General features: G+C 63.6%; 102 protein-coding genes, 4 tRNA genes, 1 other RNA gene and 1 riboswitch (1 of these 108 running past the window's edge). Of the genes, 43 read left to right on the top strand and 64 right to left on the bottom strand.

Translation table 11 applies throughout. The features are described from left to right. Positions 1 to 701, top strand: the 3' portion of a protein-coding gene (gene murB, locus AC54AG_RS24375) for a UDP-N-acetylmuramate dehydrogenase (protein ID WP_034759411.1). Its footprint begins 328 nt before the window's first position; only the last 701 of its 1029 coding nucleotides appear in the window; its start codon lies beyond the left edge, outside the window; its stop codon occupies positions 699 to 701. A gap of 111 nt (positions 702 to 812) precedes the next feature. On the opposite strand, the gene ppnP is transcribed toward murB, so the two are convergent. The 15 genes from ppnP to AC54AG_RS24300 all read right to left on the bottom strand — a co-directional run bounded on the left by ppnP (position 813) and on the right by AC54AG_RS24300 (position 18758). Then, entirely contained in the window at positions 813 to 1127 is a 315-nt protein-coding gene (gene ppnP / locus AC54AG_RS24370) for a pyrimidine/purine nucleoside phosphorylase (protein WP_070300815.1), read from the bottom strand. Positions 1128 to 1152: 25 nt separating this feature from the next. Further along, positions 1153 to 2178 (bottom strand): diguanylate cyclase, encoded by a 1026-nt coding sequence (locus AC54AG_RS24365; RefSeq protein WP_072456265.1) that lies wholly within the window; start codon positions 2176 to 2178, stop codon positions 1153 to 1155. 10 nt (positions 2179 to 2188) lie between these two features. Next, complete coding sequence (gene cheB, locus AC54AG_RS24360; RefSeq protein ID WP_034759403.1) at positions 2189 to 3241, bottom strand: chemotaxis-specific protein-glutamate methyltransferase CheB; 1053 nt, start codon at positions 3239 to 3241, stop codon at positions 2189 to 2191. A gap of 10 nt (positions 3242 to 3251) precedes the next feature. Continuing rightward, entirely contained in the window at positions 3252 to 5558 is a 2307-nt protein-coding gene (locus tag AC54AG_RS24355; protein ID WP_496631795.1) for a hybrid sensor histidine kinase/response regulator, read from the bottom strand. Continuing rightward, the gene (locus tag AC54AG_RS24350; RefSeq protein ID WP_072456269.1) at positions 5555 to 6241 is read right to left on the bottom strand and encodes a chemotaxis protein CheW; all 687 of its coding nucleotides are present in this window, start codon (positions 6239 to 6241) and stop codon (positions 5555 to 5557) included. Before AC54AG_RS24350 ends, AC54AG_RS24355 begins: the two co-directional genes overlap by 4 nt. A 9-nt stretch (positions 6242 to 6250) precedes the next feature. Continuing rightward, on the bottom strand, positions 6251 to 7495 hold the full coding sequence (locus tag AC54AG_RS24345) for a CheR family methyltransferase (protein ID WP_496631793.1): 1245 nt from the start codon (positions 7493 to 7495) through the stop codon (positions 6251 to 6253). Further along, entirely contained in the window at positions 7492 to 7950 is a 459-nt protein-coding gene (locus AC54AG_RS24340; protein ID WP_496631791.1) for a chemotaxis protein CheW, read from the bottom strand. The genes AC54AG_RS24345 and AC54AG_RS24340 overlap by 4 nt, the downstream gene beginning before the upstream one ends. Positions 7951 to 7954: 4 nt before the next feature. After that, complete coding sequence (locus AC54AG_RS24335; protein WP_034759388.1) at positions 7955 to 9766, bottom strand: methyl-accepting chemotaxis protein; 1812 nt, start codon at positions 9764 to 9766, stop codon at positions 7955 to 7957. Between the two features lie 186 nt (positions 9767 to 9952). Continuing rightward, entirely contained in the window at positions 9953 to 11188 is a 1236-nt protein-coding gene (locus tag AC54AG_RS24330; RefSeq protein ID WP_035825961.1) for an argininosuccinate synthase, read from the bottom strand. Positions 11189 to 11257: 69 nt separating this feature from the next. Then, entirely contained in the window at positions 11258 to 12178 is a 921-nt protein-coding gene (argF, locus tag AC54AG_RS24325; protein ID WP_034759379.1) for an ornithine carbamoyltransferase, read from the bottom strand. 284 nt (positions 12179 to 12462) lie between these two features. Continuing rightward, complete coding sequence (locus tag AC54AG_RS24320) at positions 12463 to 15312, bottom strand: ATP-binding protein (RefSeq protein ID WP_496631788.1); 2850 nt, start codon at positions 15310 to 15312, stop codon at positions 12463 to 12465. 180 nt (positions 15313 to 15492) lie between these two features. Continuing rightward, the gene (locus tag AC54AG_RS24315; RefSeq protein WP_070300827.1) at positions 15493 to 15945 is read right to left on the bottom strand and encodes a hypothetical protein; all 453 of its coding nucleotides are present in this window, start codon (positions 15943 to 15945) and stop codon (positions 15493 to 15495) included. Between the two features lie 268 nt (positions 15946 to 16213). Beyond that, the gene (gene rsgA, locus AC54AG_RS24310; protein WP_034785059.1) at positions 16214 to 17119 is read right to left on the bottom strand and encodes a ribosome small subunit-dependent GTPase A; all 906 of its coding nucleotides are present in this window, start codon (positions 17117 to 17119) and stop codon (positions 16214 to 16216) included. Then, on the bottom strand, positions 17116 to 17481 hold the full coding sequence (locus AC54AG_RS24305) for a 4a-hydroxytetrahydrobiopterin dehydratase (RefSeq protein ID WP_219330197.1): 366 nt from the start codon (positions 17479 to 17481) through the stop codon (positions 17116 to 17118). The genes rsgA and AC54AG_RS24305 overlap by 4 nt, the downstream gene beginning before the upstream one ends. Beyond that, positions 17478 to 18758, bottom strand: a complete 1281-nt coding sequence (locus AC54AG_RS24300; RefSeq protein WP_219330198.1) for a M48 family metallopeptidase — start codon at positions 18756 to 18758, stop codon at positions 17478 to 17480. The genes AC54AG_RS24305 and AC54AG_RS24300 overlap by 4 nt, the downstream gene beginning before the upstream one ends. Positions 18759 to 18814: 56 nt before the next feature. Here AC54AG_RS24300 and orn point away from each other — a divergent pair, with 56 nt between their 5' ends. Beyond that, positions 18815 to 19411 (top strand): oligoribonuclease, encoded by a 597-nt coding sequence (gene orn, locus AC54AG_RS24295; protein ID WP_170846480.1) that lies wholly within the window; start codon positions 18815 to 18817, stop codon positions 19409 to 19411. 140 nt (positions 19412 to 19551) lie between these two features. Here orn and AC54AG_RS24290 read toward each other — a convergent pair whose 3' ends face one another. Continuing rightward, the gene (locus tag AC54AG_RS24290; protein ID WP_496631784.1) at positions 19552 to 19917 is read right to left on the bottom strand and encodes a hypothetical protein; all 366 of its coding nucleotides are present in this window, start codon (positions 19915 to 19917) and stop codon (positions 19552 to 19554) included. Next, positions 19914 to 20858 (bottom strand): transcriptional regulator GcvA, encoded by a 945-nt coding sequence (gene gcvA / locus AC54AG_RS24285; RefSeq protein WP_092717770.1) that lies wholly within the window; start codon positions 20856 to 20858, stop codon positions 19914 to 19916. The genes AC54AG_RS24290 and gcvA overlap by 4 nt, the downstream gene beginning before the upstream one ends. 237 nt (positions 20859 to 21095) lie before the next feature. Between gcvA and AC54AG_RS24280 the strand changes: the two genes are divergently transcribed. The 5 genes from AC54AG_RS24280 (at position 21096) to AC54AG_RS24260 (ending at position 26023) form a co-directional block, all read left to right on the top strand. After that, positions 21096 to 21995 carry a DMT family transporter gene (locus AC54AG_RS24280; RefSeq protein WP_058051029.1) on the top strand — a complete coding sequence of 300 codons (900 nt, stop codon included), beginning with the start codon at positions 21096 to 21098 and terminating at the stop codon, positions 21993 to 21995. Between the two features lie 176 nt (positions 21996 to 22171). Further along, entirely contained in the window at positions 22172 to 23257 is a 1086-nt protein-coding gene (locus tag AC54AG_RS24275) for a hemin-degrading factor (RefSeq protein WP_496631807.1), read from the top strand. Next, on the top strand, positions 23245 to 24183 hold the full coding sequence (locus AC54AG_RS24270) for a heme/hemin ABC transporter substrate-binding protein (RefSeq protein WP_496631781.1): 939 nt from the start codon (positions 23245 to 23247) through the stop codon (positions 24181 to 24183). The genes AC54AG_RS24275 and AC54AG_RS24270 overlap by 13 nt, the downstream gene beginning before the upstream one ends. Then, positions 24180 to 25226 carry a FecCD family ABC transporter permease gene (locus tag AC54AG_RS24265; RefSeq protein ID WP_496631779.1) on the top strand — a complete coding sequence of 349 codons (1047 nt, stop codon included), beginning with the start codon at positions 24180 to 24182 and terminating at the stop codon, positions 25224 to 25226. Before AC54AG_RS24270 ends, AC54AG_RS24265 begins: the two co-directional genes overlap by 4 nt. Positions 25227 to 25234: 8 nt before the next feature. Continuing rightward, positions 25235 to 26023 carry an ATP-binding cassette domain-containing protein gene (locus tag AC54AG_RS24260; protein ID WP_496631777.1) on the top strand — a complete coding sequence of 263 codons (789 nt, stop codon included), beginning with the start codon at positions 25235 to 25237 and terminating at the stop codon, positions 26021 to 26023. Positions 26024 to 26032: 9 nt separating this feature from the next. On the opposite strand, the gene AC54AG_RS24255 is transcribed toward AC54AG_RS24260, so the two are convergent. The 6 genes from AC54AG_RS24255 to AC54AG_RS24230 all read right to left on the bottom strand — a co-directional run bounded on the left by AC54AG_RS24255 (position 26033) and on the right by AC54AG_RS24230 (position 32434). Next, the gene (locus AC54AG_RS24255; RefSeq protein WP_072456285.1) at positions 26033 to 26467 is read right to left on the bottom strand and encodes a hypothetical protein; all 435 of its coding nucleotides are present in this window, start codon (positions 26465 to 26467) and stop codon (positions 26033 to 26035) included. Continuing rightward, positions 26464 to 27903 carry an efflux transporter outer membrane subunit gene (locus AC54AG_RS24250; RefSeq protein WP_496631775.1) on the bottom strand — a complete coding sequence of 480 codons (1440 nt, stop codon included), beginning with the start codon at positions 27901 to 27903 and terminating at the stop codon, positions 26464 to 26466. The genes AC54AG_RS24255 and AC54AG_RS24250 overlap by 4 nt, the downstream gene beginning before the upstream one ends. Then, positions 27900 to 28970, bottom strand: coding sequence for an HlyD family secretion protein (locus AC54AG_RS24245; protein WP_496631773.1), 1071 nt, complete (start codon positions 28968 to 28970; stop codon positions 27900 to 27902). The genes AC54AG_RS24250 and AC54AG_RS24245 overlap by 4 nt, the downstream gene beginning before the upstream one ends. Before the next feature lie 28 nt (positions 28971 to 28998). Then, positions 28999 to 30537, bottom strand: coding sequence for an MFS transporter (locus AC54AG_RS24240; protein ID WP_496631771.1), 1539 nt, complete (start codon positions 30535 to 30537; stop codon positions 28999 to 29001). A 185-nt stretch (positions 30538 to 30722) separates the two neighbouring features. Next, positions 30723 to 31658 carry a LysR family transcriptional regulator gene (locus AC54AG_RS24235; protein WP_496631769.1) on the bottom strand — a complete coding sequence of 312 codons (936 nt, stop codon included), beginning with the start codon at positions 31656 to 31658 and terminating at the stop codon, positions 30723 to 30725. Positions 31659 to 31735: 77 nt separating this feature from the next. Continuing rightward, positions 31736 to 32434 carry a UPF0149 family protein gene (locus tag AC54AG_RS24230; protein ID WP_034759318.1) on the bottom strand — a complete coding sequence of 233 codons (699 nt, stop codon included), beginning with the start codon at positions 32432 to 32434 and terminating at the stop codon, positions 31736 to 31738. Between the two features lie 103 nt (positions 32435 to 32537). On the opposite strand from AC54AG_RS24230, the gene AC54AG_RS24225 reads away from it, so the two are divergent. Then, entirely contained in the window at positions 32538 to 33551 is a 1014-nt protein-coding gene (locus AC54AG_RS24225) for a serine/threonine protein kinase (RefSeq protein ID WP_034759315.1), read from the top strand. Between the two features lie 125 nt (positions 33552 to 33676). Then, positions 33677 to 36112, top strand: a complete 2436-nt coding sequence (locus AC54AG_RS24220; protein WP_496631766.1) for a coiled-coil domain-containing protein — start codon at positions 33677 to 33679, stop codon at positions 36110 to 36112. Between the two features lie 10 nt (positions 36113 to 36122). Here AC54AG_RS24220 and AC54AG_RS24215 read toward each other — a convergent pair whose 3' ends face one another. The 11 genes from AC54AG_RS24215 to AC54AG_RS24165 form a co-directional block, all read right to left on the bottom strand. Next, positions 36123 to 37076: a hypothetical protein gene (locus tag AC54AG_RS24215; protein ID WP_496631765.1), complete on the bottom strand. Its 954-nt coding sequence runs from the start codon at positions 37074 to 37076 to the stop codon at positions 36123 to 36125. A gap of 224 nt (positions 37077 to 37300) precedes the next feature. Further along, a complete protein-coding gene (locus tag AC54AG_RS24210) occupies positions 37301 to 37675 on the bottom strand; it encodes a DUF8785 domain-containing protein (RefSeq protein ID WP_034759290.1) in 375 nt (124 codons plus the stop codon). A 33-nt stretch (positions 37676 to 37708) separates the two neighbouring features. Next, positions 37709 to 38947, bottom strand: coding sequence for a TerD family protein (locus tag AC54AG_RS24205; protein ID WP_496631764.1), 1239 nt, complete (start codon positions 38945 to 38947; stop codon positions 37709 to 37711). Beyond that, positions 38944 to 39930, bottom strand: a complete 987-nt coding sequence (locus tag AC54AG_RS24200; RefSeq protein ID WP_496631763.1) for an HpcH/HpaI aldolase/citrate lyase family protein — start codon at positions 39928 to 39930, stop codon at positions 38944 to 38946. Before AC54AG_RS24200 ends, AC54AG_RS24205 begins: the two co-directional genes overlap by 4 nt. Continuing rightward, entirely contained in the window at positions 39923 to 41029 is a 1107-nt protein-coding gene (locus AC54AG_RS24195) for a cysteine protease StiP family protein (protein WP_496631762.1), read from the bottom strand. The genes AC54AG_RS24200 and AC54AG_RS24195 overlap by 8 nt, the downstream gene beginning before the upstream one ends. After that, the gene (locus tag AC54AG_RS24190; RefSeq protein ID WP_034759274.1) at positions 41026 to 41778 is read right to left on the bottom strand and encodes an HAD family hydrolase; all 753 of its coding nucleotides are present in this window, start codon (positions 41776 to 41778) and stop codon (positions 41026 to 41028) included. Before AC54AG_RS24190 ends, AC54AG_RS24195 begins: the two co-directional genes overlap by 4 nt. Next, the gene (locus AC54AG_RS24185) at positions 41756 to 42913 is read right to left on the bottom strand and encodes a phosphoribosyltransferase domain-containing protein (RefSeq protein WP_072456304.1); all 1158 of its coding nucleotides are present in this window, start codon (positions 42911 to 42913) and stop codon (positions 41756 to 41758) included. Before AC54AG_RS24185 ends, AC54AG_RS24190 begins: the two co-directional genes overlap by 23 nt. Further along, positions 42910 to 43947 carry an ATP-grasp domain-containing protein gene (locus AC54AG_RS24180; RefSeq protein WP_496631761.1) on the bottom strand — a complete coding sequence of 346 codons (1038 nt, stop codon included), beginning with the start codon at positions 43945 to 43947 and terminating at the stop codon, positions 42910 to 42912. Before AC54AG_RS24180 ends, AC54AG_RS24185 begins: the two co-directional genes overlap by 4 nt. Before the next feature lie 94 nt (positions 43948 to 44041). Further along, positions 44042 to 44758 (bottom strand): TIGR00266 family protein, encoded by a 717-nt coding sequence (locus AC54AG_RS24175; protein ID WP_034759265.1) that lies wholly within the window; start codon positions 44756 to 44758, stop codon positions 44042 to 44044. Positions 44759 to 44959: 201 nt separating this feature from the next. Beyond that, entirely contained in the window at positions 44960 to 45535 is a 576-nt protein-coding gene (locus AC54AG_RS24170; protein WP_034759261.1) for a TerD family protein, read from the bottom strand. Between the two features lie 101 nt (positions 45536 to 45636). Further along, a complete protein-coding gene (locus AC54AG_RS24165; RefSeq protein WP_331778922.1) occupies positions 45637 to 46719 on the bottom strand; it encodes a DUF475 domain-containing protein in 1083 nt (360 codons plus the stop codon). A gap of 247 nt (positions 46720 to 46966) precedes the next feature. Between AC54AG_RS24165 and AC54AG_RS24160 the strand changes: the two genes are divergently transcribed. The 3 genes from AC54AG_RS24160 to AC54AG_RS24150 all read left to right on the top strand — a co-directional run bounded on the left by AC54AG_RS24160 (position 46967) and on the right by AC54AG_RS24150 (position 52032). Further along, on the top strand, positions 46967 to 47392 hold the full coding sequence (locus tag AC54AG_RS24160) for a divergent PAP2 family protein (protein WP_070300871.1): 426 nt from the start codon (positions 46967 to 46969) through the stop codon (positions 47390 to 47392). 239 nt (positions 47393 to 47631) lie between these two features. Then, complete coding sequence (locus AC54AG_RS24155; RefSeq protein WP_034759252.1) at positions 47632 to 48807, top strand: efflux RND transporter periplasmic adaptor subunit; 1176 nt, start codon at positions 47632 to 47634, stop codon at positions 48805 to 48807. 3 nt (positions 48808 to 48810) lie between these two features. Further along, positions 48811 to 52032 carry an efflux RND transporter permease subunit gene (locus AC54AG_RS24150; protein ID WP_496631760.1) on the top strand — a complete coding sequence of 1074 codons (3222 nt, stop codon included), beginning with the start codon at positions 48811 to 48813 and terminating at the stop codon, positions 52030 to 52032. A 78-nt stretch (positions 52033 to 52110) separates the two neighbouring features. Here AC54AG_RS24150 and AC54AG_RS24145 read toward each other — a convergent pair whose 3' ends face one another. The 6 genes from AC54AG_RS24145 to AC54AG_RS24120 form a co-directional block, all read right to left on the bottom strand. After that, positions 52111 to 52488 (bottom strand): hypothetical protein, encoded by a 378-nt coding sequence (locus tag AC54AG_RS24145; protein WP_496631759.1) that lies wholly within the window; start codon positions 52486 to 52488, stop codon positions 52111 to 52113. 237 nt (positions 52489 to 52725) lie between these two features. Beyond that, positions 52726 to 53649 carry an SAM hydrolase/SAM-dependent halogenase family protein gene (locus AC54AG_RS24140; protein ID WP_496631758.1) on the bottom strand — a complete coding sequence of 308 codons (924 nt, stop codon included), beginning with the start codon at positions 53647 to 53649 and terminating at the stop codon, positions 52726 to 52728. Positions 53650 to 53666: 17 nt separating this feature from the next. Then, complete coding sequence (locus tag AC54AG_RS24135) at positions 53667 to 56180, bottom strand: TonB-dependent receptor plug domain-containing protein (protein WP_496631757.1); 2514 nt, start codon at positions 56178 to 56180, stop codon at positions 53667 to 53669. A 112-nt stretch (positions 56181 to 56292) separates the two neighbouring features. Next, the gene (locus AC54AG_RS24130; protein ID WP_072456312.1) at positions 56293 to 57171 is read right to left on the bottom strand and encodes an NAD(P)H-hydrate dehydratase; all 879 of its coding nucleotides are present in this window, start codon (positions 57169 to 57171) and stop codon (positions 56293 to 56295) included. Between the two features lie 18 nt (positions 57172 to 57189). Then, the gene (locus AC54AG_RS24125; protein ID WP_496631756.1) at positions 57190 to 57954 is read right to left on the bottom strand and encodes a histidine phosphatase family protein; all 765 of its coding nucleotides are present in this window, start codon (positions 57952 to 57954) and stop codon (positions 57190 to 57192) included. An 80-nt stretch (positions 57955 to 58034) separates the two neighbouring features. Continuing rightward, entirely contained in the window at positions 58035 to 59435 is a 1401-nt protein-coding gene (locus tag AC54AG_RS24120; RefSeq protein WP_496631755.1) for an L-cystine transporter, read from the bottom strand. Between the two features lie 263 nt (positions 59436 to 59698). On the opposite strand from AC54AG_RS24120, the gene AC54AG_RS24115 reads away from it, so the two are divergent. Together AC54AG_RS24115 and AC54AG_RS24110 are read left to right on the top strand one after the other, a co-directional pair. Beyond that, positions 59699 to 60076, top strand: a complete 378-nt coding sequence (locus AC54AG_RS24115) for a nuclear transport factor 2 family protein (protein WP_496631754.1) — start codon at positions 59699 to 59701, stop codon at positions 60074 to 60076. 9 nt (positions 60077 to 60085) lie between these two features. Continuing rightward, positions 60086 to 60475, top strand: coding sequence for a hypothetical protein (locus AC54AG_RS24110; RefSeq protein ID WP_496631753.1), 390 nt, complete (start codon positions 60086 to 60088; stop codon positions 60473 to 60475). Positions 60476 to 60478: 3 nt separating this feature from the next. Here the strand turns inward: AC54AG_RS24110 and AC54AG_RS24105 are convergent, their stop codons facing one another. Beyond that, positions 60479 to 61084 (bottom strand): IMPACT family protein, encoded by a 606-nt coding sequence (locus tag AC54AG_RS24105; RefSeq protein ID WP_496631752.1) that lies wholly within the window; start codon positions 61082 to 61084, stop codon positions 60479 to 60481. 66 nt (positions 61085 to 61150) lie between these two features. Continuing rightward, complete coding sequence (locus tag AC54AG_RS24100) at positions 61151 to 61411, bottom strand: hypothetical protein (protein ID WP_496631751.1); 261 nt, start codon at positions 61409 to 61411, stop codon at positions 61151 to 61153. 93 nt (positions 61412 to 61504) lie between these two features. Between AC54AG_RS24100 and AC54AG_RS24095 the strand changes: the two genes are divergently transcribed. After that, the gene (locus AC54AG_RS24095; RefSeq protein WP_496631805.1) at positions 61505 to 62272 is read left to right on the top strand and encodes an AraC family transcriptional regulator; all 768 of its coding nucleotides are present in this window, start codon (positions 61505 to 61507) and stop codon (positions 62270 to 62272) included. On the opposite strand, the gene AC54AG_RS24090 is transcribed toward AC54AG_RS24095, so the two are convergent. From AC54AG_RS24090 to AC54AG_RS24075, 4 genes are all read right to left on the bottom strand, one after another. After that, a complete protein-coding gene (locus AC54AG_RS24090; RefSeq protein WP_058050889.1) occupies positions 62257 to 63030 on the bottom strand; it encodes an SDR family oxidoreductase in 774 nt (257 codons plus the stop codon). The genes AC54AG_RS24095 and AC54AG_RS24090 overlap by 16 nt on opposite strands. 148 nt (positions 63031 to 63178) lie before the next feature. Next, entirely contained in the window at positions 63179 to 64084 is a 906-nt protein-coding gene (locus AC54AG_RS24085) for a LysR family transcriptional regulator (protein ID WP_496631750.1), read from the bottom strand. A gap of 256 nt (positions 64085 to 64340) precedes the next feature. Then, positions 64341 to 64416 (bottom strand) — tRNA-Lys (locus AC54AG_RS24080). A 78-nt stretch (positions 64417 to 64494) separates the two neighbouring features. Then, a tRNA-Lys gene (locus AC54AG_RS24075) sits at positions 64495 to 64570 on the bottom strand. A gap of 120 nt (positions 64571 to 64690) precedes the next feature. On the opposite strand from AC54AG_RS24075, the gene AC54AG_RS24070 reads away from it, so the two are divergent. Further along, positions 64691 to 65149 (top strand): MarR family winged helix-turn-helix transcriptional regulator, encoded by a 459-nt coding sequence (locus AC54AG_RS24070; protein WP_034759213.1) that lies wholly within the window; start codon positions 64691 to 64693, stop codon positions 65147 to 65149. Beyond that, the gene (locus AC54AG_RS24065) at positions 65146 to 66633 is read left to right on the top strand and encodes an MDR family MFS transporter (RefSeq protein ID WP_496631749.1); all 1488 of its coding nucleotides are present in this window, start codon (positions 65146 to 65148) and stop codon (positions 66631 to 66633) included. The genes AC54AG_RS24070 and AC54AG_RS24065 overlap by 4 nt, the downstream gene beginning before the upstream one ends. Here AC54AG_RS24065 and AC54AG_RS24060 read toward each other — a convergent pair. Further along, on the bottom strand, positions 66627 to 67715 hold the full coding sequence (locus tag AC54AG_RS24060; protein ID WP_070300894.1) for an NADH:flavin oxidoreductase/NADH oxidase: 1089 nt from the start codon (positions 67713 to 67715) through the stop codon (positions 66627 to 66629). The two genes, AC54AG_RS24065 and AC54AG_RS24060, sit on opposite strands and share 7 nt — an antisense overlap. 106 nt (positions 67716 to 67821) lie before the next feature. On the opposite strand from AC54AG_RS24060, the gene AC54AG_RS24055 reads away from it, so the two are divergent. The 3 genes from AC54AG_RS24055 to AC54AG_RS24045 all read left to right on the top strand — a co-directional run bounded on the left by AC54AG_RS24055 (position 67822) and on the right by AC54AG_RS24045 (position 70862). Then, entirely contained in the window at positions 67822 to 68136 is a 315-nt protein-coding gene (locus AC54AG_RS24055) for an ArsR/SmtB family transcription factor (RefSeq protein WP_034759577.1), read from the top strand. Positions 68137 to 68213: 77 nt separating this feature from the next. Then, on the top strand, positions 68214 to 69602 hold the full coding sequence (locus tag AC54AG_RS24050) for a TolB-like translocation protein (protein WP_496631748.1): 1389 nt from the start codon (positions 68214 to 68216) through the stop codon (positions 69600 to 69602). Positions 69603 to 69731: 129 nt separating this feature from the next. Next, positions 69732 to 70862: an acyltransferase family protein gene (locus AC54AG_RS24045; protein ID WP_496631747.1), complete on the top strand. Its 1131-nt coding sequence runs from the start codon at positions 69732 to 69734 to the stop codon at positions 70860 to 70862. Between the two features lie 40 nt (positions 70863 to 70902). On the opposite strand, the gene AC54AG_RS24040 is transcribed toward AC54AG_RS24045, so the two are convergent. The 11 genes from AC54AG_RS24040 to ybgC all read right to left on the bottom strand — a co-directional run bounded on the left by AC54AG_RS24040 (position 70903) and on the right by ybgC (position 77202). Continuing rightward, positions 70903 to 71178 carry a type II toxin-antitoxin system RelE/ParE family toxin gene (locus AC54AG_RS24040; RefSeq protein ID WP_034759194.1) on the bottom strand — a complete coding sequence of 92 codons (276 nt, stop codon included), beginning with the start codon at positions 71176 to 71178 and terminating at the stop codon, positions 70903 to 70905. Further along, entirely contained in the window at positions 71153 to 71356 is a 204-nt protein-coding gene (relB, locus tag AC54AG_RS24035) for a type II toxin-antitoxin system RelB family antitoxin (protein WP_070300899.1), read from the bottom strand. The genes AC54AG_RS24040 and relB overlap by 26 nt, the downstream gene beginning before the upstream one ends. A gap of 143 nt (positions 71357 to 71499) precedes the next feature. Further along, positions 71500 to 71575: transfer RNA gene (locus tag AC54AG_RS24030), tRNA-Lys, on the bottom strand. An 89-nt stretch (positions 71576 to 71664) separates the two neighbouring features. Next, positions 71665 to 71740 (bottom strand) — tRNA-Lys (locus tag AC54AG_RS24025). Positions 71741 to 71807: 67 nt separating this feature from the next. Continuing rightward, positions 71808 to 72566 carry a tol-pal system protein YbgF gene (gene ybgF / locus AC54AG_RS24020; protein WP_034759191.1) on the bottom strand — a complete coding sequence of 253 codons (759 nt, stop codon included), beginning with the start codon at positions 72564 to 72566 and terminating at the stop codon, positions 71808 to 71810. 134 nt (positions 72567 to 72700) lie between these two features. Further along, complete coding sequence (pal, locus tag AC54AG_RS24015) at positions 72701 to 73222, bottom strand: peptidoglycan-associated lipoprotein Pal (RefSeq protein WP_034759187.1); 522 nt, start codon at positions 73220 to 73222, stop codon at positions 72701 to 72703. Positions 73223 to 73265: 43 nt separating this feature from the next. After that, on the bottom strand, positions 73266 to 74534 hold the full coding sequence (gene tolB / locus AC54AG_RS24010; protein ID WP_034759574.1) for a Tol-Pal system beta propeller repeat protein TolB: 1269 nt from the start codon (positions 74532 to 74534) through the stop codon (positions 73266 to 73268). A gap of 5 nt (positions 74535 to 74539) precedes the next feature. Further along, positions 74540 to 75559: a cell envelope integrity protein TolA gene (gene tolA / locus AC54AG_RS24005; RefSeq protein WP_080698819.1), complete on the bottom strand. Its 1020-nt coding sequence runs from the start codon at positions 75557 to 75559 to the stop codon at positions 74540 to 74542. Between the two features lie 48 nt (positions 75560 to 75607). Beyond that, on the bottom strand, positions 75608 to 76048 hold the full coding sequence (locus AC54AG_RS24000) for an ExbD/TolR family protein (RefSeq protein ID WP_223278896.1): 441 nt from the start codon (positions 76046 to 76048) through the stop codon (positions 75608 to 75610). A 15-nt stretch (positions 76049 to 76063) separates the two neighbouring features. After that, a complete protein-coding gene (tolQ, locus tag AC54AG_RS23995) occupies positions 76064 to 76753 on the bottom strand; it encodes a protein TolQ (protein ID WP_034759183.1) in 690 nt (229 codons plus the stop codon). A gap of 47 nt (positions 76754 to 76800) precedes the next feature. Continuing rightward, positions 76801 to 77202, bottom strand: coding sequence for a tol-pal system-associated acyl-CoA thioesterase (gene ybgC, locus AC54AG_RS23990; RefSeq protein ID WP_070300900.1), 402 nt, complete (start codon positions 77200 to 77202; stop codon positions 76801 to 76803). Between the two features lie 283 nt (positions 77203 to 77485). Continuing rightward, positions 77486 to 77610, top strand: a riboswitch (ZMP/ZTP riboswitch). Between the two features lie 111 nt (positions 77611 to 77721). On the opposite strand from ybgC, the gene glyA reads away from it, so the two are divergent. The 11 genes from glyA to AC54AG_RS23935 all read left to right on the top strand — a co-directional run bounded on the left by glyA (position 77722) and on the right by AC54AG_RS23935 (position 90322). After that, positions 77722 to 78969 carry a serine hydroxymethyltransferase gene (gene glyA / locus AC54AG_RS23985; RefSeq protein WP_034759173.1) on the top strand — a complete coding sequence of 416 codons (1248 nt, stop codon included), beginning with the start codon at positions 77722 to 77724 and terminating at the stop codon, positions 78967 to 78969. A gap of 143 nt (positions 78970 to 79112) precedes the next feature. Then, a complete protein-coding gene (gene nrdR / locus AC54AG_RS23980; RefSeq protein WP_034759169.1) occupies positions 79113 to 79574 on the top strand; it encodes a transcriptional regulator NrdR in 462 nt (153 codons plus the stop codon). Between the two features lie 221 nt (positions 79575 to 79795). Beyond that, complete coding sequence (pilV, locus tag AC54AG_RS23975) at positions 79796 to 80386, top strand: type IV pilus modification protein PilV (protein WP_496631746.1); 591 nt, start codon at positions 79796 to 79798, stop codon at positions 80384 to 80386. After that, the gene (locus tag AC54AG_RS23970; RefSeq protein WP_072456336.1) at positions 80383 to 81351 is read left to right on the top strand and encodes a PilW family protein; all 969 of its coding nucleotides are present in this window, start codon (positions 80383 to 80385) and stop codon (positions 81349 to 81351) included. Before pilV ends, AC54AG_RS23970 begins: the two co-directional genes overlap by 4 nt. An 84-nt stretch (positions 81352 to 81435) precedes the next feature. Next, entirely contained in the window at positions 81436 to 82020 is a 585-nt protein-coding gene (locus AC54AG_RS23965) for a pilus assembly PilX family protein (protein WP_139248460.1), read from the top strand. After that, complete coding sequence (locus AC54AG_RS23960) at positions 82017 to 85850, top strand: pilus assembly protein (RefSeq protein ID WP_496631745.1); 3834 nt, start codon at positions 82017 to 82019, stop codon at positions 85848 to 85850. Before AC54AG_RS23965 ends, AC54AG_RS23960 begins: the two co-directional genes overlap by 4 nt. Before the next feature lie 59 nt (positions 85851 to 85909). Beyond that, a complete protein-coding gene (locus tag AC54AG_RS23955) occupies positions 85910 to 86410 on the top strand; it encodes a type IV pilin protein (protein ID WP_496631744.1) in 501 nt (166 codons plus the stop codon). Positions 86411 to 86476: 66 nt separating this feature from the next. Continuing rightward, positions 86477 to 87007 carry a GspH/FimT family protein gene (locus AC54AG_RS23950; protein ID WP_496631743.1) on the top strand — a complete coding sequence of 177 codons (531 nt, stop codon included), beginning with the start codon at positions 86477 to 86479 and terminating at the stop codon, positions 87005 to 87007. Positions 87008 to 87046: 39 nt separating this feature from the next. After that, a complete protein-coding gene (gene ribD, locus AC54AG_RS23945) occupies positions 87047 to 88147 on the top strand; it encodes a bifunctional diaminohydroxyphosphoribosylaminopyrimidine deaminase/5-amino-6-(5-phosphoribosylamino)uracil reductase RibD (RefSeq protein WP_496631742.1) in 1101 nt (366 codons plus the stop codon). A gap of 27 nt (positions 88148 to 88174) precedes the next feature. After that, positions 88175 to 88810: a riboflavin synthase gene (locus tag AC54AG_RS23940; protein ID WP_034786589.1), complete on the top strand. Its 636-nt coding sequence runs from the start codon at positions 88175 to 88177 to the stop codon at positions 88808 to 88810. A 99-nt stretch (positions 88811 to 88909) separates the two neighbouring features. Beyond that, positions 88910 to 90322, top strand: a complete 1413-nt coding sequence (locus AC54AG_RS23935; protein WP_496631741.1) for a hypothetical protein — start codon at positions 88910 to 88912, stop codon at positions 90320 to 90322. On the opposite strand, the gene AC54AG_RS23930 is transcribed toward AC54AG_RS23935, so the two are convergent. Continuing rightward, on the bottom strand, positions 90319 to 90744 hold the full coding sequence (locus tag AC54AG_RS23930; RefSeq protein WP_034759136.1) for an OsmC family protein: 426 nt from the start codon (positions 90742 to 90744) through the stop codon (positions 90319 to 90321). The two genes, AC54AG_RS23935 and AC54AG_RS23930, sit on opposite strands and share 4 nt — an antisense overlap. 449 nt (positions 90745 to 91193) lie before the next feature. Here AC54AG_RS23930 and ribBA point away from each other — a divergent pair, with 449 nt between their 5' ends. The 3 genes from ribBA (at position 91194) to nusB (ending at position 93533) form a co-directional block, all read left to right on the top strand. After that, complete coding sequence (gene ribBA / locus AC54AG_RS23925; RefSeq protein WP_034759133.1) at positions 91194 to 92315, top strand: bifunctional 3,4-dihydroxy-2-butanone-4-phosphate synthase/GTP cyclohydrolase II; 1122 nt, start codon at positions 91194 to 91196, stop codon at positions 92313 to 92315. Between the two features lie 173 nt (positions 92316 to 92488). After that, complete coding sequence (gene ribH, locus AC54AG_RS23920; RefSeq protein WP_034759563.1) at positions 92489 to 92971, top strand: 6,7-dimethyl-8-ribityllumazine synthase; 483 nt, start codon at positions 92489 to 92491, stop codon at positions 92969 to 92971. Positions 92972 to 93062: 91 nt separating this feature from the next. Then, positions 93063 to 93533, top strand: coding sequence for a transcription antitermination factor NusB (gene nusB / locus AC54AG_RS23915; protein ID WP_034759129.1), 471 nt, complete (start codon positions 93063 to 93065; stop codon positions 93531 to 93533). A gap of 119 nt (positions 93534 to 93652) precedes the next feature. Here nusB and AC54AG_RS23910 read toward each other — a convergent pair whose 3' ends face one another. Then, entirely contained in the window at positions 93653 to 94576 is a 924-nt protein-coding gene (locus tag AC54AG_RS23910; RefSeq protein ID WP_496631740.1) for a transglycosylase SLT domain-containing protein, read from the bottom strand. 478 nt (positions 94577 to 95054) lie between these two features. On the opposite strand from AC54AG_RS23910, the gene ubiD reads away from it, so the two are divergent. The 7 genes from ubiD (at position 95055) to AC54AG_RS23875 (ending at position 102916) form a co-directional block, all read left to right on the top strand. Then, positions 95055 to 96539: a 4-hydroxy-3-polyprenylbenzoate decarboxylase gene (ubiD, locus tag AC54AG_RS23905; RefSeq protein WP_083292446.1), complete on the top strand. Its 1485-nt coding sequence runs from the start codon at positions 95055 to 95057 to the stop codon at positions 96537 to 96539. Between the two features lie 198 nt (positions 96540 to 96737). Beyond that, positions 96738 to 96836, top strand: an RNA gene (gene ffs / locus AC54AG_RS23900) — signal recognition particle sRNA small type. A gap of 239 nt (positions 96837 to 97075) precedes the next feature. After that, a complete protein-coding gene (dnaX, locus tag AC54AG_RS23895; RefSeq protein WP_496631739.1) occupies positions 97076 to 99409 on the top strand; it encodes a DNA polymerase III subunit gamma/tau in 2334 nt (777 codons plus the stop codon). A gap of 42 nt (positions 99410 to 99451) precedes the next feature. Next, complete coding sequence (locus AC54AG_RS23890) at positions 99452 to 99778, top strand: YbaB/EbfC family nucleoid-associated protein (RefSeq protein ID WP_034759121.1); 327 nt, start codon at positions 99452 to 99454, stop codon at positions 99776 to 99778. Between the two features lie 47 nt (positions 99779 to 99825). Next, positions 99826 to 100416, top strand: coding sequence for a recombination mediator RecR (gene recR, locus AC54AG_RS23885; protein ID WP_034786598.1), 591 nt, complete (start codon positions 99826 to 99828; stop codon positions 100414 to 100416). A 7-nt stretch (positions 100417 to 100423) separates the two neighbouring features. Next, on the top strand, positions 100424 to 101644 hold the full coding sequence (locus AC54AG_RS23880) for a CaiB/BaiF CoA transferase family protein (RefSeq protein ID WP_496631738.1): 1221 nt from the start codon (positions 100424 to 100426) through the stop codon (positions 101642 to 101644). Between the two features lie 138 nt (positions 101645 to 101782). Next, positions 101783 to 102916, top strand: a complete 1134-nt coding sequence (locus tag AC54AG_RS23875) for an esterase-like activity of phytase family protein (RefSeq protein ID WP_496631737.1) — start codon at positions 101783 to 101785, stop codon at positions 102914 to 102916. Here the strand turns inward: AC54AG_RS23875 and AC54AG_RS23870 are convergent. The 4 genes from AC54AG_RS23870 to AC54AG_RS23855 form a co-directional block, all read right to left on the bottom strand. Then, positions 102885 to 105044, bottom strand: coding sequence for a putative bifunctional diguanylate cyclase/phosphodiesterase (locus AC54AG_RS23870; RefSeq protein WP_072456361.1), 2160 nt, complete (start codon positions 105042 to 105044; stop codon positions 102885 to 102887). The genes AC54AG_RS23875 and AC54AG_RS23870 overlap by 32 nt on opposite strands. Position 105045: 1 nt before the next feature. Beyond that, entirely contained in the window at positions 105046 to 107901 is a 2856-nt protein-coding gene (locus tag AC54AG_RS23865) for a hybrid sensor histidine kinase/response regulator (protein ID WP_496631736.1), read from the bottom strand. 305 nt (positions 107902 to 108206) lie between these two features. Further along, a complete protein-coding gene (locus tag AC54AG_RS23860; protein WP_010396213.1) occupies positions 108207 to 108407 on the bottom strand; it encodes a YbdD/YjiX family protein in 201 nt (66 codons plus the stop codon). Next, on the bottom strand, positions 108407 to 110467 hold the full coding sequence (locus AC54AG_RS23855) for a carbon starvation CstA family protein (RefSeq protein ID WP_070302432.1): 2061 nt from the start codon (positions 110465 to 110467) through the stop codon (positions 108407 to 108409). Before AC54AG_RS23855 ends, AC54AG_RS23860 begins: the two co-directional genes overlap by 1 nt. A 246-nt stretch (positions 110468 to 110713) precedes the next feature. On the opposite strand from AC54AG_RS23855, the gene AC54AG_RS23850 reads away from it, so the two are divergent. Together AC54AG_RS23850 and AC54AG_RS23845 are read left to right on the top strand one after the other, a co-directional pair. Further along, complete coding sequence (locus AC54AG_RS23850; RefSeq protein WP_034759099.1) at positions 110714 to 112087, top strand: cache domain-containing protein; 1374 nt, start codon at positions 110714 to 110716, stop codon at positions 112085 to 112087. A 6-nt stretch (positions 112088 to 112093) separates the two neighbouring features. After that, positions 112094 to 112723, top strand: a complete 630-nt coding sequence (locus AC54AG_RS23845; RefSeq protein WP_070302435.1) for a response regulator transcription factor — start codon at positions 112094 to 112096, stop codon at positions 112721 to 112723. Positions 112724 to 112806: the final 83 nt, after the last annotated feature.

Here is a 112806-nt window from a genome sequence, read left to right as displayed (position 1 = left end):
TGGGCGGGCTGGAAAACCTGTCACTGATCCCGGGCACGGTGGGCGCGGCGCCTATCCAGAATATCGGCGCGTATGGCGTGGAAATCAAGGATTATCTGCATAGCGTGAGCGTCATGCACAGCGCCAGCGGCATCGTTTTCGACATGGACCGCGATGCTTGCCGCTTCGCCTACCGCGACAGCATCTTCAAGCAGGCGGACGGGCGCGAACTGATCGTGCTGGAAGTGACGTTTGCCTTGCCGGCCGAATGGCAGCCGAACTTGCGCTATGCGGAACTGGCGCAGGCCGTGGCTGAGCGCAATCTTGCCGAGCCGACGCCGCAACAGGTGGCCGACACGGTGATGGCGATCCGCCGGAGAAAATTGCCGGACCCGGCCGTGATCGGCAATGCGGGCAGTTTCTTCAAGAATCCCGTGGTATCGCGCGAACAGTGTGCGGCCTTGCTGGAACGTTTCCCTGCCTTGGTGCACCATGCGCAGCCCGATGGCACGGAAAAGCTGGCGGCCGGCTGGCTGATCGATCAATGCGGCTGGAAGGGAAAAAACCTGGGGCCCGCGGGAGTGTATCCCAAGCAGGCGCTGGTTCTGGTGAATAATGGCGGCGCTCGTGGTGCGGACATTACCCGGCTGGCGGAAGCGATACAGGATGATGTTGAGGCGAAATATGGCGTGCGCCTGTCGCCTGAGCCTGTGTTTGTCTAAATAGTCAATCCGCGCTTGAAAAAATGTTCAGGGCAAGGCGCATTGCCGAAGACAGTACGTATAGTACGGCGAGGCAGTGCAACGCAGCCATGGACGTTTTTTCTGCGTGGATTAGCCGAAGTGGCAGACGTAGTCGACGGTTTCGACGGTCTCGATGTCAAAATAGCTATTGCCCGGGATACTGAATTGCGTGCCCGCGCCATAGCTGTTCCATTCCGTCGCGTCAGCCAGGCGCACCTTGCACAAGCCGCCGACGATTTCCATGATTTCCGGCGCGCCCGTGTTGAAGCGCAACGATGACGGGAAAATCACGCCTACGCTTTTCTTCGTGCCATCGGCCAGGATGACGTTGTGCGAGATGCATTTGCCGTCAAAGTAGATATTCGACTTCTTGACGACGCTGACATTGTCCAGTTGTGTGCTCATGCTTCACTTTCCTTGCTGTTAAAAATCAGTCGCGGACGTCATTGGCGCTCAGCACGCTGTTGCGTCCGCCGCGCTTGGCCGCGTACAGGGCCTGGTCGGCGCGGTTGATCAGTTGCTCGATCGTCGAGTCCGGCGAAGGCACGACGGTGGCCACGCCGATCGAGATGGTGACGATGCCCTTGCTTGCCGCCGGGTTTTCGATCTGCAAGCCTTCCAGATGACGCCGGCATGCTTCGGCGATCTGCAGCGCGCCAGCCGCTTCCGTTTCCGGCAGGATCAGGGCGAATTCTTCGCCGCCATAGCGGGCGGCCAGGTCGGCCGGGCGTTTCAAATGTTCCGTCAGCACGGCGGCGACCTTTTTCAGGCCCAGGTCGCCCGCCAGGTGGCCAAAATGGTCGTTATAGCTTTTGAAATGGTCGATATCGCAGAACAGCAGGCTCAGCGGCGTCTTGTCGCGCTGGCCCCGTTGCCACTCGAATTGCAGGGTTTCATCGAAGCGGCGCCGGTTGGCGATGCCCGTCAAGCCATCGAGGGCTGCTAGTTTCTGTAGTTCAATATTCGCATCGGCCAGGTTCTTTTGGCTTTCGCGTAGGAAACGAAAAGCCTGGTCGCGCTGCAAGCGGCTGATGTGCGCGTTGGAATGGTAGCGTATGCGCGCCAGCAGCTCCAGGCGGTCCGGCAGCTTCACCACATAATCGTTGGCGCCGACGGCAAAGCTGTGGGCCTTCAGTTTCGGGTCGTCCTTGGCCGACATCACGATGACGGGCACATGCGCGAGCGCCTCGTTTTCGCGGTACAGCTGGATCAGGGCGAAGCCGTCGATGCCAGGCATCACGAGGTCTTGCAGGATGACGGTCGGTTGCAAACGCAGTGCCGTGTCCAGCGCCTGCGTGGCATCGGTCACGTAATGAAATTCGATATCCTGCTGGTCGCTGAGCATGCGCCGGACTGCCTCGGCAATGATCAACTGGTCGTCCACCAGCAGCACGCTGACCTTGAATTCGGTCAATGCGGGCTCATGCTGGGTGAAGCTGGAGGAGAATTCTGGCATTGCATTCTTTTCAGATGTTAGGGGAGGGCTCCCACCCATTGTTGAGCTTGGCGCCCAGGCGGCTGCGCAGGCTGGCGCCTATTCTATCCAATGGCAGGATTTGCTGCGCCGCATCGAGTTCCGCAGCCGCGCGCGGCATGCCATACACGGCACTGCTGGCTTGGTCTTGCGCAATCGTCGTCTTGCCGGCGCGGCGCATGGCCAGCAAACCATCGCCGCCGTCGCGCCCCATGCCTGTGAGCAATACGCCGATGGCATCGCCACGCCAGTGCTGCGCCACGCAGTTGAAGAAGACATCGACGGACGGGCGGTAAACATAGTCGCGTGGTGCTGCATCGTAACCCAAACGATAATTTTGATCTAGCAGCAGGTGATCATTGGTCTTGGCGATCAGTACGCTGCCTGCCACCAGTTCGTCGCCCTCGGCGATCACGCGCACTGGCATGCTGAGCTGGTCATCGAGCCACTTGGCGAAGTGCGAAGCGAAGGTTTCATCGATATGCTGCACCACGACGATGGCGCAGCCGGGCGGCGCCGTCCAGCCGGACAGTACCTTGGCCACGGCCGACGGCCCGCCCGTCGAGGCGCCGATGGCCACCAGGGTGCTGACCTGGCCGTCGCCCCGGTCGCCGCCATTGGCCGGTGCCTGGCGCGGCGGCGGCGCTTCGGCGCTGTGGCGTATCAGCTTGCCGATGGTCTTGATCTTGGCCAGCAGCTCGCTGTCGCCGCCCACTTCCCCCTGCAGCACGGGCGTGGCCGTGACGTCGAGCGCGCCCGCGCCCAGCGCGCGAAAGACCTGGTTGACATTGTCTTGCGGGCGTCCCGTGACGACGAGGATGGCGCACGGGCTTTGCTCCATGATCAGGCGCGTCGCTTCCACGCCATCCATCTCCGGCATGTTCAGATCCATCAGGATCAGGTCGGGACGGTTGCCCTCGCACATGCGCACGGCTTCGAGCCCAGTGCGGGCGATCCACAGCACCTGGTGTTCCTGCGTGCTGGCGACCACCCGGCGCAGGGCCTCGGCGGCCATGGCGACATCGTTGGCAATGGCAATTTTCATGAATGACAGCTCATAAGCGGGCATCTCCTATCAGGTCGGCCACCGCGTCGAGCAAGGTCTCGTCGTGGAAGCTGCCTTTGGTCAAATAATAGTCGGCGCCGGCGGACAGGCCGCGCGCGCGGTCTTCCGGACGGTCCTTGTACGACACGATCATCACCGGCAGCTTGTGCAGGTGCAGGTCCTTCTTGATCAGCGAAACGAGTTCGATGCCATCCATGCGCGGCATGTCCACGTCGGTGATCACCAGGTCATATTCTCCGCTGCGCACCACGTTCCAGCCGTCGATGCCGTCGATGGCCACGTCGACGTCGAAGCCGCGCGCCAGCAGCAGCTTGCGCTCCATCTCGCGCACCGTCAGCGAATCGTCGACGACGAGGATGCGCTTGGCCTTGCGGCGTTCGGCGTGGCCCGCCTGCGCCAGCTGGTGCAGGCCGCCCTCGTGCAGCAGCTTGTCGATCGACAGCAGCAAATCGGGCACGTCGAGGATCAGCACCGGCTCGCCGTCGTCGAGCAGGGCGGCGGCGGAAATGTCGCGCATCTTGCCGAAGATCGGATCGATGGCTTGCACGGCCAGGCTTTGCTCGCCGCGGATGGCGTCGACCACCAGCGCATAGCTTTGCTTGCCCCGGCCGATCACCACCACGGGCAAATCCTCGGCCTGGTTGGCCGCTTCGCCCAGTTCGAGCACCTGCGCCGCCGACACCAGGCCCAGATGCTCGCCCTTGAGTTCGAAGAACTGCTTGTTTTCCAGGGTATGGATGGCCGCTTGCGGCACGCGCACCACGCTTTCCACCTTGACGATGGGGATGGCGTAGGCTTCGCCGTGCACATCGACCACCAGCGCACGCACGATCGACTGCGTCAGCGGCAGAGTGATCAGGGCGCGGAAACCGCGGCCCGGCTCCGATTCCAGGCGCACCGTGCCGTTTTGCTGGCGTATCGTCTCGTGCACGATGTCGAGGCCCACGCCGCGTCCGGACAATTGATTCGCCTTTTCCTTCAGGCTGAAGGCGGGCAGGAACAAAAATTCCAGCAGTTCGCCCGGCGACAGCGCGGCGGCCATGGCGGGGCTGGCCATCTTGCGCTCGATGACGGACTGGCGGATTTTTTCCAGGTCGACACCGCGCCCGTCGTCGCTGATCTCGATGCTCAGCATGCCGGCGCGGTGGCGCGCCTCCATGCGTATCGTGCCCAGCGCTTCCTTGCCCGCGTCGATGCGCTCGTACGGGCCTTCCATGCCATGGTCGATGGCATTGCGCAGCATGTGGTTCAGCGGGCTTTCGATCTTCGCCAGGATGTCGCGGTCGACCAGGGTGTCTTCGCCTTCGATCTCGAGCTGCACTTCCTTGCCCAGGCTGCGCGCCAGGTCGCGCACCATGCGCGGGAACGCGTGGATGCCGTCGCGGAAAGGGCGCATGCGCAGGGCCAGCACTTCGTCGACCATGCCTTGCGAGACGGCCAGCAGGCGCCGTTCATAGGTTTCGATGTCGGCGATGTGCTCGAGCATGAACTGCTTCAGGGGCTGCGTCTTTTGCAGCGCCAGCAGGGACTTTTCCACCAGGCCCGGGTCGGCCGAGCGGGCAATGGCTTCGTGCAGGTGCTCGATGGCGGAAAACAGGCTGCTCTGGTTGCGCTTGAAGCGCTGCAGGGCGCCGACGAACGGGTGCATCTGGTGCGCATTGATGCGCGATTCGCTGGCCAGCGACAGCAGTTTGTCGAAGTTTTGCGCCTGGGCCTTGGCTGGCGCACCTGTACTGGTCGCTGTACGCGGCGCAGGCGCGGCCACTTCCGCTTCCTCTCCCGCCAGGCCGCTGGCCACGGGCGCTTGCGGTTCTGCCGCTTCCGGCGGCAAGGGTGCAGACATGGGCGCAGGCGCCGGGGGCAGGGCCGGCAATTCGGGCAGGTCGGCGATGCCGGCGATGGCGTTCAGGGTCTGGTCGATCTGCGCCGCATTCGCGGCCAGCCACGCTTCGGCGCCCGCGTCGTCCAGGCGCGACAGCTGCACGATCAGGTCGACGCCCGACAACAGCACGTCGACCCGCTCCGGCGTGAGCTTCAAGCGCCCATGCTGGGCGGCGACAAAGCTGTCTTCCATGCCGTGCGCCAGCTGCACCACCACTTGCAGGCCGACGATGGCGGCCGCGCCCTTGATCGAGTGGGCCGCGCGCATCATCGCTTCGACGGCGGCCGCGTCGCCCGCATGGCGCTCCATGGCCAGCAAGCCGTCTGTAAGGATCTGGGTCTGGCTGTCCGCTTCCATGCGGAACAGGTCCAGCATGGAAAAGGCACTCAGGTCGCCGTGCTGGTCCTGGCTCATCGTAATAGTCTCGCAAGTTGAAAGCCGATCAGCGCCGTATCGAGGCAGCCGATGCGCATGTCGCCCTCGGTGATCACGCCCGACAGGAAGCGCGACAGCCCCTTGTTGATGGTGGCTGCCGGCGCCTGCACGGCGCCCGACGCGTAGCGCACGATGCCGTGCAGGTCGGCCACGGGCAGCGCGTAGGCCTGGTCTTCCCAGCGCATCAGCAGCAGGCGCGCAAACGTGTGGCGGCCCTTGGCTGGCGGCGCGCCCTGTTCATCGATGCCCAGCAAACTGGCCAGCGACATGCACGGATACAGCTTGCCGCCGATATTGACGATGCCCGCCAGGCCGCCCCCGCCGCGGTGCGGCAGCGCGTGCGGCTTGGCCTGCGGCGCCACGGAGTCGAACACGCGCGTGGGCAACGCCAGCCATTCGCGGCCGATGCGAAACACCAGCGCCGAACTGTCACGCACTTCGCCGCCCGCATCGATCTGGCGGAAGTGGCTGGCCCAGTCGCGCCGGTAGTGTTCGTCCACGGGCCGCTGCAGGTTGCGCTGGGCGGCGCCCGCATACACGTCGCAGTTGCGGCAATGCACGTTGGCTGGCAGCTTGGGGCAGCTCTGGTCGCCGACCACGCCGATATGGTTCCAGCAGTCGTCGATGGTGGCGGGGGACTCGGTGGCGATGAGATTTGTCATGCTTGCCCCTTAGTTGGACGCCTGGCGGCGCTCGTAGATGCGTGCCGCGCGCGCCTTCAGGGTGGCGGCGGCCGTGTGGTTGCCATTGCGTTCGGCCAGCAGGGACAGGTGGCACAGCGCCTCGTAATGGTCGGGCTGCAGGTAGATGCAGCGGCGCCAGTAGTCGTCGGCCAGGTCCATCTTGCCGGCCAGTTCATTGATGATACCCAGCATGAAATACGCTTCCGCCGCCTCGGGCACTTTCGCCAGGTGGGCGTGGCATTTTTCGCCGGCCTCACGCAACTGGCCACGGTCGGCCAGCAGGCGCGCCTCGGCCAGCAAATCGGCCTGCGCGGCTGGCGCGGCCGGCGCCGGCGATGGCACGGAAACGGGGCGCGTGCGCGGCGCCGCCGGTGCGATGGGCTTGGCTGCCACGGCAGCGCGCCTTGGCGCGGGCGGCACGCTGCGCAAGGCCGGCAGTTGCGCCACTTGCACGGGACTGGCCGGCGCCGCCGTTTCCTTCTTCAGGGCGAACGCCTGGCGGAACTGCAGCGTCGTAAAGCCGTTCTGGCAGAACGACGGCACTTCCGCATAGCCGGCCAGCAGCATGCCGTCGTCGGCCAGCAGGGCCGACAGATTCTGGATGGCCGCGCGCGTGGTCGGCTTGTCAAAGTAGATCAGCAGGTTGCGGCAAAAGATGACGTCGTAATGGCGGCTGTAGGTGGCCGTATCGAACTGCAGCAGGTTGCCCTGCCTGAAGGTCACCTGTTCGCGCAAGGAGTCGATGATGCGGTAGGAGTCGTCGGCCACGTGCGTGAAATAGCGCTCGCGGAAGGCCACGTCCTGCGCGCGGAAGGCGTTGCGGCCGTAGATTCCCGCCTGCGCCCGCTCGATGCAGCCGGGGCTCAGGTCATAGGCGTCGATGCTGAACGCCTGTTTCGGCACGCCGCCGTCGCGCAGCGCCATGGCCATCGAATACGGCTCCTCGCCCCCCGCGCACGGGATCGACAGGATGCGCGTGGCGCGCCCCCGCGCCCAGCGTTCCCGCACCAGTTCGACGGTGGCGTAGAACGCTTGCGGATCGCGGAACAGCCACGATTCGGGCACCACCACCAGTTCGATCAATTGCGTCATTTCGGCCGGCGTGAGCGCCTGCAGGTAGGCTTCGCTATCGGCAAAGCCCGTTTGCTCCATGCGCTGGCCGACGGCCCGTTCGGCCACGGATTTGGAGACGGACAGGCCGGTCGCGCGGCGCAGCAGGGTTTGCGCCGTCATGCCGTGCCCGCGTCTTGAAACAGCAGCGCGCGCACGTCCGGCGGCAGCAGGTGTTCCAGTTCCACCAGCTGCACGATGCCGTCGGCATCGCTGGCCACCTGGCCCAGGAAGGGCACTGTCGCCACGCCGCTGTCTTCAAGCTGGAGCGGATCGATGTCGGCGATGCCGCGCACTTGCGAGGCCAGCAAGCCCAGCGCGTGCGTGGTCTCGCCTGCAGGCGCGCGGTAGTCGACGATGACGATGCGCGTGTCGAACTGCGCGGCGGCGGCCGGCAGTCCGGCCAGGCGCGACAGGTCGATCACGGGCACGGGCGTGCCATGCAAGTCCATCAGGCCGGCCACGTAGTCTGGCGTGAGCGGCAACTGTTTCAGCTCCAGCAGCGGCAGGACGCGCACGATGCGGGCCAGGGGCAGGCCATAGCGGTCGCGTCCGATGTGAAAGAGCAGCACTTTCATGGGATCAGATGGTCACGGCGAAAGTCGACACGCTCGACTGCAGGTCGCCCGCCGCATATTGCAGCTGGTGCACGGCTTCGCTGGTGGCCTTCAAGGACTCCACCGTCTGCTGCGTGGCGTCGTTGAGCTGCATCATGGTGTCGGAAATCTGCGAAGCGCCGATCGCCTGCGACTGCATGCCTTGCAGCACGGCGTCGAATTGCGGCGTGAGTTTTTGCACCTGGTCCATCACGGACGACAGCTGCTCGGCCACTTGCCGCACTTCGCCCACGCTGCGGCGAATCTCTTCCGAGAATTTGTCCATGCCCATCACGCTGGCCGAGACGGCCGACTGCATTTCCTTGAGCATTTGCTCGATATCCCACGTGGACACGGACGTCTGGTCGGCCAGGCGGCGGATTTCCGTCGCTACCACGGAAAAGCCGCGGCCCGCCTCGCCTGCTTTTTCCGCCTCGATGGCGGCGTTCAGCGACAGGATGTTGGTCTGGTCGGCCACCTTGGTGATGGTGATCAGCACACTATTGATATTGCTGGCTTTTTCCGACAGGGCCGCCAGCTTGGCATTGATGGAATCGGTGGCCGAGACCATGTGCTGCATGGTCGAATCCATGCGCTTGAGGTTGTTCTGCGCTTCGGCCGTCGCGTTGGTTGTGTAGTCGGCCACCGCGGTGGCGTCTTCCATGGTTTTGAGCAACTGGCTTGTGTTGGCCGAGATTTCCTTGGTGGTGCTGAGGATTTCCACGCTCGTTTGCGCCTGCTCGATGCCCGTGGCTTCCTGCTGGCGCGCCGAGGCGGCGATTTCCGTGGCGGAGGTCGTCACCTGGATGCCGGCCTTTTGCACATTGTTGAGCAGGCTGCGCAGGTTTTCAAACATCTTCGCCAGGCCATTGCCCAGCTGGCCGATGGCGTCGCTGCCCGTGATGCCGACCTTGCCCGTCAGGTCGCCCGAGGCGGCTTTCGAGACCACTTCCAGCAGCGAATCTACCTTGGCCCGCAAGCTATTCGTCGCGGCCAGCTCATTGGCCTGGTTGTCCTGGATGGTTTGCGCCATGCGGTTGAATTCTTCCGACACCTTGCCCAGTTCGTCGCGCGAAAGGATGGTGGCGCGCGCGCGCTGGTCGCCGCTGGCGATGCGCCCGACGGCGTCCGTCAGGCTGTTCAGCGGGCCGAGGATGGCGCGGCCCAGCAGGTAGGAAATGCCCAGCGCCAGCGCCACGCACAGCAAGCCGCCCAGCGCCAGGGTCAGCATCATGGTTTCCTGCAATTTTGTCGTGGTGGCCGTGCGTTCGGCCAGCAAGCGCGATTCTTCGGCCGCGACTTCGTCGAGCAGCTTGTTCGCCTGTCTGACGGCAGGGTAGCCGCCGGCCGGCATGGTGCGCGCCACCGTTTCCGTGGCACCGGGCGCATTGCCCAGCGCGCGGCGTTTTTCGATCAGCGGGGTGATCCACTCCTTGACCCAGGTGGTGGTCAGCGCGTCGATCTTGCGGAAGCGTTCCGACTGCACCTTGTTGTCGGCCGTCATGGCGATGGCTTTTTGCGTGTGCTGGCTCAGCACGTCCATTTCATTCGATTCCGGCGACAGCGACGTTTCACTGCCGGTCAGGATGAAACCGCGTGCTTCCACCTGGATTTGCAGGATGGAATTGTGGATCCTGTCGATCTCGCCCAGCACCTCCATCGTGTGGCGGTCCCATGCATTGGCTTCCGACAGGCGCGAAAAGCTGTTGTAGGCCACACCGAGCAGTATCAGGATGATGGCCACGATGGAGCCGAAGCCCAGGTACAGTTTATTCTTGATACTCAGGTCTTTGAACATGGGAGGGCTCCGGAAGCGGGAAGGTCAGCACAATTGCACTGTAGCATTTTGCCACGCGCACAGCAAAATGGGGGCGATCCGGGCGCGCGCAGTGACGTAAATCGCGGACGAGTGCGTTTCAAATGTAAAAAAGCCGCCCGTGGGCGGCTTTGCTTGGCGGGGGAGACAGTGCCTCCCTGCAACTAGTTACTTCTGGCCGCGTTTTTCGCGGGCGATGGCGGCGATGCGCATGCGCAAGGCGTTCAGCTTGATGAAGCCGCCGGCGTCGGCCTGGTTGTAGGCGCCGCCGTCTTCGTCGAAGGTGGCGATGTTCATGTCGAACAGCGAATCCGTCTTCGAATCGCGCGAGACGACGATGACATTGCCCTTGTACAGCTTGATGCGTACCCAGCCGTTCACGGTTTCCTGCGTGTGGTCGATCAGGGTTTGCAGGGCGACGCGCTCGGGCGCCCACCAGTAGCCGTTGTAGATCATCGACGCGTAGCGCGGCATCAGGTCATCTTTCAGGTGGGCCACTTCGCGGTCCAGGGTGATCGATTCGATGGCGCGGTGGGCTTTGAGCATGATGGTGCCGCCCGGGGTTTCATAGCAGCCGCGCGATTTCATGCCGACGTAGCGGTTTTCCACCAGGTCCAGGCGTCCCACGCCATGCTTGCCGCCAACCTTGTTCAGTTCGGCCAGCACGGTGGCGGGCGACATGCGCACGCCGTTGATGGCGACGATATCGCCTTTTTCGTATTCGATGTCCAGGTATTCCGCTTCGTCCGGGGCGTTTTCCGGGCTGACGGTCCAGCGCCACATGGTCTCTTCCGCTTCGGCGCTCGGGTTTTCCAGGTGGCGGCCTTCAAAGCTGATGTGCAGCAAGTTGGCATCCATCGAGTACGGCGCGCCGCCGTTCTTGTGCTTCATGTCGATTTCGATGCCGGCGTCTTCCGCGTACTTCAGCAGTTTTTCGCGCGACAGCAGATCCCACTCGCGCCATGGGGCGATGATCTTCACGCCTGGTTTGAGCGCGTAGGCGCCCAGTTCGAAACGCACCTGGTCGTTGCCCTTGCCGGTCGCGCCGTGCGAGATGGCGTCGGCGCCCGTGGCGTTGGCGATTTCGATCAGGCGCTTGGCGATCAGCGGACGGGCGATCGAAGTGCCCAGCAGGTATTCGCCTTCATACACGGTGTTGGCGCGGAACATCGGGAAGACGAAATCGCGCACGAATTCTTCGCGCACGTCTTCGATATGGATGTTTTCTGGCTTGATGCCGAACTTGATCGCCTTGGCGCGCGCCGGTTCCAGCTCTTCGCCCTGGCCCAGGTCGGCCGTGAAGGTGACGATTTCGCACTGGTAGTTATCTTGCAGCCATTTCAGGATGACGGAGGTGTCGAGTCCGCCGGAATAGGCCAGGACTACTTTTTTAATGTCGCTCATATTGCTTCCAGTTGTCGTTGTCGATGTATGTATTGCGATGCTGCCAGGTTTTATGCAGTGCCGGGCGAATTATTGGATTTTACCGAGTAACAGGTATTCAATCAGCGCTTTTTGCACGTGCAAGCGGTTTTCCGCCTCGTCCCACACGACCGATTGCGGGCCGTCGATCACTTCGGCCGCCACTTCCTCGCCGCGGTGGGCGGGCAGGCAGTGCATGAACAGCGCGTCGGGTGCGGCGCGGGACATCTTCGCGCCATCGACGATCCAGCCGTCGAAGGCGGCGATACGGGCCGCGTTTTCCGCTTCGTAGCCCATGCTGGTCCACACGTCAGTGTTGACCAGGTGCGCGCCTTCGCAGGCATCCGACGGGTTGGCGAAGAACGTATAGCGCTGCGTCTTGACTTGCGACAGGTCGATGTCGTAGCCCTTCGGCGTCGAGACGTTGACGTGGAAGCCGAACACTTCGGCCGCCTGCAGCCAAGAGTACAGCATGTTGTTGGCGTCGCCGATCCAGGCGACGACCTTGCCGGCGATCGAGCCGCGGTGTTCGATGTAGGTGAAGATGTCGGCAAAGACCTGGCACGGGTGGTGTTCATTGGTCAGGCCATTGATTACCGGCACGCGCGAATTGGCGGCGAAACGCTCGATGATCTCCTGGCCGAAGGTACGCACCATGATGATGTCGCACATGCGCGACATGACCTGGCCCGCGTCTTCCACCGGCTCGCCGCGGCCCAATTGGGAATCGCGCGTGTTCAGGTAGATAGCGGCGCCGCCTAGCTGGTGCATGCCGGCTTCGAACGACAATCGCGTGCGGGTGGAGTTCTTTTCAAAGACCATCACCAGGGTGCGGTCGATCAGTGGATGGTAGATTTCGTAATTCTTGAACTTGCGCTTGATCAGATGGGCGCGTTCGATCACATATTCATACTCTTCCAACGTGAAATCGGAGAACTGGAGGTAGTGCTTGATCGGTTTTTTTGTCGACATAATGACCACTTGAAGATGCGCAGGCCGCCGGCGGCGTGCCTTTCCCGCCGGGTTGCATCAGCGTACAACATCTCGTCTGATGACTGCCTCGCCCGGCGCGCTGCTGTGTTGATCGGTGCCAGCGCGACGCTTGTCGCGCGGGTCGATGCGGTTTGCCATGTTGAAAATAATGCAATGGCAAGTACTTCAGCCGTTCAATTATAAGGGTTTTGCTTTTAGATTGGAAAGACCGTCCGGGCGCGTACTTGTATAGGCAAGCCTGCACCCGGGCAAAGGGCGGCGGATTAATAGATGCTGGCGGGCGCGGCCCCGTCCAGCTGGGGCGCCACCAGCGGTAAATCCAGCGTGAAACGCGTGCCGGCAGGGCTGCTGGCCACTTGGATGGTGCCGCCCAGCAGGGCCGTGACGATGTTGTAGCTGATCGACAAACCCAGGCCGCTGCCGCCCTGGCCCAGCTTGGTGGTAAAGAACGGGTCGAAGATGCGCGACAAATGCTGTTCGGCGATGCCGCCGCCATTGTCGGCGAAGACGACCTGCACGCGCGCGCCGTCGAGCGTGGCGGACAGGCGCATGCAACCGGTGCCGGCGGCGCCATCGTTGGGCGCGGGAGCGAAGGCGTGCAGCAGGGCGTTGTTGATCAGATTGGTGATCACCTGGCCGAACGGGCCCGGATAGCTGTCCATGGCGATGCCGAATGCAATGTCCGTCTCGATGCGGTGGCCCGAGCTGCGGATGCGGTTCATGACGGTGGCGATGATTTCATTGCTTACCTGTTGCAGGTCGAACTGGCGCCGCTGTTCGGTGGTGCGGTCGACGGCTACCTGCTTGAAGCTGTTGACGAGGTCGGCCGCGCTGTGCAGGCCGCGCATCACCAGCGCCGACGCCTTGCTTGCATCGTCGATGTAGGCGGCCAGGTCCGAGCGGCGCAGGCCGGGGCCGTTCATCAGGCGTTCCACGTCTTCCGTCTTTTGCAGCATGGTGCTGGCGATCAACAGGCTGTTGCCGATCGGGGTATTGAGTTCATGCGCCACGCCGGCCATCAGCGAACCGAGGGCGGCCAGCTTTTCCTGCGACGCCAGTTGCGCCTGGGCGTCCTGCAACTGCCGGTAGGCGCTGGCATTGTCGAGCGCGATGGCGCCGTACGCGCACAGGGTGCGGAAGATCAGGCGTTCGCGTTCGCCGTAGGCATGGGCATGGCAAGCCTGCACCGTCATCACGCCCAGCACGCGTTCGCCCACCGTCAAGGGCACGTACAGCACGCTCTGGTTATGCAGGGTGCCGGGCACGGTGTAGGCGTGGCGCTTCGGCGGTACCTGGTCGATATACACTTCGCGCCGGCCCAGCAGGCAGCGCACGGAGTAGGCGCGTGGGTTGCTCAGTGGAATGGCGTTGTCGGACAAGGGGCGGCCCGCTTCCATGCCGTGCGCGCGGCGCAGCGCCGTGCCCGCCGCATCGAGCATGTAGACGGCGAAGGTGTTGACTGGCAGCAAGGCATGCACGTGGCGGTCCAGCACCTGGAACACGGCGCTGGCGTCGAGGTGGGTGGTGATTTCCTGGCCGATGGCCGACAGCCGTTCCAGGGTGTCGCTGGTTTGCTGCAGCACTTCGGCGCGCCGTGCTTCCGAGGCGGCCAGTTCGCGGTGGTGATAGCCTTCCGAGCGCGCATGTTCCGTCTGGTGGTAGACCTGCATGGCGGTGGCGCGGTTGCTTGCCTGCTGGGTGTGGCTTTTTTCGCGCGCCACGCCCGCCGCCAGGGCGATATCGTAGGCGCGCGCATAGTCGCCCGCATGCGCGTACTCGCGCGCCAGCGCATCGAGCAGTTCGCCGGGCGGCACATAGCCGTCGATGGAGGCGGCCACCTGCAGCGCCTGGTGCAGGAAATGCAGGGCGGGATTGCGCTCCTGCATGCCTGCGGGCGGCGGCAGGTCGTGGCGCGCATGCAGCATGGACAGCACGCGCAGCGCCGCCACCTGGTGCATGGCGTCGCCCTGCGCGGTGGCCAGCTGGCAAGCCCGTTCGGCTGCTTGCAGCGCTTCATCCGGACGGTCCAGGTAAGACAGCGCGTGGGCGCTGCCGCGTTGCGCCATGCTGCGGAAATCGGCCTGGCCCAGCGCTTCGGCGCGTTGCGCCAGACGGCTGAAGGCGTCGAGCGCCGTGTCGTAGTCGCCCTTGTCCAGGCTCAGTTCGCCCAGGTGGAACAGGGCGTTGGCATAGGTGCGCGCGCCCGCCATGGGAGTCAGGATGTGCAGCGCTTCGCGCAGCAAGTCTTCCGCCGCGCCCAGGCGCCCCAGCTTGCGCATGGTTTCGGCCGTATGCGTCTGGCAGGCGCCGATGCTGCGCGGCCAGCCCGTGGGGCGCGCCAGGTCCAGCGCGCACTGCATCCATTCGAGCGCCGATTCGTTGTCGTTGAGGCTGGAGAAACAGTCGCCGATATTGATGGCTGCCGTGATGGCGCCGCGCAGCTGGCCGCTTTCCAGGGCCGCTTCGTAGCTTTGCATGTAGTGGCCGGCGGCCGCGCCCAGGTCGCGCGACGTGTGCGCCAGCAAGCCGCGGAAATCGTGCACCCAGGCGGCCAGCGGCGCGGGCAGCTTGCCGCTGGCGCCGTTGGCCTGGAAGTGGCCGCCCCAGCGGGCCTGGGCGGCCGGCGCGTCGCGCAAGACGGCCCAGCGCGCCGTGGCCGCGTCGGCCAGGCTGGCGCGCATCGCATCGCCGGCGCCACGCGCTTGCTGCGCCGCGGCCAGCAGTTCGGCATCGCAGCGGGCATGGTCGCCGCGGTCGACGGCGATCGAGGACAGCAGCCAGTGGGCGTCGGCGCAGCCGGCGCCGTCGCCGTGTGCGCCGCAGGTGGCGCACGCGGCCATGGCCAGGCTTTCCGCGGAGTCGAGCGCGCCTTGCAGCCAGGCCACTTCCGCCTGCACCAGTTGCAGACGCGCGCGCGCCTGTTCCAATGCGGCCGCATCGAAGTCGGCCAGCGGCAGCAGCAGATGCGCTTCCTCGCTCAGCGCAATTGCTCTGTTGCAGTCACGCTGGCGCAAATGCCAGGACAGCAACAGCAGCAGCGGTACGCGCCCGGCGCCGCGCAACGGCAGCAATGCGCTTTCCCACTGCGCTACGTCATGTTCGAGCGCGAACATTTCCATTCAAGCATTCTCCCCGCAAACAGTGGCGCCAGCCTGCGTCCGCACAGGCCATGTGTCATGGCATTGTAAGCTGCATTCAGGGGAATTGTTCAGTACGCCTGTCAGAATTATGTCGCCGGCATGACGCCGCAGGCGGGGCGATTTGCCCCATGCCGCATGCGCTCTGCCGTGCGCCTAGCGTGAAACCAGACGAACGCTGTTGACGCTGACGCCGCTGATGCTGCGCGTGTCGTCAGGCAGGCGCAAGCCCGACAGCAGCTGGGCGTTGTCGATGGTCACCTGTTCGCCCGCATTGCTGAAGGCGAATGTTGCACCTTTCTGGGTGGCAAACTTGCCAGCTCCGATGGGAAGGATTCTCACACTGGGTTTTGGCTGCATTTCGCGGTCGTCGATCAGGCGGCCATAGAAGTGACTGTCTTGCTGGCGCACCTCCAGCCGTTGCCCGTTCGACAGGCGGTATTGCCGTTCGATCTCGGACGCTTCCTGCGCCGTCACATGGTAGTACGCGTTGCTGCTGACTCTGACGCTGCCAGTGGTTTGTGGAGTCGCAACGGTTTGCGCGTGGGCGGTGCCGGCGACAAGCGCGAACAGGGCGGCGGCAAGGGGGAGGAAACGTTTGGTATGCATGACATTCACCTTCGATCAGGATGGCTGGATGGATGGGAGTTAGATCGTGTGGTCGCTGGCAGGTTTCCGGCAGGGACTGGTGACAAGGTAGCAAACGGCCTTTGCCATCGCCAGCGGCAGGCGATGGAAGGCAGGTTTTACCCGATGAAGTGCATAAAACGGCAGATGAACGGTTTTGGGATTAAAGTCGGAAGGCGTGCTCGGCGGCGAAATTAAATTTCGCCTGCCGGGTGTTTTGCGGCGCTATATTTGAATGGGGAAATATTTCTTAATACAGGGTCTGCGCCGATTCGTGCAGCAGCTGGCCGTACAGGGTATGGCGCATCTTGGCAATCTTGCCTTCCGATAAGGCTTGCAGGATGGCGCATTGCGGCTCGATCAGGTGGCGGCAGTTATAGAACTTGCAGCCGCCAAGATACGGCTGGAATTCGCGGAAGGCCCGCTCCAGCATGCCTTCGGACAAATGGTACAGGCCGAATTCCTGGAAGCCGGGCGAATCGATGATGGAACTGTTCGCGCCCAGTTCGTCGAGCTTGTACAAGCGCGTAAAGGTCGTCGTGTGCTTGCCCGTGTCGAGCGCGGCCGAGATTTCGCGCACGGCGATGTCGGCGTCCGGCACCAGCAGGTTGATCAGCGACGATTTGCCCATGCCCGACTGGCCGATCAGGATCGACGACTGGCCCGCCAGCAGCGGCGCCAGGGTGGCCACGGCGTGCTCGGGTTCGGCACGGGCCGACACTTCATCGACGGGGTAACCCATCGAGGAATACGGCAGCAGGCGTTCGCGGGCGCGCTCCAGCGAAGCGGTCACGTCCGTTTTGTTGAGGATGATGCGCGCTTCGATGCCGGCCGCGTCGGCCGCCACCAGCGAGCGCGAGATCAGGTCGTCGGCAAAGCCCGGCTCCGTCGCCACGACGATGAACAGCTGCGTCAAATTGGCGGCCAGCAATTTCGATTTGTACTGGTCCGAGCGGTACAGCAGGGTCTTGCGTTCCTCGATGCGGTCGATGACGGCCTGGTCGTTCGAGGTGCGCGTCAGGTGCACGATGTCGCCCACGGCCACATTGGTTTTCTTGCCGCGCGTCACGCATTGCAGCTTGGCGCCATCCACGTCGGCCAGGTAATGGCGGCCGTGGGCGGCGATGATGACGCCCGTCAACTTGCCTTCGCTCATGCGGACACCTGGCTGCTCTGGTAGATGAGGTCTGCCTTGGCGGCGCAGATAAAGTCGTTTTCGGACAGGCCGCCGGCGCCCTGGTTGACCGAGTGCGTATCGTAGCGCACGGCGCAGGTTTTGTAAGTAATGATGAGCTCCGGATGGTGGTCTTGCGTATGGGTCATATAGGCCAGGGCGTTTACGAACGCCAGGGTCTGGTAGTAATTCTTGAAGCCGAAGTCGCGGCACAGCTTGCCATTTTGCACCGTCCACTGGGGCAGCAGGGCGTGCAGGGTGGCGATGTCCGTGTCGCCCAGCGCCTGCTGGCGCTGCGCGCAGGACAGTTGGGCCAGGTCTTGCGAAGTCGATGGCGTATTCATGTGGCAGCCCCTTTCAGGTGGCGGATGCGCACGCTGGCCGGCGGGTGCGAGTCGTAGAAGGCCGAGTGTAGCGGGTCGGGCGTCAAGGTCGACGCATTGTCTTCATACATTTTGACGAGGGCCGAGACGAGGTCGTCCGCCTGCGTGTGCGTGGCGGCAAAGGCGTCCGCTTCGAATTCGTGCTTGCGCGAGCTGAGCGACGTCAACGGTCCCAGCAGGAAAGTGAAGACGGGCAAGGCCAGCATGAACAGCAGCAGGGCCAGCGCGTCCGTCGGCTGGCCGGTGAGCGCCAGGGCGACAGGATCGACACCGAGGCCCGCGTAAAACCATGGCTGCGTCTTCAGGAAACCCAGCAGCGCGAGGAAACCCAGCGAAATGACGAACATCATGGCGATGCGCTTGACGATGTGCTTGAGCTTGAAGTGGCCCAGTTCATGCGCCAGCACGGCTTCGATTTCCTGCGGCGCCAGGCGCGACAGCAAGGTGTCGAAGAAGACGATGCGCTTGTTGGCGCCAAAGCCCGAGAAATACGCATTGCCGTGGGCGCTGCGCTTCGAGCCATCCATGACGAACAGGCCTTTCGAAGCGAAACCGACGCGCTGCATCAAGCCTTCGATGCGGCTTTTCAGCGCTTCGTCGGCGAGCGGCGTGAATTTGTTGAACAGCGGGGCGATGACGGTCGGGAACAGCACCATCATCAGCAGCTGGAAGCCGCTCCAGACGAACCACGCGTACAGCCACCACAGGTCGCCCGACTTGGCCATCAGCGCCAGCACGACCCAGATCAGCGGCAGGCCGATGGCCGCGCCCAGGCCCACGCCCTTGAGCATGTCCGTGAAGAACAGCTTGCGCGCCATGGTGTTGAAGCCGAAGCGCTGCTCCAGCACGAACTGGCGGTAGTAATCGAAGGGCAGGTCGATCAGGCCGGAAATGGCGGCAAAGGCGGCGATCAGGCCGATCTGGTACAGCATGGGCGAGCCCGGCCCCATCCATTCATTCAGGTGCAGCGCCAGCCATTGCAGGCCGCCCAGCAAGGTAAAACCGATCAGCACGGCGTAGTTGACCAGCAAGGTCAGCAAGCCGAACTTGGTCTTCGCCACCGTGTAGTCGGCGGCCTTCTGATGCGCGGCCAGCGGGATTTTTTCCGCGAATTCGGGCGGCACTGCGGCGCGGTGGGCCAGCACGTGGCGGATCTGCCGCGAAGCGAGCCAGAAGCGCACGGCCAGGGTCAAAACGAGGACGGATACAAACAAAATCGAAAACGCGAGTGAATACATTCTGTGCCTGTGAGAAAATGGCTGATTATTTAGTTTGATTAGGCCAAGAGAGAATTATGTCACAAGCGACTGACTTAACTGCATCCACCCCCGCACCCGCCGTGCCGGCACGTCCAAACGAGATGAACCTGGTCTGGGTCGACATGGAAATGACGGGCCTGGAGCCCGATACCGACCGCATCATCGAAGTGGCGGTCGTGGTGACGGACATGCACTTGAACCTGCTGGCCGAAGGCCCCGTGTTCGTGATTCATCAATCCGATGAAACCCTGAACAAGATGGATGCCTGGAACAAGGGCACGCATGGCCGCTCGGGCCTGATCGACAAGGTGAAAGCGTCGACCGTGACGGAAGCGCAGGCGGAAGCGGAATTGATCGCGTTCCTGAAGAAATACGTACCGGCAGGCAAGTCGCCCATGTGCGGCAACACCATCGGCCAGGACCGCCGCTTCATGGTGCGTGGCATGCCAAAGCTGGAAGCGTTCTTCCACTATCGCAATGTTGACGTGTCGACACTGAAAGAGCTGTGCAAGCGCTGGAAGCCGGAAATCGCCACCGGTTTCAAGAAACACCAGAAGCATACGGCGCTGGCCGATATCCTGGAATCGATCGAAGAGCTCAAATACTACCGCGAGCATTTCATCAAATTGTAATGATGTTGTCGGCTTACGCGCTGCGCGCTAAGCCGACCTACGTGCTCTGATCTGTTGCTCCGGCTGGTTTGGTGGTGTTGTCGGGTTACGAGCCATCCACCGCCGCTGGCGTAGGTCGGCGTTGGTCGGCGTAGGTCGGCTTAGCGCCTTGGCGCGTAAGCCGACGCATCCACCGGCTCGACATCGAGGGCGGACCAGACGCCATCCTCGCCCTGCCATTCCAGCGCAAACGGTCCCGTTTGCCGTAAAGCCGTGATCCAGCGCACCGCGCCTGGCTGGCGGAAATAGGCCGCGCACTGACCGAACGGCTGGCCCAGCCGGCACAGCACCAATCCCTCGCCCGCGACGGCGCACCATTGCTCATCGACATCGATCAAGGCTGCGGCCGGGTCGCCATAGAACTCGCCCACGCTCGCTTGCCGGCCATCGGTAGCGATCACCGTGGCCTGTTCGTATTCATGCTGGACACTATATGCGGCGCTGCGCGCCAGTTCCCTGCTCGTCATGCTGTCTCCACTGTGGGCCAGACGGTTTCCTGGTCGGCGCGCGCCTCGGCGATCAGCCATTCGCAGAATGCATGCACGAGGGGCCGCGTTTCCGCCTGGGGCGAGCGCAGCAGATAATAGCAGTGGGGGCCGCGCACGGCGTGTTCGAATACGCGCACGAGGCGGCCCGACCGCAAATCGTCGCCGATCAGGGGACTGGCGGCAATGGCCACGCCCTGGCCGCTGGCGGCCGCGTCCAGGCACAGATAGGTGTGCGAAAAGCGCGCGCCGCTGTTGCCGCTATTGCCGCTGTAATGCACACCGCAGCTGTGCAGCCAGCGCGTCCAGTCGATTTCGCCGGGCAAGTGCACCTCCGGCTCGTCGTGCAGCAGCGGATAGCGCAGCAGGTCGGCCGGCTGGCGCAGGCTGGCCGCGTTGGCGCGAAAGCCAGGGCTGCAGACGGCGGAAAACCATTCTTCCATCAATAAATCGACTTTCAGGCCCGGATAGCGGCCCGGTCCCAGGCGGATGGCTACGTCCACGCCGTCGCGCGCCAGGTCGACCGGGTGCATCGACGCCAGCACGCGCAACTCGATCTGCGGATAGCGGTCGCGCAGCCGGCCCAGGCGCGGCATCAGCCAGCGCGAGACGAGCGAGCTGGTGGCCGTCACCGTCACCACCTTGTCATCGCCCTGGCGCCGCGCCTGCTCGGACACGTCGGCCAGCTGGTTGAGGATAGGCCCCAGCGAGGCCGCATAGCGCTGGCCGGCATTGGTCAGCACCACGCCGCGCGGCAGGCGCTGGAACAGCACGATGCCCAGCCACGCTTCCAGCTGTTTCACGTGGTGGCCGATGGCGCCGGCCGACACATGCAATTCTTCGCCCGCGCGCTGGAAGCCTTCATGGCGGGCGGCCGCCTCGAAGGCGTGCAGGGCGGCAAGTGGGGGCAGGGGACGTGACATGGCACTCTCAAGAGAATTGAGCCTCAGTAATATTTGGCCTATCCGTGAAGAATATTGGTTTGTTTCATTTTGCGCAAGCGAATATGATGCCGTCACTGCGTGAAGCGACCCGCAATAGGATTTACGCATGCATCATCTCCCGGCCTTGCTGGGCATTTATATTTACAACGTTACAACGCCTGGAAAACCGTCGCGATACGCAGCAGGTTTGCCCAGGTGTACTCAAAGAGGTTAGTCATGTCTGATCGCCGCGCTGTTGCGCTGGTGTTGCTGTCGGCCGCCGGTTTCGGCAGTTCCGCAGTGTTTGCCAAGGCGGCATATGCGTCCGGGGTCAACCCGTCGACCATGCTGGCCTTGCGTTTCGTCATCGCCGCCATGCTGTTGCTGCCGCTCGTGTGGCTCGGTGGCTGGCGCTTGCCGCGCGGCCGCCTGCTGGCCGGCTACATGCTGATGGGCCTGATGTACACGGCCCAGTCGCAAGGCTATTTCAATGCCCTCATGTATGCAAGCAGCGGCCTGTGCGGCATGCTGCTGTACGTGTATCCCGTGCTGGTCACCATCCTCGCGCTGGCGCTGGGCTGGGAAAAACTGGACCGCCGCATGCTGGTGCTGATGGCGCTGGCCATCGCCGGCATGGCCATCACCCTGGGCGGCAAGCTGCAGGGTCAGCCCATCGGCATCGCCCTGGCATTGATGGCGGCCGGCGTGTACGCCGTGTACATCCTGTTTGGCAACAGCCTGTCGAAAAGCCGCGAGAATATTCACCCATTGGCGGCCTGCGTCGTGATTTTGGGTACGGCAGGCCTGTCGAACAGCGCGATCGCCTTGTGGCAGGGCGTGTCCTTGCCAGGCACGGCGACGGGCTGGCTTGCCGTCAGCGCCATCGCCCTGTTCTCGACGGCCATCGCCATTGCCGCCTTCTTTGCCGGCGTGGCGCAGATCGGCGCGGCCAAGGCGTCCATCATTTCCACGTTCGAGCCCGTGATCACGATGGCGTTCGGCGTGACCTTGCTGAAGGAGTCCGTCAGCGGCACGCAATTGCTGGGCGGCGCCATGGTGCTGGCCGCCGTCGTCTTGCTGGCGCAGCGGCCCACTGCCAAGCCGGTCTCCATGCCGGCCGTGCAAGCGAGCGCCTGACTTTTTTTTCCCGAACTGATCGGTTGTATCGATCGGTCTCCTTTGCGCGGTTTTTCTTCACATAAATAACACTTGATTGCGAATGATTCTCATTTATAATTGACTTCAAGATTCCCCCACCACCAGCCAGCCCATGCCAGCCAGTGTTCGCCTTGAAAGGAGACACCGTGTCGAGCATGCCCCCTATTTGCAATACCGAGCTGGTCACCAGCGAATTTACCCGCCTGCGCCGCGAGAAAAAAGCCCGCCACCGCGACATCGCCGAAGACCTGGGCATTTCCGAAGGCGAGCTGATCGCCGCACATGCGGGCCTGTCGCTGGCCAATGGCGCCTTGCTGGGCGCCGAGCGCCTGCGGGCCGACTGGCCCGCCATCATCGCCGCGCTGGAACCGCTGGGCGAAGTCATGGCACTGACGCGCAACGCTTCGTGCGTGCATGAAAAGACGGGCGTCTATCGAAAAGCCAGCCACAACAATCACGTGGGCCTGGTGCTCGGTGGCGACATCGACCTGCGCGTGTTCTACCGCCAGTGGGCGCATGGCTTTGCCGTACGCGAGATGGGAGAAAAGGAAGTGCAGCGCAGCCTGCAGTTTTTCGATGCGGCCGGCCAGGCCGTGCACAAGATTTTTCTGAAGCCGCAAAGCGATATTGCCGCCTACGACGCGCTGGTGACGCATTTTGCCGATGCGGACCAGGCGCCCGGCATCGCCGTGGCGCCGCCGACGCCGGCGCCGGCCGAATTGCCCGATGCGCAGATCGACGTGGCCGGCTTTCGCGCCGCCTGGGCCGACTTGCGCGACACGCATGAATTTTTCACCATGCTGAAAAAATACTCGGTCTCGCGCCTGCAGGGCTTGCGCCTGGCCGAGTCCCGTTTCGTGCAGCAGCTCGACAAATCCTGCGTGCTCGACCTGCTCAAGGACGCCGCGCTTGAAAAAGTATCGATCATGGCTTTCGTCGGCAATGCCGGCATGATCCAGATCCATTCGGGCCCCGTGCACAAGATCGCCGTGATGGGGCCGTGGATCAATATCCTCGACACGCGCTTCAACCTGCATTTGCGCGAAGACCATATCGCCAGCGCCTGGGTGGTGAAAAAGCCCACGGTCGATGGCCTGGTGACGTCCGTGGAACTGTTTGACGCCAAGGGCGACACCATCGTCATGTTCTTCGGTGAACGCAAGCCGGGCGTGCACGAGCTGTGCGAATGGCGCCATATCGTCGACCGGGTGGCGCAGGAGGGCGAACTATGCGCCGCATGATCGCCGCCAGCGTGGCGCGCCGCATCGCGCTGAAAAAGATGGGGGCGGGAGCCCTGGCGCTGGCCGCGCCGATGCAGGTGCTGGCCGCCGTGTCCGACGCGGGTAAACCCGTGGCGAAAGCGCGGCGCATCGTCAGCGTGGGCGGCGCCCTGACGGAAATCGTCTATGCGCTCGAGGCGCAGGGCGAACTGGTGGGCGTCGATACGACCTCGCTGTATCCGGCCGTGGCGCAACAGCTGCCGCAGGTCGGCTATGCGCGCACCTTGTCGGCCGAAGGCGTGCTGTCGCTGGCGCCCACGCAGCTGATCGCCACCGAGGAAGCGGGGCCGCAAGCCGTGCTGCGCCAGGTACGCGATGCAGGCGTGCCGGTGGCGGTGCTGAACGCGAATAACCAATTCGAAGGCTTGCTCGAACGGGTGAAACAAGTGGGCCAGATCACGGGCCGGCCCGACCCCGCCGCGCACCTGGCGCAAGCCTTGCAGCAGCAGTGGGACGGCGCCCTGGGCAAGGTGCGCCAGCGCGGCCACTCGCCGGTACAATCAGCCGTGCGCGTGCTGTTCATCCTCGCGCATGCGCCGAACCAGGTGATGGTGGGCGGGCGCGAGACGGGCGCCGACGCCATGCTCGCGTATGCGGGCGCCTTCAACGTGATGGGCGGGCAGGGTGGATTCGCCGGCTACAAGCCGCTCACGCCGGAAGCCGTGATCGCCGCGCGGCCCGACATCGTGCTCGTCACGGACCAGGGCTTGAAGGCCTCGGGCGGCGTGGACGGCATCTTGAAACTGCCAGGCCTGGCGCAGACGCCGGCCGGGCGCAAGCACCGCATCGTGTCGCTGGAAGCCATGCTGCTGCTGGGCTTTGGCCCGCGCATGCCGCAGGCGCTCATGGAACTCGACGCCGCGTTTGTCAAAGCCATGGCTGCATGAACGTGCGCGCGATGACGCCGGCCGTGTCCTGGCCACGCTGGGGCGCTGGCGGAATGCTGGCGGCCGCACTGGCTGGCGGCTTGCTCATCGCCGTGCAGGCGGGCGCCGTGCCCGTGACGCTGGCTGACTGGCTGGCGCCGTTTCAAGCGGGCGGCGAGGCGTTGTCCGGCGGCGCCTATGTGCTGTGGCATATCCGTTTGCCGCGCGCCCTGTTCGCCATCCTGATCGGCGCCGCGCTGGCGCTGGCCGGCGGCCTGACGCAAGGATTGTTCCGCAATCCGCTGGCCGACCCGGGGTTGCTGGGCGTGAGCAGCGGCGCCGCCTGCGCGGGCGCGGCCACCATCGTGTTTGCCGCCAGCCTGCACGTGGCGCCCGAGCTGCGCGTGTGGCTGCTGCCGGGGGCCGCGTTTGCCGGCGCCATGCTGATCTGCGTACTGCTCGACCGCGTTGCCCGCTGGGCCACGCCCGGCTCCATCGTCGGCCTGCTGCTGACGGGCGTAGCGCTGAACGCCATCACGGTGGCCGTCATGGGCCTGTGCATCTACCTGGCCAGCGACGATCAGCTGCGCACCCTGACTTTCTGGACCCTCGGTTCGCTGTCGGCCGGCAGCTGGCGCCAGGTGGCGGCTTTGCTGCTGGTGCTGGCCGGCGCGCTGTGGGCCACGCGCTTCCTGATGCGTTCATTGAACGCGCTGGCGCTGGGCGAGGCGCAGGCGCTGCACGTGGGCGTCGACGTGGGCCGGCTGCGCACGCAGGTGATCGTGCTGGTGGCCGTGCTGACAGGGTTTGCCGTCGCCTGGTGCGGCGGCATCGGTTTTATCGGCCTGATCGCGCCGCACCTGGTACGCACCTGGCTGGGCGCCGACCAGCGCCGCGTGCTACCGCTGTCCATGCTGGCCGGCGGCTTGCTGCTGCTGTTGGCCGACACCCTGGCGCGCACGGTCGCCATTCCTGCGGAAGTCCCCGTCGGCATTTTCACGGCCTTGCTGGGCGGGCCATTTTTCCTGATGCTGTTGCGGCGCTTCCGCCACGGCACCCCCTAGAGGTGAACATGACGCCCCTGCTGGAACTCTCCTTCGCCACAACACAACTGGGCCAGCAGTATTTCGGCCCCTTCAACGTGCGGGTGGCGCCCGGCGAGCGCATCGCCATCCTCGGTCCCAGCGGCGCGGGCAAGTCGACCCTGTTGAAACTGATGGCGCGCGAATTGCACCCGCAGGCGGGCCAGGTGATGCTTGCCGGGCGGCCGCTGGCGCAGTGGCCGCTGGCCGACCTGGCGCGGTGCCGCGCCGTGCTGCCGCAAGGCTCGAACGTGGCCTTCGGCTTGCAGTGCGAGCTGGTGGTCGGCCTCGGGCGGGTGGCGCGCCTGGTCGACCCGCAATTGGAGCGCATCGTGCAGGATGCTGCCGCCCTGGCGCACGCCGCGCATCTGCTGGGCCGCCGCCTGGACACTTTATCCGGCGGCGAACAGGCCAGGGTGCAGCTGGCGCGCATCTTCGCGCAGATGTGGGATGTGCGCGATGGCTTGATACTCGTCGATGAACCGCTGGCGGCGCTCGATCCCGGCCTGCAGTTCGATCTGCTCGACAGCCTGCAGCAGTTCTGCGCCGCGCGCGGCCACGCCGTCATCGCCATCCTGCACGACATCAATCACGCCTTGCTGGGTTTCGAGCGGCTGCTGCTCGTGCGTTCGGGCCAGCTGGTCGCAGACATCGCCAGCGATGCCGGCGCCGTGCCCGCCCTGGCCGCGCTGTACGGCATCGCCCTGACGACGGCGACCAGCAGCGACGGCCACGTGTGCGTCATCCCTGCCAGAAGCGCGGTGCGCAGGGCGGCCTGACCGACTCACTCACCACACGTCCGCCGCGCGCGGCCGCGCCATCTGGCCGCTGCCCAGCAGCCACACCATCAGGGCGTCGGCCTGTTCGCGTGTGGCCGCCACTTCCTGCACGATGCCGAAGGCTTTCATGGCGCCGGCCGCCATCGCCTGCAGGCGAGCACGCTGTTCCGCGTCCGCCTCGATGGACACCAGACCCCGGCAAATGGCGGCCAGCGCCACCTTGTGATGCTTGAGCCACAGGCCGCGCCGCTTGCGGTCGACGTGCGCTTCATCGCTGCGCTCCTCTTCGAACAGCATGACGAACGGTTCGCCGTGGCGCAGCAGGGCGTCCATGTCGTTTTCCCACAGCGGGGCATAGCCGGTAACGGCCGTTTCAGGGCGAAAGCGCACGATGGGAAAGTCGCTGACGTCGTGGATGGAAAAATGGGCGGGATTCGGTTTCATTGGGTACTTTCTTGCGAGGTGCTTGAAAAGGCTTGCCAGCCGCCGCCCAGCGCCTTGTAGACCTGGACCAGCGACAGCGACGCGGTGGCGCGGCTGTCGACCAGTGCCGCTTCGTTGTTCAATAAGGTGTTTTGCACATGCAGCACGTTGATCAGGTCCGTGCCGCCCTGGCGGTACTGCAGTTCCGCGCTGCCCAGCGCGCGGCGTCCCTGCTTGACGGCTTCATCGAGGCTGGCCTGGCGGAGGGCGTTGGCCTGGTAGCCGGACAAGGCGTCTTCCACCTCGTGCCAGGCGGCCAGCACCGTCTGGCGGTAGGCGATGGCCGCTTCCTGCTGCTGCGCTTCGCGCAATTGCAGCTTGCCGCGCAGGCGGCCGCCATCGAACAGGGGCACGCTGAAGCCGGGGCCGAAGGCAAAGCGTTTGGCGTCCCAGCCGATATCGGACAGCTGCATCGCTTGCAGGCCGACGCTGCCCGAGAGGGTGATGCGCGGATAAAAATCACCTTGCGCCACGCCGATGGCGGCCGTGGCCGCGTGCAGCTGCGCTTCGGAGCGGCGGATGTCGGGACGCCGCTCGGCCAGGCTGCTGGGCACGCCCAGCTGCACCTGCATGGCCACAATAGGGATATCCTTGCTGGCCCCCAGTTCCGCCTGCAAGGCTTGCGGCGGCAGCGCCAGCAAGAGGGCTAGGGCATTGCCCAGGCGCGCTACGCGCTGCTGCAGCGGCGGCAAACGCGCTTCGATGGTGGCCACGTGGGCCGCCGCCTCGGCCTCGTCGAGCTGCGTCGCCGCGCCTTCGCGCAGGCGGATGCGCGTCAGCTCCAAGGTATGGCGGGCGATGTCGAGCAGCTGCTGCGTGATGGCCAGGGTTTGCTGCGCGCCGCGCAACTCGATGTAGTCGCGCGCCGTTTCGGCCAGCACGGCCAGCAGCACGCCGCGCTGCGTTTCCTGGGCCACGTCGACGCGCGCGTCGGCCGCTTCCACTTCGCGCCGCACGCGGCCCCACAGGTCCAGCTCCCAGGCTGCATCGAGGTTGCCTTGCCACAGGCTGTAGGCGGATTGGCCGTTGTTGCGCGACGGGTCGCTCAAGCCTTGTTCGCTGTTGCGCGCGCGGCCATAGCTGCCATTCGCGCCCAGGGACGGGCCTTGCGCGGCGCCGATGACGCCGCGCGCGGCGCGGCTCTGTTCCAGCCGGCTGGCGGCGGCCAGCACGTCGAGGTTGGCGCCGGCGGCGCGCCGCAGCAGGGACGACAAGGTCGCGTCGCCAAAGCCGTCCCACCAGCGCTGCTCGATGGCGCCATCCTGTGCCGCCGCGAATCGGGCATCTTTCGCCTGACGCCATTGCTGACCCAGGTCATGGGGCGGACGCTGGAAGTCGGTGCCGACGCTGCCGCAGCCGGCCAGGCCCAGGGCCGTGATCAAGATCAGTGCTTTCATCGCGCGCTCACCTGTTGCAGCTGTTGACGGCGCGTGGCCGTATCGATGCGCACTTCGGCCGACATGCCCACGCGCAGGCGGGCGTCGCCATCCTGTCCCGGATCGAGCGCGATCCGCACGGGGATGCGCTGCACCACCTTGGTGAAGTTGCCGGTGGCGTTTTCCGGCGCGATGGCGGCAAACGTTACGCCCGTGGCCGGCGCGATGCTGTGCACGGTGCCGTGCAGGAGCACGCCCGGATAGGCGTCGACGGCGATGCTGGCGCGCTGGCCCTGGCGCACGTGCGTGAGCTGGGTTTCCTGCAGGTTGGCGACAACGAAGCTGCGGTTCAGGGGCACCACGGCCATCAGGCTGGCGCCGGGCGCCACGAGGGCGCCGACGCGCACGGCGCGGCGTCCCACGATGCCGTCGATGGGGGCGCGCAGCTGCGTATGCGACAGATCCAGTTCGGCCCGTTGCAGGCTGGCTCTGGCGCGCAGCAGGGCTGCTTCGGCTGCGCCTTGCTGCGCTTGCAAAATGTCCGTCTGCTTGCGGGTGGCGACGAGGGCGGCGCGGTTTTGCGCCAGGCGCGCGCGGCTCACGTCGTAGCGCGACTGCGCCTGCTGCGCATTCTGCACGCTGCCCGCGCCCTGGCCGGCCAGGTGCGTTGAACGGGCCAGTTCCTGCTGCGCCAGTTTGTCTTCCGCCTGGTTGGCCTCGACCAGGGTGGTGGCTTGTTCGATCACCGATTGCTGGCGCTGCACCGTGGCGCGGGCATAGTCCAGCTGCGCCTCGGCGCCCGCGACTTCGGCGCGGGCCGAGGCGGCGGCGGCCTGATAATCGCGGTCGTCGATGCGGGCCAGCAGCTGACCCGCCTTGACAGCCTGGTTGTCTTCCACCAGCACTTCCCGCACGATGCCGCCCACCTTGGGGGAGAGCACGGTGTAGTCGGCGCTGACGAAGGCGTCGTCGGTGCCTTGTTCTTCGCTGGGGGAAAACAGCAGTTGCCAGGCGCAGAAGGCGAGGGCGCAGGCCAGCAGGGCCAGGCCGAGAAGAAAGGCGCGCGAGCGTAGTATGGGTTTTTGCATGGTGAAGCTCTTTCGTAAAAAAGGGAAGTCAGGCGGCGCGCGGCGGATAGACGCGCGTCGGCAGGATGGGGATGATCACAATCATGGCCAGCGCGATGGTGGCCACCGTGAGGTACAGGTCGGACGAAGTCAGGGTGACGACTTGCGCATGCATGCGCTGTGCCAGGCCAGGATCCAATCCCGCCATGTCCACGCCGGCCGGCAGGTTGCCCAGGCGTTCGCTGAGCACCGTCGAATGAAAATGGTTGCGGCGCGTGATCAGCGCATCAAGCACGCCGGTGGCGACGACGGCCGACATGCCCTTGATGGTGTTGAACCAGGCCGAGGCGAATGGGCCATCCTGCGGCGCCAGGCCCGTGGTGGCCAGCAGCAGCAATGGAATCACGGCCATCGGTTGCGCAAAGATCTGCACCGCTTGCAGCAGGTAGAAATGCGTGCGTATCCAGTCGGGCGACATGCGCGCGCCCAGCACGCAGGAGACGGCCAGCATGCCCAGGCCGATGGCCAGCACCCAGCGGCAGTCGACGGCACGCAGATTGCACAGGGCGGCCACCAGCGGCAGGGCGATCAGTTGCGGCAGCGCCACCATCAGCATCACGGGCGCCGTTTGCAGCGGGCGGTAGGCGTGCACCTGCGCCAGGTAGGACGAGGGGATCAGGATCACGGCCAGCAGCACGAACAGCACGCCGCCCAGGGTCAGCAGGGCGTGGCTGAGATTGCGCCGCGACAGCAGCTGCAGCTTGAAGAACGGCAGCGGATGCGACCACTCGTTGACGAGGAACAGTACCAGCAGCACGGCGCCGCCGCCCAGCAGCATGCAGATCAGGGGCGAATGGAACCAGTTCAGGCGCTCGCCCTGCAGCAATCCCACCACCAGCATGCTGATGGCGGGCAGGCCAAGCAGCAGGCCGCGCCAGTCGAACTGGCGGAAGCGTTCGAGGCGCAGCGGGTCTTGCGGCAAGCCCCAGGACACCATCAGCAGGGCGACGATGCTGCCCGGGACGACTTGCCAGAAGGCCCATTGCCAGCCCAGGTATTCGGTCCAGAAGGCGGCCAGCGGCGTGCCCAGGCTGGGGCCGAAAGTGGCGCTCAGCGCATAGCCGCCCAGGCCATACAGCTTGATGTTCGGTGGCAGGAAGCGCAGCGCCACTGTCATCAGCATGGGCGGCAGGGCGCCGCCTGCCGCGCCCTGCACCACGCGCAGAACCATCAGCACCGGCAGGTTCGGCGCGAACGGGCATAGCAGGCCCGCAGCCATGCAGACGATGATGGCGGTGGCCGTCAGGCGGCGCAGCGAGAACGTGACGGAACACCACGGCGCGAACGCCATGGCCGACACCGAGGCGGCCGCATACAGGGCCACGAGCCAGCTGGCGTCGTCGCGCGCGATGCCCATGGCGCCGCGGATGTCGGCCAGCGCGATCTTGGTGATGTTTTCATTCAGGCCTGACACCAGCACGGCCAGCAGCACGCCGGTCAGGCCCGTGGCCAGGCGCAGGCCGAAGATAGGAGGTGAGGGAGGCGGCGCGGCCGCAGGGGCGGCGCCGGGAAGCGGTACAGCGGACACAGGGAACTCCGTGGATGAGGATCAGTCCACGCAGTATAGGTAGCTGTTAATCTTGTGAAAATTGATAATTAAGGAAGTGTGAATTGCGTCTGACGCAATGATGGGTGGGGTCGGACCCTGTAGGTCTGACCCCGGTCTTTGTCGTTGGGTTTGGCGTCTGGCGTGTGAGTTCAGATCAACCCCAATCAAATGCTGGGGTCAGACCCGCAAGGGTCTGACCCCGTACACAGCTCCTTGATCATGCGGCGCAGCCAGCGGTGCGCATGGTCGTGGTCGAGGCGCGGGTGCCAGGCCTGGAAGACTTCCACGCTGTCGACGGGGATGGGCAGTTCGAACGTGCGCAGCTTCAGGCCCAGTCGCTCGACGATGGCCAGCAGCGGCGTGGGCATCAGCGGCAGCAGCAGGCGTGAATCGGCCACGGCGAAGATGGCGGACTGGAAGTTGGGGCTGATCAGCGAAACCCGGCGCATGTAGCCACGCTCGGCCAGTGCCGTATCGAAGGGGCCGCGCGCCAGGCCGCGCCGCGAGACGCTGATATGCTCGTATTCGGTAAAACTGTCGAGATTGATGGGGCCGTCGAAGATCGGGTGGTCGCTGCGGGCGATGCCGACAAAGCCGCTGCTAAACAGCTGCTGCAGTTTGATGTCGGGCGCGAAGGCGCGCCGCGCGCTGATGTACAGGTCGATGCGGCCAGCGTGCAGGGCGTCGTTTTCCGTGGCCCCGTCGCCTTCGGGCACGAAGCGCAGCACCGTGTGCGGTGCGTGCACGGCCAGCAGGTCGCGCAGCCTGCCGCCGTAGGCGCCGACAAACACGTCATTGGCGCACAGGCTGAAGGTGCGTTCCAGGGTGCGCAAGTCGACTTCGCGGCCCGACGTGAAGATGGCGTGCGCCTGCTCCACCACGCCGCGCACCTGCTCGCGCAATTCCAGCGCGCGCGGGGTGGGCGCCAGGCCGCGCCCGGAGCGCACGAAGACGGGGTCGCCGATGGCGTCGCGGATGCGCGCCAGGGTGCGGCTCATGGCCGGCGCGCTCAAGTTCATGCGCCGCGCGGCGGCCACGGCGCTGCCTTCCTCGAGCAGGATGTCGAGGGCGACGAGCAGGTTCAGGTCGGGGAGTTTCATGCGCCGATTATAGCCCGGGGGCCAGCGCCGGCGCTGCGCCGGCAGGACGCCGGCGCAACAGGGATGCTACTGCGCGATTACTCGGCTGCCGGCTCGGCGCCGCAGCATTTCTTGAACTTCTTGCCGCTGCCGCAAGGGCAGTCGTCGTTGCGGCCCACTTTCGGCTCTTCGCGCTTCATGGTTTGCACCGGTGCCTTGCGGCGCGGGACCCAGAAACGGTGGATGGCCGGCAGGTTCGCTTCCAGTTCCTGCGCCAGCTTGTGCGCCTTGACCGGGTCTTCCACCAGTTTCAGTTCTTCTTCCTTGATTTCGTCGGCGCCCAGCAGGTAGATTGGCTGCATCAGTTCGGCCACTTCGGAATCCCAGATCTCGTTCCACGAGCCCGGACGCAGTTCCATGCCGTCCCAGAAGCCCCAGCACCAGGCTTCGGCGTCGATCAGGGTCTGGCCTTCGTAGTCGTGTTCGACGAACAGCGCTTCGAACTCCTTCGGCGCCACTTCGAATGTCACCAGCACTTCGTTCATGAAGCGCATGATCAGGTTGACGATGCGCTCTTCTTCCTTGCTGTTCTTGAACTTCGGCGCGTCGTTGACATCTTCGCCCCACACGCGCGGCAACCACTCGGCCGGCATGATCGGTTCCGGACCGATGGCCACGGCCGTCAGATAGCCGTGCAGCATATCCATGGTCATCGCGTCTTCGGAGCACCGGTCCGACAACAGGAATTGGTCTAATTCGTCAAATTCTTTTTCTGATAATGGCTGTTCGAGTTGCATGGCTTGCTCTTTGATTGAATGTAAGGCGCCAGTATACGCCTTGCTGCGGCTTGCCGCCCAAGTGTTTGCACCGGCGGCCCGCGCGCGCCTTACAATGTCGCTTATGCACAATGAAAACCAGCCGCACGAGGACGACCGGCCCGTCCATCCCTTTTCCGCCCTGAGCCCCGATTGCGTGCTCGACGCGCTCGACAGCGTGGGGCTGCGCGGCGATGGCCGCCTGCTGGCCTTGAACAGCTATGAAAACCGCGTCTACCAGGTGGGCATCGAAGACAGCGCGCCGCTGGTGGCCAAGTTTTACCGTCCCGCGCGCTGGAGCGATACGGCCATCCTGGAAGAGCACGCGTTCGTGTCCGAGCTGGTCGAGCGCGAAATCCAGGTGGTGCCGGCGCTGGAAATCAACGGCAGCACCCTGCACCAGTACCAGGGCTTCCGCTTTGCCGTCTTCCCCCGCCATGGCGGCCGCGCGCCCGAGCTGGACGACCCGGCCACGCTGGAATGGATAGGGCGCTTCATCGGCCGCATCCACGCCGTCGGGGCGCTGTCGACCTACAAGGAACGGCCGGCGCTCGATCACCAGACGTTTGGCGTCGAACCGCGCGAGTTTCTATTGGAAGGCAATTTCCTGCCGCCCGAGCTGCTGGCCGCCTATTCCAGCGTGGCGCAGCAGGCGCTCGACGGCGTCAAGCGCTGCTATGACCGCGCGGGCGACGTGGCCATGCTGCGCACGCACGGCGATTGCCATGGCGGCAATGTGCTGTGGACGGACGCCGGCCCCCATTTCGTCGATTTCGACGATAGCCGCATGGGACCGGCCATCCAGGACCTGTGGATGATGCTGTCGGGCGAGCGCAGCGACCAGGTGCGTCAGATGAGCGACATCCTGGCCGGCTACGAAGACTTTTGCGATTTCGACCCGCGCCAGTTGTACCTGGTCGAAGCGCTGCGCACCCTGCGCTTGATCCACTATTCGGCCTGGCTGGCGCGCCGTTGGGACGACCCCGCCTTCCCCGTCGCCTTCCCGTGGTTTAACACGCAGCGTTATTGGCAGGACCGCATCCTGGAACTCAGGGAGCAGGTGGCGTTGATGGACGAAGCGCCATTGTGGCCTGTTTGACCTAAACGCCCGAAAAGGGCGGTAAAAGGCGCTCTTCTTGCCGCGCTGATTTGTGCATGCCTGTTCGATAATGGTGCTAATAAATTCCTAGAAGCAACGGAATTCACCCGAACAAGCGAGAAATCATGCAAGCACAGCAAAATCAGCGCCAGGCCGCCTCCCTCACCGTCGCGTATTCCGCCGACGACGAGTTCGACCAGGACAGCATCGTCTCGCTGCATGATTTCAAGGACCTGGAAAGCAAGGCGGAAGCGCCTGCTGCCGCCATCACGCCCGCACTGCAAGCCGAACCGCAGGCCGAGGCGGCAGTCGAAGCCGACAGCAAGGCGCCCGCCGTCGAACGCCAGAAAATGGAATTGAAAGCCATCCACGAGGCGATTGCCCGCGTGGAAGCGGAAGCGAAAGCTACCTGCGCCGCCGAAAGCCGGGCCCTGGCCGAGGCGCGCGTGCGCTCGCTGGCCGAGGATCGCGCCGCCATCGACGCGGCCGCCGCCGCCGCCGCCCAGCAAAATGCGCAGGCAGCCGAAGAAGCGATTGCCGCCAACCGCGAACGTCTCGATACCATGCGCGCCGCCGCGCAAGCGAGCGTGGCCCGCCTGGAAGCCGTCAAGCAGGAGACGGCCGAACTGCGCGCCCGCGTGGAGTCCGATAACGAAATCCGCCTGGCCGCCGAACAGCGTTCGCGCGCCGAGCAGGAAAGCCGCTTGCGCGCCAGCGAACAGGTGGCCGTGCAGTCGGAACTGGCCGAGCAGGCCGCCCGCGCCGCCGAAGAATTGCAAGTGCAGACGGAGCAGGCGCGCCTGCAGGCCGTCGAGCGCGTCGCCGCCGTGCAGGCGGCCAAGGAAGAAATGGTGGGCATCGCCTCGGCCGATGCACGAGTGGCCGTGCTGGCGCGTGAACGCGAGCGCCATGCGCACGGCGCGCGCCAGACGGCGCAGATGCTGGCCGAAGCGGAAAGCGAAGCGCTGGACTTGACGGTGCAGCGCGAGCGCGCCGACCAGATCGCGCTGGAATCGGCCTTCAACCGCGCCGCCGCCGAAGTGCGCGCCCTGGAAGAAGCGCGCGCGCTGGCGCACCTGGAACAGGAACGCGAAGCCATCGCCTTGGCGCAGGCGGAATCGGAACGTCATGCGGCGCAATCGCTGCGTTTGCGCCTGCAGACGGAAAAGGAATTGCGCGACGCGGCCATCCACCGCGAGCGCCTGGAAATGGTCGCCGTGGCCAGCGCGCAGGCGCGCCGCGATGCCGACGTGCGCATCCTTGCCGCCACCGAGGCACGCATCGAGGTGGACCGCCAGCTGCGCGCCGTGGCGCTGGCCCGGGTGGCCGCCGAACAGGATGCGGAAATCGCCGGCCACGCCAAGCTGGAAGCGGAAACGGCGGCCCTCGAAGAAACCAAGGCACGCGAAGCGGCCGAGCAGGCGGCCGCCGTGGCCGCCGCCCGCGAACTGGAAGAGCAGCAGCGCGCCGCCAGCCTGGCGCAAGAACGCGCCGAACTGGCGCGCCAGGCATCGGAACTGGCCGCCAGCCAGAATGAAGCCGAGCAAGCCGAAGTCGATGCCGGCAAGGCGACATTGGCTGTGCAGGAGCAAACGTCGCAACTGGCGCAGGAAAAAGCCCGTCAGGCGGAGCAGCTGCTGCAAGCGGAGCAGGAACGCCTGGCCGCGGAACAAGCCGCCATCGCCGCCTTGAAAGAAAAACTGGAAGCCGAAGCGCTGGCATTCAACGCGGCGCAGGAACGCATCGCCGCCGAAGGCGCGCAAGCGGAACTGCTGCGCGGCCAGCACGCGGCCGAACAGGCTTTGCGGGAGGCGGCGCAAAAGGAGGCCGACGCCATCCGCATCCTGATGGACCAGGCCCTGGTCGAAGGCGAAAAAAAGGCCGCCGCAGCGTTAGCCGTGCAGGCGCAGGCGCGCCTGGCCGTGGAACTGGGACAGGTACATAGCGAGCGCGCCCGCGTGGAAGAAGACAAGGCGCAAGCGGCCGATGCGCTGCTGGCGTCCGAGCGCGATTTCGTCGCGGCCGAACGCGAGTCGCTGGCCCTGATCGCGCAAAAACTGGTGCAGCAGCGCCAGACCAGCAGCGCCGAAGAGCGCGCCTCGCAAGCCATCGCTGGCCGCCTGGAAGCGGAAAAGCAGGCGACGGCAGCCGCCGAAACGCGCGCCGCCATGGAACAGCAGGCGCTCGACGCCATGCGCCAGCGCGAGCAGCTGGAACTGGCCGCGCAACAAGCGGCCAGCGAGAAACTCGACGCGCAGCAAGCTTTGCTGGCCAGCGCCCAGGCCCATGCGGCCCTGCAGCGCAAGGCGGCCGAGACGACGCGTGCGATGGCGGCCGCCAAGCAGCAATTGCTGGAACGGGAAATGGAGCGCGCGCAGCAGCAGGAGCGCGAACTGGCCGCCCTGCGCGCCAGCCTGGAGCAGCCGCAAAGCGCGTTTTCCAGCTCCCTGACCGCCGCCCGCGCGAAAGCCGAACAAGTCAGCTCGGCCAGTTTGACGCGGGAAGTGATCGAGAGATTGACGCAGCCGAATGACGCGGGAGCCGTGTGGCGTTCGCGCTAGGCTGGAACGTTTAAAACTTCCTGCCCACGCCCACCAGCAACACATCGGCATCGCGGTGGTAATCGGTTACCACCCGGTTCCACGCCACTTGCGCCAGCCAGTGACGGTTGACGTGGTAGCGGGCCACGGCTGACAGCAAGCCTGTCAGGCGCGTGTCGTGGCCCTGGGTGTCGCGGCCGTCCCAGGCCACGTAGGGCCCCGCGCCCATGCCGAATTCCACCTTTTCATTGAGCGAGCGGATCAGCCACAGCTGGGCGGCCGCGCCGCGCCGGTGCGCCAGCGCCGTGCTGCCTTCGTCGATGACGGTGGCGCTCCAGTCCACGTATTTTCCCGCTGCGCGCCGGTATTCCAGGGTGAACGGGCGCGAGGATTCGGAGCGGAAGCTGTTGACGATGGTGTGGCCTGTCGATAGGGTCAAGGTATCGTCGTATGCCCAGTTCTGCAGGTGCAGCTTGGCGCCCGGCACGCCGTCATAGCGGTAGCCGGCGCCGATCAGCAGGTGCGTGGTGGTGTCCTTGCCGCTGGGGCGGATGCGGTTGACCTGGGCCAAGGCATACCAGCGGTTGTCGAATTGCCAGCGCGCCTGCAGGCTGGCGATGGAACCCCAGCCGTGGTCATTGTCGAAATTGTGCGGCGCTTCGTCCGTCTTGGCCGTGTCGAAGAAAAAATAGCGGCCGATGCCGGCACCCAGCATCAGTCCCTGGTCCACGTTTTTCGTGCGCAGCCACACCTGGCCCGCCATGCCGTCGCGGTGATGGTCTTCCGGATGCCCCTCGTTGATATACGACAGGCTCACCGCATTGTAATTGCCCACCGGCTGCGTGTAGCTGATGGCGCCGACAAAGGTGCGTTCATTGGTCGAGTGCACTTTCAGGGCGCCGGCCATGCCGGAGATATCCTGTGCCCGGGCAGACAGGGGGAGGGCGGCGGCCAGCAGGGCCAGGACGGTGTATGGCAGGCGCATGACGTTTCCAGTGACAGAGGTGAATACACGCTAACGGTCGTCTGGCGGAGCATCATGCGATTGCGCAAGTATCTTGCACATTGGCTACATTTATGGACTGTACCGGCCAGAACTCATCACAAGTGTATAAGAAAGTGAGAATGTGTGAGGCGCGCCAGCGATGAGGCGGGAGGGAGGCGCCGGCCTGGAAGGGCCGGCCGGCGCGATGCTGCGAAATTGCGGTGTTACTGGCTCAATACGACTTTATCGGCAAAATATTCCGTCTCGCCGAAGCATTGCGTGGGCACGCCCTTGTGCTGGCTGTAGGTGACGAGGATGCGCTTGCCGGCGGCGGCCGTCAATTGCTTCGCCACGTCTTCATCGCGCACGCTGAACTGGAATTTTTCCGGAATGGTACCCGGCAGCGCCGTCAGCAGCAATTCCCCCTCCCATGTCTTGCAGATCCAGCCCCGCTTGGAGAACTTTTGCAGGTAGCCCGCCCGTTCGCCTTCCGAGTACGAGAAGCTGAGGGCCATCCACGTGTAGGCTGCCAGCAGCAGGAAGCCGGCCACGAGGAAGATGGCAAAGGCGAAGGTGACTTTTTTGGTCGTAGGGGTCATGTTAGGGGGTGAATTGTTTAGTTGGAGAAAGAGTTAGTCTTTCCGTCCGGCTTTCCAGTTCAAGCCAAAGTTATATCTTTCGTCCATGGCCTGGTGCGCCGTGATTTTACCTTGGCCGCCGAAGTATTCCACCAATTTTGTCACCTGCAGGTTGCCGCCGTGGTTTTCCAGCATGGCGATGGCGCACATGGCGTGCTGGCTGTCGCTGTCGAGGCGCACTTCCACTGTAGGCTGGCCTGGAATCTCGATCGTCACGACGCCATCGGTGGCGGCCCAGTTCGGCACGCCTTCGTAGATGAAGGCGTAGACGAGCACGCGCTTGATCTGGTCGAAATGGGTGCCGTTGATGAAGATGTTTTCACCGCTGCTGATGCTGCCCGTGCGGTCGTCGCCTTCCAGATGGATGTAGGGCGGACGGTCGTAGGCGCCCCAGCTGTTGCCCAGCGCCTGCACGGCGCTTTTGCTGCCATTGCTCATTTCAAACAGGCAGCCGATATCGAGGTCGATGCCGCCCGAACGGCCGGCCGGCTTGTTGAACAGCTTGCCCAGGAAGCCCGTGTCCAGTTTCGATGCGGGCGCTTGCCCTTGCGACGCGTTCTGGTTCCAGTTCAGGTTGACCTTGATGCGGCCATAGCCGCCGCTGTCGCGCTTGTCGAGCGAGATCTTGTCGCCGCGCTTTTCCAGGCGGATTTTCGACAGCGAGATTTTATTCGCCGCAGGCGGGGCCGCTGGCGTGGGGACTGGAGCCGGCGCAGGGGAAGACGAAGCGGCCTCGCTGCCGCCAAAGTGCTTCAGCAGGGCCGACAGGCCACCGGCGAAACCCTGGCCCACGGCGCCGAAGCGCCAGCTGCCGTCGCGGCGATACAGTTCGCCGATGATCACGGCTTTCTCGTCCTGGAAGTCATTGCCCGTGAAGGCAAACGTGGCCGCCGGGCCCAGCGCCATGCTGGAGTTGCCCAGCGCGCGCATGCTGCCCTGTTCCGTCGCCGCCGTGAATACCAGCTTGTCGATCGAGGCGGGCAGGCGGGAAAGGTCGACCTGGAAGGTGGAGCGGGGACCGTTCAGCTCCACCGTGACGGCGTTGTCCGGTGCGCTTTTCTGGTTGTAGAACACCATGTAGCGGTCGTCCGACAGCTTGCCGGCCGCATCGACGCCGAAGCAGCTGACGTCCACTTCCATCGAACCCGAAACGATATCGAGCGTGACGGCAAACGGGCCGTTCAAGCCCAGGTCCGCCAGTTTGCCTTTTTGTCCGCGTGTGAAATTGGTCATGGTCGTGCAATCCCTTCGTCGCTTGAGAGTTGAGTCAATGAGGTAGTCGGATGGTGCGCGGCGGCGCCATCGGCCGCATGGCGGATGCCGAACAGGCGCGCCTGCTCGATGATGCGCAGCGCCCAGCTGGAATGGGTCGCCACTTCGCACATCGATTCCTGCATGCGGAACACGGCCGGGCTGTCCGGGTCGATGATGCGCAGCGCCAGTTCGATGTCCGATTGCGCCACCTGGTAGTGGCGCTCGATCTGCGGCACCTGGTCCGGGTGGATGGCGGTCTTGGCGATCATGCCGTGCGCCATGTCCTGCGCCACTTCGGCGTCGAGCCAGCTGCTCTGCGACAGGTGCTCGAAGACAGGCGCCGTCAGCTGGAAGCCGTGTGGCTTGAAGATCGTCACCAGGCGGCCGATGACCTGGCCCAGCGGCGTCTGGTAGATGGTGCCGCTGGTCGGGCGGCGTAATCCCAGCAGGGCCAGCAGATCGTTGCCGCCGATGCGCAGCGCCAGGATGCGGCGCCGCACTTCCGGCGCGGACAGGATGATGCGGAACTGCTTCATTTCCTCGTCGTCGAACACTTCCGCCGTTTCCAGGGTCGGCATCAGCAGATGGTGCGTGTGGCGCACCAGCTCGAAATACGCGTTGAAATTGCTGCGCGTGGATTTCGGCAGCACGAAGCCGCTCAATTTGTCAGCGCCCGGCATGGCCAGCACGCGCGCCAGCACGTCGAGATTACGCACGCGCACGAAGCGCAAGGTATCCGATTCGTCGCACATGTTTTGCAGCGCCAGCGACAGGTTGAACAGCGCGTAACTGAGGTCGCGTTCCGCGATGGCGTCTTCGGTGCAAAGGATCACCGAGCGCAAATGGCTGAATTTGTCGCCATTGGCGATCGCCAGCAAGTCCTTGTGCGTGGTCGGCACATACATGGAGGCGCCGAGCGCCGCTTTATGCTCGCTTTGTGGGTGTAGGGAGTTGTTATCCATCGACTGCGCTCCTGATAAGGGCGACCGCCTGGTAAGGCAGCGCCGGTTCTACTGTGACGGGTATGGCTTTTTCCTGCGCCAGAAGCAGCAAATGTGCCACGTCCGGCGCATTCGTGTCGCGCACGATCAGGCGCTCGGGCACGCGGCGCAGCAGCACGCGCGTCGCTTCGCCGATGCCGGGCTTGATCAGATTGATGTCGCTGATGCCGTATTCCTGCTGCGTGGCAGCCATGTAGGCTTGCGAGCGGGCCGCCATGGCTGGCGCATCGCTCGCTTCGGCCAGCGGCACGCCGCTGCTGGCGGCAATGGCCACGGCGTCGGCCACCAGGCCGTCGGCGAAAGCGCGCGACTGGTCGTGCTGCTCGAATTGCGCGTAGTACACGCAGCCGTGGAAGTCGCCGGGGGCTATGGCTTCGTTGAGCACGGAGCGGCTCACGAGCCCCGAGACGGTGGCATTCAGAATGCTCGACGGGATCAGATAGTCGCTGGCCGAGGCGGCGCAGGCGGCCGTGCCGGCCAGGTCGGACAGCACGAACAGGCCGCCGTCGATCGCCGTGCCATGCGCGGCATTGAAGTCATTGACCGTCTGGCGCAGTTCGCGCGAAATCACGCCCTTGCCCGTCCAGCCGTCGACGAAGACGAGGGAGTCGGCTGCATGGCCCTGCGCCAGGATGTGCTGCAGGGCGTTCGCATCGATGCCGCGGTCGCGGATGATGGAGACGGAATAATGCTGGCATTCGCGCTGGAACACCTGGCGCAGCAAGTGGCCCAGGATGACGCCCACGGGCGTGCCGGCGCGCGCCAGCGACACCAGGGTGATGGAACCCGTGCGGCGCGCCGCGATCAGGGCTGCCAGGCGCAGGCAGTCGCGCGCCATCTGCAGGCGGTTGGCCGCAAACGCGCTCTGGAACAGGGCCAGGTAGGCGGGCGAAGGCAAGGACTCGGGCGACAGCATTTCGCTGTAGTGGCGCTGGCCCGACTGGATCAAACGCTCTTTTTCGGCCAGGTCGAGGATGGGTTCTAGCGCCATCGGCGTGAGCAGAAATTCCACGTCTTCCTGGCGGTAGCTGCCGCTGAAATGCTGCGTGCCTTCGGTCATAGCGCCGCCACCGTGAGTGCCGCCAGCTGGGTGCCGTTGGGGATGATGGCGTAGTCGCAGGCGGCCATGAAGCGCGCGTCCGAACGGCTGTCGCCCATGCCGAAGCTGACGATGGGGCCATGTTCGGCTTCCAGTTCCGCGCGCAGGTAGGCCACGGCGCGGGCCTTGTTCAAGGTTTTCGGCAGCACGGCCAGGTTGTTGCCGTTGCGGTGGATGAAGTAGTCGGAACCTTCGGTGGCGATCCACTGCTGCAGCACCTGCTCTTCGATGTCGGCCAGGCGTTCGCCGCGCGCTTCATGGTCCTTGACGACGATGTAGAACGGCGTGTTGTAGTCTTCGATCAGGCGCGCGCGCGAAGGCATGCCCGCCTTGGCCTGGAAATCGTCGATGATGCGCATGGCGTCCCGCAGGCCGGGCAAGGCTGTCTGCATGTCGTTCTGCATCAGGGCCAGCCAGCCCGCATCGAGCGCGCCGCCCGGCTGCAGCACGATGCCGCCGTAATCGAGCACGCTGTAGCTGGTAAACGGCAGGTCGACTCTGCGGAAGGCGTCGCCATTCCTGGCCGTGGCGGGTATCAGGGTCATGCCGCTTTGCGCGAATTCAAAGAAGGCGCGCTGGCGCGCCGTCGTAAACGAACAGGCGTCGCCATTTTTCAAATAGGCGGCCGCTTGCAGGTCGGTCTCGCCCGGGCATTTTTTCGGGGTCTGGAACAGTGTGTCGTCCAGATCAACAAACAGGAATTTCTTCAATTTTGGTCTCTGACTGAAAGTGGAACAGGCGGCCGTTCAACTGGCCGGCGAGTTGCATGAGGGCCGGGCTGGCCGGGGTTTCATGGCAGATGAAAACGTGCTGGTACTGGCCAGGCGCCACGTTGTACAGGTAGTTGGCGATGCCTTCGCCGTAGTTGTCGTCGCAGTTGACGATGTGGCCGACGGAGCCCCACGACAAAATCGGCGAGCGCGTGGTCGATTGCACTACGACGTTCTTGCCCAGCGCTTCGAGTTCGCGCGCCAGCAAAAACGAAGGGTGCATGAATTCGCCCGTACCCAATACGAGCACGGAGTCGCCGGCACCGATTTCCTGCGCCAGCTGCACGGCCAGGCCTTGCGGCGGCGCCAGGGCGCGCCCCACGCCGATGCGGCCGAACGCGGGGCTGGCGCCCCGTTCCGCATTTGCCTCGAAGCGTTGCGCGCTGGCCGCCACGGGAGCCGGCGCGTCGCCGGCCTGGAATGCATACTGGCCGGAGAGCGCTGCGCCGATGCTGGTGGGCAGGCCGAAACGCTCGCTCAAGCCCGCGTTGGCGGCCTGGCCCATGAAATTGGTGATCACGCCCAGGTGCAGTTTTTCCAGCTGCGGGTAACGCGCGCGGCACACTTGCACCAGGTTGGCGAAGGTGTTGCCGGTCGACGCTTCATCGTCGATCAGTACCAGGCTGCGCGCCGTGGAAAACAGGGCGCTGGCCGCGTCCGACAAATGCAGGAACTGGCGCGGCGCGTGGCTGTGCGATTCCTCGAATTCGAAGAAGGGCACCGTGCCCACGCGGTAGCGCGAGCTGTGCAAGAACAGGGCCTTGCCATTCGGATTGGCGCGCAGCCATGCCTCGAACACGCCCTGGCCCAGGCCGACGGCCGTTTCCGCCATGGCGATGAAGACGACGGGACCGGGCAGGCTGGGAGGAATCTGCGCGGCCAGGTCGTCGTGGATGGTTTGCATGGCGCGCGGCGTGACGGGCCAGTGCTTGCCCAGCACCTTGGACAGGAACAGGAAGCCGCGCTTGGCGTTGGCGCGCGCGGCAAAGCCGATCAGCCAGTCCAGCGGAAAGCGCGCCTCGTCCACTGTCAAGGTCAGCTCGCCCGTGGGCATCTGCTGCTTGACGATGTTCATGGCAGCTCCACGGCGTAGGCGGCTTCGCCCACGCGCATGCCTTCCTGGACGGCGGGCACGGTGAGCTTGTCAAAGCCCTGGTCGAAACCGGCCAGCGCCAGGTAGGGCAGGTTGGGGCCGGCCGCGCAAGCCATGCCGATGCCGCCCGACATGCGCGGGTTGATCTCCAGCAGCGCCAGGCCATGCGCGCCTTCGCGGAGCTGGATGTTGAAGACGCCATTCAGGCGGTAGTCGCGTGCCAGTTTCTCGCAAGCCGCCAGCAGGTCGTCGCGCAGTTCGATCAGCTGGCCGCTGCCGCCGCCATGCAGCTTCTTGCGCGGTACGGCGCAAACGAGCTTGCCCTGGTCTGCCACGCAGTCGGCGCTGTATTCGTGGCCGTCGAGGTATTCCATCAGCAGCAGTGTCTTGAACGATGCCATCTGCGCCAGGCCCGCGCGCAGCTCCTGCGCATTGATCTGGTAGGCGGCGCCGGCCAGCAGCAGCTGGGCGCTGGTGCGCTCCTCATCGAGAATGGCAAAGCCCAGGGCATACACGGATTCGGACGGCTTGATGCACAGCTTGCGATGCAGCGGGCGCAGTTCGGCGTAGGCGGCGTCGTATTCGGCGATGGTGGTCACGGCGCGGTAGTCGGCCGGGCGCGCCATCGGCAGGTCGAGACCGTCGCAGAAGCGCGCCTTGTCGTGCATCAGGGTCAGGGTGTCTTCGCTTGCCACGCTGAGCACGCGCGTGCCGATGGCGGCGAAGCGCGCGCTGGCGCTGCCGATCAGGCCCGCTTCCTTGCCGGGCCAGAAAATCGTGATGCCCCGCTCGCGGCAAAATTCCAGGCACCACTCGACATAATTGAGGCCTGTGAGGCCCGACGGTTCGACCGCGTATTCGTGGGCCGACAGGAAGGCGGCCGCGTGCGCGTTCGTATTGCTGCACACGATGTGATAGCGGGGGGCGCCGTTTGTCGCGGCCATGTCGGCCTCGCGGATCAGACGCATGGCCGTGCCGACCGAGGAAAATGTTTTGTTGAACCAGACTCTTTGCATGTACGGGGACCGGGTGGAAATAGGGAAGCCGCGCGCAGGTGCGCGCGCGGGGATTCTAAACGACCAGACTTAACCTGGCCTTAGAAGGAGGAAATCAGCCGGCTTTGCCAGACGCTGTCCACTTCAGGAACGCGTCGCGGTTGCGCGAGCAGATGAAGACCTTGCCCGAGCCGGAAAAGCGCAGCACGATGCCTTCGCCGCTGGTCACGCTGTTGACGATATTGCCGAGGAAGCCGCCGATGCCGCCGCCGCTCGCGCCGCCGCCCGTGGTCACGGAAATCTCGTATTTCAGGCTGCTGTCCCAGCAGACGACGTGGGAATTGTCGATCACGACATCCTTGCCCGGCTCGACGTCGAGCTGGAACATGGAGCCGAAGCCCGACACCACCACTTGTCCCGTGCCGGCCGTCTCCATGACGAAGAAGCCGCCCGACTGGGCGAACAAGGCGTTGCCGATGCTTTGCGTGCGCACCTTCATTTCCGTGCCCGAAGTGGCGGCGACAAAGGCGCCGTCGTTGAGCAGGTACTGGCGCGCGCCCACGTCGACCACTTCGATGGCGCCCGGCAGGGTGGGCGAGAGCAGGCAGTCGCCGCTGCCGCGCACCGCTTCGATGTGCTGCTGGAAGAACGATTCGCCATTCGCGAAGCGGCGCATGATGGCGCTGCCCAAGCCGCCCGTCATCTTGCCTTTCAAGTCCAGCGCCGTCTCCATCATCACCATCGCATCGGATTCGCAATAGATGGTTTCGCCCTGCTTCATGCTGACGTGCAGGAATGGATCGACGTCGCCGGTGACACTAAATACTGGCATGATAAATCTCCAAAAAAAAGCCGCCTGAACTGTGCAGGCGGCAGCAATGATATGACATTAAGATAATTCACCTCGGAAAACCGTAGCGAGCAAGCTCGATTTCGGGTTAAGTCGCGCAGCTGTACGGAGGTACGGGACCGCCGAGGTAGCGAGCAACGCAGGCCCGAAAGTGAGCGGCGCAGTAGGTTTAACGAGCGTGAATTAGGCGTTGACGCCGAACGAACGGGCTAGTGGGCCCAGGCCGCCGTTGAAGCCTTGGCCGATGGCCTTGAACTTCCATTCGCCGTTGTAGCGGTAGATTTCGCCAAAGATCATCGCCGTTTCCGTCGAGCTGTCTTCGGACAGGTCGTAGCGGGCGATTTCTTTTTCGCCTTCCGCGTTCAGGCAGCGGATGAAGGCTTTCGAGACCATGCCGAAGTTCTGGCGGCGCGCGTCGGCGTCGTGAATGGTGACGGTGACGCTGATGCGGTCGATGTCGGCCGGCACGCGCGACAGGTCGATTTCGATGCGCTCATCGTCGCCTTCGCCTTCGCCCGTGGTGTTGTCGCCCGTGTGGACGACGGAACCGTCGGTCGACTTCAGGTTGTTGTAGAAGATGAAGTCAGAGTCGCCACGGACTTTGCCGTCGCTTTTCAGGAGGAACGCGCTACCGTCAAGGTCGAAGGTGGCGCCGTCCGTCGAACGAGGATCCCAGCCGAGGCCGACGATGATCTTCTTCAGGTTCGGTGCTTCCTTGCTCAGGTTGACGTTGCCGCCTTTTTGCAAACTGATTGCCATGTGGTGCTCCTTTTCAATAATTGACTCAAACATGCCTTCATGGGATGAGCGCCAGGGCGCTCGTGCCATTACTTTTTCAACTGGGGGCGAAACCCCCGATTTCAAGCTTCTGCCGCGTGCCGTTTGCGATAACGCAGCGATGACCACAGCGAGACGAGGATGAAGGCCACGCCGGACAGGCCCGTGAACCATTCCGGAATATGGTACTTGACGGATGCCAGCATGATCAAGGCGAGGATGCCGATCGCATAATGGGCGCCGTGCTCGAGGTAGACGAATTCGTCCAGGGTACCCTTGTGTACGAGGAAGACCGTCATCGAGCGCACGAACATGGCGCCGATGGCCAGGCCCAGCATGATGATGACGACGTCATTGGTGATGGCAAAGGCGCCGATCACGCCGTCAAAGCTGAACGAGGCGTCCAGCACTTCCAGGTACAGGAAGCCGCCGATACTGCCGCGCGCCACCGTTTTTACCAGGTCGCCATTGCCGTTTTTGGCCGGCGCGGCGCCTTCTTCCGCGTCATCCTGCAAGTCCGGTTCGCCTTCTTCCAGCAAGCCGCTGATCCAGTTCACGCCGATGTAGACGGCGATGCCGACGATGCCCGAAGCGAGCACGCTGTATTTTTCGTCCACGGGACCCATCGCCACGCAGGCCGCTACGGCGCCCATGGTGATCAGCACGGCCAGGCTTTCGGTGCCCAGCGCGTTGACTTTTTCCTCGGCCCAGCCCAGCCAGTGCAATTCCTTCTCGTCGTCGAACAGGAAGTTCAGGAAGACCAGCAGCAGGAAAGCGCCGCCGAAGGCCGCCACTTGTGCATGGTTGTCCGTCAGGTGCTTGGCATACACGTCCGGCGTCGTGGTGGCCATGGTCCACACGTCGACCAGGCCCAGGCCCGTGGCCACCGATACGATGACGAGCGGGAACAGCAGCCGCATGCCGAAGACGGCCACGAGGATACCGACCGTCAAGAACAGTTTTTGCCAGAACTCATTCCAGTGGCGCAAGACCGAGGCGTTGACGACGGCATTGTCGAACGACAGCGACACTTCCATGATGCCCAGCACGCCCGTGATCCACAGCGCCTGGATCATGCCGGCCATGCCGCCATGGCTGTAACCCCACCAGCCCGACACCGCCATCAGGATAAAAGTGACTAAAAAGGAAATTCTGAAATGCCGCATGAGGACCCCGTTGCAAGTATGAAGACGTTTGATTATCCGCGCCGCTGTGCGCGCCGCACTCAGTGTTGATATACGTCAATTGTTGTATATGCCATGATTTTATATGATCGCCGTCGCTGGCGGCGTTTTTATGGCATGGCGAAGGACGGTTCTGCTAACGCGGTTGATCTGCGATAATTGCGGCGCGCCTGTCTGGCTGCCGCAGCCCCAGACACACTCTCTACATATATATAAGAAGGAATACCCCGTGGATATCGCTTACCTCGTCACGCCCCTGATCGCCTGGATCCTGGTCGGACCGATCAAATTTCTGATCAACAGTGCCCGCACGCGGCAATGGGCGTTCGGCCTGGTCGGCAATGGCGGCTTTCCCAGCAACCATAGCGCCGTCGTGTCCAGCATGGCCACGCTGATCGCCTTGCGCGAAGGCATCGGTCATCCCGCCTTCGGCGTGGCCGTGACGTTGGCCTTCATCGTCATCATCGACGCCAACAGCCTGCGCCAGCACGTGGGCAAGCAGGCGGCCGCCATCAACCGCCTGGCCAAGGAAGCGGGCAGCGCCGCGCACAAGACCTTGCGCGAGCGCATGGGCCATACCCTGGTGGAAATCGCCGGCGGCCTGTGCACGGGCGTGGCGATCGGTTTCCTGATCAATTACGTGTTTGCCCGCTAAGTTCGCTTTTCCTGAAACGCAAAACCCCGCTTCAAGGCGGGGTTTTGCGTTTCAGGGCGTAAAAACTACGTTTCATCCATTGATTAAAGCGTTACAGGAAACGGCCGATTGACATGCCCGGATGCGCTCATGGATACTTTGGCGCTTGTGGTTTTAATAAAAATAAATGCTTGCTATCGCCTGCAGCCCTATCCGGGCCGCCGGGACGGTCGTGGCGCTATCTATCCGGAGAATTACCCATGTTGCGCAAAACCCTGTTTGTTCTGGCAATCGCTTCTGCCTTGGCCGCTTGTGGCAAAGAGTCCAAAGATCCTGGCAAAGGCGCTGGCAAGGATGGCAAGGAACAGGCGGGCGCTAGCGTCAATCTGCTCGTGTCGCCGGAAGACTTGCTGACCATCCAGAGCAATGCGCTGGCGTCGGGCCCTGTCATCACCGGCTCCGTGCAGCCCGAGCGCAACGCGGACTTGCGCGCCGAAGTGTCGGCCGTGGTGATCCAGGTCCTGAAGGAAAATGGCGAAGCCGTGAAACGGGGCGACGTGCTCGTGCGCCTGGACGAAACGGCCATCCGCGACAGCCTCAATTCGGCCGAAGAAGCGAGCCGCGCCTCGAGCCAGGTGCTGGAACAGTCCGAACGCATGTTCCAGCGCATGAAAACCCTGCGCGCCTCGGGCATGACGTCGACGCAGGCGCTGGAAGATGCGGAAATCCGCCGCAACAATGCACAGAGCGATCTGTCCGCCGCGAAGAGCCGTGCCGCCCAGGCCCGCCAGCAGTTGCAGCGCACCCTCGTGCGTGCGCCGTTCGACGGCATCGTGAGCGAGCGCAAGGTATCGAATGGCGATACGGCGCAAATCGGCAAGGAATTGATCAGGGTCATCGATCCGACCAGTATGCGCCTCGAAGGCCTGGTGTCGGCCGACAAGATCGGCGTCGTCAAGGTGGGCCAGCCCGTGCTGTTCCGCATCAATGGTTATCCGGGCCAGGATTTCGCGGGCAAGGTACGCCGAGTCGATCCTGCCGCCAACGCCGTCACGCGCCAGGTGGCCGTGCTGGTCGATTTCAACGACAAGGAACAGCCGCGCGTGGCCGGCCTGTATGCGGAAGGGCGCATCGAGACGGAAACCGTCAGCGCGCTGATGATCCCCGATTCGGCCCTGGTGAAGGCGGGCGACATCACCTACACGTGGAAAGTCAAGGACAAGGCCTTGCATAAAGTCAATTTGCGCATCGGCGCGCGCGACGTACGCACGGGCCAGTGGGAAGTGCAAAGCGGCCTGGCCAGCGGCGACACCGTGCTGCGCACGCCGGGCTCGACCTTCAAGGATGGGCAGAAAGTGGAATTGACGGCAGCCAAGGCCGTGCCCGCCGCCGCCGTGGCCAGCAGCAGCGCCGCCGTTGCCGGTAAAGGAAACTAAGCCATGTTCCTTTCCGATTTCAGTATCAAGCGGCCCACCGCCACCATCGTCCTGATCCTGGCGATGATGTGCGTCGGCTTGCTGGCGCTCAAGAAACTGCGCGTCAACCAGAACCCGGACGTCGAAGTGCCCTTCATCGTCGTCAGCATTCCTTACCCTGGCGCCTCGCCCGACACGGTCGAGCGCGAAGTGGTGAACCGCCTGGAAAAGTCGCTGCAAAGCATTTCCGGCGTAACCGAAGTCAACAGCGATTCGAATGAAGGTTCGGCCAGCATCTTCCTGAAGTTTTCCTTCAATACCAATTTGATCGAAGCGTCCGACAATATCCGCAATGCGATTGCCGCCGTGCGCTACAAGTTGCCGACAGAAATGCGCGAGCCTATCTTGCAGCGCATCGACCCGGCTGCCGAGCCGATCATGCAACTGGCGCTGTCGTCGAATTCGCAAAGCCATGCGGAAATCTCGCGCCTGGCCGAAGACGTGCTGTCGGACCGTTTCCGCACCGTCGATGGCGTGGCGCTGGTCAACGTGGGCGGTTCGCTCAAGCGCGAACTGTCCGTGCTGCTGCGGGCGGAAAAATTGCGTGAATACAATGTATCCGTCAGCGACGTCGTGACCGCCTTGCGCAACCAGAACACGAACGCTCCTGTGGGCAAGGTGCGCGGCACCCTGGACGAGAAAAGCATCCGCCTTGTGGGCCGCATCGAGTCGCCGTCCGATTTCGAACAAGTGGTGATCAAGCGCCGCGGCGAGGAAATCGTGCGTCTGGCGCAAGTGGCCACCATCGAGGATGGCTTTGCCGAAGTCAACAGCCTGAGCATGCGCAGCGGCAAGCCCAACGTGGGCATTTCCATCACTCGCGTGCGCGACGCGTCCACCGTCAGCGTGGCCAACAAGATCCGCGACATGGTGGCGGAAATCAACAAGACCTTGCCGAAGGGCACTTTGTTGCAAGTGACGCGCGACGGTGGCGAAAACGCCCAGCATAGCTTGAACAACGTGATCGAATCGCTGGTGCTGGGTGCCGTGCTGACGATCTTCGTTGTCTACGCTTTCCTGAACTCGTGGCGCTCGACCCTGATCACGGCGCTGAGCCTGCCCACGTCCGTGATTGCCGCCTTCATTGCCGTGTGGCTGTGCGGCTTTACCCTGAACTTCATGACCCTGCTGGGCCTGTCGCTGGCCATTGGCGTGCTGATCGATGACGCCATCGTCGTGCGCGAAAACATCGTGCGCCACATGCAGATGGGCAAGGACCGCCGCACGGCCGCGCTGGAAGGCACGGCCGAGATCGGCATGGCCGTGGCCGCCACGACCTTCTCCATCATCGCCGTCTTCATCCCCGTGGCCTTCATGCCCGGTATCTCCGGCGAATGGTTCCGTCCGTTCGCCTTGACGGTGACGTGCTCGGTGCTCGTCAGCCTGGGCATCTCGTTTACGCTCGACCCGATGCTGTCGGCCTACTGGGGCGACCCGGTCGAGGAACACTCGGCACCGAAAAAAGGCATCGGCCGCGTGCTCGATAAATTCAACCACTGGTTCGATCATCAGGCCGACCGCTATGGCCGCGTGATCGCCTGGGCCCTGCATCACCGCCGCTGGATGGCCGTGATCGCCTTCGGCAGCCTGGTGGGCGCTATTGCTCTGCACTACACGCATGGCGGCACGAGTTTCTTGCCGGCATCCGATTCGGGCAACCTGATGATCAATGTGCGCACGCCATCGTCGAGCAGCATCGAGTATTCGCGTCTGAAACTGGAAGCGGCGGCCGTGCTGGCGCGTACCTTGCCTGAAACCAAGGATACCAACAGCTCCATCACCGCGGGCGGCGGACGAGTGTATGTCGACATCGGCAAGCGCAACACCCGCAAGCGTTCGGCCAAGGAAATCGCGGTCGAACTGCGCGAGAAGATGTCGCGCCTGGTGGGTGCCGAATACGTGGTGCAGGATGACTTGAGCAACGGTTCGCAAAAGCCGATTCAGGTGGAATTCACGGGCCCGGATTCGCGTAAACTGATGGAAATCACGAATGCCTACATGGACAAGCTGCGCGCCATTCCTGGCGCTGTCGACGTGGGCTTGTCCGAGCAGGATCCGAAGAACGAGCTGCAGATCGAACTCAACCGTGGCCTGGCCAATTCGATGGGTATTTCCGTCAATGACGCGGCGCAATCGTTGCGCGTGGCGTTTGCCGGTGTGGAAGTGGGCGACTGGGTCGATCCGACGGGCGAAACGCGTGACGTGGCCGTGCGCCTGCATCCCGACGACCGTGTGGCATCGGAAAACATCGAGCGCCTGCCGATCAGCGTGACGGGCACGTCGCAAATGGTGCCGCTCGACCAGATCGCCACCATTACCATGGGCAAAGGGCCGTCCGGCATCGAACACAAGAATGGCAAGCGCACGATCACCGTGTCGGCCAATGCGCAGGGCCGCTCGAACGGCGAAGTGACGAGCGACGCCATGAAGCTGGCCAACTCCATCGACTTCCCGCCCGGCTACGGCCTGGCGCTCGGTGGCGCGGGCCAGGACCAGCAAGAGCTGTTCACGGAAATGCTGATCGCACTGGTGATGGGTATCGGCCTGATGTATTTGATCCTGGTGATGCAGTTTGGTTCATTTACGGCGCCGGTGGCCGTGATGATGTCCTTGCCGCTCAGTTTGATCGGCGTGGTGGTGGCGCTGGTGATCACGAACAACACCCTCAACCTGATGAGCTTTATCGGCATCATCATGCTGATGGGCCTGGTCGCCAAGAACGCCATCCTGTTGCTCGATGCGGCGCGCAAGCGCGAGGAAGAGGGCCATGGCCGCGAAGACGCGCTGATGTATGCGGGCCGCATGCGTCTGCGCCCGATCCTGATGACGACGTTTGCGCTGATCGCCGGCATGTTCCCCGTGGCGCTGGGCCTGGGCGAGGGCGGCGAATTCTACCGTCCGCTGGCGATCGCAATCATCGGCGGCACCATCACCTCGACGATTCTGACCCTGCTGGTCGTGCCGACCTTCTATGACAGCATCGAGATCGCCCGCGATGGCGCCGTGGCCAAGTTCCACCGCCGCGCCGCGCGCATGCCTGTGGCCGTGGCCATGATCCTGACCTTGCTCGAGTGCGTGCTGACCCTGCTGATGGTGCGCTTCGTCTACCGCATGCTGAAGAAGGCCGTGCTGTTCCTGATGGGACGCCGCACACCGAAAGCGGCGCCGGTCAGCCTGCAAAAGTAATACCGGGCCACGGCGCAGCTTTCGCTGCGCCGTGGTATTGCAAGAGCCTTCTGCGGAAGGCTCTTTTTTTGCCTGCGCTTAACTGCTGCGCGGCGGCGTGGTGGTACCCGTACCAGTGCCTGTGCCCGTACCTCCGGTGCCGGTTCCCGTGCCCGGCGTGGTGCCGTTGGGTTGCGTGGTTGGCGGCGTGGTCGTGCCATCGGGGTTGGTCGTGCCTGGTGTCGTCCCCGGCGTCATGCCGGGTGTCGTGGTATCCGGCGTGGTGGTGCCCGATGTGCCGCTGGTCCCGCTTGTTCCGCTGGTGCCGGGTGCGGTTGCCGGGTTCGTCGTGTTCGGCGATGTGGTGGCACCGGTGCCAGTGTCGGTGTCGTTACGTTTGTTGCATCCGCCCAGCAGCGCACAGACGATGGCGCTACCGAGAACGAGCTTGCTGGTGGTCAGGAGTGGAGCCGTCATGATTGTTCCTTTTCAGTGGAATGCTGTCGTGGAAAAGCATGCCTTGCCAGATGGCGCATCTGGAACAAGGCTGGCATCGTTTGCAAAATTTAGAGTAGGCAGGTGGGCGCAGGTTCACCACAATTACAAATGAGCGGCGTTGTGGGTGCGCGGAGAGCGTTTGGTTTGACGTAGCGCAAACCTGCAGTAGCAAAATTTGAAACGGCCAGGACTGTGTGTCCTGGCCGTGGACCATGCTTATTTCGACGGAGAAACCTTGCTCACTTCCACTTCCCAATCCACGCCCGACTCGACGTGGTGTTTGGCGGCAAAGTCGCCCTGGCTGATGGCCACGGCCACGTCGAGCAGGCTGTTCAGGTAGACGAGGGGCTTGCCTTTGGCCACGCCGCCAAACGTGTGCTCGAACGGCGCCGTGATCTTGGCTACTTGCTTGCCCTTGTGCAGGATGCGCACTTGCAGCGGATCGTGCAGTTTCACCTGCAATTCGTCGAGTAGCGATTTAGGGATATTCGTCCACACGTTGCCATACTTGACGTCGAGCACGGGCACAATGCCGCGGATGGTATTGCCGTCGCGTACCGGTTTCTGATACACGATCTTGACCACGGATTCGCTCGGCAATTGTGGGCCCACCTGTTCATAGCGGATGGCGCCCGAGGCCAGGCGCGCGCCCACGTAGGCGTACACGTCGCGGCCATGGAAGGTGTAGGACTCGGCGGAGCCCGCCAGGCGGTTGACCTTTTCATCGATTTCGCGCAGTTCCGCCACGCCGTCGCGTTCGGCGATCAGGGTGAACAGGCCATTGTCCGGCCCCACGAAGTAGCGTCCACCCTTGGTTTTCAGCACCACCGACTTGCGCGCCGTGCCCACGCCCGGATCGATGACGGACACGAACACCGTGCCTTGTGGCCAGTAATTGGCCGTCTGGTACAGGCGGTAGGCGCCCAGCCAGATGTCGTAATCGGGAATCTGGTGCGTCAGGTCCGAGATGGTCAGCTGGGGATCGACGCCATAGGCGACGCCATGCATGGCGGACACGGCGCCATCGGCCGTGCCGAAGTCCGTCATCAGCACCAGCGGTGCGGCGGCCTGGGCGGCGGACAGCATGAGGGCGCTCAGGCAGGCGCCGGCGACGAGGTGGGATATTTTCTTGATGATCATGGGTTCTTTCCGTGGCGTTAAAAGGTGTAGTTCAGCTTGGCGTAAAAGTACGCGCCATTGACGCCGATGGGGTTGATGAAATTGTAGGGCAGGGCGCCGCCATACGTGGCGTTATTCGTTTCCCGCACGCGCTGCGGATAGCGGTCGAGGATGTTGTTGCCACCCACGCTCAAGGTCAGCTGCTTGCTCAGTTTCAGCTGGCCTTCCAGGTCCAGCGACCAGACGGCGCCGAAGCGCTGTGCGGGGATGCCGTCGATCAGGGGCGCATCGCTGTCGTACGAAAAATCTTTCAGCTCGCCAAAGCGCGTGGCGCGCGCCTGCACGCCCCAGCCGGCCGCCTGCCAGTCGGCGCCGAGTATCAATTTGCTGTTGGGGGACGCATGTTTGATGCGGAACAAACTCGTCTCCGTCAGCAGGGTCAGACTCGGATCGATATTGGCCAGCGCAGCGGAACTCTGGCGCACCTTGTCGAGGCTGGTCTTGTTCAGGTTCAGCGCCGCGTTCAGGTTCAGTTTGCCTGACGTGAACGCCAGGTCGTGGTTCAACACCACGTCCAGGCCGCGCGTAGCGGTGTCGAGCAAATTGGCCAGGTAGGCCACGGACTGGATGTCGCTGCGGCCATTCGCGGCCAGGTAGGCCGTGACGGCGTCGCTTTGCAAGTCGCTCGAGCGCGTGATGCGGTCGCGGATGCGGATCACGTAGGCGTCCACCGTCACGCTGGTGGCGGCGGCCGGTTTCCAGGCCAGGCCCAGCGAGACGTTGGTCGATTTTTCAGGTTTCAGCTGTTGTGCGCCGAAGCTGCGCGCCAGCGGGTCGCCGGCCGGCAGCAGGGCCGCCGTTTGCAGGGCCGTGCCATCGGCGTTGAAGTTCAGTGTGGCGAAGCGGAAGCCCGTCTGTACGAGGGCCGGTGCGCGGAAGCTGTTCGACAGCGAGCCGCGCACGAGGAAATTGTCCGTCACTTTGTAGCGCGTGGACAGCTTGCCCGTGCTGGCGCTGCCGAAGTCGCTGTAGTGCGAGTAGCGGGCGGCGGCGCCCACCAGCAGGCGCGGCGTGAGATCGCTTTCCACGTCCGCATACACGGAGCGGATCTGGCGGCTGCCGTCGTAGGCGTCCGATGGGCGCAAGCCCGGTCCCGCCTGCGCGCCCGGTGGCGCGTCCGTGAAGCTGCCGGCCGCATACGAGGCTGGGTCGCCGGCCGAGCTGGTGTAGGTTTCGCGCATCCATTCGGCGCCCACGGCCACGCTCAAGGGGGCGGGCAAGCCGATGTCGATGGTCCGCGTGGCATCGACATTCAAGGCGTTCTGGCGGAAATCGAAGCCGGCCAGGCTGAAGCGCGTGGGGCTGGCCGCGCCCAGTGAAGCGTTGACGGAATGGCTCACGCCGTAGTCAAAGCGGTCGCTGCTGTGGCGCGCGCTGGCGTCCCAGTTCCATTCGCCAGCGCTGCCGCGCACGCCGGCCACGATGCTGAGGTCGCGCTTGTCGCCGTTGGTGACGGGGCGGTAGCCGTTCGGATACAGAGCCGGTACGTTCGACGGGTCGCCCGGATAGCGGAAGTAGGCGCTGCCGTCGGATTTGCGCTCGTTGAGGGTGGCAAACGAATACAGATCGAGGCCGTTGGCCAGGGTGAGCTGGGTGTTGTAGAACAAATAGTTGTTGCGCTGGCGCGAGTCGCCCGACTTGAACACGACCTTGCCGTCGAGCGCCTGGTCGGCCGGCGTGAAGTTGTAGGACGTCCAGCCCGCGTCGCTGGGGCCGGCCCGTTCCGTGGGCGAGCGGCGCCGTGTTTCCGCGCCGAAGCGGAAGAATCCCGCCTCGCCCAGCGGCACGCCATAGTCGGCGTTGACGATGACGGTCTGGCCATCCGTCAGGGTTTGGTCGGTCGGCTCGAAATGCGTGTGGTTGGCGCCGTAGCTGACGGAAGCGGCGCCGCCCGTGCGCGCCTTTTTCAGCACGATGTTGATGACGCCCGCGACGGCGTCGCTGCCGTACTGGGCGCCGGCGCCATCGCGCAGGATTTCGATGTGGTCGATGGCGTTGGGCGGAATCGCATTGATGTCGACCGGCACGGTGCCGGCAAAGCTGCTTTCCGTGTCGAGCACGGCGCTCGTGTGGCGGCGCTTGCCGTTGATCAGCACCAGCACCTGGTCGGGCGCCAGTCCCCGCAACTGGATGCCGCGCACGGAGTCCGACGCGCCGCTCGACTCGATGCGGGGGAAGTTGATCGACGGCGACAGGTTTTGCAGTGCCGCGCCTACGTCGCCCGTCGACAGCGCATTGCTCACTTCGCGCGCGCCGAAACGGTCGATGGGCACGCTGCTGTCGAACACCGTGCGGTTGCGCGCGCGCGAACCGACGACAGTGACCTGGTCGATGCTGGCGCTGGCCGTTTCAGCGGCGGTACCTGTGCTGGTGCTGGTTTGCGCGTCCTGTGCCCAGGCGGGCGCGGTGCCCAGCATGGCGCAGGCCAGCACGATGGCGCGCAGCGGCGTGGCGGGAAGGGATGGGGAGGCGGTTGAATGGCGCGGATACAAGGCGGTGTCCTTTGGGCTCGATTAGTGTTCGTATGGAAACAGTTGCAATGAGCTTAAGGGAGGCGCCCGCCGGCGCTAACGATTCTTTCTGGATATGCTTATGCTGTTGTTTTTATGCCGCCAGATTGCGCAGCAGCGCTGGAATCTCGGCCGGGATTTCGCGCGCCAGGTAGCCGAGGATGCCGAAGCGCAATGCCAGCTGTTCGCCCGCCAGCGCATGCAGGGCGATGCCCCAGGCGCACGCCTGCTCCAGCGGTGCGCCGCGCGCGGCCAGGCCCGTGATGATGCCGGCCAAGGTGTCGCCGGAACCGGAAATGGCCAGGCCGATATTGCCGCCTGCATGCGTCCAGGTCGTACCATCGGGCATGGCGATGACGGTCAGCGCGCCTTTCAGGGCGACGATGGCGTTCCAGCGCCGCGCCGCGTCCGTGGCGCAGGCATGCGGGTCGGCCAGCACGGCGTCCTTTGACAGGCCCATCAGCTGGGCCAGTTCGCCCGCGTGCGGCGTCAGCAGGACGGGCTGGTCGAAGCGGAAGTGCGCGGGCTTGCGCACGACCTGCATGGCGCAGGCGTCAAGGATCAGACGGCTATTCGCAAACAGGGGCAGCAAATGTCGCATCAGCTCGCAGCTTGCAGCCGTGTCGCACATGCCTGGCCCGACGAGCACGGCATCGACCTTGCCAGCCAGCGGCGCCAGCTGGTGTTGCGCCTCGTGCCGGAAGCCGCCTTGCGCCGTTTCGTCCAGGCCGATGACCCGCGCCTCGGGCATGGCGATGGCTACCTGCGCCGCCACCGATGCACCCGTCGCCAGGGTCAGCTTGCCTGCACCCGCGCGCAGCGCTGCCGTAGCGGCCAGCACGATGGCGCCCGGCATCTCGGCCGAGCCGGCGACGATCAGCAGATGGCCGCGCACTTCCTTGTCGCCGTCGGGCTGCGGCATGGGCAGGGGCCAGGAGCGCAGCAGGGTAGCGGTGATGTCTGTGGTGTCCATGCATGGCCTCCGAAAAAACTAGGATTTGGGCGCGGCCGGCATGTCGGGCTGGGCCGTGACAGGTGTACCCGATTCTTCCAGTGGCGCGACGAAGTTGCACAGGTCCAGCTGCAGCTTGCCGTGCTTGCCCAGGGCGGGATTGAAAGCATAGGAAGTGACGCCGCAGTTGGGCACGTCGGCCGCCTTGTCGATGGCCAGGATGGCTTGCTCGTCGCAGCGCTCGAGCAGGTAGCGGAAGCAATTGACGATGACCTGGTGGCCGACGATCAGCACCCGTTCACCCCGGTATTCGCGGGTGATGGTGTCGAGCACGCTGCGCAGGCGCAGGATGACGTCGCACCAGCTTTCGCCGCCCGGCGGACGGAAGTAAAACTTGCCGACGTGCTGGCGCTGCTCGTGCAGTTCCGGGTACTTGCTGGCGATGCCGTGCACGGTCAGGCGGTCGAGGATGCCGAATTCCTTTTCGCGCAGGCGCTCGTCGGCCACCACGGAGTTCAAGCCGTCCGCATCGATGCGCGCCAGCACGGCTTGCGCCGTTTGCTGTGCCCGCACGTACGGCGAATACAGCACGACGGTCGGTTGTTGTTCAGGGGGAAGGGTGGCGAACCAGTCGCCCAAGGCTTGCGCCTGGCGCGTGCCCAGCTCGGAGAGGGGGACGTCGACATCGCGCTCGGCGATGGCGATCAATAGCTGTTTTTCCGCTTCGGCGGCATCGCGCGCCACGTTGCCGGCACTTTGGCCGTGACGCACGATCCAGATTTGCTGCGGCCATTTCTGTTCCATCGCCTTGCGCCTTCCTCCGTATTTATTGTTGATAAATATAGAGGAAAGCGGCAAGGCGCGGCGCGCCGCTGGAGAGCTGCTTAGGCGGCGTGTTCCGCTTCATCCAGGTCCGGCGCATCGTCGCTGTTGTAGACGGCCAGGTCGGTCTGTCCCATGACCCGGCTGGTGACGGTGCCGGCCGTGATCGAGCCGCTCACGTTCAGAGCCGTGCGGCCCATGTCGATCAGCGGTTCGACCGAGATCAGCAAGCCGGCCAGCGCGACGGGCAAGTCCATCGCCGACAGCACGATCAGCGCGGCAAACGTGGCGCCGCCGCCCACGCCGGCCACGCCGACGGAACCGATGGTGATGATGGCCAGCAAGGGCAGCAGGAAACTGATCGTGAAGGGATCGACGCCGACTGTCGGGGCGATCATCACAGCCAGCATGGCGGGATAGATGCCGGCGCAGCCGTTCTGGCCGATGGTCGAGCCGAACGAGGCGGCGAAGTTGGCGATGCCTTCCGGCGTGCCCAGGCGCTGGGTTTGCGTCTGTACGCTCATCGGGATGGAACCGGCGCTGGTGCGTGACGTGAACGCGAAGGCCAGCACGGGGAAGACTTTTTTCACGAAGCGCAGCGGGTTCAGGCCCACGCCGGCGATGATGGCCAGGTGCACGAGGAACATCAATATCAGCGCGCTGTACGAGGCGACGACGAAGTTGATCAGTTTCAAGATGTCCGTGTAGCTCGACGAGGCGACCACTTCAAACATCAGCGCGAACACTCCGTACGGGGTCAGGCGCAGCACCAGCGTGACCATGCGCATGACGATGGCGTGCGCCACTTTCATGAAGTTCTCGAACGAGGCGAAAATCTCCGGCTTTTTCGCCGCGATGCCCGTGGCCGAAATGCCGATGAAGATCGAGAACACGACCACGGCGATGGTCGACGTCTTGCGCGCGCCCGTCATGTCGAGGAAGGGGTTGGTCGGCACGAAGCTGACCAGCAGTTTCGGCAGGGACAGGGCTTTCGCCGTTTCCAGCGAGCCTTGCAGCTGCACGCCCCGCGCCACTTCGGCGGCGCTCGACGTCAGGCCGACAGCCGTCAGGCCGAACAGCTTGGCCATCAGGATGCCCAGCGCGGCGGCGATGGTCGTGGTGATGAGCAGGGTGCCGATGGTCAGCGCGCTGATCTTGCCCAGCGAGCTCGCGTCCTTGAGTTTCAGGATGGCGGAAATGATGGACACCATGATCAGCGGCATGATGATCATCTGCAGCAGTTTGACGTAGCCGCTGCCGACGATGTCCATGTATTCATTGGTGCCTGCGATGATGGGCGAGCCGGCGCCGTACAGCCACTGCACGGCCGCGCCGAGCAGCACGCCCAGGCCCAGGCCCGTGAAGACGCGCACGGTAAACGTCGCGTGTTTACGTTGCTGGTGGAACATGAAAGCGAAGACGAGCAACGCAACGAGCAGGTTCAGGATGATGTTAATTGCCATGAAGGGGCCTTATCTTGGTTTTATTCGAGACTGCACGGAGCACATAAAACAGTACTACAACTGACAGCTGCCCCAGCCCGGGGCGGAAGGGCAAGCACTGTACAGTACTATGGTGGCGTTTTGCGCAATACCGCTGCGAATATTACGCTATATGAATATGCTTCACAGGTATAAGCCTTGTGGCTGATTGTGAATTTAGCTATTTCGTGCAAGCATGCTTTTCCCGTTTGCTAAGATGCGCCAGACTATTTGATAGGAAGAAGATGAATGCATTAACTGAAGTACAAGTGCTCGATGCGGAAGAGCGCTTGCGCCTGGCCATGATGGCCTCCGACGTGGCCGAGTTGAATGTCTTGCTGGCCGACGACTTGCTGTTTACGAATCATCTGGGCCACTTGCTGAGCAAGCATGCGGACCTGGCCGCGCACGAGCAGCGCTTGCTGGCCATCACCGACCTGCGCGCGTCCGAGCGTCATGTGCGCATCAACGGCAGCGTGGCCGTGGTCTCCGTGCGCATGCAGCTGACGGGCACCTATCACGACGTGGAAACGCATGGCGACTTCCGTTTTACGCGCGTCTGGGCGCAGGACGCGGCCGGCGCGCTGCAAGTGATCGCCGCCCATTCCGGCGTCGTGGCTTGAGGAGTATCAGTGGATCATCGTTCCAAAGGGCAGCTGTTTGAAGCTGTCATCGCCGCCGGACCTGCCACCCTGGCCATCACGGCCGGCTATCCCGTGCTGTTGTACAACCTGGTGCGCACCTGGGCCGACGCTCCCGGCACCAATGCGCTGGCCGCGCTGCTGCTGACGGGCGGCGTGTGGGCCTTGCTGGAATTCTGGCGCATCGCGCTGGCGACCGTGGCGCGCAAGGCATACGCATTCAACTGGCGTTTCTGGCTGGCCATCGCCGGCTTTCTCGGCTGCTTCGTGCGCTTCGTGCCGGACATGCCTGCCGGACTGATGTTGCTGTTGATGGTGCTGCCGGCGCTGGCGTGGACGCATTTCATCATGCTGCAGATCAAGCGCCCGCCCAATTTGTAAGTTTTATTCTTCCTCTTCGGCTTCCAATTTCAGCCAGGCTATCCGTCCATTGCCCGCCTCATGCAAATGCGCGAGCAGGGCTGTGGCTGCCGCTTCCGCCAGGCTGAAGTCGAACAGCACGTGCTCGCCGTGTTCCACGTTCAGCAAGGTAGCGCCGGCGCCATCGAGTTCGCGGCGCAGCATGCCTTCCATCGCATACGGCACCGTGCAGCGCAGGGTTCGCTGGCGCACGATGGCCGTCTTTTCCGCTTGCAACAACGCTTGCGCCACGCTATCCGTGTAGGCGCGCACGAGGCCGCCCGCACCGAGCTTGATCCCGCCAAAGTAGCGCACGACGGTCGCCAGCACGCCTTCCAAGTCCTGGTGGCGTAGCACGTCGAGCATGGGTCGCCCGGCCGTGCCGCTCGGTTCGCCATCATCGACGGCCGCCGACTGCCCGCCCGCCAGCAGCGCCCAGCACACATGGCAGGCGCCAGGATGCTGCGCCTTCAAGTCATTGACCACCTGCTGCGCGCTGGCGCGGTCCGTCATCGGCTGCACGCACCCGATGAAACGGCTTTTCTTGATGATCAGTTCGCTGTGGACGGGGGTGGCAATGGTAAACGGCATGGCGGGTGCGAAGGCGGGCAAAGCAGCATGATAGAGGAAATGCGCGCCGTGGACGAGTCAGCCTGCTCACGCCGCTGCGGAGGCGGCTACCAGTTCGCGCAGCGCGGCATCGCGCACTTGCAGAATATCGAACAGTCCCAGCGCGTGCAGGGCGGGCAGGGCGTCGACAATGTCGCGTTCGGCGATGCTCCGTTCGGCGATGCCGCTGTTCTCGTCCAGCCATAGCCGGGCGTTGGTCAGGAAGGCGCCCACCGTGCCCTTGCGTACGGTCACGCCATTGAACTGGCCCTGGTTTTGTTGATCCGGCAATACGTCTTCTGCGCGCATGATGCACTCCTGAATGTTGGAAAGACTTCACTGTATGATGGCCGGATTGTCTTGCCTGCGTTGTTTATGTCATTCGATACGTCAAATCCGCCAATCTTGTTGCCATCGCTGCCGCTGCGCGCTATGCGCATTACCCAGCCGCAGGAGAGGGTGACGGGGGCGCACCGCCACGCCAGCGGCCAATTGTTCGGCGCCATGCGGGGCTTGCTTTCCATCGCTGCCGACAGCGGGCAGTGGGTGGTGCCGGCCAGCCATTGCGTGTGGATGCCGCCCCATCACGTCCATGCGCTGCGTTCGCATGGCCCGTTTGCTGGCTGGAGCGTGTATGTAGACGAAGCCAGCTGCGCCAGCTTGCCCGCCGCGCCTTGCGTGATGCGTGTCTCGGGCCTGCTGCGCGAAGCGGTGGACCGTGCCAGCACCTGGGAGGATGGCGCGCTCGACGTGCGGCAGGCAAGGGTGGCGAGCGTCATCCTCGACGAAATCGCCGCCGCGCCGCACGAGCCCTTCGGCTTGCCCCTGCCCACGGACCCGCGCCTGCTGCGCGTGGCGCGCGCCATCCTCGATGACCTGGCCGACGAGCGGGGCATGGAAGCGCTGGCCGCCTGGGCCGGCATATCACCGCGCACCCTGGCCCGCCGTTTCACGCTCGAGACCGGTTTTACGCCTTCCGCCTGGCGCCAACGCGCCCGCATCCTGCGCGCCCTGGAATTATTGGCCGCCGGCCGGCCCGTCACGACGATTGCGCTGGACCTGGGCTACGACAACGTCAGCGCCTTCATCGCCATGTTCAAGCGCGTGATGGGCGTGACGCCGGGGAGGTATGGGGAAGGATCCGCGCCAGGAGCTTATTTTGTGGTGTAGCCGCCATTGATCAGGATGGTCTGACCGGTGATCCACCAACCATCGCTGACCAAGTGACGGATGAACGGGACCACGTCATGGATATCGGTGAGGCCGGTCTTGCTGAACCCGGAGAGTGCCGCGGCCGTCTTGTGGTACGCCACCGCGTCATCGCCTTCGGCGGGATAGAAAAACGGCGTGTCCATCGGACCTGGTCCTACCGCCGTCACCGAGATCCCGCGCGCACCGAACTCCTTGGACGCTGCACGGGTGTAGTGTTCCACTGGCGCCTTGGTGCCGGCGTACGCGGCGTAGAAGGGCGTGAATGCGCCCAGCAGCGAGGTGACCACGGTGCAAATCTTGCCATTGTCGTTGAGGTTCTTGCCAGCCTCCTTGAGAAAGAAGAAAGCGGTCTTGGAGTTGACCGCTGTCATTTCGTCGTATTCGGCTTCGCTGATCTCCGTGATCGGCTTCTTCAGCACCTTTCCAACGGTGTTAATCGCGATGTCCAGATTGCCGACCGCGGCAATGGCGTCGGCGAACAGCTTCTCGACGGCCCCGGCCGTCGTCAGGTTGGCCTGGATTGCGACGGCTTGTGCGCCTGCGGCCTGGACTGCGGCCACGGTTGCCTCGGCATCGGCCTTGCTGGCTGCACTGTTGTAGTGGACGGCCACAGCCTTGGCGCCTTGCTGCGCCAGGTCGCGGGCGATCAGTCCCCCGAGGTTCTTGCCTCCTCCGGCGATGAGGACGGTCTTGCCTTTGATGCAATGGTCAGTCATGTCGATCTCCTTGGATACGTATTTGAAGGCTCGAGTATAAGCAGCATCCAATGGAAGATCAGCTACGTCGGGCTGGATGGATTGTCCAGAAAAACACCCCAATCGCGACCGGCCAGGCCACAGTTAACCACGCCCGCGTCGCTGCCTTTCATGGTTCGAGATGTGGCCGTATTAGCGCTTCGAACCAGTCGAAAAATACATTCAGCCTGCGCGACAGTTGCTTGCGGTGCGAGAAAACGAGCGACACCGGCATGGACGCCGCGCGAAACTCCGGCATGACTTCAATGAGTTCGCCGCTGTCGAGCAGGTGTTGCACGTCGAAACGAGGAATCTGGATCAATCCCACTCCCGCCACACAGCAGGCAATATAATTTTCGGCGTTGTTAACGATCACCCGGCTGGGAATTGACAGTGATCGTTTGCGCCCCGCATCCAGATACTCCCAGGGAGATTCTTTCGCGGCAGTGCCGGAGGCATATCCAACCGTCCAGTGCCCTTTGCTCAAATCATCTGGCGTTGTCGGCACACCGTGCTCGCGTACATAGCCTGGACTGGCACAGTTGATCAGTGCGATATGCCCCAGAGGACGCGCGACGATACTGCTGTCCTGCAAGGTCCCGACGCGCACGGCACAGTCCACGCCTTCCTGCACCATGTCGATCGCACGGTCAGAGGAACTCAATATCAATTCCAGCCGGGGATAGGCGCGCAAAAAGCCGGGCAGTGCCGGAGCGATCAGCCTGCGCCCGATTCGGCTGGGGGCATCCACGCAGAGCCGCCCTGAAATCTTGCTGTGCCGCACATGAAAAAGTTGATCGATATCTTCCGCATCTGCGAGAAGCGAACGAACGCGCTCGAGCAGGAGCATGCCATCCGCGGTCAGTTGTACTTGTCTCGTGGTGCGATGCAATAGGCGCGTGCCAATCCCCAATTCAAGCTGCTGTATGGCGGCGGAGATGGAGGCCCTCGGTATGCCCAGCGCATTGGCAGCTTTGATGAAACTTCCCATTTCAGCTACTTGTGTGAAAACACGGTACTGATTGAATTTGTCCATGAGTGTTTTTTGTATCGCCTTGACCGTAATCAAAAAATCAATCTATGGCGCAGCATACGCGATCGGCAGCCGTGCCGTGCGGACGGTCGAGCAGGTCAAAACGGACGAAAAGGCGACCGTTTGTGCCCATGTCCAGCTTGGGATTTTCTGATCAAACAGCAAAAATCAGTCTTGCTGTATGGGGATGCTCAGTGGGCCAGGAATGAACCGGAAAACAAAAAAGCCAACCGCGAACGGTTGGCTTCTCTGAAGTATTTGGTAGGCCGTGCGGGATTCGAACCTGCGACCAACGGATTAAAAGTCCGCTGCTCTACCAGCTGAGCTAACGACCCAAAAACTTTACAACTGAACTACGGTAACGCTGTGCGGTACGTGCTTGCCATGCGGCATGCAATCGAACTGCAAATTCTTGGTAGGCCGTGCGGGATTCGAACCTGCGACCAACGGATTAAAAGTCCGCTGCTCTACCAGCTGAGCTAACGACCCAAGGGCGGCTATTATGACGGCCAAAGCGGGTTTTGGGAAGGGCGGGGATGGAAAAAAGCCTTGCATGGCGCCCGGGTACGGCATAATATGGGTAGATAGTCTACCTACCCATATATTTCCATGCCCACTACCGAAGACCTTCCCATCCCCGAACGCGCGCTGGCGCTGTCCGATGAATTGCGCACGGCGTTCAAGCGTTTGCTGCGCTCCATGCAGCGCGAAGGGGGCGAGCTGGAAGGCAGCGTGTCGATGATGCAATACATGCTGCTGGCCCTGATTCACGAGCAGCCCGGCATCGGCGTGGCCGCGCTGGCGCGCCTGCAGAATGTGCGCGGGCCGACCGTCAGCGCGCAGGTCAAGTCGCTGGAAGAAGCGGGACTGGTCGAGCGCGGCGCGCCCGATCCGCAAGACCGGCGCCGCTCGGGGCTGCAGGTGTCCGCGCAAGGCCTGGCCATCCTCGAAACCCTGCGAGCGCGCCGCCGCGATGTGCTGGCGCAGCGCATTGCCCGTCTGACGCCGCAGCAGATCGATGCACTGGAAGCGGCCATGCAGCCGCTGCTTGAGATCGGTCAAGCATGAGCCACCACGATCAAGCCAACACTGGTGTAAAACCCGTCACCGAACGCGAAGTGCGCGCCATTTACCTGGGCCTGATGGCCGTGCTGGGACTCGGTGCGCTAGACCAGAGCATCGTCGCCACGGCCTTGCCGCGCATCGTCGATGACCTGGGCGGCATGGCCCATCTGTCGTGGGTGGTCACGGCCTACGTGCTGGCCTCGACGGCCACCATGCCCCTGTACGGCAAGCTGGCCGATCAGTATGGCCGCCGTCCCATGATCATTACGGCCCTGCTGACCTTTTTGCTCGGTTCCGTGCTGTGCGGGCTGGCGCAGAACATGACGGAGCTGATCATCTTCCGTGCCATCCAGGGTCTCGGTGCGGGCGGCTTCATGCCGCTGGCGCAAATCATCATCGGCGACATCGTGCCGCCGGCCGAACGGGGCAAGCGGCAAGGCATGGTGCCCATCGTGTATGCCGTCACCAGCGTGCTCGGTCCCGTGCTGGGCGGCGTGATCACGGATGCCTTGTCGTGGCACTGGATTTTCTATGTCAACCTGCCCATCGGCGCGGCTGCCTTTGTCATCATCGCGCGCGCCATGCGCAAACCGGCGCGCACGCATGCGCACAAGATCGACTATCTGGGCTCGGCCTTGCTGACGGGCGCCATCACGGCGGCGCTGCTGGTGCTGGCGTTGGGCGGCACCGAGTGGCCGTGGGATGGGCTGGCCATCAAGGTGTGCGGCGGCATTGCCGTGCTGCTGGGGCTCTGGCTGGCGGTGCACGTGGGCAGGGTGGATGAACCCGTGCTGCCGCCCGACCTGTTCGAGAGCCGCACCTTCAATATCGCCAGCCTGGTCATGGCCGTGACCTTCATGGGCCTGATGGGCGCCAGCGTCTTCTTTCCCCTGTTCTTCCAGCTGGTGATGGGCACCAGTCCGGCGGAGTCCGGCGTGATGACGGTGCCGATGATGGTGGGGCTGGTGGCCTCGTCGATCTTCAACGGCCGGGTGCTGTCGCGCTCGGGCAAGTACAAGATGGTGCAGGTGGCGGGATTGGCCGTGGCGCTGCTGGCGTTTGCCGTGCTGGCCTGGGGCATGGAAACGTCGCGTGGCTACTGGGTCATCGAGCCGGCCATCTTCTTCCTCGGCACGGGGCTGGGACTGGTGATGCCGAACATGACAATCGCCGTGCAAAATGCCTTGCCGCTGGCGCGCCGCGGCGTTGGCACGGCCATGCTGGCCTTTTTCCGCTCGCTGGGCGGCTTGCTGGGCGTGACGGCGTCGGGCGCCATCCTTGCGCATCAGCTGCACAAGCACGGCGTGGAAGCCGTCTCGGCGCTGGGCGCGCAGGCGGCGGCGCAGACGGTGGACGTGTACCGCCATGCGATCGCCAGCGTGTTTGGCGCCGGCGCCGTGCTGCTGCTATTGGGGCTGGTCTTCCTGCTGTTTCTGCCGGAACTGCCCCTGGAGGGGCATCCGGCAACGGTCAGGGGCGATCAATAGCGCTCGAGCCAGTGCGCATACGGCGCCGGCAGGGTCCACGAGGCGCGTTCCACGCCGAGTTCCTTGGCGGCAAAGTATGCCCAGTGCGGATTGGCCAGGTGCGCCTTGCCGACCATCACCACGTCGAGTTGCTCGTCCTTGACGACGCGCTCGGCAATCGCTGGCGTGCCGAAGCCCCAGGCGGAAGAGACGGGCACACCCGCTTCGCGGCGCACGCGCTCGGCAATCGGCCCCATGAAGGCGGGGCCCCATGGAATCGACACGTCGGGAATGGTAAAACCCATGCTGACACTGATCATGTCCATGCCCGCGTCCTTGAACTGGCGCACGAGGCCGATCGATTCGAGCAGGGTTTGCTCGTCGCGGCCGTCGAATTCCAGCACGCCGAAGCGTATCGTCAGCGGCAGGTGCTCTGGCCACACTTCGCGCACGGCTTTCAATGTTTCCAGCAGGAAGCGGCTGCGGTTTTCCAGGCTGCCGCCATAGATATCGTCGCGCTGGTTCGAGTGGGCGGAAAAGAAGCTTTGCGCCAGGTAGCCGTGGGCGAAGTGCAGTTCCAGCCATTCGAAACCGACTTCGCGGGCGCGCACGGCCGCGTCGACGAAGTTCTGTTTCACGCGGGCGATATCGTCGAGGTCCATGGCGCGCGGCACTTTCGGCAGGCCGCCGCCAAAGGCGATGGCGGACGGGGCGATGGTTTGCCAGCCGCGCGCGTCGCCTTCAGGAATGTGGTCGTCGCCTTCCCATGGGCGGTTGGCGCTGGCCTTGCGGCCCGCGTGGGCGATCTGGATGCCGGGCACGGAGCCGGCCGCCTTGATGGCTTTCACGACAGGCACGAAGGCTTGCGCCAGGTCATCGTTCCAGATGCCGGTGCAGCCGGGCGTGATGCGGCCTTCCGGAGCCACGGCCGTCGCTTCGACGATCACCAGGCCGGCGCCGCCACGGGCCATGCCCGCGTAGTGCGACAGATGCCAGTCGTTGGCCTGGCCATCGACGGCCATGTACTGGCACATGGGCGGCACGGCGATGCGGTTGCGCAGGGTGATGTCTTTGAGGGTGTAGGGCTGGAAGAGGGCGGACATGGTGGCCTTTGTGTTTGTTGGTGGAAATGTGGGTGAATGCTGATTCGTTAGTTCGTAAATATTCGAATAATGGAATTAGTATAGCGCATGCTGTATGATTCTGCACATGCGTCCACACAAACATCCTCCCGCCAGCGAATTCGTCCTCGAAAGAGTGCTGTACGCCTTGAGCGATTCCATTCGCCTCGACATCGTGCGCCACCTGGCCAGAGTCGACGCGGCCGCTTGCGGCGATCTGGACGGCGGGCGGCCGAAATCGACCGTCTCCCACCATTTCAAGGTCTTGCGCGAAGCGGGCCTCGTCTACACGGAAAACGCGGGCACGACGCACATGAACACCCTGCGCCGCGCCGATATCGAGAGCCGTTTTCCCGGCTTGCTCGACGCCATCCTGGCGCAGCCGCAAGCGAATCAGCCCTGAATCTGTCGTAGAATGCCTGCAAGATTGCCGAATTTGCAGCGCTGGAGTGCAGTCTCAAGCTGAAAGGTTGATCACGCATGAGAATTTCTGCACGGTATCGCTGGTGCTGCGCCACCGCTTTCGTACTGCTCACTGGCTGCTGGCCTTACACGGAGCCGGCCACGGGCGAATATGCTGCTGTGCTGCGCCGTGGCGAAAAGGTGACCAAGGCCGACACGTACGGGCGGTTTGCCGCCTTGTCGGTCGAGTACCGCCAGGGTGGCGGTTCCCTGATGTCCACGCACAACAATTCCATGCGGCTGATATATGGCGATAAAGTTATCGTCAAGACCACCGGTGGTATCGAACGCTGGACCGACTTCGCCCAGCCCGTCTATTTCGTCAGATTGCCTGACGATGACAGCGTGCTGGCGCTGGTCCACGAGCAAGCGGGCAAGGCCGTGGTCGAGAAGATCGCGGCGTCGAAAGACGGCTACCGTGGCACCGAGACGTACACGCATGGCTTTCCCCTCTCTCCCGGCGTGCGCTATTTTCCCGGCGACCAGCGCCCCGGTTTTCTGTTACGTGGCTTGCCCCTGAAAACCACTGTACTGCCCAGTCCGCCAGAAAACGATGGCGACTTGCACGCCCAAGTCTTGGCGGCCATCTCGCCCGATGGAAGGTCGTTTGCATATGTCGATAGCGAATATGCGCCGTCCGTGGTGCTGGTCGTCGATGCGGACGGCAAGCGGCGAGACCCGATCCCGCTGCCGAGAATTTACCTGGCCGATACGCCTACCTACCAATTCCAGCCATACGAGCGGCTATGGGCCTGGTCGCGCACGGCGCTGGCATGGCACAAGAACGGCGCGGGCAGCTGGGAAGTGCGGCCGGACGGCACCGCGCCCGAGGCCGCCGGCGCGCGCAATCCGGTAGAGCAATTGTTTATCAGCGATCAAACCGGCTACCGGACCTGTTTTGCCGCCGACAATGCCGCCTGCCTGTCCGGCTGGCGCGGGGCGAACGCCGCCGAGCAGCGCAAGACTTTTGTATGGGACGGCAACACGCCGCCGTTTGCCTATGTGCCATCAGCTTCCTCGGCCGCATTCGGCGCCAGGGTCGGCTTGCTGTTGTTGTCCGGGAGATGCTGCCGTGTGCCGTCTTACCATTTGTATCTCGATGGTGCGCCGGCGGCGGTGGCCGCGCAATTGTCCGCACGCTTGCGCGAGAGCAAGATGCCGTTCGTGCGTATCGATGAGTGCCCGCGCCGCGTCGGCTATGAGGGCAAGTGCGAGGCGCAGCTGGCCCGGCAGATCGGGCGGCCGGAGTCGCTGGGGCGCGAACTGGAGCAACTGGTCGATACCTGGAGCGATCACGATGGCGTGCTGTTCGTCATGCCGTCCATGGCGGTCGCCGTGCGCGCGAACGAGCAGGGCGGCAGCGTGATCCAGACCCTGTTGCGTGCCGATTTGTCGCGCAAGGATTGATATCGGTCGTCTGCCGCGCGTCACCGAAATGCCAGGCTCGGCTATGATGTCGGCCTTTCGGTAAATCCTCGGCCGCGCGCCCGTTGCGCGCATGGCCGGCGAGACTACCTGGCACGGCAAGGATAGGGAATGACGGCAGCAGCAGTGGTATCACAGGCGGACCTGGCACATCGTCCGCAGTTTGGCTGGATCAATGGTTTGAAGGCAGGCGCGGCACAGTTGATCGTGTTGCACCATCTGGCGTTTTACGGGCCCATGTCCGATTACGTGCAGCCGCTGTGGCCCGAGCTGCTGGACTGGCTCGGTGGCAGCGCGCGCATCGCCGTGCAAGTGTTCCTCGTCATCGGCGGCTTTCTCGTCGCCAAATCGCTCTCGCCCGCAGGCCGTCCCGGCATCGCCAACCCTCTGCAAGCGGTCTGGCGCCGCTATGCCAAGCTGGCGCCGCCTTTCCTGGCTGCCACCTTGCTCGCCGCCATCATCACGCCAGTGGCCGGCATCTGGATGCGGCACGATTCCATGTCGGCCGCCGTCACCCTGGGCCAGCTGAGCGCCCATGCCTTGCTGCTGCACGGCGTGCTGGGCTACGAATCGCTGTCGGCCGGCGCCTGGTACGTGGCCATCGATTTTCAGCTGTACCTGCTGACCGTATCGCTGCTGTGGCTGAGCGGCCGCGTGGCGGGACAGCGGCGCCGGCACTGGCTGATGCCGCTGGCCGTCACCGTCGGTATTGCCTTTTCCCTGCTGTATTTCAATCTGGACGCGGACTGGGACAATTGGGCGCCGTATTTCTTCGGCAGCTACGGTCTCGGCATGCTGGCCTGGTGGGCCAGCGATCCGGCCCGTAAACCCGGCGCCATGACCGCGCTCATGGCCATGGCCGCCGTGCCCGTCCTGCTGGCCCTGGCCGTCGACTACCGCAGCCGCATCGCCCTGGCCCTGATCGTCGCCTGCGCCCTGTTCCTGTTCGGCCGCGCCCGCACGCCTGCACAGGGCGGCGCCTGGAATATCGTCAACACCCTCGGCCGCATCTCGTATGCCGTGTTCCTCGTGCACTTTCCCGTCAGCCTGCTGGTGAATGCACTGTTTATCGCCCACGTTCCACTCGAGCCCGAGTGGCAGGCGCTGGGCATGCTGACGGCCTGGGGCGCCAGCCTGGCGGCCGGTGCGGCGTTTTACCGCTGGGTGGAGGTGCCGCTGGGGCGGGTGATGGGGAACGTGGTGGCGCATCTGGCCGGGCGGCAGGCGCTGGTGTCGCGTTAGAAACTCGGGGCGTCATGCAAAAGGGTGGAGGTATTGTTGCTCAAGGATATAGTTGCCGCGTATGCATGACGGCAAGAATTTCTATCGCGCTTGCTTCAACGCGATACACGACGACATAGTTTGGATGGGCAACCAGTTCGCGCGTGCCTGAAACTCTTCCGGACCGGTATAGGTGAGGGTGGCAGGGAAGCCGGGAGATGGCGTTGTCGATGTCATGGTAAAGCTGCAGCGCTGCCGGCCGGTTGTGCTGCGCGATATACGTGAGTATCGCGGTCAAATCTTCTTGAGCTTCAACCTTCCATTGAATCGGCAGCATGGCCGTCAGTCTGCGGCGTGACGATTTTCCTCAGTTGCGCCATGACTGTCTCGTGCGAGGCGGTAGCGCGGTCATCATTGAGCGACGCCAGCACCTTTGCGCGAAACCATTGTTCATAGGTTTCGGCTGCTTCCGTTGTAGCAAATTCGGACATGGTCGAGGATGGTGTGGCGTTCATGATTGTCTGATTATACGACAGTCCGATAAAGCTGTATCGCAGGTGGCAAGGCGTTTGATTTGTGTCAGCGATGGCATCGCGTGCAAGTGATGCTGCTGAAAACAAAAAAGCCAACCGCGAACGGTTGGCTTCTCTGAAGTATTTGGTAGGCCGTGCGGGATTCGAACCTGCGACCAACGGATTAAAAGTCCGCTGCTCTACCAGCTGAGCTAACGACCCAAAAACTTTTTACAACAACTTCGGTAACACTGTGCCGTAAAAAAATGCTTGCTATAACAACTCGCAAGCAGATCAGTACTGCGTATTCGTGGTAGGCCGTGCGGGATTCGAACCTGCGACCAACGGATTAAAAGTCCGCTGCTCTACCAGCTGAGCTAACGACCCGAAGAAGAAAGATTATAGGGGGTGCCCGGGATTCTGTCAAACCTAACGGGCAACTTTTTCCCCGCTTTTACTTTTTGCCGCCCCGTTCCTTGGCGGCCTGGGCCGCGCTGGAGTCCGGGTAGCGCGAGATCAGGGCGTTCAGGGTCTTGGTCGCGTTGGCCTTGTCTTTCAGCTCCGTGTAGCAGCTGGCGATGTTGAGCATGGCGTCGGGCGCCTTCGGGCTGTCCGGGTAGTTCTTCAGCACTGCCTGCTGGGCCGTGATGGCGCTCTTGCAGTCGCGCTGGGCGTAATAGGCGTTGCCCAGCCAGTATTGCGCGTTGGCCGCGTAGGCCGATTCCGGATAGCGTTTCACGAAGCCGTCCAGGGCCGTGACGGCGCCCTTGTAGTCGCCTGACTTGAACAGGCCGAAGGCGGATTCGTACGCGCTTTGCTCGGATACGCCCACGGCCGCTTCCTGGCCATCGATGGTGACCTGGCGCGGCTCGAGCTTGCGCAGGCGCGCATCGATGTCGGTGTAGAAATCCTTCTGGCGCTTTTGTACATTCGCCAGGTCGTTGCCCAGCACTTCGATCTGGCCGCGCAGGCGGGCGATCTCTTGCATGGTCTGGTCGTGCTGGTTGATCAGGCTCAGGGTGCTGGTCTTGTCCGCCTTGGTGTCGACGCGGCTGTTCAGGTCGCGCGCCATGGCGTCGACCTTGGCGCGCAGCTCGAGGATGGCCTTGCGCGCTTCGTCGTCATCGAACAGGGCGGCGTTGGCGTGCAAGGGCAGGTAGGCAAACGCGGCCATCAAGGCGGCGGCGACGCCGGCTTTCGAGAATGTCATCATGGGTCGGGCTTTCTAAGGTTACGCAAACATGCAAACGGGGCGCCGGGCGGTGAATCACCGCGCTGCGCCCCATTATTATGCCTATGACTGGCCAGTTAGGTAAGCGCCAATGCTGCCGCGCTCACCTGTCAACATCAATAAACGATGTCAGCGCGGCGGTTTTCTGCCCATGCTGCTTCGTTGCTGCCTTGTGCTTTAGGCTTTTCTTTGCCCAGCGACACGGCTTCCATTTGGCCTTCTGGCACGCCCAGGGCTGCCATCGACTTGCGCACGGCTTCAGCACGTTTCTGGCCCAGGGCCAGATTGTACTCAGCGCCACCGCGTTCATCGGTGTTACCTTGGATCAGGATCTTGCGGCTAGGCGTTTTCACCAGGTAAGCAGCGTGGTTTTGCACGACTGGGGTGTCCGCTTCGCGCACGACGTATTTGTCGAAGTCGAAGTAGATGCTGCGGTTAGCCAGCACGCCTTTTGGATCGTCCAGTGGATCGACCGATGCGGTCGTCACTGGCTGAACTTGACGGGTGTCAACTGGAGCTGCGACTTTTTCAGGAGCGCGCTCAACCACTGGGGTTTCGGCTACTTTGACTGGGGTGCTGCAGGCGGACAGCAGAGCTGCGGTAGCGGCGATGAAAGCCAAACTTTTAAAGTTACTCATTTTTATTCTCCGGGTCATGGTTAAAGGTGAAACTGTACAGCATTTACTTCATAAAAGGACCCCAGGTGGGCTCCTTGATATTGCCAGCTTGCGTAGTCAAACGCTGTTTGACGCGGCCATCCACCGATACCACTGCCAGCGACTTGCGTCGTCCGGATTCGGTCGCGTACATGATATATTTCCCGTTGGGCGAAAAGCTCGGTGATTCGTCGTTGGCGGTGTCCGACAGGCGCAGTTCCTGGCCACTAGCCAGGTCGAGCGCGTAGAGCTGGAAATTGCCGTCGCGACGGGAAATATAAGCAAGTGTCTTCCCGTCGGACGAGATCCGCGGGCTGATGTTGTAGGAGCCGCCAAACGTCACGCGCTTGGCTTCGCCACCGCTGGCCGACATACGGTAGATTTGTGGTCCGCCGCTGCGATCGCTGGTGAAGTAAATGCTTTGGCCATCGGCCGAGAATTGAGGTTCCGTATCGATGCCGCTGCTGGTGCTGGTGCGGCGCAAGCCGCTGCCGTCGGCATTGACGGTGTAGATCTGGGTATGGCCGTCGCGCGACAGGGCCACGGCCAGGCGCGAGCCGTCCGGGCTCCAGCTCGGCGCGGAATTGCTGCCTTTTTCATTCGACACGATGGTGCGCTGGCGCGTCACCAGGTTTTGCACGTAGACGATGGGCTTTTTCTTTTCAAACGACACATACGCGACCTTGGTGCCGTCCGGCGACCAGGCAGGCGAAATGATCGGCTCGTTCGAGCGCAGCGCGACCTGGATGCCTTCGCCATCGGCGTCGGCCACTTCCAGCCGGTATTCGCGGCCCGATTGTGTGACGTAGGCGATGCGCGTGGCGAACGCGCCCTTGACGCCCGTCAGCTTTTCATAGATGTCGTCGGCGATCTTGTGCGCCAGCAAGCGGTTGAACTGCGGCGCGGCCGCATTGTTCATGCTGGAAATCTGCGCGCCCTTGATGGTGTCGAACAGCTTGTAGCGCACGTCCAGGCGGCCATCGGCCATGCTTTGCACGGTGCCGGCCGCCAGCGCGTCGGCGCCGCGCGACTTCCACTGTTCGTAGCTGACGGGTGCCGTTTCCGATACGGGCGCATCGGCATCGATCAGCTTGAACACGCCGCTGCGCGCCAGGTCGGCCTTGATAATGCCCGACAGCGATTGCGGCGCCGCCGATTCATTGACGAAGCTGGCGACAGCCACCGGAATCTGGTTGCTGCCGATCCCCGTAATCTCCACGCGCAACTGCGCCTGGGCGCTGGACGCTCCCAGCACCAGGCTGGCGCAGAGCACGACATAGCTCATTTTTTTCATGGTCATCATTTAGGCAAATCCTTCATCTCGAATATGAGTTCAATCTCGCGTTCCACGGTGCCGTCTTTTTTCTTCGGCAGTGGCGACGATTTATTAATGGCGTTTTCCACCGAGCTGTCATACGCCGGCAGGCCGCTACTTTTAATCTTTCGGACCGAAATAATTTCCCCAGTTGGCAGTTGCTCGATCTTGAACACGGCGCGCGGGTTGCCCGGCACGTCCGTGCTACCGCTGTACGCGATATTGCTCTTGATCTTGCTCGTCAGGGCAGCGACATAGCCGCTGTCCTTGCGTGGCGCGGTCGATTTCTCGGCCGTGCCCGTCGTGCCGGCGCCCGCCGCACCCGTGATGCGGCTCATTTCCGCAGCGCGTGCCTTGTCGGCGGCTTTTTTCTCTTCCGCCGCTTTTTTCGCCTTGGCAGCTTTTTCCGCCGCCGCTTTTTTATCGGACAGTTCCTTCTCGGCTTTTTCTTCCGCCGCTTTTTCTTTCTCTTTGGCCTGCTTGGCTTTCTCCAGCTTGTCGGCCTTTTCTTTTTCCAGCTTTTCAGCCTTGTCTTTTTCTTTCTGCTTCTGTTTTTCCAGTTCGCGCTTTTCTTCCTCGCGTTCCTTCTGTTCCTGCTTGCGGCGCTCTTCCGCTGCCGCTTTCTCTTTTTCTTCCTTCAGCTTGGCCTTCTTGCGCTCAAGGGCGATCTCCGCCTCGCGCAGGTCGACCTTCGGCTCGGGCGCGGCCACCGGCGGCGGTGGCGGCGGGGCCGGCTGTTCCACTTCCGGTTCCGGCGGCGGGGCCGGTGTCGGCTCCGGTTCCGTCGCCACTTCGGGCGGCGGCGCGGCCGTCTGCACCTTCATGTCCCACACTTCCGCTTCGACGGCGACAGGTTCCGTATTTTGCCAGTGTACGCCCACCCACAGGAAAAACAGCAGCCCAAGGTGCATCGCCAGCGCTAGGCCCAGCGAGGGCCAGCGGCTGCGTTCGCGCGGCACGCTGTAGGGCTTGCCGAGTACATGGTCGATTTGTTTGTTCTGCAAAGTCTAGTCTATCTAAAAACGGTCAAGTCTGGAAACAGGATGCTGCGCTTACTTGGTGGCCAGGCCAACGCGGGTAATGCCCATCTTTTTCGCTTCCGAAATGAGCTGGATCACATCGTCGTACTTGCTTTCCTTGTCGCCCGCGATCATCACGGGATAGTCGGGATTGCTCTCGTGCAAACCGCGCAGCTTGCGCAGCAGGGCGTCGCGGTTCGGTTCCGTTTCCGGCGACAGCTGTTCCTTGCCGATGACGCCGATCGACAGTGAACCATTCGGTTTCAGCACGATCTGAATATAGTCATCGGGCGGTTTGGCCGACTTTTCCGCGTTGGGCAAGTTCACCACGCTGGGATTGTTCGACGACGGCATCACCATGAAAATGATCAGCAGCACCAGCATCACGTCGATGTACGGCACGACGTTGATTTCGGACTTGAACTTGCGGCCACGGCCGCCGCGCATGCCGCCGCTATTGAATGAGGAACCCATGGACGCTGCCCCCTCTTAGCGCGACTGGCGCTGCAAGATGTTGGAGAATTCCTCGACGAAGCTCTCGAAGCGGATCGCCAGGCGGTCGATGTCATGCGAAAAACGGTTGTAGGCGACGACGGCGGGAATCGCGGCGAACAGGCCGATGGCGGTGGCGATCAGCGCTTCGGCAATGCCGGGCGCGACGGCGGCCAGGGTGGCTTGCTGCACGTTGGCCAGGCCGCGGAAGGCGTTCATGATGCCCCAGACGGTACCGAGCAGGCCGATGTATGGCGAGACGGAACCGACGGAAGCGAGGAAGGCCAGATGCGATTCGAGCACGTCCATTTCACGCTGGAAGGCGGCGCGCATGGCGCGGCGTGCGCCGTCGAGCACGGCGCCGACGTCCAGCGCTTCACGCGAACCGTAGGAAGCCTTGCCCTTGATGAATTCGCCCATGCCTGCGTCGAAGATGCGGGCCAGCGCGCCGCTCTGGTCGCGGTTGCCGCTGGCGTTCTGGTGCAGCGCATGCAGGTTGCCGCCGGCCCAGAAGCTGCGTTCGAATTCGATGGTTTGCTTGCGCGCCTGGCGCACGGCAAACATCTTGCGGAAAATGTAGGTCCAGCTGGTCAGGGAAATCAGCAGCAGCAGGGCCATGATCAGTTGCACGATCAAATGGGCATTGGAGATGAGCGCGAGGAAAGAAAGATCTTGTGTAACGTTCATTGGCTGGCAGTCTGTTGGGTGAATTGTCCGGAGGTGGCGGGTAGGGCTCAGGCGGCGCGCATGCGGGCCGCGACTGCATCAGGCACGGCGCGCGGACGCAGTGCCGAATCGACGCAGCCGATCTTGACGCGGGCCGTGTTGAGCAGGCGGTCGCCGCACCAGGCTTGTTGCAGGAAAACGATGGAGGCGCGCCCCATTTTTTCTATGTTTAAGGTTAATCTTACCGTGTCATCGAGCCTGGCTGGCGCATGATAGTCGGCGTTGACGCTTTTGACAACGAACATTGCGTCGTGCTGTTCCAGCAATTCCTGCTGGCCCACGTCGATGGCGCGCAGCCATTCGGTGCGCGCGCGCTCGAAGAATTTCAGGTAGTTAGCGTAATAGACGATGCCGCCGGCGTCGGTGTCTTCATAGTAGACACGTACGTTCCAGGTAAAGACTGAAGGCATGTTTATTGCGCCAGTAGTGAGATTGAGCAACATTTTACGCGATTTTTCTTCTTGTGACTGTGGGCGCTTGCTGGAAAGCCATGCAAAAGCTGCATATAAGTTGCACCGCAGCATTGTAAAACGGAGAGCTGCAATGGCAAGCCCCGTAACATACGCTTACATGCCTGAGCAAAGTTTACATCCAGCTTAAGACGATGGGCCGGCGCTGCCCGGGCGGCGATTATAGCCGCACGCTTGCATTCCTTGCTCAATTTGGGCACTTAACTTACAATTTGCATTCCATTACGTCTCACGTGACTGGCGAAAAGTCGGGCGATCTCCATGAGTGGCGATCGGCAATCCGGCGAAAGGTGGGCACCCACCGGGAAACGTGAGATTTTTCATCAGCCGTTCGCCTGGGTAGCCACTATGGAAAAGCACGAAGAGGCTGCCTGTCCAATGTTGTTATTCACTTAACGCCGGCTCCCCTCATTCGATCCAATCTGCCAGTACAAGCACCCTCATACTTGGAGTTTTTACATGTTTGCAAAAGATCACACCCTCGCCAACGTCGATCCTGAATTGTTCGCCGTCATTCAAAAAGAGAACACGCGCCAGCACGATCACATCGAACTGATCGCGTCGGAGAACTACACGTCGCCAGCCGTAATGGAAGCGCAAGGCTCGCAGCTGACGAACAAGTACGCCGAAGGCTATCCAGGCAAGCGCTACTACGGTGGCTGCGAATACGTCGACGTGGCCGAGCAACTGGCCATCGACCGTGTCAAGCAGCTGTTCGGCGCCGAATGCGCGAACGTGCAGCCGAACTCCGGCTCGCAAGCGAACCAGGGCGTGTTCTTTGCCATGTTGAAACCAGGCGACCTGATCATGGGTATGTCGCTGGCCGAAGGCGGCCACCTGACCCACGGCATGCCGCTGAACATGTCCGGCAAATGGTTTGACGTCGTCTCCTACGGTTTGACGGCGGAAGAAGACATCGACTACGAGGCAATGGAGCGCCTGGCCCGCGAACGCAAGCCGAAGCTGATCATCGCCGGCGCGTCCGCGTTCTCGAAAAAGATCGACTTCGAACGCTTCAGCAAGATCGCCAAGGAAGTTGGCGCCTACTTCATGGTCGACATGGCCCACTACGCCGGCCTGATCGCCGCCGGCCTGTACCCGAACCCGGTGCCGTTCGCCGACTTCGTCACCTCGACCACGCACAAATCGTTGCGCGGCCCGCGCGGCGGCATCATCCTGATGAAGGCCGAACACGAAAAAGCCATCAACTCGGCCATCTTCCCTGGCATCCAGGGCGGCCCGCTGATGCACGTGATCGCCGGCAAGGCCGTCGCTTTCAAGGAAGCGCTGAGCCCTGAATTCGTCGAATACCAGAAGCAAGTGATCAAGAACGCCGACGTGCTGGCGAAAACCCTGATCAAGCGCGGCCTGCGCATCGTTTCCGGTGGCACCGAATCGCACGTCATGCTGGTCGACCTGCGCGCCAAGAACCTGACGGGCAAGGAAGCCGAAGCCATCCTCGGTTCCGCGCACATCACCTGCAACAAGAACGGTATCCCGAACGACCCGCAAAAACCATTCGTCACTTCGGGCATCCGCCTGGGCAGCCCGGCGATGACGACGCGCGGTTTCAAGGAAGCGCAAGCGGAAGAAGTGGGCAACCTGATCGCCGACGTGCTGGACAATCCGCATGACGCCGCCACCATCGAGCGTGTGAAAGCGGCCGTGAAAGTCCTGGCCGACGCGCACCCTGTGTACGCCGCATAATAATTTGTCCAGAATGTGTCATACGGAGTAAGATTCTGTATGACACATTCCTTCGTGCCCAAGGGCGCCCGGAGTGATTCGGGCGCCCTTTGCACAAGGACGGCGATTTCCCGTAATTATTACTATAAAGTTGTAACCAGCCCATGAAATGTCCATTTTGCCAGCACGGCGACACCCAGGTTCTCGATACGCGCGTATCGGAGGAAGGGGATGCCATTCGGCGCCGCCGCCGCTGCGGCAAATGCGACAAGCGTTTTACCACGTACGAGCGCATTGAACTTATCATGCCGGCCGTCGTCAAAAAGAATGGCAGCCGGACGGAGTTCGCTGCGGATAAGTTGCGCGGCAGTTTGATGCTGGCCTTGCGCAAGCGTCCCGTTGCGGCCGCCTCCGTGGACACGGCCATCGCGTCCATCCAGGAAAAACTGCTGACCAGCGGCCTGCGCGAAGTCGATTCCGGCTATATCGGCGAACTCGTCATGCAGGAACTCAAGCGCCTCGACAAGATCGCCTACATCCGCTTCGCCTCCGTGTACAAAAATTTCGAAGACCTGGCCGAGTTCCAGGATGCGATTGCCGAAGTGGGGCAGGCGCGCAAGCCCTGACCTTCGGCTTCTTGTTCACCTTAGTGAAGGCGGGGCTGCTTATGCGCTCCGTTTTCACCACGCCAAGGTTTGCCTGGCAAGCGGTCTGATCAATCCCAACGCTGTTCTTCTCGACTTATCGCCGTGCTGTTTGCGCCAGCGCAGACCCGGTTTTTTGCGCACGCCTATCTTGTAGCTGGGCCGCCTGTTCCTGCGACTCTTTCTGCGGAAGGGAGTAGCGCATGCGCAATAGCGGTCGCACTATGTTTCCTGTGGGGGGCAGCAGCCTCGTCGAGGTGCTGGTGTCGCTGCTGCTGTTGGCGCTGGGTCTGCTGGGCGCCAGCATCCTGCAACTGCACTCGCTGCGCGCGCGTCATGAGTCGGGGCTATTGTCGGCGGGCGTGCAACTGGCTGCCGGCATAGCCGAACGCATGCGCGCGAACAGCGTGCTCATGAATGGCCCCGATGCTGGCAATCCCTACCTGAACGTGGCCTACGCGGCGGCGGACGACGCTGAAGCGGGCGGCGGTGCGCCTGACTGCTTCGGCGCCACTGTCTGCAGCGCGGCCGAACTGGCGCAATTCGATATCGCCGAATGGAAGCAGCGGCTGCATGCGGCCTTGCCCGGCGCGCGCCTGCATATCTGCCGCGACACGTCCGCGTGGGATGCCGCCGCCCAAGGCTTGCAGTGGGCGTGCAGCGGCGGCAAGGGCGCGCCCATCGTCATCAAGCTGGGCTGGCGCGCCCGCCTGTCCGATGGCTCGTCCGCCGTGAATGCGGCAGGCGAATCGCTGCCCAGGCTGGCATTCCAGCTGGGCGGAGGCGGCGCATGAACGAGGTCCTGTATCGGCATCGCGGCATGAGCCTCGTCGAATTGCTGGTGGCCCTGTCGCTGGGCGCGCTGCTGATGCTGGCCGCCAGTAGTGTGCTGCTGGCCGCCAGCGGCAGTTATGGCGACCAGTCCGCCAGCGCGCGCTTGGACGATAACGGCCGCTATGCACTCGACACCATCGCCCGCGCCGTGCGCCAGACGGCGTACGTAAACTGGGACAGCAGCGCCGCGCCCGTCGCCCATGCCGATTACGACAGCGCCAATGTGGCCGGGCTCGACGCGCGCAGCCTGGGCAAGAACAGCGAGGGCATCAGCGGCGCGCTGTCCGGCGCCCTGCATGGCAGCGACGTGCTGGCTTTGCGCTATTACGGCGCCGGCAAGGAAGAGGGTGGCGACGGTTCCGTGCTCAATTGCGCGGGCTTCGGCGTGGGCGCCGCGCAAACGCAGGCGCAGCGGGGCTGGAGCATTTTCTATGTAGCGCAAGGCGCCGATGGCGATGGCGAGCTGCGCTGCAAATACCGTGGTGCGAACGGTTGGGGCGCGGACGCCATCATTCGCGGCGTCGACGGTTTTCAGGTGCTGTATGGTCTCGACACGGATACGCCGCCCGATGGCGTGGCGAACCGCTATGTCAACGCCAGCGCGCTCGACGCCTACGATGCGGCATTGGTACTGGAGGGCGCGGATGCGGCCGCGCGCCAGCGCGATCTGTACCGGCGCACGCACTGGAAGCGCGTGGCCAGCGTGCGCGTGGCGCTGTTGCTGCATGGCGAGGCGGGCCAGGCGGACAAGATGGCGGAACTGGGGCCGGCGCAGTTCGACCTGTTCGGCAAGGTGTATGCCGAGGCGCACGCGGCCGGCGACACGGGCGTGCGCATTGCGCGCACATCCTTGCCCGCCGCGACGCGCTCGCGGCTGCGGCAGCTGGTGCAGACGAGCATCATGCTGCGCAACGGGCCGGCCTAGGCGGGCGGCGCGATGGCTGGCAGGCGCGTTCGCCGGTGCGAACCTTGGTGTACATCTTGCGTACGCCACGGTGGCGCGACCCTCGTGTATGTGCTGTGCCTGCTGGTGATCATCTTGTTGCTGGGCATATCGGCGGCGCAGATGGCCTTGCAGGGCGAAAAGGCGGCACGCGGCGAGCGCGACCGGCAGATCGCGTTTCAGGCGGCGGAGGAGGCATTGGTGGATGCGCAGAACGATATCGAAGGCTTGCCTGGCGCGCCGGGACGCAGCAGCCTCTTCGCGCCAGGTAGTGCGGCAGGGTTCGCGGACGGCTGCGGCGAGGGCGGCGCACTGGGCCTGTGCCTGCCCGCCGCCCCGGACGCACCGGCGCTGTGGCTGAGCACGGACCTCGATGGCGCCGAAGCTGGCAGCCGCACGGTGCCATACGGCCAGTTTACGGGCGCCGCCATGCAGACGGGGCAGGGTTTTCTGCCGTCGCGCCGGCCCCGCTATCTGATCGAACTGCTGCCGTTTCATCCGCCCGGCGCGCAGGCTGCGGCAGCGGCCGGCGGTATGGCCGTGGAAAGCTATGTGTACCGCATCACGGCTATCGGTTTTGGCGCGCAGGAAAGCACGCAAGTCGTGCTGCAAAGTTATTACCGCAAGCAGGCGGCGGGAGCGGGGCCATGAGGGCTTTGACGTTTGCCTGGCTGCTGTTCGGCTGGATTGTCCTGGCTTGCGGCGGCGCCATCGCTGCTCCGCTCCCGGTGGTGCTGGCGCGGGCCGACGCGGGTTTGCATGGCGCCAGGGTGCCGCCGAATCTGCTGATCAACCTGTCCCTCACGCATGCGGCCGCCGCTGCCGCGCATGGCGGCGACTATGCGCCGCAGCGCGAGTACGCAGGGTACTTCCATGCGCGCATGTGCTACAGCTATCCGTACCGCAGCAAGGATGGCGTCATGCTGCCGGACTTGCGCGTAGCGACCGCTTACTTTTCCGTGCTGAAACCGGCCGATGCCTTGCACGGCTGCGGCGGTGACAGTTTCAGCGGCAATTTTCTCAACTGGGCCAGTGCCAGCATGCTCGACATCGTCCGCTATGCGCTGACGGGCGGCGACCGCGTCATCGACGAAGTGCGCAAGACGGTGCTGCAGCGCGCCTTCCTGCCCGATGCGGACAAGCCCATCGACTTCTTTGCCCACCCTGTCTTTTTCCCGCGCAAGGTCCTGCAGACCGGCGTGGCGGCCGCGACACCGTTTGCGCTGGCGCAACTGGCCATCGTTTCTTGCCGCAACCGCTTGCTGTTCGGCGACGCCAGCTTGCCCTCGGGCAGCAGTTGCGACGCGCCCGGCGCTACGGCCTCGCACGGCGTGTTCCTCGCGCGCGTGCGCGTTTGCGACACGGAAGAGGGGCCGTTGCGCGACGACTTGTGCCTCGCATATGGCAAGAACTACAAGCCGGTGGGCGCCGTGCAGCGCCATGGCGGCAGGGTGCGCGTAGGCGTGTTCGGCCACTTGAACGGCCAGCCCGCCAGCGCCGGCCCCGTGTATGGCGGCGTGCTGCGCGCGCCACTGGCCCACGTGGGCAGGCAGCGCTGGGCGGCGCCCGATTTTATGCCGCAAGACAATGCCGACGCCGAGTGGAATCCCGCCAACGGCGTGTATGCGACTCAATCTACGTCTCAAGCTGCGGGCCCTGGCGGCGGGGTGACCGCTTACATCAATGGCTTGGGCCGCGGCAATGCCGGGCATCCCGGTGTGTACGCGAAGGCGGCGCCGCTGGCTGAATTGCTGTACGAATCGCTGCGCTACCTGCAGGGACGGCAGGCGAGCCCTGTGGTGCCGCCCGCCACGGCCCCGCCTGCCATCGACGATGGCTTGCCGGTCGTGACGCCATGGAGCGACCCGCAAACGGCCAGTTGCCAGCGCCACATCGTCGTCAGCCTCGGCGATGCTGGCATGGCTGGTGACCGTTACGTGCCCGGAAATGTCCCTGTGGCTCCCGCATCGAACGGCGACCGCGCACGTGCTGCCGATGGATTCGCGCCGCCGCCGTTCGATGCGATGGTGTGGACGCATGCGGTGGGCAGCCTGGAAAGTGGCGGCGCGCAGGGTAATCCGGCGCCACGGCCCGACCTGGCGGCACTGGAATTGCTGGCCGACGGGGCGGGCGGTGCCAGCTACCATGCGGCTGGCTTGGCTTACTGGTCGCACGTGCAGGCCTTGCGTCCCGGTGGCAAGAACGACGGTGTTGCCAAGGTCGAGCACTACGCGGGCGACTTGCGCCAGGGCGAGCCTGCCGCCACTCCCGCTTCTACGCCCTTGCTGCTGGCAGCCAAATATGGCGGCTTTCTCGATGCGAACGGCGACGCCAACCCGTTCAAGAGCGAGACGGGCAACGCGCTGGACGAGTGGAGCCTGGACGGACGCTGGCCCGCCCATTATTTGCCCGGCAGCGATCCGGCCGCCCTGATCGCGGGACTGCGCGCAGCCTTTGCGGCCGCCGACAAGGCTACCTTGCCAGCGACGCTCGCCGGGCCGTCCCTGATGGCGCTGGCCAGCGGTACGGAAGAGGCATACTGGTTCCAGACGCAGCTGCGCCTGGCCGATGGCGGCATGACTGTGTCACGCACCGCGTTTGCCGTGGGGGCCGATGGCGCACTGCTTCCCGGCAAGTCATGGTGGCGCGCTGGCGGATTGGATAAGCCCGTGCCGGATGGAGCGCCGGCGGCCTTGCGTCCCGTCTATACGCTCGACGCCAAGGGCACCTTGATGCCGTTGTCCTGGAAGGGGCTCGATACGGAGCAGCGCGGCGCATTCGACGGCGGCGATGGCCAGGGCGAGGAGCGCCTAGTGTATCTGCTGGGCCAGCGCACGCACGAGGTGGGCCAGCCGGGCGGCTTCCTGCGGCGCCGCTCAGGCAGCCTGGGTGCCGCGCCGCATGGCAATCTGCTGTACGTGGGCGCGCCGGGGCTGGGTATGCCGGGGGCTGGCTATGGCGTGCACCGCAAGGCGCTGCTGCAGCGGCGAAAAATGCTGTACGTGGGCGCCAACGATGGCTTGCTGCATGGCTACGATGCGCGCACGGGCAGCGAAGTGTTTGCCTATATGCCGCAGGCGCTGCTGCACCTTGCTGTCGCCGCTGCGAGCACTCACTACAGCCCGGGCCCGCTGCTCGATGGTGCCGCGGCCACGGCGGAAGTGCTGGCGCTGGGACATTGGAAGACGGTGCTGGTGTCAGGCATGGGCGGCGGGACGCAAGGCGTGTTTGCGCTCGACATCACCGACCCGGCCCGCTTCGCGCAAGACGGGGCGCTGTGGGAATTCACGGACCGCGACGACAGGCTGATGGGCAACGTGCGTGCGCCGCCCGCCTTCGCCCGCATCAACATGGGCGGCAAGGAGGGCGCGCCTGCCTACCGCGACTTTGCCGTCGTCGCCAGCGGCTACAACAACCATGTCAACGATGGCAAGGACACGACGGCGCCCGCGTCGGCCGCCGCCATCTTCCTGCTGGCGCTGGACAAGGCGCCCGGCACACCATGGACGTTGGGAAGTAATTACTTCCGCCTCAAGGTGCCGGTGGCCAGCGGTGGCGGCGATGCGGACGCCGATTCCGCCCCCCACGCGCTGGGCCCGCCCGCCGTGGTGCCGGGCGGCGACGGCGCGCTGGCTTTCCTGTATGCGGGCGATTTGCAGGGCAATATCTGGCGCTTCGACTTGACTGGCGGGCCGCCGTCGAAGGATGGGCAGGGGCGCAAGCTCGTCTTTGTCGCGCGCGATGCGCTGGGCCGGCGCCAGCCCGTGACGCAGCAACTGAACGTGGCCTACGCGCCCGGTGGCGGCTATCTGCTGCTGTTCGGCACGGGCAAGTTGGTCGAAGCGGCCGATACCTGGCCCGCCGCCTTTCTGTCGCAGTCGTTTTACGCCGTGCACGACGATGTGCGCGAGTCGTCCCCAACGCGCAGCCGGTCCGACCTGGAACAGCGCAGCCTGGGCGAGACGGCGGGCGGCGTGCGCGTGGACGGCGCCGAACTGCGCTACACAGGCAGCGACGCGATGCGCGGCTGGTACCTCGATTTTCTCGATACCGCGCAGACGGGCGAACGCAGCATCAGCGGTCCCGTGCTGGCCGCTGGCAAGGTGATGTTCAATACCGTCCTGCCCGGGCGCGATCCTTGCGCCACGCCAGTCACCCGCCTGTACGTGCTCGACGTGCTGAGCGGTTTTGCCGCCGATGGCGCCGGGGTCGTGCAGGCGGGCGCGCAGACGGGGCGCTTGTTCGATGGCCTGGCGCGCGCGCCGCCGCTGGCGTTGGAATTGAACAGCACGGTGGGTGCCGCGACGGCGGCAGGGCGGGCCGAGGGGCGCAAGGAACTGGCCGTGCTGCAACCTGGCTTGCCCGGTGCGGCCAGCGGGGCGGTGCTCAAGGTTGTCAGCGCGCCGCTGCCGGCCCGGCGCCTGAGCTGGCGCGAAGTGGCGAACTGGCGCGAATTGCACGAGGCGGCCAAGAAAAAATAGGCTCGGCAAGGCGGGTGCTGCGTATCGGCTGGCGCTTTTTTGGGAAGAAGGGAGGTCGCATGGGAGCGCTGGCAAGCCGGAACCGGGCCGCAGCAAACGGTGGCGCCCCGTCTGCCGCCTTGGGCTTCAGCCTGATCGAACTGCTGTCCGCGCTGGCGATCATGAGCCTGCTGCTGGCGCTGGCCGTGCCCGCTTATCACGGTCACGTCGTGCGTGCCAAGCGGGTGCAGGGGCAGGCGGCCCTGCTGCGGCTGATGCAACAGCAGGAGCGCTATTACTCGCAGAACAATCACTATCTGGCATTTTCCTCGGCGTCGCCGGCTTCGCAGGCGCAGCAATTCCCGTGGTGGTCGGGCGAAGAAGGTGCCGCCGGCAGCGCATATGAAATCGAAGCGCTGGCCTGTCCCGGCCTGGCGATCGGGCAATGCGTGCTGCTGCGTGCCATGCCGGGCACGTCCAAGGTTGATGCGCAGTTCCAGGATGCCGATTGCGGTATCCTGTCCTTGAGCAGCACGGGCCAGCGCGGCAGCAGCGGCCCGGCCAGCCATTGCTGGCCCTAAGCCATGACCACGCGCAAGCGGCCACCGCGGAGCAGGCACACATTCTGGCGTACCCTCGGGCACACCATGCTCGAATTGCTGGCCGTGCTGGCGATTGCCGCACTGCTGGCGGCCGCCGCCATGCCCAGCTTGCAGCAGGTGCTGGCGCGCCAGCAAGTGCGCGCGGCGGCCACGGACTTGTTCTCTGCCATCGAATTGACGCGGGCGCAGGCGATGGCGCGCGGGCAGCGCGTGCTGCTGATGCCGGCCGGGCCCGGTGGCACGGATTGGCGCACGGGCTGGCTGATCTTCATCGACCGCAATGCCAGCCTGGCGTTCGATGGCGATGATGAATTGCTGTTCCGCCAGGGGCCGCTGCCGGAGGGCATCACGGCCCAGTTCGTGTTCTCGTCGGCCACGGCGCCGTTTTATATCGCCTACAATGGCGCAGGACGCAGTTGCAGCGCGACCAATAGCCTGGCGGCGCGCTGGGGTACCTTGTCCCTGGCTTTGGGAAAGCAGGTGCGCCATATTAAAATCAATATGCTGGGCAGGGTGCGCGTGTGCGATCCGCAGCAGCAGGCGGTCAATTGCAGCGGCGTGGCCGACAGTTCGTAGCAAGATTGACCAATTACTCACCTTCAAGCAAAGTAGCCCGTGGAAATACTCAACGATATCGATGGCATGCGCCTGGCGCTGGAATGGGCGGCGCGCGGTCTGTACACGACCTCGCCCAATCCCCGCATCGGCTGCGTGATCGTCAGGGATGGCCAGGTGATCGGCGCTGGTGTGACGCAGGCGGCCGGCCAGGATCATGCCGAGGTGCAAGCGCTGGCCAATGCGGCGGCGCGCGGCAACGACGTGCGCGGCGCCACCGCCTATGTCACCCTGGAGCCGTGCAACCACCATGGCCGCACGCCGCCATGCTCCGATGCGCTCGTGCGCGCGGGGCTGGGCCGCGTCGTGGCCGCCATGACGGACCCGAACCCGCTGGTGGCGGGGCAGGGGCTGGCCAAGCTGCAAGCGGCCGGCATCGCCGTCACCACGGATGTGCTGGCCGACGAAGCCTATGAAATGAATATCGGCTTCTTTTCGCGCATGCAGCGTGGCAAGCCGTGGGTGCGCATGAAAACGGCGGCCAGCCTGGACGGCATGACGGCCTTGCACAATGGGCAAAGCCAGTGGATCACGGGGCCGCTGGCGCGCGCCGACGGCCACGCGTGGCGCGCGCGCGCCTGCGCCATCCTGACGGGCATCGGCACGGTCAAGGCGGACGACCCGCAACTGAACGTGCGCGCCGTGGAGACGCCGCGCCAGCCGCGCCGCATCGTCGTCGACAGCCGGCTCGACATCAGCCTCGACGCGCGCATCCTGCAAGGTGGCGGCACGTGGATCGTGGCGGCCGTCGCCAACCCGGAAAAGGAAGCGCAGCTGCAGGCGCTCGGTGCGGAAGTCATCCTGCTGCCGAACGGGGACGGCAAGGTCGACCTGCCCGCGCTGATGCTGGAACTGGGACGGCGGCAAATCAATGAAGTCCACGTCGAGGCCGGCGCTAAGCTGAATGGTTCACTGATCCGCGAAGGCTGCGTCGACGAGTTGCTGGTCTACCTGGCGCCCACCTTGCTGGGCGATGCGCAAGGCATGTTTGACTTGCCCGCATTGACAGATATCAAGCAGCAGCGCACTTTGCAATTTCACCAGGTTCAGCAAGTGGGCGAAGATGTGCGTATCCTTGCAAGGTTCGCCCAGCGCAATTAATACTTTTATACTTTATAGGGTTAGTTCATGTTTACAGGAATTGTTGCCGCCATCGGCAAGATTGAAACCGTGCAGCCACTCGACGGCGGCCTCGATGCAGGCGTGCGCCTGAACATCCACGCGGGCGGCTTGCCGCTGGCGGACGTGGCCCTGGGCGATTCCATCGCCATCAATGGCGCCTGCATGACGGTGGTGGAAAAATCGGACACGGGTTTCGCCGTCGATGTCTCGCGCGAAAGCCTCAATTGCACCGTGGGCCTCGATACCACCACGGAAGTGAACCTGGAAAAAGCCCTGACCCTGGCCGAACGCCTGGGCGGCCACCTGGTGTCCGGCCACGTTGACGGCCTGGGCATCGTGCGCAAGTTCGAAGCTGTGGGCGAATCGTGGGAACTGGTGATCGAAGCACCGCACGAGCTGGCGAAATACCTAGCCTTCAAGGGTTCCGTCGTCGTCAATGGTGTGTCGCTGACCGTCAACCGCGTGGAAGACCTGGGCGCGGGCGCCGTCAACGGCTGCCGTTTCTCGATCAACCTGATCCCGCACACGATCGCCATGACGACCTTGAAACACTTGACGGTCGATGGCAAGGTCAACCTGGAAATCGATTTGATCGCCCGCTATGTCGAGCGCATGCTGTCCTTGGACAAGGCTGCCGCTTAACACCACAGCTTGAAGCAGCACACCAGCGGCCTTGCCAAGCGTGTGTTGCTTTTCTTTCAGACGCGCATACTATGAAGCTTTCCGCAGTGGAGGCTAGCCATGGACCCGATTTCGCGCGCAACCGTGCCCAACACCATCCCGGCCACGTCCCGCGTGGGCGAGACGGTACCGCTGGCGCCGCTGGCACCTGCGCTGCCCGTGCCGCCGTCCAGCGCGGCAGCGGCCCTTGCCATCCAGTCCTCGACCCAGGTCGACATCTCCCCGCTGGGCCAGTTCCTGTCCGGCGTGGCCTTGTCGCGCCGGCAACTGCTGGCCTTGCAAGGCGCCACGGAAGAGGCCAGGGCGGCAAATACTCCCGTCAATGTCAATGACGACTTGCTGGCGCTGGCGCGGCAGTTGACGGAATCGTTCGCCCAGCTGCAAACGAGCGGCATCGACGCCAGCCAACTGGCGACGGCCGGCGACACGCCGGGCAGCCTGGCGCAGCGCTACGATTTATTGTCGCGCGACGGCACGACGGATGCGGCTGCCGCGCTGGAGCAGGACGGCAGCTTGCTCACGCAAGCGCAGCTGGCCCGTATCGGCATCGACTTGCGCAATGAAGATGTCGATGCGCCAACGTTGCAAGCCGCCTATGCGGCCGACAGCAATGCCACCCTCGACGCCTTGCAACAGGGAACGGACGTGCTGGCGCAGGTGGGCGCCGTGCTGGCCCGGCAGCAGGGCGCGCCGCTGGAGGCCAATGTCGAAGCGGATTTAACGGGCGAAACATTGCCGTCCGGCGCCGTGCAGGCGTCGCAAGCCACGCAGCCGCAGGCCGTCGACGTGGCGCCGCCGCAAACGGCTGCCATCGCACAGCGGCAGCTGGAACTGCAGCAGCAACTGGAAGCGGAAGAGCTGAACCTGGACTTGCAGGAACTGCGGCCGCCACCGGCGACAGCCGGCCAGGATCTGCAGCAGGCGCAGAAGGCCGGCCAGCAGCGTTTTGACGCCCAGGATATCGACACGCAGCGCCTGGACGCCGAACGCCAGGCCCTGCGGCAGGAAGACGCGCGCCTGGACGCATTGCGCCAGGATCAATTGCAACAGACGCAGCGCGAAGAGCAGGCACAGGCGGCAGCCGATGCGATGGAGCGTGCACGGCTGACCTCGGCACAGCTGGCCGACAGCGATGCCCAGCTGCGTGCGCAGGCAGAGGCCGCGCGTGCGCAGACCCAGGCGCGCAATACCCAGTTACAGGCGCAAGCAGGACTGGAGGCGACGGCCCAGGCCCAGCTGGCCCAGCAAAATGCCCAGGCGCAGCAGCAAGCCGCGCAAGCAGCGGGCCAGGCCGTGCCCTTGCCCTCATCGCAAGACCCATCCGTGGCGGCGGCCATTGCCGCCTATAACCTGAACAATGCAGCCCTGAATCCCGGCTTGATGAACCGGCCAGTGCCGGCCAGCGACTCGCGCCTGCCGCTGGTGGCGCCCGTCGCTGCCGTGGAACCTGTCAAGCCCGTGCCTAAAATCTAGGGCAGCAGGGTGGCGTCCAGGGTGATGTTGGCTTTCAGCAGCTTCGATACGGGGCAGCCGGCCTTAGCCTTGCCCGTCAATTCCTCGAATTTGGCCTGGTCGGCGCCCGGTATCTTCGCTTTGAGGATCAGGTGGACGGCCGTGATGGCGAAGCCGTCGTCCACCTTGTCGAGGGTCACTTCGGCCGTCGTCTCCATCTTTTCCGCCGTCAGGCCCGCTTCGCCGAGGATCAGCGACAGGGCCATGGTGAAACAGCCCGCGTGGGCGGCGCCGATCAATTCCTCGGGATTCGTGCCGGGCTTGCCTTCGAAGCGGCTGGCAAAGCCATAGGGATATTCCTGCAAGGCGCCGCTACGCGTGCTGATGGCGCCCTTGCCATCCTTGATGCCGCCTGACCAGATTGCCGATCCGTTGGTTTTCATATTGCCGCTCCTGTGTGGGGTGTCGCTGCGAGTGGGGTATCAGCGCCGTGGCGGTGACTGGCTGATCTTATGCTCTTTGCAAGGCCGGCGGCGCGCGCTTTGCCGCCGCCGTGTGCGCCGGATCGGGGAATCGGCGCTTTGTGGGGCAGGCAGGCAGGGAGGCGGCCTGCCTATTGGTGTTGCTGGACTGTCTTATTTCAGGTCTGCAAGCGCTAAATCCTTTAAAATAGCAGGTTATAAGAAAATTCCCGGAAATTCGCGGAATATTCTCGCTTGATGTTTCAGGTTTAGGTTCAGTTTTTAGTTACATTAACAACGCCTGGCAAAACCGTCGCGAGCGGAAGGGAGAGGTGGCCGAGAAGCGCAACCGTACGAAGGTACGGTGAGCATCGCAGGCCGCCTATACCGACGCGCAGCAGGTTTTGGCAGGCGTCATAAGAGGATGAACAATGTCTATATCCAGCACCGAAGAGATCGTCGCTGAATTGCGCGCCGGCCGCATGGTGATACTGGTCGATGAAGAAGACCGGGAAAATGAAGGCGATCTGGTGCTTGCCGCCGATTTCGTGACGCCTGAAGCCATCAATTTCATGATCACGCATGCGCGTGGCCTGGTTTGCCTGACCCTGACGGAAGAGCGTTGCGACGAGCTGAACCTGTCGATGATGACCTCGCGCAACGGCACCGCCTACGGTACCAACTTTACTGTTTCCATCGAAGCGGCCGAAGGCGTGACGACGGGTATTTCCGCCGCCGACCGCGCCAAGACCATCCAGGTGGCCGTGGCCAAGGGCACGCAGCCCAGCGATATCGTCCAGCCCGGCCATATCTTCCCGCTGAAAGCGCAAAAGGGCGGCGTGCTGATGCGCGCAGGCCATACGGAAGCCGGTTGCGACCTGACGGCCATGGCCGGCTTGACGCCCGCATCCGTGATTTGCGAAATCATGAAGGACGACGGCACCATGGCGCGCCTGCCGGACTTGCTGGTGTTTGCCGAGCAACATGGCCTGAAAATCGGCACGATTGCCGACCTGATCCATTACCGCAGTCAGACAGAATCGTTGGTCGAACGCGTTGCCGAGCGCACCCTGCACACGGCGCACGGCGAATTCCGTTTGATCGCCTTCCGCGACAAGCCCAGCGCGTCGGCCCATCTGGCCCTCGTGCATGGCGACCTGGCTCCCGGCCTGGAAGCGCTGGTGCGCGTACACCAGCCCGTTTCCCTGCTGGATGTGCTGGAAAGCGAAGCGACCACCCACTCGTGGACGGTGGCCGCCTCGATGGCCGCCATCAAGCAGGCTGAGCGTGGCGTGATGGTCTTGCTGAACTGCGGCGAGACGTCGAGCGAGCTGTTTGCCCAGTTCGCCGCCCTGGATACGCCGCAAGCCAAGCCGAAAGGCCGCGCGGCCAGCATGGACTTGCGCAGCTATGGCATCGGCGCGCAAATCCTGCGCGACCTGGGCGTGAGCAAGATGCAATTGCTGGCCAGTCCCCGCAAGATGCCGTCGATGGTCGGTTTCGACCTGGAAGTAACAGGTTTTCAGTGCCATCCTGGCCAGACGCCTAACTAAATCTACTGCGCGTCGCGATTTGCGGCCTGCGATGCTCACTGTACCTTCGTACAGTTGCGCTTCTCGACCACAACTCGCTGCCGCTCGCTACGATTTTGTCAGGCGTCAATGTGAGAGTAAACGATGGCGGCATGTGTGTGTCGCCCTGAACCACCAGATTAAAGAGGCTTATGATGACAGTAGGAGCATATGAAACCAATTTTGCCGGCGAAGGTTTGCGCGTCGGTATCGTCCAGGCACGATTCAATGAAATCGTCGGTGGTGGCTTGCTGTCGGCATGCCTGGAAGAGTTGAGCAAGCTGGGCGTGGCCGATGAAGATATCCTGCACGTGACCGTGCCGGGCGCCCTGGAAATCCCACTGATTCTGCAAAAAATGGCAGAAACCGAGCAATTCGACGCCCTGATCGCACTGGGCGCCGTGATTCGCGGTGAAACCTACCACTTCGAGCTGGTATCGAACGAATCGGGCGCGGGCATCACGCGCGTCGGTCTCGATTACGGCATCCCGATCGCCAACGCAGTGTTGACGACCGAAAACGACGAGCAGGCGGAAGTGCGCATGCTGGTCAAGGGAGCCGAAGCGGCACGCGTGGCAGTGGAAATGGCCAATCTGGCGCAAGCGCTGGAAGAGTTGCAAGACACAGACGAGGATTAATCGTGCTTGCGCCGCAGTGTGCTGCCTGGCAGCGCACCGCGGTATTCGTCACTATCTGCAGTAAATACGTATTTAAGAACAGGTAACAATCATGACTGAGAAAAATTTGCTCGCCAATCCCAGCAAAAACCGCACGCCGCGTCACCGCGCGCGCGAGTTTGCGCTGCAGGGCTTGTACCAGTGGCTGCTGAACAATGAAGACGCGACCACCGTCGTGAACAATATTCGCGCGGCCCACGGTTTCGACAAGGCCGATGGCGATCATTTCACGGTGCTGCTGTACGGCGCCATCAAGGATTCGCTGGCGCTGCGCGAAAGCATGGCACCATTGATCGACCGCAATATTGCTGAACTGTCGCCGATCGAACATGGCATCCTGCTGATCGGCGCTTTCGAGCTGAAGAACAACATGGAAATCCCGTACCGCGTCGTCATCAACGAAGCGGTCGAGCTGGCCAAGTCGTTTGGCGGTATCGACGGTCACAAGTATGTGAACGGCGTGCTCGACAAGCTGGCAGTGAAATTCCGCGAGGAAGAAGTCAACGCCAATAAGCGCAAGTAATATAGCGTAATCCCTGCGGCTGCTGCCGCAGGGCAATAAAAAAGCCACCGGCACATGCGTGCGGTGGCTTTTTTACTGGGTGCTGCTTTTTGGATGCCCCTGTGAGGGCTTTTAAAGGGTCACAGGCCGGCGATCTCGTTGTGGGGTAATACTTTGATGGTGATGCCGCTTTCCGCTACCGCTGCCGGTGCCTTGGCTGGCGCTGGCGTGTTCGATGCCATCACCGGTGTCGTGGTCGGCACGCGCTGGCCGGCGGACACTTGTTTCAGGCGGCGGTATTCGGCCAGCACGCGCGAGCCGTAGCCCGAGTCGGTGGCGAAGTTGGCGGCGCCCACGTAGGTTTTCAAGCCCGCTTCGACGGAACCGCCACGCGTGACGTAGTCTTTCAGGATCAGGGAGCCGACGCGGATGTTGGCGACGGGGTTCAGGGCTGCTTGCACGCCGCCCATTTCCTGGAAGCGCTCATGGTGCACTTTCGACATGACTTGCATCAAGCCTTGTGCGCCGACGGGGCTTTCCGCGAACGGGTTCAAGCCCGATTCGATGGCCATCACGGCCAGGATCAGCAGCGGGTCCAGCTTGATTTCACGGGCCGTCAGGTACGCCGTCGAGACGAGCATATTGGTCGCGTCGTTGGCCACGCGATAACGCTTGGAGAGCCAGTTGGTGACCCATTGCTGCTGCTTTTGCGTGCCCAGCAAGGCTTTTTCTTCCTTGCTCAGCGGCGCGTCGCTGGCGGCGGCCGTTTGTACGGAAGCGGGCGCTTCCATCAGTGCCGACAGGGCCGGCGCTTCAACGGCTTGCGCTTCTGCCATTGGCAGCGGGAACAGGCTGTGCGTCAGTTGCTTGCCCAGGTCAGGGCGGAACATCAGCAGGCCGATCAGTGCCAGGGCGGAAATGCCGAAGACTGTCAGTGTGTGTTGTGCAGTGGTTAAAACGCCACGGGCCGAAATGGCTTGTGCGCGGGCGCGCAAACGCGCCAACGCTGGCTGGCCAGCCACGGTTGAAGCAGGTAATGCTGCTTCAGTGCTACGATGAGTCATAGAGTTCCCCGAAATGTCGCGTCAACAGGCAGTCCCTCCGCGGTGTCGCGGTGTTGTGGGTACTGCCAATGCCGTGCATCAGAAATATCATCGTTTCCGCCGCGTATGGATGCGTGCGAGAAACGCCGTCATTGCTTGCTTGAGCTGATCGGTCCCATTTTGGTATTGGATCAGTCGCAATACAACTTTTACCGGGGGTAAGGCAGACGCCTTTTGAAAACACTCCTTAAAATGTCATGTGGAGCCCCGACTCCGTGAATGAAAGAGAAACGCTAAAATCAAGCTCTGGGCCGGCGTGCTCTTTCAAGTTGGGCGAATTGTAGAAGCCGTTTTATATCAAGTCAATACTAACGAATCGTTTCTTTATTACTTTTATGTCTTACTTTTTGGCTTGCATTGTGCCAAAAGCCAATAAAATCAATTACTTGGCATAGATCCTTCAGCAACGGCGTCCGACGTCAAAAAAAATTAAAAACACATGAAATATTCAGATTTACGAGATTTTATTTCTCAACTGCAACAAATGGGTGAACTTAAGCCCATTTCGACCCCCATTTCACCGATTTTGGAGATGACGGAAGTGTGCGACCGCACCTTGCGCGCGGGCGGACCGGCCTTGCTGTTCAATAATCCGACGGGACACACCATGCCGGTGCTGGGCAACCTGTTCGGCACCACGCGCCGCGTGGCCTTGGGCATGGGCGCGGAAGACGTCAGCGAGTTGCGCAAGATCGGCCATGTGCTGGCGCGCTTGAAGGAACCGGAACCGCCGAAGGATTTCAAGGATCTGCTGGGCCTGGGTTCGCTGGTGAAATCCGTGTGGGACATGTCGCCGAAGGAGTTGCGCGGCGCGAAGTGCCAGGAAATCGTTTGGGAAGGCAACGACGTCGACCTCGCGCGCCTGCCGATCCAGCATTGCTGGCCCGGCGACGTTGCTCCCCTGATTACCTGGGGCCTGGTGATCACCAAAGGGCCGAACAAGAAGCGGCAAAACCTCGGCATCTACCGCCAGCAAGTGCTGGGACGCAATAAGGTCATCATGCGCTGGCTGGCGCACCGAGGCGGGGCGCTGGACTTCCGCGAGCACGCGATTCAAAGCAAGGGCAAGCCGTATCCGATCGCCGTCGCGCTCGGTGCCGATCCCGCTACTATATTAGGGGCCGTCACGCCGGTGCCGGACAGCCTGTCCGAATACCAGTTCGCCGGCTTGCTGCGCGGCAGCCGCACGGAGCTGGTGAAAGCCATCGGCAGCGAGCTGCGCGTGCCGGCATCGGCCGAAATCGTGCTCGAAGGCCATATCTATCCGGACGAAAACCATCCGAGCGGCTACGAGCATGCGCTGGAAGGGCCGTATGGCGACCACACGGGCTACTATAATGAGCAGGACAGTTTCCCCGTGTTTACCATCGACCGCATCACCATGCGCCGCGATCCGATCTACCACTCCACGTACACGGGCAAACCGCCGGACGAGCCGGCCGTGCTGGGCCTGGCCCTGAACGAAGTGTTCGTACCGCTGCTGCAAAAGCAGTTCAGCGAAATCACCGATTTCTATCTGCCGCCCGAAGGCTGCAGCTACCGCATGGCCGTGGTGCAGATCAAGAAACAGTACGCGGGCCACGCCAAGCGCGTGATGTTCGGCGTGTGGAGCTTCTTGCGCCAGTTCATGTATACCAAGTTCATTGTCGTCGTCGACGAAGACGTGAATATCCGCGACTGGAAAGAAGTCATCTGGGCCATCACCACGCGTGTCGATCCGATCCGCGACACGACCCTGGTCGACAACACGCCGATCGACTACCTGGACTTCGCCTCGCCGGTCAGCGGCCTGGGCAGCAAGATGGGTATCGATGCGACCAATAAATGGCCGGGCGAAACGACGCGCGAATGGGGCACGACGATTGCCATGACGCCGGAAGTGAAGGCCAAGGTGGATGGGATTTGGCAGGAGCTGGGTTTATAGGTAGTGACGTAGGTCGGCTTAGCGCGCAGCGCGTAAGCCGACGTTGCGGTGCTTGCTTACTCCGGGCCTGCATACTCAGCAGTGTCGGCTTACGGCCTGCGGCCTAAGCCGACCTACGCCTAAGCCGACCTAAGCCGACCTGCGCAGCATTGACACGGCAATTTCCCAATCTTGCGCAGGTCGGTTATAATTGTCCCTGGCGGGCCCCTGCGCATCGTGGCATGGCTAACCTGGTCAGGTCGGGAACGAAGCAGCCACGGCTATTAACCATGAGTGCCGCAGATCAGGCTCGCCTCCTTCGGGAATGTTTTATCAGGATCAACAATCAAGCTGCCATGGGCAGCTTTTTTGCTTTTACGGCCCCGTTTTCTTGCTGACCCGCAGCATTGCCGGGCTTGCCGTGTTTTCACTGTTTCTAGCTGGCCATGTTATACAATTGCTGCTTTGCCGCGTTTGCCAGATTTGTCCTGGCCCGGCCATGAGGCTTGCGCCCGCCGCGCAGGATCACCCGCAAAATCGCATGGTAAAATCTCAGCATGTCCTATCAAGTCCTCGCCCGTAAATACCGCCCCAAGAATTTCGAGACGCTCGTCGGCCAGGAGCACGTCGTGCGCGCGCTTACGCATGCCTTGCACAGCGGCCGATTGCATCACGCCTACCTGTTCACGGGCACGCGCGGCGTCGGCAAGACGACCCTGTCGCGCATCCTGGCCAAGTCGCTCAATTGCATCGGCCCCGACGGCACGGGCGGCATCACGGCCCAGCCGTGCGGCCAGTGCGAAGCGTGCACGGCGATCGACGCGGGACGCTTTGTCGACTATATAGAGATGGATGCGGCGTCGAACCGCGGCGTCGATGAAATGGCGCAGCTGCTCGAGCAAGCCGTGTATGCGCCAAGCAATGCGCGCTTCAAGGTCTATATGATCGATGAGGTGCACATGCTGACGAACCACGCGTTCAATTCCATGCTGAAGACCCTGGAAGAACCGCCCGAGCACGTCAAGTTCATCCTGGCCACGACGGACCCGCAAAAGATACCCGTGACCGTGCTGTCGCGCTGCCTGCAGTTCAACCTCAAGCAGATGCCGCCCGGCCACATCATCAGCCACCTGGACAATATCCTGGGACAAGAGGGCATCACCTTCGAACAGCCGGCCTTGCGCCTGCTGGCCCAGGGCGCCCACGGTTCCATGCGCGATGCGCTGTCCCTGACGGACCAGGCCATCGCGTATGCGGCCGGCGCGGTGACCTTGGACGCAGTGCAAGGCATGCTCGGTGCGCTCGACCAGTCCTACCTGGTACGCCTGCTCGACGCGCTGGCGCAGCAGGATGGCGCCGATCTGCTGGCCGTGGCCGACGAGATGGCGTCGCGCAGCCTGTCGTACAACGGCGCCCTGCAAGACCTGGGCACCTTGCTGCACCGCATTGCGCTGGCGCAAACCGTGCCTGCCGCCTTGCCGCAGGATCTGCCTGAGTACGCAGACATCGTCCGGTTGGCTACCGCGTTTGACGCGGAAGAAGTGCAGCTGTTTTACCAGATCGCCGTGCATGGCCGCAATGAACTGGGCCTGGCGCCCGACGAATACGCGGGCTTTACCATGACCTTGCTGCGCATGCTGGCCTTTCGGCCCGGCATAGGCGGCGCCGAAGGTGTGCCTGCTGCCGCGCCAGCTTCTGTATCGGGCAATCGTCCCGCTGCCGTGGCCGCCGCGCGCGCTGCGGCTGGCGCATCCGCACCGGCCGCCCGCGCCGCCACGAACAGCGTGGCCAGCCATGCTGCCGTGACACCGCCCGCCGTGGTCGCAGCCGCTGCCGCCAGCATGGCCCGCAGCGAAGCGCCGCCGCCACGCGCGGCCGCTCCGGCACCGGCACCAGCAGCTGTAGCTGCCCCGGCGCCAGCACCAGCAGCGCCGCCTGCCGCTCCTGCTCCTGCTGCGGCCGCCCCGGCAGCTTCGGGCGCCCCGATCAGTTCCGCCCGCGCCGCCATCAATGCGGCGCTGGAAGCGGCCCGTGCCGCCTCGAAAGGCCGTCCGGGCAGCGCGCCATCGGCGCCATCGTCGGCGCCCAAGCCGGCTGCCTCCGCACCGGCAGCGGAAGCTGTCGCCGCAGCGCCAGTGGCACCGGCTGCACCTGTCCAGGCAGCACCGCCACCACCCGCCGCCGCGAAAGCGCCTGCGCCGTGGGACGATGCGCCACCGGTCGCCGTGATGGAAGCGCCAGTGGCCGCTACGGCACCCGTGCAGCAGGCGCGTCCTGCCACGCCGCCGCCACAGCAGGTACCCGCCGACGACGACTTGCCGCCGTGGGTCACCGAATTTTCCGACGACAGCGCCTCGGCTGCCGTGTCGGCACCGGCTGCGCAAAGCAGCGAACAGCCGGCCGTCGTCATGCCGCAGCGTGCCGCCAAGCAAGCTGCACCGAGCGGGCCGTATGTGATCACGCCCGTGCCGGGCCTGGACTGGGACGGCAACTGGCCAGCCGTTGCCGCCGTGCTGCCCCTGCGCGGCATCGCCCAGCAACTGGCCGTGCAGGCCGAGCTCATCGAATGCCTGCACGACGGCCACAGCACCACGTTCCGCCTGCGCGTGCCGATCGACACGTGGCGCAGTCCGGCCAACGTGGAAAAACTGGCGGCCGTGCTCAGCGAACGCTTCGGCCGCAAGGTCAATGTCGACACGGAACTGGGCGCCGTCTGGTACACGGCCAGCGCGGAGGCGCAGGCCCACCGAGAGGCGTGCCAGCTGCAAGCGGAAGCAACCATCGCCAGCGATCCCTTCGTGCTCGACATGAAGCGTGCATTCGACGCTTTTGTTGTGCCGGGAACGATTACCCCTGCACCGGCCGGCTCCGCCGCGCCGACCCTGCATTAATGATTAACAAAACTCATAAACTGAATTGAACGGAGCATTCTCATGATGAAAAATCAACTGGCTGGCCTGATGAAGCAGGCGCAAGCAATGCAAGACAACATGAAAAAAGCCCAGGAACAACTGGCGCTGGTGGAAGTGGAAGGCCAGTCCGGCGCCGGCCTCGTGAAAATCGTCATGACGTGCAAGAACGACGTCAAGCGCGTCTCCATCGACCCGTCGCTGCTGGCCGACGACAAGGACATGCTGGAAGACCTGGTGGCTGCCGCCTTCAACGACGCCGTGCGCAAGGCGGAAGCGACGTCCGCTGAAAAAATGGCAGGCTTGACTGGCGGCATGAACTTGCCAGCCGGCTTCAAAATGCCATTCTGATGCACTGCCGCATGCGCTCGATCTATGGCACGGGGCAAGGTTGATCCATGTCCAAGTCGCTTGAATTCTTGACCGAGGCGCTGCGGCGCCTGCCCGGCGTCGGCCCCAAGTCGGCGCAGCGGATGGCGTTTCATTTGTTGCAGCACGATAGGGAAGGCGCGGCCATGCTGTCGCGCGCCCTGTTCCAGGCCGTCGATGCCGTGCATCACTGCGGCCTGTGCAACACCTTTACCGAACATGAAGTGTGCGAGACCTGTCTCGACGAAGAGCGCGACAAGCGCTTGCTGTGCGTGGTGGAAACGCCCGCCGACCAGCTGATGATCGAGCAGACGCTGACCTACAAGGGCCTGTATTTCGTCCTCATGGGACGGCTCTCTCCGCTGGACGGCATCGGCCCGAAAGACATCCACCTTGAAAAATTATTGAACCGCGCCAACGATGGCGTGGTCGGCGAAGTGGTGCTGGCCACCAACTTCACGAATGAAGGCGAAGCGACGGCCCACTACATCAGCGAAATGCTGAAGGCGCGGGGCTTGCGCGTGAGCCGCCTGGCCCGCGGCGTGCCCGTGGGCGGCGAACTGGAATACGTCGACGCGGGCACGATTGCCCGCGCGATGCTCGACCGCAGGGCAACCTGATTACAACATGACAGAATCCTCCGCGACCACTGGTCCATTGCAAGGCATTAAAGTGCTGGAACTGGGCACCCTGATCGCGGGGCCGTTCTGTGCCCGCATGCTGGCTGAATTCGGCGCCGACGTGATCAAGATCGAGTCGCCCGATGGCGGCGATCCCATCCGTACCTGGCGCGTACTGAAGGATGGCACCTCGCTGTGGTGGTCGGTGCAGGCGCGCAACAAGAAAAGCGTCACCCTGAACCTGAAGTCGCCGGAAGGCCGCGCCATCGCGCGCCAGCTGGCCCTGGAAGCGGACATCATCATCGAGAACTACCGCCCCGGCGTGCTGGAAAAGTGGGATCTCGGCTACGAACAGCTCAAGCAGATCAAACCATCCCTCATCATGGTGCGCCTGTCCGGCTTTGGCCAGACGGGGCCGATGAAGGATTTGCCCGGTTTCGGCGCCATCGGCGAATCGATGGGCGGCTTGCGCTATGTGTCCGGCTTTGCCGACCGTCCGCCCGTGCGCGTCGGCGTATCGATCGGCGACTCCGTGGCGGCCTTGCACGGCGTGATCGGCGCCATGATGGCCTTGCGCCACCGCGATGTGACCGGTGGTGCGGTCGCTGGCGAAGGGCAGATGGTCGACGTGGCCCTGTACGAATCCGTGTTCAACCTGATGGAATCCCTGGTGCCCGAATACGACCAGGCGGGCGTGGTGCGCGAGCGCACGGGCGGCTCGCTGCCCGGCATCGTGCCCTCGAATACCTACACGACGGGCGATGGCGAAAATATCGTGATTGCCGGCAATGGCGACGCCATCTTCAAGCGCTTGATGCTGGCCATGGGCCGCATCGACATGGCGGGCGACCCGCAACTGGCGCGCAACGATGGCCGGGTCGCGCGCACGCAGGAAATCGACGACGCCATCGGCGCCTGGTGCGCCAAGCACACGATAGACAGCGCGCTGGCCGTGCTGAAGGCGGCGGATGTGCCGGCCGGCAAAATCTACTCCGTGCGCGACATGATGAGCGACCCGCAATTTCTTGCCCGCGAGATGTTCGAGCAGCATCAGTTCCCTGACGGCACACCCGTCAAATTGCCCGCCATCAGCCCGAAACTGTCCGCCACGCCGGGCAAGACGCAGTGGCTGGGGCCGACTTTGGGCCAGCACAACGACGAGGTGCTGGCGTCGCTCGGCTACGATGCGGCGGCCATCGCGCGGCTCAAGGTCGATGGGGTGGTGTAGTGGGATGATGTCGGGAAGGTAGGTCGGATTAGCGGCGGCACGCCGCGTAATCCGACGCCACCACCGGCCAAGTTAACAATGTTGTCGGCTTACGCGCTTCGCGCTAAGCCGACCTACGCAACTCATCTGATATCTATCATGCATCGTTTTTTTCACCGTGCGCTTGTCCTGGCATCCAGCACTATCCTCCTCACCGCCTGCGCCAGCTTCCCGCATGATGCACCGATTACGGGCCTGCGCCTGATCGGCGAGCAGCGTATCGCGCTCAGGCAGGCGTTCGAGGGCACCACGGTGGGCGGCTTGTCCGGCATCGATTACGATGCGGCCAACAAGAGCTGGGTGATGGAAAGCGATGACCGCTCGGAAATCAATCCGGCCCGCTTCTACCGCGCTGCCTTGAATTACGACAGCAAGGCGTTCGCGGGCGTGACCTTGAACAGCGTGCATTTCTTCACGCAGCCCGACGGCAGCCGCTATCCGAACCTGGCGCATGCCAAGCTGGACCGGGGCGACCAGGTGGCCGATATCGAAACCATCCGCGTCGATCCGCAGGATGGCAGTCTGTGGTACGGCAGCGAAGGCAACCGCAAGGTGGGCTTGCACCCGTTCATGCGTCACGCCGACAGCGGCGGCCGTTACCTGGCCACCTTGCCGACACCGGCGATGTTCAATGTCTCCAAGGAAGAAATCGGCTCGCGCAACAACATGACGTTTGAAGCGCTGTCGTTTGCCAGCGATGGCAAGAGCCTGTGGCTGGGCATGGAAGCGGCCCTGTACCAGGATGGCCCGCTGGCCACGCCCGATAACGGCTCCGTCGTGCGCATCACGCGCCTGGACCGCGCGGGCAAGGTGCTGGGCCAGTATGCGTATCCGATTGAACCCGTCGCGTCACGGCCCGGGCCCGGACGCGAGGCGGACAATGGCGTGTCGGAAATCCTCGCCGTCAACGATCACCAAGTGCTGGTGGTGGAGCGGGCCGGCGTGGCCAACGCGGACGGCGTCTATACGAACCACGTGCGCATCTACGAAATGGAAACGCAGGGTGCCACCGATGTGCAGGCGCTGCCGGCCCTGGCGGGCGCGACTTATGTGCCGGCGCGCAAGCGTTTGTTGCTGGACCTGGAAAAGGCCGGCCTGGCACGGGTCGACAATATCGAAGGCATCAGCTGGGGGCCGCGCCTGGAAAACGGCCGCCGCAGCCTCGTGTTGATTTCCGACGATAATTTTAATCCGCTGCAAGTCACGCAAATCCTTGCCTTCGAAGTGCTCTAGTTTCCACGCTGGCCAGCTGCTTCGTCTGCCTGGCCAGCATCGCCGTGATCGTGTCGTGCGGCGACGGGTGGCCCAGGAAATAGCCTTGCACCATGTCGCAGCCGTATTCTTCCAGCATCACCAGTTGCTCGTCCGTTTCCACGCCTTCGGCCACCACCACCATCTTCAAGCCATGTGCCATGGCGATGATGGCGCGCGTGATGGCCGCGTTTTCCGCATCCTGCGGCAAGCCGGCGATAAAACTCTTGTCGATCTTCAAGGCCCGCACGTCGAAGCGTTTCAAGTAATTCATTGACGAATAGCCTGTGCCGAAGTCGTCGATCGACAGGTACACGCCGATGCCGCGCAATTGCTCCAGGGTCACCATGGTGGCGCGCGCATCGTCCATCAAGGTCCCTTCCGTCAATTCCAGTTCCAGCAGGCGCGCATCGAGGCCCGTGTCGGCCAGGGCCGAGAGCACGATCTGCATCAGGTTTTCATCCTTGAATTGCTTGGCCGACAGGTTCACGGCCATGCGGATGGCGCGCCCGCTACCGTTTTGCCACGCCTTGGCCTGGTTGCACGCCGTGCGCAGCACCCATTCGCCGATGGGCACGATCAGCCCCGTCTCTTCGGCCAGCGGGATGAATTCCGTGGGCGAAATGATGCCCCGTTCCGGATGGCGCCAGCGCACAAGCGCTTCCACGCCGACGATCTGCGTGCTGGGCACGTCGATCTGCGGCTGGTACAGCAAGTACAGCTCGTTGTTCTGCAAGGCTTTCCTCAAGCCCACTTCCATCTTGACGTGGCTCATGATTTCCATCGTCAGCGAAGAACTGTACAGCTTGGCGTTGTTCTTGCCGCAGTTCTTTGCGTGGTACATGGCCGTGTCCGCATATTTGAGCAGCGAATTGCAATCCTCGCCATCTTCCGGATACAGCGAAATGCCGATGCTTGCCGTGACGAAAATCTCGTGCGCCTCGATCATGAACGGCCGGCGCATGGCTTCCTTGACCCGGTGCGCCACGTTCAGCGCATCTTCCACACGCTCCAGGTCGGGTATCAATATCGTGAATTCATCGCCGCCCAGGCGCGCCAGGTTGCTGCCGCCAAAGACGCCATCGAGCTCGTATTCGGCGCGCAGCACCAGGTCGCTGGGGCGGATGGTTTCGCGCAAGCGCTCGGACACCACCTTGAGCAAATGGTCGCCCACGTCGTGGCCCAGGGTGTCGTTGATGCGCTTGAAGGCGTCGAGGTCCATGAACAGCACGGCGAATTTCTTGTCGTGCTCTTTCGAGCGCACCAGTTCGCGTTCCAGGGTTTCCAGGAATGCTTGCCGGTTGGGGATGCCCGTCAGGCTGTCGCAATAGGCGAGGCGGCGGATCTGTTCTTCCGTGCGCTTGCGCTCGCTGATGTCGCGCACCAGGCCCAGCACTTCATCGGCCCCCGTCGCCACCAGGCGCGCTTCGAAATGGCGCGTGCTGTCTTCGTGCGTGAGCGTGTAGTCGACCGAGCCGATGTGCTGCGTGGCCAGCACGGCGTGCGCCTGGTCGAGCAGGCGCGCGGCGATTTCGGGCGGCAGCACGTCGCGGATATGGCTGCCCACGCAGTCGGTGATGGAAAAGCCGGCGCTGGCGTCGTGCCCCTGTTCGTAGTCGAGATAAAAACCTTCGCTGTTGAGGCGAAAGAAGGTGTCGGGGATGGCGGCCAGCACGGCGCGGTTGTGCGCGTCGGCGATGCGCAGGCGGGCAATGGCGTCGCTGGCGCGCAGCACGTACAGCACGCGGTGGCCGAGGATGGGCCAGTTGATGGGCTTGGAAATGAAATCCGTCGCGCCCACCTCGTAGGCGCGCGTGACGGCTTCCAGCTCGTCGCCGCCCGTGACCATGATGATGGGCACCGTGCCGCCCACTTCCTGGTGGCGGATTTCGCGGCACACGGCAAAGCCGTCCATGGCCGGCATGTCGACGTCGAGCATGACGAGGTCCGGCCCGCTGTGCTTGTAGCTGGCCAGCGCCTGCACGCCGTCTTCGGCCTCGATCACGTCCAGGCCCACCTGCGTGAGCATTTGCCGCATCAGCAAACGCATCACGGGGTCGTCGTCGGCCACCAGCACCAGGCCGCGGGGAGGGGAAAGGGGCGCTGTCATGTCAGTGTTCCTTCACGAGGATGGCGTTCAGCGATTCGCGTACGGTCAGGAAGGCTTGCTGCATCTGCTGCAGCAGGGCAGCCGCGCCCTCGGTGCTGCCGGCGCGGCCCAGTTTTTCCATCTCCTTGCACAGTTGCGCCAGGCTATCGGCGCCCACGTTGGCGCTGCCCGACTTGAGGCTGTGCGCCACCTTGCGCAGCGCTTCCGCATCGGCGCCGGCAATCGCTGCGCGCATGGCGCTCAACTGGCGCGGCGTTTCGCTGGTAAAGGCGAGGATGACCCGCTCGAGCAGCGCATCGCCATCCGTGCCGGACAGGGCGCGGATGTTTTCCAGCGCCTGCCGGTTCAGCGGCTGGGCCGATGTCTGCGTTTGCTCGGGCGGCGGCGCGGGCGGCACCTCCACAGGCGCTTGCGGCTCCGGCGCTTCGCTGTGATGCACGGTGGCCGCGCGCGGCAGCGTGATCCAGCGGGCGATCGTGTGGCCCAGGTCCTGCTGCGTGAACGGCTTGCTCAGGTAATCGTCCATGCCGGCCGCCAGGCACGCTTCGCGGTCGCCCTGCAGCGCATTGGCCGTGATGGCGACGATGGGCAGCACGCGCGCGTGGCCGCACTGCTGTTCGTGGCGGCGGATTTCCGCCGTGGCGGCAAAGCCATCCATTACGGGCATCTGGCAATCCATCAGGATCAAATCGAAATCCTCGGCCTGCGCCGCCTGCAAGGCCTGTTCGCCGTTGCGCGCGCAGACCACGTCCAGGCCCAGGCTGTCGAGCATGGCCAGCGCCACTTCCACGTTGACGGGATTGTCCTCGGCCAGCAGTACGCGGCGGCGCTGGCGCCGGCCCACTTGCCGCGCCGCATGCGGCGGATGGATGCGCATGCCCTCGCTGGCGCGCGGCGGCGTGACGATGCAGTCGAACAGGTCGCATTCGCGGGCCGGCTTGATCAGCTGGAAGGCCACGCCCGCCTCGCGCCGCTGCACCGGGTCGGCTGCCGCCTGTTCGGTACTCAGCAGCAGTAATTTGAGGTCGGCCAGCAGCGGGTCGCTCTTGATGGTGGCGGCCAGGGCCAGGCCGCTGGTGCGCGGCAATTCCATGTCGAGCAGCGCCACGCCATACGGCGTGCCCGCCTGCGCGGCCGTGTGCAGCTTGGCCAGGCAGTCGCTGGCCGTGCCGGCGCTGTCGCTGACGATGTGCCAGCTGGCCAGTTGCCGCTCCAGCACGGCGCGCGTGGCCGGTGTGTGGTCGACGATCAAGGCGCGTAACCCTCGCGTGGTTTTCAGGTTGAAGGACGGGTCGTCGCTGTCGACTCGCCGCTTATCGAAATTTACTTCGAACCAGAAGATCGATCCTTGCGTTAAAGCATTATCAACGCCGATAGTGCCGCCCATCAGCTCCACCAGCTGCTTCGAGATCGTCAGTCCCAAGCCCGTGCCGCCATGCTTGCGCGTGGTCGAGCCGTCCGCCTGCGAGAACGATTCGAAGATGCGCGTCTGCGCCTCGCTCGATACGCCGATGCCCGTGTCGTGCACCTCGAAACGCAAGCCCACGCTGGGCGCGTCTTCGCTGCACACGGTCACTTTCACGGTGACCTTGCCCGTTTCCGTAAACTTGATGGCGTTGCCCAGCAGATTGACGATGATCTGGCGCAAACGGTTCGGGTCGCCGCAGATGGCGATGGGAATGTCAAACGCGATGTCGAATTCCAGGCTGATGTTTTTCGCTTGCGCCTGCGGCGCGAACACGTGTTCTATGTCGTCGAGCAATTCGCGGAAATTGAAGCGGATGTATTCCACGCTCAGCTTGCCCGCCTCGATCTTGGAAAAGTCGAGGATGTCGTTGATGATCACCAGCAAATTCTGCCCCGAGCGCTGCACCATGCTCGTGTAGTGGCGCTGCTGCGGGCTCAAAGGGCTGGCCAGCAGCAGCTCCGTCATGCCCAGCACGCCATTCATCGGCGTGCGGATTTCATGGCTCATGGTGGCAAGAAACGCGCTTTTCGCCTGGCTGGCGGCCTCGGCCGCGTCCTTGGCCTTTTCCAGCTGCGCCGTGCGCACGCCCACCTGGCGCTCGAGCTGGTCGCGGTAGTTGGCCAGGGTGCTGTCGCGGCTGTCGATCTGCGCCAGCATGTCGTTGAAACTGTCGATCAGCACGCCCAGCTCGTCGCTGCGCTGGTGCGCGATGCGGTGGCTGTAGGTCTGGCTGCTCGACACTTTTTGCGCCGTGTCGATCAGCTTGGTGATGGGTTCGGCGATCACGCTTTTGAAACGCCGCGCGAGGAACACGGCGATCAGGAAGGACAGCACGGTGGCGCCGCCGATGGCGCCCACGTGGCGGCCGATGTCGCGCCACATGTGGTTCAGGTCGGCCTCGATCAGCACGGCGCCGATCAGCTGTTGCGGCTGGCCTGGCCGGTAGACGGGACGGTACAGACGCATGGCGGGCGCCAGGGTCGTGCCCGTGCCTTGCGTGACGGGCTGCACGGCCATGTCGGCCAGCAGGGCCGGGTCCAGGTCCTCCGGCGTGGCCAGGCCATCGGCATGCTGCGGCGCGCGGTACAGGGCGAACAGGCGCCCGTTCCGGTCGAAAAGGGCCGCCTGGGCGACCTCGTCGCGCGCGGCCAGCGCGGCCAGCACCTGTTCCGCCTGCGGCTGAGCGGATTTGCCTGCCAGCAAGGGCCCCGCGCCGGCCGCACCGATCACGCCCGCCAGGGACAGCAGCTGCTTGCCTTCATCGTCCTTGTGGCTGAGCACGGACGTCAGCGCAAACGCCACGAACACCAGCAGCAGCGCGCAGCCCGACGACAATACCGAAATCATGGTCAGCTTCTGGCTGATGCTGGAGCGTTGGAAATTGAACATGGTTGCGGCGCTTCTCCGGTCGGCCTGTTGACTGTTTTTTAATTTCCTATTGGAAAAATATAGACGCGAAGACACACCACGATATTGATGTGGGTCTAAGGAAGGAGAGGGGAGGGAAACTTATACGAGATGAAACAAATATGGCGGTCCTGCAAGACCGCCATCAAATTATTGCAGAGCTACAACACCTGATCCAGCCGTAGCGAGCGGAAGGGAGAGGTGGCCGAGAAGCGCAACCGTACTAAAGTACGGTGAGCATCGCAGGCCACCTATACCGACGCGCAGTAGGCTGGGGCCGGTGTCCGCTAACAACAACCACCACGCTTACCGGCGCCGCCGTAGCGGGCTTCCTGCCGTTCGCGGAAGAACTCTTCATACGTCATCATCGGCTCGCCGGGATGGGTGACTTCCCGGTGCGCCACATAGGTGTCGTACTCGGGCAAGCCGCACATGAGCCGCATGCTTTGTCCCAGATACCGTCCAGCCTTGATGATTTCGTCGATCATCATTGCACCGTGGGCAAGGCCTGGAACGGCGTTTCCTTGGTGCTCGGCTTGCTGTCGGCGCGCGCCTTCATGATGGTGCGGATGCCGAAGAACAGCACGCTGACGACGACCACCACGAAGAAGGCGGCCAGGCCCGCGTCCAGGTAATCGTTGAAGATGATCTGCTGCATCTGCGCCACGGACTTGGCCGGTGCCAGCAGGGTGCCTTCATCGAGTGCCGCCGAGTATTTCTTGGCGTGCGCGAGGAAGCCGACGCGCGGGTTGGCGTCGAAAATCTTTTGCCAGCCCGCCGTCAAGGTGCACAGCAGCAGCCAGATCGTTGGCGTGATGGTGACCCATGCATACTGGCCACGTTTCATCTTGAACAGCACGCAGGTACCGAGGATCAGCGCAATGGCCGCCAGCATCTGGTTGGCGATGCCGAACAGCGGCCACAAAGTGTTGATGCCGCCCAATGGATCGACCACGCCCTGGTACAGGAAGTAGCCCCAGGCCGCCACGCACAGGCCCGTGGCCAGCAGGTTGGCGATGACGTTTTCCGTCTGTTTCAGCGCTGGCACGAAGCTGCCCAGCAAATCTTGCAGCATGAAGCGGCCGGCACGCGTGCCCGCATCGACGGCCGTCAGGATGAACAGCGCTTCGAACAAAATCGCGAAGTGGTACCAGAAGGCCATCATGGCCTTGCCGCCGATGGCACCCGAGAGAATCTGGGCCATGCCGACGGCCAGGGTCGGTGCGCCGCCGGCGCGCGAGATGATGCTGTGCTCGCCCACGTCCTTGGCCGTTTGCGTCAGCATTTCCGGCGTCACATAAAAGCCCCACTGCGAGATCGCCTGTGCGGCGGACTCGGCCGTTGTGCCGATCAGGGCGGCCGGGCTGTTCATGGCGAAATAGATGCCTGGTTCGATGGTCGAGGCGGCCACCAGGGCCATGATGGCGACGAACGATTCCATCAGCATGGCGCCATAGCCAATGAAGCGGGCATGGCTTTCGTTTTCAATCATCTTCGGCGTGGTGCCCGAGGAAATCAGCGCGTGGAAGCCGGAGACCGCGCCGCAGGCGATGGTGATGAACAGGAAGGGGAACAGATTGCCCGACCAGACGGGGCCGGAGCCATCGATGAACTTGGTCATGGCCGGCATTTTCAGGTAAGGCGCGACGACGATGATGCCGATGGCCAGGCCCAGGATGGTGCCGATTTTAAGAAAAGTAGACAGGTAGTCGCGCGGCGCCAGCAGCAGCCACACGGGCAGGACCGAGGCGATGAAGCCGTAGCCGATCAGCATCCACGTCAGTTCCGTGCCGGTAAACGTGAACATCGGGCCCAATACCGCGTGTTCCTGCACGTACTGGCCGCCGATGATGGCCAGCATCAGCAAGACGAAGCCGATGATGGAAATTTCGCCAATGCGGCCCACGCGGATGAAGCGCGAGTACACGCCCATGAACAGGGCGATGGGGATCGTCGCCATCACGGTGAAGCTGCCCCATGGGGAGCCAGTCAGCGCCTTGACGACGATCAATGCCAGCACGGCCAGGATGATGACCATGATCATGAAGCAGCCGAGCAAGGCAATCATGCCGGGAATTTCGCCCAGTTCAGCCTTGATCAGGTCGCCCAGCGAGCGGCCGTCGCGGCGCATGGAAATGAACAGCACGATGAAATCCTGCACGGCGCCGGCAAACACGACGCCAGCCAAAATCCACAGCATGCCGGGCAGATAGCCCATCTGCGCGGCCAGCACGGGGCCGACGAGGGGACCGGCGCCGGCGATCGCCGCGAAATGGTGGCCGAACAGCACATATTTGTTGGTTGGCACGTGGTCGAGGCCATCGTTGTGCTTGAAGGCCGGCGTCATGCGACGCGAGTCCAGGCCCAGCACCTTGTCGGCGATGAACAGGCTGTAGAAACGGTAGGCGATCAGATAGACGCAGACGGCGGCGATGACGATCCAGATCGCGCTGATCGATTCGCCGCGTTGCAGGGCGACGACGCCCAAGGACCCGGCGCCTGCCAGCGCAAGCGCTGCCCAGCCGAGCTGTTTGAAAATGCGGTTCATGCTTCCTCCAGAGATGTGACGGGCGCTGTGCCGTGCGATGATGTGTGCTGCCGAGCCTGGTCGTCGCCAGTTTGGATGTGAATTCGTGGTATCTGCAGCTTATGGCGAGTATTCAGGAATCGTATAATTGCCGCAAGCGCAGCACTACGCAGTAACGCTCAGTATTACTACGCAGACCGATCGCCGCGCCGCGACGTAAAATCACGCATTCCCACCAGCATCGACGCCGCCCGAGCGCGCAAGGCCATGAAACTCAGACAGAAAGTCATCTTCCTGGCCATTACGCCGCTCATCCTCGCTCTGTGCGCCATCGCGTTTGCCGTGCGACACCAGGCGATTACCCTGGCCGAGCAGCAGCGCGCCACCATTCAGCAAGCGTATCTGGCCAGCAAGGAAGCCGAGCTCAAGCATTACGTGACCCTGGCCAGCCATTCCATCGCCTCGCTGTACCAGTCGGGGCGCAAGGATGACGCCACGCAAGAGGAGGCCAAGCGCATCCTGTCCGCCCTCAGCTATGGCGACGATGGCTATTTCTTCATCTATGATTTGCAGGGCAAGTCGCTGATGCATCCGCGCCAGCCCGAACTGGTGGGGCAGAACCTGTGGCAATTGCGCGACGCCGAGGGCAATCTGACCATCCAGCGCCTGATGCAGCGGGCCAAGAGCGGCGGCGGCTTCGAACGCTACAACTGGATCAAGCCGTCGACGAACAAGTCCGCGCCCAAGCTCGGCTATGTGATCCTGATGCCGGAATGGGGCTGGATGATGGGTACCGGCATTTATATGGATGACGTGGACCAGGCGCTGGCCAAGGTCGACGCCCAGCAGTCGCGCAATATCCGCTCGACCATGGAGCTGATCGCCGCCATCGCCATCCTCGGTTCCCTGCTGGTGGCCGCCTGCGGCCTCGTGCTGAACTTGCGCGAATTGCGCGTGGCCGACGCCAAGCTGAAAGTGCTGGCGCAGCGCGTGGTCGAATCGCAGGAGGAAGAGCGGGCGCGGCTTTCGCGTGACTTGCATGACGGCATCAGCCAGTGGCTCGTGTCGATCAAGCTGCAGATCGAGGCGGGCATCGCGCGCCTGGGCGGCAATGCGGAACAGAAAGACAAGGCGCCCGCCACGTTCGAGCGGGCCGCCGAACAGCTGAACAAGGTGCTGGGCGAGGTGCGGCGCATTTCGCACAACCTGCGCCCGGCCATTCTGGATGACCTGGGCCTGGCCGCCGCGCTCGACCACCTCGTGCATGAATTCAACGACAGCAGCAGCGCGCAAGCCAGTTTCACGGCCAGCCCCGCGGCGGCGGGCGAGGGCTTGCCCGATATGGTCAATACCGTGCTGTTCCGCATCGCCCAGGAAGCGCTGACCAATTGCGAGCGCCATGCCCACGCCCGCGGCGTGGAAGTGAGCCTGCACGAGACGGGCAAGGCCGTGGAACTGCGCATCCGGGATAATGGCGGCGGCTTCGATTTCGACGGCATCGCCTTGCACCCGCAGCGCGGCATCGGCCTGCGCAACATGACGGAACGCATGGAAGCCATCGGCGGCAGCCTGCACATCACCTCGTCCCTGGCCGGCACCGTGGTGCTGGCGCGGCTCGAGCTTTCCTCCACATTAAAATAGAGAACCATGACCGAGAAGATCAACATCCTGCTGGTGGACGACCACCCCCTCGTGCGCGACGGCTTGCGCGCGCGCCTGGAAGCGGTCGCGCATTTCGACGTCGTGGCCGAAGCGGGCGGCGCCGACGAAGCGTTGAGTCAGGCGCGCACGCACCAGGTGGACCTCGTGCTGATGGATATCAATATGCGCGGCACGAATGGCATTGAAGCGACGGCCCTGTTCAAGCAGGCGTTTCCGCAAATTGCCGTGCTGATCCTGTCCATGCACGACAAGCTCGAATACGTGTCGCAAGCCATCGCCGCCGGGGCGCGCGGTTATGTGCTCAAAGATGCTCCTGGTAAAGATATTGTGTTTGCCATCGAGACGGTGATGTCCGGCGGCATTTATTACAGCGCAGCGCTGGCGCGGCAACTGTCCCGGCCGCAAGTCCACGATTCCTTCCTCACCACGCGCGAGCAGCAGGTGCTGCAGCACATCGCGGCGGGCCAGTCGAACAAGCAGATCGCCCGCGCGCTCGACCTGAGCGTGCGCACGGTGGAGACGCACCGGCTGAACATCAAGCGCAAGCTCGGCATCGAAGGGCAGGCTGAATTGATCAAATATGCGGTCGAGCACGCGCATGGCGGCAGCGCCTGAGCATGCGTGCGCGGTACCGGGTTTTTGGCTGACCCGCATGGCAGGCGGGTCTCGCGGGGGAATGTTCTTTTTGAACATCTATT

It is taken from the genome of Janthinobacterium sp. BCJ23 (assembly GCF_059617945.1).
This window is presented reverse-complemented; position numbering and strand designations above follow the sequence as displayed.

Coding starts and splice junctions, on each gene's coding strand:
- ppnP (WP_070300815.1), bottom strand. CDS start 1,127: ATGAGCACACAACTGGACAATGTCAGCGTCGTCAAGAAGTCGAATATC.
- AC54AG_RS24365 (WP_072456265.1), bottom strand. CDS start 2,178: ATGCCAGAATTCTCCTCCAGCTTCACCCAGCATGAGCCCGCATTGACC.
- cheB (WP_034759403.1), bottom strand. CDS start 3,241: ATGAAAATTGCCATTGCCAACGATGTCGCCATGGCCGCCGAGGCCCTG.
- AC54AG_RS24355 (WP_496631795.1), bottom strand. CDS start 5,558: ATGAGCCAGGACCAGCACGGCGACCTGAGTGCCTTTTCCATGCTGGAC.
- AC54AG_RS24350 (WP_072456269.1), bottom strand. CDS start 6,241: ATGACAAATCTCATCGCCACCGAGTCCCCCGCCACCATCGACGACTGC.
- AC54AG_RS24345 (WP_496631793.1), bottom strand. CDS start 7,495: ATGACGGCGCAAACCCTGCTGCGCCGCGCGACCGGCCTGTCCGTCTCC.
- AC54AG_RS24340 (WP_496631791.1), bottom strand. CDS start 7,950: ATGAAAGTGCTGCTCTTTCACATCGGACGCGACCGCTATGGCCTGCCC.
- AC54AG_RS24335 (WP_034759388.1), bottom strand. CDS start 9,766: ATGTTCAAAGACCTGAGTATCAAGAATAAACTGTACCTGGGCTTCGGC.
- AC54AG_RS24330 (WP_035825961.1), bottom strand. CDS start 11,188: ATGAGCGACATTAAAAAAGTAGTCCTGGCCTATTCCGGCGGACTCGAC.
- argF (WP_034759379.1), bottom strand. CDS start 12,178: ATGTCGACAAAAAAACCGATCAAGCACTACCTCCAGTTCTCCGATTTC.
- AC54AG_RS24320 (WP_496631788.1), bottom strand. CDS start 15,312: ATGTTCGCGCTCGAACATGACGTAGCGCAGTGGGAAAGCGCATTGCTG.
- AC54AG_RS24315 (WP_070300827.1), bottom strand. CDS start 15,945: ATGCATACCAAACGTTTCCTCCCCCTTGCCGCCGCCCTGTTCGCGCTT.
- rsgA (WP_034785059.1), bottom strand. CDS start 17,119: ATGAGCGAAGGCAAGTTGACGGGCGTCATCATCGCCGCCCACGGCCGC.
- AC54AG_RS24305 (WP_219330197.1), bottom strand. CDS start 17,481: ATGAATACGCCATCGACTTCGCAAGACCTGGCCCAACTGTCCTGCGCG.
- AC54AG_RS24300 (WP_219330198.1), bottom strand. CDS start 18,758: ATGTATTCACTCGCGTTTTCGATTTTGTTTGTATCCGTCCTCGTTTTG.
- orn (WP_170846480.1), top strand. CDS start 18,815: ATGTCACAAGCGACTGACTTAACTGCATCCACCCCCGCACCCGCCGTG.
- AC54AG_RS24290 (WP_496631784.1), bottom strand. CDS start 19,917: ATGACGAGCAGGGAACTGGCGCGCAGCGCCGCATATAGTGTCCAGCAT.
- gcvA (WP_092717770.1), bottom strand. CDS start 20,858: ATGTCACGTCCCCTGCCCCCACTTGCCGCCCTGCACGCCTTCGAGGCG.
- AC54AG_RS24280 (WP_058051029.1), top strand. CDS start 21,096: ATGTCTGATCGCCGCGCTGTTGCGCTGGTGTTGCTGTCGGCCGCCGGT.
- AC54AG_RS24275 (WP_496631807.1), top strand. CDS start 22,172: ATGCCCCCTATTTGCAATACCGAGCTGGTCACCAGCGAATTTACCCGC.
- AC54AG_RS24270 (WP_496631781.1), top strand. CDS start 23,245: ATGCGCCGCATGATCGCCGCCAGCGTGGCGCGCCGCATCGCGCTGAAA.
- AC54AG_RS24265 (WP_496631779.1), top strand. CDS start 24,180: ATGAACGTGCGCGCGATGACGCCGGCCGTGTCCTGGCCACGCTGGGGC.
- AC54AG_RS24260 (WP_496631777.1), top strand. CDS start 25,235: ATGACGCCCCTGCTGGAACTCTCCTTCGCCACAACACAACTGGGCCAG.
- AC54AG_RS24255 (WP_072456285.1), bottom strand. CDS start 26,467: ATGAAACCGAATCCCGCCCATTTTTCCATCCACGACGTCAGCGACTTT.
- AC54AG_RS24250 (WP_496631775.1), bottom strand. CDS start 27,903: ATGAAAGCACTGATCTTGATCACGGCCCTGGGCCTGGCCGGCTGCGGC.
- AC54AG_RS24245 (WP_496631773.1), bottom strand. CDS start 28,970: ATGCAAAAACCCATACTACGCTCGCGCGCCTTTCTTCTCGGCCTGGCC.
- AC54AG_RS24235 (WP_496631769.1), bottom strand. CDS start 31,658: ATGAAACTCCCCGACCTGAACCTGCTCGTCGCCCTCGACATCCTGCTC.
- AC54AG_RS24230 (WP_034759318.1), bottom strand. CDS start 32,434: ATGCAACTCGAACAGCCATTATCAGAAAAAGAATTTGACGAATTAGAC.
- AC54AG_RS24225 (WP_034759315.1), top strand. CDS start 32,538: ATGCACAATGAAAACCAGCCGCACGAGGACGACCGGCCCGTCCATCCC.
- AC54AG_RS24220 (WP_496631766.1), top strand. CDS start 33,677: ATGCAAGCACAGCAAAATCAGCGCCAGGCCGCCTCCCTCACCGTCGCG.
- AC54AG_RS24215 (WP_496631765.1), bottom strand. CDS start 37,076: ATGCGCCTGCCATACACCGTCCTGGCCCTGCTGGCCGCCGCCCTCCCC.
- AC54AG_RS24210 (WP_034759290.1), bottom strand. CDS start 37,675: ATGACCCCTACGACCAAAAAAGTCACCTTCGCCTTTGCCATCTTCCTC.
- AC54AG_RS24205 (WP_496631764.1), bottom strand. CDS start 38,947: ATGACCAATTTCACACGCGGACAAAAAGGCAAACTGGCGGACCTGGGC.
- AC54AG_RS24200 (WP_496631763.1), bottom strand. CDS start 39,930: ATGGATAACAACTCCCTACACCCACAAAGCGAGCATAAAGCGGCGCTC.
- AC54AG_RS24195 (WP_496631762.1), bottom strand. CDS start 41,029: ATGACCGAAGGCACGCAGCATTTCAGCGGCAGCTACCGCCAGGAAGAC.
- AC54AG_RS24185 (WP_072456304.1), bottom strand. CDS start 42,913: ATGAACATCGTCAAGCAGCAGATGCCCACGGGCGAGCTGACCTTGACA.
- AC54AG_RS24180 (WP_496631761.1), bottom strand. CDS start 43,947: ATGCAAAGAGTCTGGTTCAACAAAACATTTTCCTCGGTCGGCACGGCC.
- AC54AG_RS24175 (WP_034759265.1), bottom strand. CDS start 44,758: ATGCCAGTATTTAGTGTCACCGGCGACGTCGATCCATTCCTGCACGTC.
- AC54AG_RS24170 (WP_034759261.1), bottom strand. CDS start 45,535: ATGGCAATCAGTTTGCAAAAAGGCGGCAACGTCAACCTGAGCAAGGAA.
- AC54AG_RS24165 (WP_331778922.1), bottom strand. CDS start 46,719: ATGCGGCATTTCAGAATTTCCTTTTTAGTCACTTTTATCCTGATGGCG.
- AC54AG_RS24155 (WP_034759252.1), top strand. CDS start 47,632: ATGTTGCGCAAAACCCTGTTTGTTCTGGCAATCGCTTCTGCCTTGGCC.
- AC54AG_RS24150 (WP_496631760.1), top strand. CDS start 48,811: ATGTTCCTTTCCGATTTCAGTATCAAGCGGCCCACCGCCACCATCGTC.
- AC54AG_RS24145 (WP_496631759.1), bottom strand. CDS start 52,488: ATGACGGCTCCACTCCTGACCACCAGCAAGCTCGTTCTCGGTAGCGCC.
- AC54AG_RS24140 (WP_496631758.1), bottom strand. CDS start 53,649: ATGATCATCAAGAAAATATCCCACCTCGTCGCCGGCGCCTGCCTGAGC.
- AC54AG_RS24130 (WP_072456312.1), bottom strand. CDS start 57,171: ATGGACACCACAGACATCACCGCTACCCTGCTGCGCTCCTGGCCCCTG.
- AC54AG_RS24125 (WP_496631756.1), bottom strand. CDS start 57,954: ATGGAACAGAAATGGCCGCAGCAAATCTGGATCGTGCGTCACGGCCAA.
- AC54AG_RS24120 (WP_496631755.1), bottom strand. CDS start 59,435: ATGGCAATTAACATCATCCTGAACCTGCTCGTTGCGTTGCTCGTCTTC.
- AC54AG_RS24115 (WP_496631754.1), top strand. CDS start 59,699: ATGAATGCATTAACTGAAGTACAAGTGCTCGATGCGGAAGAGCGCTTG.
- AC54AG_RS24105 (WP_496631752.1), bottom strand. CDS start 61,084: ATGCCGTTTACCATTGCCACCCCCGTCCACAGCGAACTGATCATCAAG.
- AC54AG_RS24100 (WP_496631751.1), bottom strand. CDS start 61,411: ATGCGCGCAGAAGACGTATTGCCGGATCAACAAAACCAGGGCCAGTTC.
- AC54AG_RS24090 (WP_058050889.1), bottom strand. CDS start 63,030: ATGACTGACCATTGCATCAAAGGCAAGACCGTCCTCATCGCCGGAGGA.
- AC54AG_RS24085 (WP_496631750.1), bottom strand. CDS start 64,084: ATGGACAAATTCAATCAGTACCGTGTTTTCACACAAGTAGCTGAAATG.
- AC54AG_RS24070 (WP_034759213.1), top strand. CDS start 64,691: ATGCCCACTACCGAAGACCTTCCCATCCCCGAACGCGCGCTGGCGCTG.
- AC54AG_RS24065 (WP_496631749.1), top strand. CDS start 65,146: ATGAGCCACCACGATCAAGCCAACACTGGTGTAAAACCCGTCACCGAA.
- AC54AG_RS24060 (WP_070300894.1), bottom strand. CDS start 67,715: ATGTCCGCCCTCTTCCAGCCCTACACCCTCAAAGACATCACCCTGCGC.
- AC54AG_RS24055 (WP_034759577.1), top strand. CDS start 67,822: ATGCGTCCACACAAACATCCTCCCGCCAGCGAATTCGTCCTCGAAAGA.
- AC54AG_RS24050 (WP_496631748.1), top strand. CDS start 68,214: ATGAGAATTTCTGCACGGTATCGCTGGTGCTGCGCCACCGCTTTCGTA.
- AC54AG_RS24045 (WP_496631747.1), top strand. CDS start 69,732: ATGACGGCAGCAGCAGTGGTATCACAGGCGGACCTGGCACATCGTCCG.
- AC54AG_RS24040 (WP_034759194.1), bottom strand. CDS start 71,178: ATGCTGCCGATTCAATGGAAGGTTGAAGCTCAAGAAGATTTGACCGCG.
- relB (WP_070300899.1), bottom strand. CDS start 71,356: ATGAACGCCACACCATCCTCGACCATGTCCGAATTTGCTACAACGGAA.
- ybgF (WP_034759191.1), bottom strand. CDS start 72,566: ATGATGACATTCTCGAAAGCCGGCGTCGCCGCCGCCTTGATGGCCGCG.
- pal (WP_034759187.1), bottom strand. CDS start 73,222: ATGAGTAACTTTAAAAGTTTGGCTTTCATCGCCGCTACCGCAGCTCTG.
- tolB (WP_034759574.1), bottom strand. CDS start 74,534: ATGAAAAAAATGAGCTATGTCGTGCTCTGCGCCAGCCTGGTGCTGGGA.
- AC54AG_RS24000 (WP_223278896.1), bottom strand. CDS start 76,048: ATGGGTTCCTCATTCAATAGCGGCGGCATGCGCGGCGGCCGTGGCCGC.
- tolQ (WP_034759183.1), bottom strand. CDS start 76,753: ATGAACGTTACACAAGATCTTTCTTTCCTCGCGCTCATCTCCAATGCC.
- ybgC (WP_070300900.1), bottom strand. CDS start 77,202: ATGCCTTCAGTCTTTACCTGGAACGTACGTGTCTACTATGAAGACACC.
- glyA (WP_034759173.1), top strand. CDS start 77,722: ATGTTTGCAAAAGATCACACCCTCGCCAACGTCGATCCTGAATTGTTC.
- nrdR (WP_034759169.1), top strand. CDS start 79,113: ATGAAATGTCCATTTTGCCAGCACGGCGACACCCAGGTTCTCGATACG.
- pilV (WP_496631746.1), top strand. CDS start 79,796: ATGCGCAATAGCGGTCGCACTATGTTTCCTGTGGGGGGCAGCAGCCTC.
- AC54AG_RS23970 (WP_072456336.1), top strand. CDS start 80,383: ATGAACGAGGTCCTGTATCGGCATCGCGGCATGAGCCTCGTCGAATTG.
- AC54AG_RS23960 (WP_496631745.1), top strand. CDS start 82,017: ATGAGGGCTTTGACGTTTGCCTGGCTGCTGTTCGGCTGGATTGTCCTG.
- AC54AG_RS23955 (WP_496631744.1), top strand. CDS start 85,910: ATGGGAGCGCTGGCAAGCCGGAACCGGGCCGCAGCAAACGGTGGCGCC.
- AC54AG_RS23950 (WP_496631743.1), top strand. CDS start 86,477: ATGCTCGAATTGCTGGCCGTGCTGGCGATTGCCGCACTGCTGGCGGCC.
- AC54AG_RS23940 (WP_034786589.1), top strand. CDS start 88,175: ATGTTTACAGGAATTGTTGCCGCCATCGGCAAGATTGAAACCGTGCAG.
- AC54AG_RS23935 (WP_496631741.1), top strand. CDS start 88,910: ATGGACCCGATTTCGCGCGCAACCGTGCCCAACACCATCCCGGCCACG.
- AC54AG_RS23930 (WP_034759136.1), bottom strand. CDS start 90,744: ATGAAAACCAACGGATCGGCAATCTGGTCAGGCGGCATCAAGGATGGC.
- ribBA (WP_034759133.1), top strand. CDS start 91,194: ATGTCTATATCCAGCACCGAAGAGATCGTCGCTGAATTGCGCGCCGGC.
- ribH (WP_034759563.1), top strand. CDS start 92,489: ATGACAGTAGGAGCATATGAAACCAATTTTGCCGGCGAAGGTTTGCGC.
- nusB (WP_034759129.1), top strand. CDS start 93,063: ATGACTGAGAAAAATTTGCTCGCCAATCCCAGCAAAAACCGCACGCCG.
- AC54AG_RS23910 (WP_496631740.1), bottom strand. CDS start 94,576: ATGACTCATCGTAGCACTGAAGCAGCATTACCTGCTTCAACCGTGGCT.
- ubiD (WP_083292446.1), top strand. CDS start 95,055: ATGAAATATTCAGATTTACGAGATTTTATTTCTCAACTGCAACAAATG.
- dnaX (WP_496631739.1), top strand. CDS start 97,076: ATGTCCTATCAAGTCCTCGCCCGTAAATACCGCCCCAAGAATTTCGAG.
- AC54AG_RS23890 (WP_034759121.1), top strand. CDS start 99,452: ATGATGAAAAATCAACTGGCTGGCCTGATGAAGCAGGCGCAAGCAATG.
- recR (WP_034786598.1), top strand. CDS start 99,826: ATGTCCAAGTCGCTTGAATTCTTGACCGAGGCGCTGCGGCGCCTGCCC.
- AC54AG_RS23880 (WP_496631738.1), top strand. CDS start 100,424: ATGACAGAATCCTCCGCGACCACTGGTCCATTGCAAGGCATTAAAGTG.
- AC54AG_RS23875 (WP_496631737.1), top strand. CDS start 101,783: ATGCATCGTTTTTTTCACCGTGCGCTTGTCCTGGCATCCAGCACTATC.
- AC54AG_RS23870 (WP_072456361.1), bottom strand. CDS start 105,044: ATGACAGCGCCCCTTTCCCCTCCCCGCGGCCTGGTGCTGGTGGCCGAC.
- AC54AG_RS23865 (WP_496631736.1), bottom strand. CDS start 107,901: ATGTTCAATTTCCAACGCTCCAGCATCAGCCAGAAGCTGACCATGATT.
- AC54AG_RS23860 (WP_010396213.1), bottom strand. CDS start 108,407: ATGATCGACGAAATCATCAAGGCTGGACGGTATCTGGGACAAAGCATG.
- AC54AG_RS23855 (WP_070302432.1), bottom strand. CDS start 110,467: ATGAACCGCATTTTCAAACAGCTCGGCTGGGCAGCGCTTGCGCTGGCA.
- AC54AG_RS23850 (WP_034759099.1), top strand. CDS start 110,714: ATGAAACTCAGACAGAAAGTCATCTTCCTGGCCATTACGCCGCTCATC.
- AC54AG_RS23845 (WP_070302435.1), top strand. CDS start 112,094: ATGACCGAGAAGATCAACATCCTGCTGGTGGACGACCACCCCCTCGTG.